General features: G+C 65.6%; 106 protein-coding genes, 5 tRNA genes and 1 riboswitch. Of the genes, 52 read left to right on the top strand and 59 right to left on the bottom strand.

What is annotated here, in order from left to right; all coding sequences use genetic code 11:
• Positions 1 to 32 precede the first annotated feature (32 nt).
• Together FOC84_RS07505 and FOC84_RS07500 are read left to right on the top strand one after the other, a co-directional pair.
• On the top strand, positions 33 to 566 hold the full coding sequence (locus tag FOC84_RS07505; protein ID WP_173143871.1) for an isochorismatase family protein: 534 nt from the start codon (positions 33 to 35) through the stop codon (positions 564 to 566).
• A gap of 191 nt (positions 567 to 757) precedes the next feature.
• On the top strand, positions 758 to 982 hold the full coding sequence (locus tag FOC84_RS07500; protein ID WP_173143870.1) for a glycine zipper 2TM domain-containing protein: 225 nt from the start codon (positions 758 to 760) through the stop codon (positions 980 to 982).
• Positions 983 to 1,067: 85 nt separating this feature from the next.
• Here FOC84_RS07500 and minE read toward each other — a convergent pair whose 3' ends face one another.
• From minE to FOC84_RS07480, 4 genes are all read right to left on the bottom strand, one after another.
• The gene (gene minE, locus FOC84_RS07495; protein WP_006217654.1) at positions 1,068 to 1,325 is read right to left on the bottom strand and encodes a cell division topological specificity factor MinE; all 258 of its coding nucleotides are present in this window, start codon (positions 1,323 to 1,325) and stop codon (positions 1,068 to 1,070) included.
• Positions 1,326 to 1,328: 3 nt separating this feature from the next.
• The gene (gene minD, locus FOC84_RS07490; RefSeq protein ID WP_173143869.1) at positions 1,329 to 2,144 is read right to left on the bottom strand and encodes a septum site-determining protein MinD; all 816 of its coding nucleotides are present in this window, start codon (positions 2,142 to 2,144) and stop codon (positions 1,329 to 1,331) included.
• A gap of 141 nt (positions 2,145 to 2,285) precedes the next feature.
• On the bottom strand, positions 2,286 to 3,152 hold the full coding sequence (minC, locus tag FOC84_RS07485; protein ID WP_173143868.1) for a septum site-determining protein MinC: 867 nt from the start codon (positions 3,150 to 3,152) through the stop codon (positions 2,286 to 2,288).
• A gap of 162 nt (positions 3,153 to 3,314) precedes the next feature.
• Entirely contained in the window at positions 3,315 to 5,081 is a 1,767-nt protein-coding gene (locus FOC84_RS07480; protein WP_173143867.1) for a glutamine--tRNA ligase/YqeY domain fusion protein, read from the bottom strand.
• Between the two features lie 136 nt (positions 5,082 to 5,217).
• Between FOC84_RS07480 and FOC84_RS07475 the strand changes: the two genes are divergently transcribed.
• Together FOC84_RS07475 and FOC84_RS07470 are read left to right on the top strand one after the other, a co-directional pair.
• Positions 5,218 to 6,561 carry a cytochrome ubiquinol oxidase subunit I gene (locus FOC84_RS07475; protein WP_173143866.1) on the top strand — a complete coding sequence of 448 codons (1,344 nt, stop codon included), beginning with the start codon at positions 5,218 to 5,220 and terminating at the stop codon, positions 6,559 to 6,561.
• Positions 6,558 to 7,610 carry a cytochrome d ubiquinol oxidase subunit II gene (locus FOC84_RS07470; RefSeq protein WP_173143865.1) on the top strand — a complete coding sequence of 351 codons (1,053 nt, stop codon included), beginning with the start codon at positions 6,558 to 6,560 and terminating at the stop codon, positions 7,608 to 7,610. The genes FOC84_RS07475 and FOC84_RS07470 overlap by 4 nt, the downstream gene beginning before the upstream one ends.
• 43 nt (positions 7,611 to 7,653) lie before the next feature.
• Here the strand turns inward: FOC84_RS07470 and recQ are convergent, their stop codons facing one another.
• Complete coding sequence (gene recQ / locus FOC84_RS07465; RefSeq protein WP_173143864.1) at positions 7,654 to 9,483, bottom strand: DNA helicase RecQ; 1,830 nt, start codon at positions 9,481 to 9,483, stop codon at positions 7,654 to 7,656.
• A 93-nt stretch (positions 9,484 to 9,576) separates the two neighbouring features.
• Entirely contained in the window at positions 9,577 to 10,842 is a 1,266-nt protein-coding gene (locus FOC84_RS07460) for a fimbrial protein (RefSeq protein ID WP_254242003.1), read from the bottom strand.
• A gap of 252 nt (positions 10,843 to 11,094) precedes the next feature.
• Between FOC84_RS07460 and FOC84_RS07455 the strand changes: the two genes are divergently transcribed.
• The 5 genes from FOC84_RS07455 to FOC84_RS07435 all read left to right on the top strand — a co-directional run bounded on the left by FOC84_RS07455 (position 11,095) and on the right by FOC84_RS07435 (position 16,570).
• Positions 11,095 to 11,796 (top strand): response regulator, encoded by a 702-nt coding sequence (locus FOC84_RS07455; RefSeq protein WP_054457345.1) that lies wholly within the window; start codon positions 11,095 to 11,097, stop codon positions 11,794 to 11,796.
• Positions 11,796 to 13,352 (top strand): sensor histidine kinase, encoded by a 1,557-nt coding sequence (locus FOC84_RS07450; RefSeq protein WP_173143862.1) that lies wholly within the window; start codon positions 11,796 to 11,798, stop codon positions 13,350 to 13,352. Before FOC84_RS07455 ends, FOC84_RS07450 begins: the two co-directional genes overlap by 1 nt.
• An 88-nt stretch (positions 13,353 to 13,440) precedes the next feature.
• A complete protein-coding gene (gene ruvB, locus FOC84_RS07445) occupies positions 13,441 to 14,514 on the top strand; it encodes a Holliday junction branch migration DNA helicase RuvB (RefSeq protein WP_173143861.1) in 1,074 nt (357 codons plus the stop codon).
• 77 nt (positions 14,515 to 14,591) lie between these two features.
• Positions 14,592 to 15,557, top strand: a complete 966-nt coding sequence (locus tag FOC84_RS07440) for a threo-3-hydroxy-L-aspartate ammonia-lyase (protein WP_173143860.1) — start codon at positions 14,592 to 14,594, stop codon at positions 15,555 to 15,557.
• A gap of 104 nt (positions 15,558 to 15,661) precedes the next feature.
• Positions 15,662 to 16,570 carry a complex I NDUFA9 subunit family protein gene (locus FOC84_RS07435; RefSeq protein WP_173143859.1) on the top strand — a complete coding sequence of 303 codons (909 nt, stop codon included), beginning with the start codon at positions 15,662 to 15,664 and terminating at the stop codon, positions 16,568 to 16,570.
• Between the two features lie 7 nt (positions 16,571 to 16,577).
• On the opposite strand, the gene ruvA is transcribed toward FOC84_RS07435, so the two are convergent.
• From ruvA to FOC84_RS07405, 6 genes are all read right to left on the bottom strand, one after another.
• Entirely contained in the window at positions 16,578 to 17,150 is a 573-nt protein-coding gene (gene ruvA / locus FOC84_RS07430; RefSeq protein WP_173143858.1) for a Holliday junction branch migration protein RuvA, read from the bottom strand.
• Between the two features lie 125 nt (positions 17,151 to 17,275).
• Positions 17,276 to 17,824 carry a crossover junction endodeoxyribonuclease RuvC gene (gene ruvC / locus FOC84_RS07425; RefSeq protein WP_173143857.1) on the bottom strand — a complete coding sequence of 183 codons (549 nt, stop codon included), beginning with the start codon at positions 17,822 to 17,824 and terminating at the stop codon, positions 17,276 to 17,278.
• Positions 17,824 to 19,413, bottom strand: coding sequence for a bifunctional phosphoribosylaminoimidazolecarboxamide formyltransferase/IMP cyclohydrolase (purH, locus tag FOC84_RS07420; protein ID WP_173143856.1), 1,590 nt, complete (start codon positions 19,411 to 19,413; stop codon positions 17,824 to 17,826). Before purH ends, ruvC begins: the two co-directional genes overlap by 1 nt.
• 103 nt (positions 19,414 to 19,516) lie before the next feature.
• Complete coding sequence (locus FOC84_RS07415; RefSeq protein ID WP_173143855.1) at positions 19,517 to 19,756, bottom strand: helix-turn-helix domain-containing protein; 240 nt, start codon at positions 19,754 to 19,756, stop codon at positions 19,517 to 19,519.
• Between the two features lie 36 nt (positions 19,757 to 19,792).
• Positions 19,793 to 20,818 (bottom strand): tRNA dihydrouridine synthase DusB, encoded by a 1,026-nt coding sequence (dusB, locus tag FOC84_RS07410; protein ID WP_054457331.1) that lies wholly within the window; start codon positions 20,816 to 20,818, stop codon positions 19,793 to 19,795.
• Between the two features lie 115 nt (positions 20,819 to 20,933).
• On the bottom strand, positions 20,934 to 22,103 hold the full coding sequence (locus FOC84_RS07405) for a UbiH/UbiF/VisC/COQ6 family ubiquinone biosynthesis hydroxylase (RefSeq protein ID WP_173143854.1): 1,170 nt from the start codon (positions 22,101 to 22,103) through the stop codon (positions 20,934 to 20,936).
• A 79-nt stretch (positions 22,104 to 22,182) separates the two neighbouring features.
• Here FOC84_RS07405 and FOC84_RS07400 point away from each other — a divergent pair, with 79 nt between their 5' ends.
• On the top strand, positions 22,183 to 22,647 hold the full coding sequence (locus FOC84_RS07400; protein ID WP_173143853.1) for a hypothetical protein: 465 nt from the start codon (positions 22,183 to 22,185) through the stop codon (positions 22,645 to 22,647).
• A gap of 23 nt (positions 22,648 to 22,670) precedes the next feature.
• Here the strand turns inward: FOC84_RS07400 and FOC84_RS07395 are convergent, their stop codons facing one another.
• Positions 22,671 to 24,014 (bottom strand): aminopeptidase P N-terminal domain-containing protein, encoded by a 1,344-nt coding sequence (locus FOC84_RS07395; protein WP_173150002.1) that lies wholly within the window; start codon positions 24,012 to 24,014, stop codon positions 22,671 to 22,673.
• Between the two features lie 129 nt (positions 24,015 to 24,143).
• Positions 24,144 to 24,332, top strand: a riboswitch (yybP-ykoY riboswitch).
• A gap of 52 nt (positions 24,333 to 24,384) precedes the next feature.
• Here FOC84_RS07395 and FOC84_RS07390 point away from each other — a divergent pair.
• The 5 genes from FOC84_RS07390 (at position 24,385) to FOC84_RS07370 (ending at position 31,521) form a co-directional block, all read left to right on the top strand.
• Positions 24,385 to 25,389: a sodium:calcium antiporter gene (locus tag FOC84_RS07390; RefSeq protein ID WP_173143852.1), complete on the top strand. Its 1,005-nt coding sequence runs from the start codon at positions 24,385 to 24,387 to the stop codon at positions 25,387 to 25,389.
• A 442-nt stretch (positions 25,390 to 25,831) separates the two neighbouring features.
• Positions 25,832 to 26,182, top strand: a complete 351-nt coding sequence (locus tag FOC84_RS07385; protein ID WP_173143851.1) for a hypothetical protein — start codon at positions 25,832 to 25,834, stop codon at positions 26,180 to 26,182.
• A 421-nt stretch (positions 26,183 to 26,603) separates the two neighbouring features.
• The gene (gene mgtA / locus FOC84_RS07380) at positions 26,604 to 29,402 is read left to right on the top strand and encodes a magnesium-translocating P-type ATPase (RefSeq protein WP_173143850.1); all 2,799 of its coding nucleotides are present in this window, start codon (positions 26,604 to 26,606) and stop codon (positions 29,400 to 29,402) included.
• Positions 29,403 to 29,454: 52 nt separating this feature from the next.
• Positions 29,455 to 30,558, top strand: a complete 1,104-nt coding sequence (locus tag FOC84_RS07375) for a porin (RefSeq protein WP_173143849.1) — start codon at positions 29,455 to 29,457, stop codon at positions 30,556 to 30,558.
• A gap of 87 nt (positions 30,559 to 30,645) precedes the next feature.
• Complete coding sequence (locus FOC84_RS07370) at positions 30,646 to 31,521, top strand: cytochrome c oxidase assembly protein (protein ID WP_173143848.1); 876 nt, start codon at positions 30,646 to 30,648, stop codon at positions 31,519 to 31,521.
• Between the two features lie 21 nt (positions 31,522 to 31,542).
• Here the strand turns inward: FOC84_RS07370 and galU are convergent, their stop codons facing one another.
• Positions 31,543 to 32,394 carry a UTP--glucose-1-phosphate uridylyltransferase GalU gene (galU, locus tag FOC84_RS07365; RefSeq protein WP_173143847.1) on the bottom strand — a complete coding sequence of 284 codons (852 nt, stop codon included), beginning with the start codon at positions 32,392 to 32,394 and terminating at the stop codon, positions 31,543 to 31,545.
• A gap of 57 nt (positions 32,395 to 32,451) precedes the next feature.
• On the opposite strand from galU, the gene FOC84_RS07360 reads away from it, so the two are divergent.
• Positions 32,452 to 33,978 (top strand): M48 family metalloprotease, encoded by a 1,527-nt coding sequence (locus FOC84_RS07360; protein ID WP_173143846.1) that lies wholly within the window; start codon positions 32,452 to 32,454, stop codon positions 33,976 to 33,978.
• A gap of 30 nt (positions 33,979 to 34,008) precedes the next feature.
• On the opposite strand, the gene FOC84_RS07355 is transcribed toward FOC84_RS07360, so the two are convergent.
• The 4 genes from FOC84_RS07355 to FOC84_RS07340 form a co-directional block, all read right to left on the bottom strand.
• Positions 34,009 to 35,109 carry a YheT family hydrolase gene (locus FOC84_RS07355; protein WP_173143845.1) on the bottom strand — a complete coding sequence of 367 codons (1,101 nt, stop codon included), beginning with the start codon at positions 35,107 to 35,109 and terminating at the stop codon, positions 34,009 to 34,011.
• A 17-nt stretch (positions 35,110 to 35,126) separates the two neighbouring features.
• Positions 35,127 to 35,549 (bottom strand): YybH family protein, encoded by a 423-nt coding sequence (locus tag FOC84_RS07350; RefSeq protein ID WP_173143844.1) that lies wholly within the window; start codon positions 35,547 to 35,549, stop codon positions 35,127 to 35,129.
• Between the two features lie 37 nt (positions 35,550 to 35,586).
• A complete protein-coding gene (locus FOC84_RS07345; RefSeq protein WP_059371641.1) occupies positions 35,587 to 35,808 on the bottom strand; it encodes a zinc-finger domain-containing protein in 222 nt (73 codons plus the stop codon).
• A gap of 76 nt (positions 35,809 to 35,884) precedes the next feature.
• Positions 35,885 to 36,805, bottom strand: a complete 921-nt coding sequence (locus tag FOC84_RS07340; protein ID WP_173143843.1) for a branched-chain amino acid transaminase — start codon at positions 36,803 to 36,805, stop codon at positions 35,885 to 35,887.
• A gap of 195 nt (positions 36,806 to 37,000) precedes the next feature.
• Here FOC84_RS07340 and FOC84_RS07335 point away from each other — a divergent pair, with 195 nt between their 5' ends.
• The 3 genes from FOC84_RS07335 to FOC84_RS07325 all read left to right on the top strand — a co-directional run bounded on the left by FOC84_RS07335 (position 37,001) and on the right by FOC84_RS07325 (position 39,888).
• Complete coding sequence (locus tag FOC84_RS07335) at positions 37,001 to 37,750, top strand: AzlC family ABC transporter permease (protein WP_173143842.1); 750 nt, start codon at positions 37,001 to 37,003, stop codon at positions 37,748 to 37,750.
• Positions 37,747 to 38,082, top strand: coding sequence for an AzlD domain-containing protein (locus tag FOC84_RS07330; RefSeq protein WP_088138424.1), 336 nt, complete (start codon positions 37,747 to 37,749; stop codon positions 38,080 to 38,082). Before FOC84_RS07335 ends, FOC84_RS07330 begins: the two co-directional genes overlap by 4 nt.
• A gap of 324 nt (positions 38,083 to 38,406) precedes the next feature.
• Positions 38,407 to 39,888, top strand: a complete 1,482-nt coding sequence (locus FOC84_RS07325) for a DEAD/DEAH box helicase (protein ID WP_173143841.1) — start codon at positions 38,407 to 38,409, stop codon at positions 39,886 to 39,888.
• Positions 39,889 to 39,978: 90 nt separating this feature from the next.
• On the opposite strand, the gene FOC84_RS07320 is transcribed toward FOC84_RS07325, so the two are convergent.
• Positions 39,979 to 40,362: a thioredoxin family protein gene (locus tag FOC84_RS07320; RefSeq protein ID WP_173143840.1), complete on the bottom strand. Its 384-nt coding sequence runs from the start codon at positions 40,360 to 40,362 to the stop codon at positions 39,979 to 39,981.
• 63 nt (positions 40,363 to 40,425) lie between these two features.
• Here FOC84_RS07320 and FOC84_RS07315 point away from each other — a divergent pair, with 63 nt between their 5' ends.
• From FOC84_RS07315 to FOC84_RS07305, 3 genes are all read left to right on the top strand, one after another.
• On the top strand, positions 40,426 to 41,235 hold the full coding sequence (locus FOC84_RS07315) for an EI24 domain-containing protein (protein ID WP_173143839.1): 810 nt from the start codon (positions 40,426 to 40,428) through the stop codon (positions 41,233 to 41,235).
• 34 nt (positions 41,236 to 41,269) lie between these two features.
• Positions 41,270 to 42,085, top strand: coding sequence for a competence/damage-inducible protein A (locus FOC84_RS07310; protein WP_173143838.1), 816 nt, complete (start codon positions 41,270 to 41,272; stop codon positions 42,083 to 42,085).
• A 168-nt stretch (positions 42,086 to 42,253) separates the two neighbouring features.
• A complete protein-coding gene (locus tag FOC84_RS07305; protein WP_173143837.1) occupies positions 42,254 to 43,117 on the top strand; it encodes an IclR family transcriptional regulator in 864 nt (287 codons plus the stop codon).
• A gap of 78 nt (positions 43,118 to 43,195) precedes the next feature.
• Here the strand turns inward: FOC84_RS07305 and FOC84_RS07300 are convergent, their stop codons facing one another.
• On the bottom strand, positions 43,196 to 44,173 hold the full coding sequence (locus tag FOC84_RS07300; RefSeq protein ID WP_173143836.1) for a tripartite tricarboxylate transporter substrate binding protein BugD: 978 nt from the start codon (positions 44,171 to 44,173) through the stop codon (positions 43,196 to 43,198).
• 373 nt (positions 44,174 to 44,546) lie between these two features.
• Between FOC84_RS07300 and phaP the strand changes: the two genes are divergently transcribed.
• Positions 44,547 to 45,125 (top strand): TIGR01841 family phasin, encoded by a 579-nt coding sequence (gene phaP / locus FOC84_RS07295; protein WP_173143835.1) that lies wholly within the window; start codon positions 44,547 to 44,549, stop codon positions 45,123 to 45,125.
• 149 nt (positions 45,126 to 45,274) lie between these two features.
• On the opposite strand, the gene FOC84_RS07290 is transcribed toward phaP, so the two are convergent.
• The 5 genes from FOC84_RS07290 to FOC84_RS07270 all read right to left on the bottom strand — a co-directional run bounded on the left by FOC84_RS07290 (position 45,275) and on the right by FOC84_RS07270 (position 49,457).
• Complete coding sequence (locus FOC84_RS07290; RefSeq protein ID WP_173143834.1) at positions 45,275 to 46,315, bottom strand: quinone-dependent dihydroorotate dehydrogenase; 1,041 nt, start codon at positions 46,313 to 46,315, stop codon at positions 45,275 to 45,277.
• Positions 46,316 to 46,382: 67 nt separating this feature from the next.
• The gene (locus FOC84_RS07285; RefSeq protein ID WP_173143833.1) at positions 46,383 to 47,120 is read right to left on the bottom strand and encodes an arginyltransferase; all 738 of its coding nucleotides are present in this window, start codon (positions 47,118 to 47,120) and stop codon (positions 46,383 to 46,385) included.
• A 42-nt stretch (positions 47,121 to 47,162) separates the two neighbouring features.
• Positions 47,163 to 47,936, bottom strand: a complete 774-nt coding sequence (gene aat / locus FOC84_RS07280) for a leucyl/phenylalanyl-tRNA--protein transferase (RefSeq protein WP_173143832.1) — start codon at positions 47,934 to 47,936, stop codon at positions 47,163 to 47,165.
• On the bottom strand, positions 47,933 to 48,514 hold the full coding sequence (locus tag FOC84_RS07275; protein ID WP_088138415.1) for an NUDIX hydrolase: 582 nt from the start codon (positions 48,512 to 48,514) through the stop codon (positions 47,933 to 47,935). Before FOC84_RS07275 ends, aat begins: the two co-directional genes overlap by 4 nt.
• Before the next feature lie 10 nt (positions 48,515 to 48,524).
• Entirely contained in the window at positions 48,525 to 49,457 is a 933-nt protein-coding gene (locus FOC84_RS07270) for a LysR family transcriptional regulator (protein WP_173143831.1), read from the bottom strand.
• Positions 49,458 to 49,587: 130 nt separating this feature from the next.
• Here FOC84_RS07270 and FOC84_RS07265 point away from each other — a divergent pair, with 130 nt between their 5' ends.
• Together FOC84_RS07265 and FOC84_RS07260 are read left to right on the top strand one after the other, a co-directional pair.
• Entirely contained in the window at positions 49,588 to 49,989 is a 402-nt protein-coding gene (locus FOC84_RS07265; protein WP_173143830.1) for a DoxX family protein, read from the top strand.
• 96 nt (positions 49,990 to 50,085) lie between these two features.
• On the top strand, positions 50,086 to 50,550 hold the full coding sequence (locus FOC84_RS07260; RefSeq protein WP_173143829.1) for a nuclear transport factor 2 family protein: 465 nt from the start codon (positions 50,086 to 50,088) through the stop codon (positions 50,548 to 50,550).
• 9 nt (positions 50,551 to 50,559) lie between these two features.
• Here the strand turns inward: FOC84_RS07260 and FOC84_RS07255 are convergent, their stop codons facing one another.
• Both FOC84_RS07255 and FOC84_RS07250 read right to left on the bottom strand, forming a co-directional pair.
• Positions 50,560 to 51,150, bottom strand: coding sequence for a DUF2946 family protein (locus FOC84_RS07255; protein ID WP_173143828.1), 591 nt, complete (start codon positions 51,148 to 51,150; stop codon positions 50,560 to 50,562).
• 2 nt (positions 51,151 to 51,152) lie between these two features.
• Positions 51,153 to 51,476 (bottom strand): hypothetical protein, encoded by a 324-nt coding sequence (locus FOC84_RS07250; protein WP_173143827.1) that lies wholly within the window; start codon positions 51,474 to 51,476, stop codon positions 51,153 to 51,155.
• Positions 51,477 to 51,717: 241 nt separating this feature from the next.
• Here FOC84_RS07250 and FOC84_RS07245 point away from each other — a divergent pair, with 241 nt between their 5' ends.
• Entirely contained in the window at positions 51,718 to 52,692 is a 975-nt protein-coding gene (locus tag FOC84_RS07245) for a D-2-hydroxyacid dehydrogenase family protein (RefSeq protein WP_173143826.1), read from the top strand.
• Between the two features lie 138 nt (positions 52,693 to 52,830).
• Here the strand turns inward: FOC84_RS07245 and FOC84_RS07240 are convergent.
• From FOC84_RS07240 to FOC84_RS07175, 15 genes are all read right to left on the bottom strand, one after another.
• Positions 52,831 to 52,904: transfer RNA gene (locus FOC84_RS07240), tRNA-Cys, on the bottom strand.
• Between the two features lie 55 nt (positions 52,905 to 52,959).
• A tRNA-Gly gene (locus FOC84_RS07235) sits at positions 52,960 to 53,035 on the bottom strand.
• Positions 53,036 to 53,184: 149 nt separating this feature from the next.
• Positions 53,185 to 53,820, bottom strand: coding sequence for a ProQ/FinO family protein (locus tag FOC84_RS07230; protein WP_173143825.1), 636 nt, complete (start codon positions 53,818 to 53,820; stop codon positions 53,185 to 53,187).
• Between the two features lie 133 nt (positions 53,821 to 53,953).
• The gene (locus tag FOC84_RS07225; RefSeq protein WP_173143824.1) at positions 53,954 to 54,607 is read right to left on the bottom strand and encodes a hypothetical protein; all 654 of its coding nucleotides are present in this window, start codon (positions 54,605 to 54,607) and stop codon (positions 53,954 to 53,956) included.
• 35 nt (positions 54,608 to 54,642) lie between these two features.
• Entirely contained in the window at positions 54,643 to 55,194 is a 552-nt protein-coding gene (locus FOC84_RS07220) for a hypothetical protein (protein ID WP_173143823.1), read from the bottom strand.
• Positions 55,195 to 55,213: 19 nt separating this feature from the next.
• On the bottom strand, positions 55,214 to 55,714 hold the full coding sequence (locus tag FOC84_RS07215) for a hypothetical protein (RefSeq protein WP_173143822.1): 501 nt from the start codon (positions 55,712 to 55,714) through the stop codon (positions 55,214 to 55,216).
• A gap of 8 nt (positions 55,715 to 55,722) precedes the next feature.
• On the bottom strand, positions 55,723 to 56,727 hold the full coding sequence (locus FOC84_RS07210) for a hypothetical protein (RefSeq protein ID WP_173143821.1): 1,005 nt from the start codon (positions 56,725 to 56,727) through the stop codon (positions 55,723 to 55,725).
• Between the two features lie 71 nt (positions 56,728 to 56,798).
• Positions 56,799 to 57,482 (bottom strand): pilus assembly protein, encoded by a 684-nt coding sequence (locus FOC84_RS07205; protein ID WP_173143820.1) that lies wholly within the window; start codon positions 57,480 to 57,482, stop codon positions 56,799 to 56,801.
• Positions 57,483 to 57,506: 24 nt separating this feature from the next.
• Entirely contained in the window at positions 57,507 to 59,768 is a 2,262-nt protein-coding gene (locus tag FOC84_RS07200; protein ID WP_438800864.1) for a TcfC E-set like domain-containing protein, read from the bottom strand.
• A 68-nt stretch (positions 59,769 to 59,836) separates the two neighbouring features.
• Positions 59,837 to 59,971, bottom strand: coding sequence for a hypothetical protein (locus FOC84_RS33475; protein WP_302053192.1), 135 nt, complete (start codon positions 59,969 to 59,971; stop codon positions 59,837 to 59,839).
• 18 nt (positions 59,972 to 59,989) lie between these two features.
• Positions 59,990 to 60,364 (bottom strand): fimbrial assembly protein, encoded by a 375-nt coding sequence (locus FOC84_RS07195; RefSeq protein ID WP_254241932.1) that lies wholly within the window; start codon positions 60,362 to 60,364, stop codon positions 59,990 to 59,992.
• 170 nt (positions 60,365 to 60,534) lie between these two features.
• Positions 60,535 to 61,404, bottom strand: coding sequence for a hypothetical protein (locus FOC84_RS07190; RefSeq protein WP_173143819.1), 870 nt, complete (start codon positions 61,402 to 61,404; stop codon positions 60,535 to 60,537).
• A 121-nt stretch (positions 61,405 to 61,525) separates the two neighbouring features.
• The gene (locus tag FOC84_RS07185; protein ID WP_173143818.1) at positions 61,526 to 63,637 is read right to left on the bottom strand and encodes an ATP-binding protein; all 2,112 of its coding nucleotides are present in this window, start codon (positions 63,635 to 63,637) and stop codon (positions 61,526 to 61,528) included.
• 34 nt (positions 63,638 to 63,671) lie between these two features.
• Positions 63,672 to 64,904, bottom strand: coding sequence for an EAL domain-containing response regulator (locus FOC84_RS07180; protein ID WP_173143817.1), 1,233 nt, complete (start codon positions 64,902 to 64,904; stop codon positions 63,672 to 63,674).
• Positions 64,905 to 64,910: 6 nt separating this feature from the next.
• Positions 64,911 to 67,619, bottom strand: a complete 2,709-nt coding sequence (locus FOC84_RS07175) for an ATP-binding protein (RefSeq protein ID WP_254241931.1) — start codon at positions 67,617 to 67,619, stop codon at positions 64,911 to 64,913.
• Here FOC84_RS07175 and FOC84_RS33360 point away from each other — a divergent pair.
• Positions 67,618 to 67,944 (top strand): hypothetical protein, encoded by a 327-nt coding sequence (locus FOC84_RS33360; protein WP_254241930.1) that lies wholly within the window; start codon positions 67,618 to 67,620, stop codon positions 67,942 to 67,944. The two genes, FOC84_RS07175 and FOC84_RS33360, sit on opposite strands and share 2 nt — an antisense overlap.
• A 258-nt stretch (positions 67,945 to 68,202) precedes the next feature.
• The gene (locus FOC84_RS07165; RefSeq protein WP_173143814.1) at positions 68,203 to 71,220 is read left to right on the top strand and encodes an autotransporter family protein; all 3,018 of its coding nucleotides are present in this window, start codon (positions 68,203 to 68,205) and stop codon (positions 71,218 to 71,220) included.
• A 174-nt stretch (positions 71,221 to 71,394) separates the two neighbouring features.
• Here FOC84_RS07165 and FOC84_RS07160 read toward each other — a convergent pair whose 3' ends face one another.
• Both FOC84_RS07160 and FOC84_RS07155 read right to left on the bottom strand, forming a co-directional pair.
• On the bottom strand, positions 71,395 to 72,009 hold the full coding sequence (locus tag FOC84_RS07160; protein WP_173143813.1) for a hypothetical protein: 615 nt from the start codon (positions 72,007 to 72,009) through the stop codon (positions 71,395 to 71,397).
• 111 nt (positions 72,010 to 72,120) lie between these two features.
• Positions 72,121 to 72,196: transfer RNA gene (locus tag FOC84_RS07155), tRNA-Gly, on the bottom strand.
• A 334-nt stretch (positions 72,197 to 72,530) separates the two neighbouring features.
• On the opposite strand from FOC84_RS07155, the gene FOC84_RS07150 reads away from it, so the two are divergent.
• The 10 genes from FOC84_RS07150 (at position 72,531) to FOC84_RS07105 (ending at position 81,079) form a co-directional block, all read left to right on the top strand.
• Positions 72,531 to 73,265 (top strand): succinate dehydrogenase/fumarate reductase iron-sulfur subunit, encoded by a 735-nt coding sequence (locus FOC84_RS07150; protein WP_013391836.1) that lies wholly within the window; start codon positions 72,531 to 72,533, stop codon positions 73,263 to 73,265.
• 1 nt (position 73,266) lies between these two features.
• A complete protein-coding gene (locus FOC84_RS07145) occupies positions 73,267 to 73,602 on the top strand; it encodes a succinate dehydrogenase (protein WP_173143812.1) in 336 nt (111 codons plus the stop codon).
• On the top strand, positions 73,599 to 73,943 hold the full coding sequence (locus tag FOC84_RS07140; RefSeq protein WP_173143811.1) for a succinate dehydrogenase: 345 nt from the start codon (positions 73,599 to 73,601) through the stop codon (positions 73,941 to 73,943). Before FOC84_RS07145 ends, FOC84_RS07140 begins: the two co-directional genes overlap by 4 nt.
• Before the next feature lies 1 nt (position 73,944).
• Positions 73,945 to 75,684 (top strand): L-aspartate oxidase, encoded by a 1,740-nt coding sequence (locus tag FOC84_RS07135; RefSeq protein WP_173143810.1) that lies wholly within the window; start codon positions 73,945 to 73,947, stop codon positions 75,682 to 75,684.
• A 12-nt stretch (positions 75,685 to 75,696) separates the two neighbouring features.
• A complete protein-coding gene (locus tag FOC84_RS07130; RefSeq protein ID WP_173143809.1) occupies positions 75,697 to 76,632 on the top strand; it encodes a fumarate hydratase in 936 nt (311 codons plus the stop codon).
• Positions 76,626 to 77,306 (top strand): fumarate hydratase C-terminal domain-containing protein, encoded by a 681-nt coding sequence (locus FOC84_RS07125; protein WP_173143808.1) that lies wholly within the window; start codon positions 76,626 to 76,628, stop codon positions 77,304 to 77,306. Before FOC84_RS07130 ends, FOC84_RS07125 begins: the two co-directional genes overlap by 7 nt.
• A 48-nt stretch (positions 77,307 to 77,354) precedes the next feature.
• Positions 77,355 to 78,188 carry an amidohydrolase family protein gene (locus FOC84_RS07120; RefSeq protein WP_173143807.1) on the top strand — a complete coding sequence of 278 codons (834 nt, stop codon included), beginning with the start codon at positions 77,355 to 77,357 and terminating at the stop codon, positions 78,186 to 78,188.
• Positions 78,189 to 78,241: 53 nt separating this feature from the next.
• The gene (locus FOC84_RS07115) at positions 78,242 to 79,147 is read left to right on the top strand and encodes a LysR substrate-binding domain-containing protein (protein WP_173143806.1); all 906 of its coding nucleotides are present in this window, start codon (positions 78,242 to 78,244) and stop codon (positions 79,145 to 79,147) included.
• Between the two features lie 171 nt (positions 79,148 to 79,318).
• Complete coding sequence (locus tag FOC84_RS07110) at positions 79,319 to 80,320, top strand: Bug family tripartite tricarboxylate transporter substrate binding protein (protein WP_173143805.1); 1,002 nt, start codon at positions 79,319 to 79,321, stop codon at positions 80,318 to 80,320.
• 6 nt (positions 80,321 to 80,326) lie between these two features.
• A complete protein-coding gene (locus FOC84_RS07105; RefSeq protein ID WP_367949485.1) occupies positions 80,327 to 81,079 on the top strand; it encodes a sulfite exporter TauE/SafE family protein in 753 nt (250 codons plus the stop codon).
• A gap of 12 nt (positions 81,080 to 81,091) precedes the next feature.
• On the opposite strand, the gene FOC84_RS07100 is transcribed toward FOC84_RS07105, so the two are convergent.
• Entirely contained in the window at positions 81,092 to 82,621 is a 1,530-nt protein-coding gene (locus tag FOC84_RS07100; RefSeq protein WP_173143804.1) for a CoA-acylating methylmalonate-semialdehyde dehydrogenase, read from the bottom strand.
• 119 nt (positions 82,622 to 82,740) lie between these two features.
• On the opposite strand from FOC84_RS07100, the gene FOC84_RS07095 reads away from it, so the two are divergent.
• On the top strand, positions 82,741 to 83,706 hold the full coding sequence (locus FOC84_RS07095) for a LysR family transcriptional regulator (RefSeq protein WP_173143803.1): 966 nt from the start codon (positions 82,741 to 82,743) through the stop codon (positions 83,704 to 83,706).
• Here the strand turns inward: FOC84_RS07095 and FOC84_RS07090 are convergent.
• The 6 genes from FOC84_RS07090 to FOC84_RS07065 form a co-directional block, all read right to left on the bottom strand.
• Entirely contained in the window at positions 83,703 to 84,704 is a 1,002-nt protein-coding gene (locus tag FOC84_RS07090) for a Bug family tripartite tricarboxylate transporter substrate binding protein (RefSeq protein WP_173143802.1), read from the bottom strand. The two genes, FOC84_RS07095 and FOC84_RS07090, sit on opposite strands and share 4 nt — an antisense overlap.
• A gap of 62 nt (positions 84,705 to 84,766) precedes the next feature.
• On the bottom strand, positions 84,767 to 86,383 hold the full coding sequence (locus tag FOC84_RS07085; RefSeq protein ID WP_254241929.1) for a thiamine pyrophosphate-binding protein: 1,617 nt from the start codon (positions 86,381 to 86,383) through the stop codon (positions 84,767 to 84,769).
• A gap of 128 nt (positions 86,384 to 86,511) precedes the next feature.
• Complete coding sequence (locus tag FOC84_RS07080; RefSeq protein ID WP_173143800.1) at positions 86,512 to 87,972, bottom strand: catalase; 1,461 nt, start codon at positions 87,970 to 87,972, stop codon at positions 86,512 to 86,514.
• Between the two features lie 82 nt (positions 87,973 to 88,054).
• Positions 88,055 to 88,288, bottom strand: coding sequence for a hypothetical protein (locus tag FOC84_RS07075; protein ID WP_173143799.1), 234 nt, complete (start codon positions 88,286 to 88,288; stop codon positions 88,055 to 88,057).
• 78 nt (positions 88,289 to 88,366) lie between these two features.
• Positions 88,367 to 88,440, bottom strand: a tRNA-Cys gene (locus FOC84_RS07070).
• A gap of 278 nt (positions 88,441 to 88,718) precedes the next feature.
• A tRNA-Gly gene (locus FOC84_RS07065) sits at positions 88,719 to 88,794 on the bottom strand.
• Between the two features lie 243 nt (positions 88,795 to 89,037).
• Here FOC84_RS07065 and murB point away from each other — a divergent pair.
• Positions 89,038 to 90,084 carry a UDP-N-acetylmuramate dehydrogenase gene (gene murB / locus FOC84_RS07060; RefSeq protein ID WP_173143798.1) on the top strand — a complete coding sequence of 349 codons (1,047 nt, stop codon included), beginning with the start codon at positions 89,038 to 89,040 and terminating at the stop codon, positions 90,082 to 90,084.
• A gap of 64 nt (positions 90,085 to 90,148) precedes the next feature.
• On the opposite strand, the gene dapB is transcribed toward murB, so the two are convergent.
• Together dapB and FOC84_RS07050 are read right to left on the bottom strand one after the other, a co-directional pair.
• A complete protein-coding gene (dapB, locus tag FOC84_RS07055; protein WP_173143797.1) occupies positions 90,149 to 90,940 on the bottom strand; it encodes a 4-hydroxy-tetrahydrodipicolinate reductase in 792 nt (263 codons plus the stop codon).
• Between the two features lie 15 nt (positions 90,941 to 90,955).
• Positions 90,956 to 91,492, bottom strand: a complete 537-nt coding sequence (locus tag FOC84_RS07050) for an outer membrane protein assembly factor BamE (protein WP_173143796.1) — start codon at positions 91,490 to 91,492, stop codon at positions 90,956 to 90,958.
• Positions 91,493 to 91,644: 152 nt separating this feature from the next.
• Here FOC84_RS07050 and fur point away from each other — a divergent pair, with 152 nt between their 5' ends.
• Entirely contained in the window at positions 91,645 to 92,064 is a 420-nt protein-coding gene (gene fur / locus FOC84_RS07045) for a ferric iron uptake transcriptional regulator (RefSeq protein WP_043543731.1), read from the top strand.
• A 143-nt stretch (positions 92,065 to 92,207) separates the two neighbouring features.
• Here the strand turns inward: fur and recN are convergent, their stop codons facing one another.
• Positions 92,208 to 93,863 carry a DNA repair protein RecN gene (gene recN / locus FOC84_RS07040; protein ID WP_173143795.1) on the bottom strand — a complete coding sequence of 552 codons (1,656 nt, stop codon included), beginning with the start codon at positions 93,861 to 93,863 and terminating at the stop codon, positions 92,208 to 92,210.
• A 13-nt stretch (positions 93,864 to 93,876) separates the two neighbouring features.
• The gene (locus FOC84_RS07035; RefSeq protein ID WP_054450031.1) at positions 93,877 to 94,776 is read right to left on the bottom strand and encodes an NAD kinase; all 900 of its coding nucleotides are present in this window, start codon (positions 94,774 to 94,776) and stop codon (positions 93,877 to 93,879) included.
• A gap of 141 nt (positions 94,777 to 94,917) precedes the next feature.
• On the opposite strand from FOC84_RS07035, the gene hrcA reads away from it, so the two are divergent.
• The 7 genes from hrcA to dnaJ all read left to right on the top strand — a co-directional run bounded on the left by hrcA (position 94,918) and on the right by dnaJ (position 101,759).
• Positions 94,918 to 95,922, top strand: coding sequence for a heat-inducible transcriptional repressor HrcA (hrcA, locus tag FOC84_RS07030; RefSeq protein ID WP_088138698.1), 1,005 nt, complete (start codon positions 94,918 to 94,920; stop codon positions 95,920 to 95,922).
• A 45-nt stretch (positions 95,923 to 95,967) separates the two neighbouring features.
• Complete coding sequence (hemH, locus tag FOC84_RS07025; RefSeq protein ID WP_173149996.1) at positions 95,968 to 97,083, top strand: ferrochelatase; 1,116 nt, start codon at positions 95,968 to 95,970, stop codon at positions 97,081 to 97,083.
• Positions 97,073 to 97,306: a hypothetical protein gene (locus tag FOC84_RS07020; RefSeq protein ID WP_088138699.1), complete on the top strand. Its 234-nt coding sequence runs from the start codon at positions 97,073 to 97,075 to the stop codon at positions 97,304 to 97,306. Before hemH ends, FOC84_RS07020 begins: the two co-directional genes overlap by 11 nt.
• Positions 97,307 to 97,536: 230 nt before the next feature.
• Complete coding sequence (grpE, locus tag FOC84_RS07015) at positions 97,537 to 98,094, top strand: nucleotide exchange factor GrpE (protein ID WP_173143794.1); 558 nt, start codon at positions 97,537 to 97,539, stop codon at positions 98,092 to 98,094.
• A gap of 14 nt (positions 98,095 to 98,108) precedes the next feature.
• Entirely contained in the window at positions 98,109 to 98,513 is a 405-nt protein-coding gene (locus FOC84_RS07010; RefSeq protein WP_173143793.1) for a thioredoxin family protein, read from the top strand.
• Positions 98,514 to 98,593: 80 nt separating this feature from the next.
• The gene (dnaK, locus tag FOC84_RS07005; protein WP_173143792.1) at positions 98,594 to 100,519 is read left to right on the top strand and encodes a molecular chaperone DnaK; all 1,926 of its coding nucleotides are present in this window, start codon (positions 98,594 to 98,596) and stop codon (positions 100,517 to 100,519) included.
• A gap of 109 nt (positions 100,520 to 100,628) precedes the next feature.
• On the top strand, positions 100,629 to 101,759 hold the full coding sequence (gene dnaJ, locus FOC84_RS07000) for a molecular chaperone DnaJ (protein WP_173143791.1): 1,131 nt from the start codon (positions 100,629 to 100,631) through the stop codon (positions 101,757 to 101,759).
• A gap of 291 nt (positions 101,760 to 102,050) precedes the next feature.
• Here the strand turns inward: dnaJ and FOC84_RS06995 are convergent, their stop codons facing one another.
• Both FOC84_RS06995 and FOC84_RS06990 read right to left on the bottom strand, forming a co-directional pair.
• The gene (locus FOC84_RS06995; protein ID WP_173143790.1) at positions 102,051 to 102,440 is read right to left on the bottom strand and encodes a DUF4148 domain-containing protein; all 390 of its coding nucleotides are present in this window, start codon (positions 102,438 to 102,440) and stop codon (positions 102,051 to 102,053) included.
• 286 nt (positions 102,441 to 102,726) lie between these two features.
• Positions 102,727 to 105,483 carry a M16 family metallopeptidase gene (locus FOC84_RS06990; protein WP_173143789.1) on the bottom strand — a complete coding sequence of 919 codons (2,757 nt, stop codon included), beginning with the start codon at positions 105,481 to 105,483 and terminating at the stop codon, positions 102,727 to 102,729.
• 121 nt (positions 105,484 to 105,604) lie between these two features.
• Here FOC84_RS06990 and FOC84_RS06985 point away from each other — a divergent pair, with 121 nt between their 5' ends.
• The 3 genes from FOC84_RS06985 to FOC84_RS06975 all read left to right on the top strand — a co-directional run bounded on the left by FOC84_RS06985 (position 105,605) and on the right by FOC84_RS06975 (position 107,506).
• Positions 105,605 to 106,204, top strand: coding sequence for a GNAT family N-acetyltransferase (locus FOC84_RS06985; protein WP_173143788.1), 600 nt, complete (start codon positions 105,605 to 105,607; stop codon positions 106,202 to 106,204).
• A 249-nt stretch (positions 106,205 to 106,453) separates the two neighbouring features.
• Positions 106,454 to 106,831 carry a hypothetical protein gene (locus FOC84_RS06980; RefSeq protein WP_173143787.1) on the top strand — a complete coding sequence of 126 codons (378 nt, stop codon included), beginning with the start codon at positions 106,454 to 106,456 and terminating at the stop codon, positions 106,829 to 106,831.
• A 117-nt stretch (positions 106,832 to 106,948) separates the two neighbouring features.
• Positions 106,949 to 107,506 carry a GNAT family N-acetyltransferase gene (locus tag FOC84_RS06975; RefSeq protein ID WP_173143786.1) on the top strand — a complete coding sequence of 186 codons (558 nt, stop codon included), beginning with the start codon at positions 106,949 to 106,951 and terminating at the stop codon, positions 107,504 to 107,506.
• A gap of 9 nt (positions 107,507 to 107,515) precedes the next feature.
• Here the strand turns inward: FOC84_RS06975 and FOC84_RS06970 are convergent, their stop codons facing one another.
• Together FOC84_RS06970 and FOC84_RS06965 are read right to left on the bottom strand one after the other, a co-directional pair.
• Entirely contained in the window at positions 107,516 to 108,688 is a 1,173-nt protein-coding gene (locus FOC84_RS06970; protein ID WP_173143785.1) for a vWA domain-containing protein, read from the bottom strand.
• 28 nt (positions 108,689 to 108,716) lie between these two features.
• Positions 108,717 to 109,598, bottom strand: a complete 882-nt coding sequence (locus FOC84_RS06965) for an AAA family ATPase (RefSeq protein ID WP_173143784.1) — start codon at positions 109,596 to 109,598, stop codon at positions 108,717 to 108,719.
• Positions 109,599 to 109,773: 175 nt separating this feature from the next.
• On the opposite strand from FOC84_RS06965, the gene FOC84_RS06960 reads away from it, so the two are divergent.
• Positions 109,774 to 110,127 carry a c-type cytochrome gene (locus FOC84_RS06960; protein WP_088138712.1) on the top strand — a complete coding sequence of 118 codons (354 nt, stop codon included), beginning with the start codon at positions 109,774 to 109,776 and terminating at the stop codon, positions 110,125 to 110,127.
• The last annotated feature ends 12 nt before the right edge of the window (positions 110,128 to 110,139 follow it).

Below are 110,139 nucleotides of genomic sequence, written 5' to 3'. Positions count from 1 at the left end.
ATGCTAGAGACTTCTTCCAGGAGTTCCACGCCATGCTGCTGTCCGCCACCGATTCCACCCTGCTGATCGTCGACATGCAGGGCCGCCTGATGCCCGTCATCCACGACGGCGAGGCCGTGCTCCACGCCGCGCACAAGCTGGCGCAGGCCGCGCGTTTGCTGGATGTGCCGGTGGCCGCCACCGAGCATCACGCCAAGATGCTGGGGGCCACCGTGGAGCCGTTGCGCGAGCAGGTCCAGACGACATTCCAGAAAATGCACTTCTCTTCGGCGCTGGAGCCGGGCTTCGAGGCCTGGCTGCCGGCCGCGCGCAAGACCATCCTGGTGGCGGGCTGCGAGGCGCATATCTGCGTGCTGCAGACCGTGATCGGCCTGATCGATCTGGGTTACCACGCGGTGCTGGTGTCGGACGCCGCGGGCTCGCGCAAGCCTTCCGATCATCACGCGGCGCTGCGCCGCGCGCGTGCGCATGGCGCTGAAATCGTCACGTCCGAGATGGCGATATTCGAGTGGATGCGCACTTGCGAGCACCCGCGCTTCCGCGACGTGTTACGTCTGGTCAAATAGCGGCTGCGTGCTGCAACAATGTCCCTGGGGCGCGCAAAGATTAACTCGCCCTTTGACACAATTCATGGGCAAACTTCACAGCCAGGGCAAGAATATTTTGCGATCCTGAAGGTTCCAGACCCTTATGGGCGCCGCGCGCTCGCATTCAGTTTCATGCGCGGATCCCGGGTACGAGAATAGGAACCACAAACATGAAAATCGCATCTCTCTCCAAAATCTGTGTCGCGCTGACGATGACCGCCGCCATGGCTGGCTGCTCTTCCTGGGACGGCATGAGCCATCGCCAGAAGAGCGCCGTCGGCGGCGCGGCCTTGGGCGGCGTGGCAGGCGCCGTGATCACCAACGGCGGCATCCTCGGAACGGTGGGCGGAGCGGCGATCGGCGGCGTCATCGGCGATCAGGTCGGCAAGCGTTAAGCGCTCGCCGCCCCAAAGCAAATGCCCGGCAATGCCGGGCATTTTTTTGGCTGTGATGCGCGCCAGGGGGCGGCGCGCAGCCGCATCAGGTCTCGTTCTGCGGCATTTCGATCTTGACCTCCAGGACCTCCAGCGTGTCCTGGCGTTCCAGGTGCACCTTGATGTCCTCGGGGTTGATCTTCACGTATTTTGAGATGACGGCGATAAGCTCCTGCTGCAGCTGCGGCAGGTAGTCGGGCGAGTCGCCGCGGCCCCGCTCGTGGGCCAGGATGATCTGCAACCGTTCCTTGGCGACGGATGCGGAGGTCTTCTTTTGACCAAGCAGAAACGACAGGAAGGACATTGCTTACTTGCCTCCGAACAGGCGTTTCAGGAAACCGGGCTTTTCGTAGTCGGTAAAGCGCAGGGCCTTGTCTTCGCCAAGGTAACGGGCCACGACGTCCTTGTAGGCTTCGGAAACGTCGGTGTCTCTGAGGTGGATGGCTGGCAGGCCCTGGTTCGATGCTTGCAGCACCGCTTCGGATTCGGGGACCACGCCGATCAGCTTGATGCGCAGGATGTCCTCGATGTCGCCCAGCGACAGCATTTCGCCGTCGACCACGCGCTTGGGGCTGTAGCGCGTCAGCAGCAGGTATTCCTTGACCGGTTCGTCGCCTTCCACGGCGCGCTTGGACTTGGCGGCCAGGATGCCCAGGATGCGGTCTGAGTCGCGCACCGACGAGACTTCCGGATTGGTCACGACCAGCGCGTCGTCGGCGAAGTAGGCGGCCATCAGCGCGCCCGTTTCGATGCCGGCGGGCGAGTCGCAGACGATGTAGTCAAAGCCCATGCCCTTGAGGTCGTTGATGACCTTTTCCACGCCTTCCTGCGTCAGCGCGTCTTTGTCGCGCGTCTGCGAGGCGGGCAGGATGAACAGGTTTTCGAGCTGCTTGTCCTTGATGAGAGCCTGATTGAGCGTGGCTTCGCCCTGGATCACGTTGACGAAGTCGTACACGACGCGACGTTCGCAGCCCATGATCAGGTCGAGGTTGCGCAGGCCGACATCGAAGTCGATGACAGCGGTCTTGTGGCCCCGCATCGCGAGTCCTGCAGAAAAACTGGCGCTGGTCGTGGTTTTGCCCACGCCGCCTTTGCCGGAAGTCACCACAACAATGCGTGTCATGACGATCAAACCCTTATGTTCGAATAAATCGCGTTATCGTAAAGCAAAAAGCCCTTGTAAGGCTTCTTACAGGATGTGTTGAAATTTGCGCGGGTGTCTGCGCGTGTCCAGCGGCGGCCGCGGGCGGCCTTGTGCCAGATCTCAAGCCTTGAGGGCTTCGATGCGCAGCGTCTCGCCGTCCAGGCGCACCAGCGCGGGCTGGTTGTGCAGGGTGCGGTCCAGCTTGTCCTCGACCACGCGGTACACGCCGGCCACGGCCAGCAGTTCAGCGTCCAGGTGGGTCGTGAAAATGCGCGCCGAGGTGTCGCCGCGAGCGCCGGCCATGGCCTTGCCGCGCAACGGGCCGTAGACGTGGATGTTGCCGTCGGCGATGACTTCCGCGCCCTGGCTCACCATGCCGATCACCACCAGGTCCGTGTGGCGCGCATAGACGCGCTGGCCGGAACGCAGCGGCTTGGTGATGACCAGCGCCGACGACGAGTGCGGCGCAGCGGGCGTGGGACTGGCGGCGGAGGTCGTGTTGCTTGCCGCGCGCGCGGGCAGCGGTTCGGCGGCGGTTTTGTCGGCGGGCGCTTCCGGCTCGGTGGACACTTCGGTGGGCGCGGACGCGGTTTCGACCGCGGCGGCGGGCACGGAAGGCACCGGGGTGGATACGTCGTTGGGCGGCGCGGTGTCGATCACCGGGGCGGGCCGGGCCGCGGGCGTGGACAGTTCCACCGGGGCCAGGCCCACCGCGCGCGCGGCTTCCAGGTTGGCGCCTTCGGCCACCACCCCGATGGGGGGCAGGTTGTGGCCGCGCAATGCCGCTACCAGGGCGGTCCAATCGATTTTCTCTTCGACGCGGCTGGCGTCGACGACCACGGGTTCGTTTTCGAAGAAGCTGCCGGCATCGGCCATGCGCTTGGCCAGGGCGGCGTTCAGGCGTTCGGGGTCGGCGCTGTGCAGGACCACCCGGATGGCATAGAGGGTGGCGCTTTTGAAGTCCAGGGCTAGGGATTCAGTGTTCATCTTGATTGTGGCTGGCGGTCCCGGCGCCGGGAAACGGCGCGCTCGACCGGCTGCGGGGTTCGGGGGATGATAACCCGCCCAGGGGCGGCATGCGCAGGGGGCTGAGCCAAAGAAAAAGGCGCCGAAAGGCGCCTTTTTCCGGCAATGCGGACGCGGATCGCGTCAGCCTTGCGCCCAGGAATCGCGCAGGGTCACGATGCGGTTGAGCACCGGCGCTTCGGCGCTGGATTCCTTCAGGTCGGCCGTGAAGTAGCCCAGGCGCTCGAACTGCCAGGTGGCGCCCGGCGTGGCGACGGTGCCCGGTTCCAGCCAGGCCGTGACGGTCAGCTTGGAATTGGGGTTCAGGCAGGCCAGGAAGTCCTTGTCGCCGCCATCCGGACGCGCGTCGGCGAACAGGCGGTCGTACAGGTGGATCTGGGCGGGCACCGCGTGGGCCGCGCTGACCCAGGTGATGTTGCCCTTGACCTTGACGCTGTCGGCGCCCGGCGTGCCGCTGCGGGTCTCTGGCAGGTATTCAGCCTGGACTTCGATGACCTCGCCGGCCTCGTTCTTGGTGAAGCCGGTGCAGCGCACCACGTAGCCGTACTTCAGGCGCACGGTATTGCCCGGGAACAGGCGGAAGTACTTCTTGGGCGCTTCTTCGCGGAAGTCGTCGCGTTCGATCCAGAGTTCGCGCGACAGCGGGAATTCGCGCACGCCCGCTTCGGGATCGTGCGGGTTGCGCGGCGCGGTGCAGATCTCGGTCTGGCCTTCCGGGTAGTTGGTGATGACCAGCTTGAGCGGATCCAGCACGGCCACCGAGCGCGCGGCGATCGGGTCCAGGTCGTCGCGCACGGCCTGCTCGAGCAGGCTGTAATCGATGCGGGAATCCGACTTGGACACGGCGGTGCGGTCGCAGAACAGGCGGATCGAGGAGGGCGTGTAGCCACGCCGGCGCAGGCCGAAGAGGGTCGGCATGCGGGGATCGTCCCAGCCGTCCACGTGGCCTTCGCGCACCAGCTGCAGCAGCTTGCGCTTGCTGGTGACGACGTAGCTCACGTTCAGGCGCGCGAATTCGTATTGGTGCGGCAGCGGCTGCGCCAGCTTGCCGAGTTCGGCCAGGCGCGCCAGGATCCAGTCGTAGAACGGGCGCTGGTCTTCGAATTCCAGCGTGCAGACGCTGTGAGTGATGCCTTCCAGCGCGTCTTCGACCGGATGCGCCCAGCTGTACATCGGGTAGATGCACCACTGGTCGCCGGTGCGGTGGTGGTGGGCGTGGCGCACGCGGTACATGACCGGGTCGCGCAGGTTGATGTTGGGCGAAGCCATGTTGATCTTCGCGCGCAGCACCAGGCTGCCGTCCGGATGCTTGCCGTCGCGCATTTCGCGCAGCAGCGTCAGCGACTCGGCGGCCGGGCGGTTGCGCCAGGGCGAGTCGTTGCCGGGTTCGGTCAGCGTGCCGCGGTTGGCGCGGATCTCTTCGGGGCTTTGCTCGTCCACGTAGGCGTGGCCGGCCTCGACCAGCGCCTCGGCGAACTCGTACATGTAGCCGAAGTAGTCGCTGGCGAAGTACAGGTTGTCATTGCCGTCGGCCTTCCAGTCGAAGCCCAGCCAGTGCACGGCCTCGATGATGGCGTCGACGTATTCCTGGTCTTCCTTTTCCGGATTGGTGTCGTCAAAGCGCAGGTGGCAGACGCCGCCGAAGTCGCGGGCCAGCCCGAAGTTCACGCAGATGCTCTTGGCGTGGCCGAGGTGCAGGTAGCCGTTGGGTTCCGGCGGAAAGCGCGTGCGGATGCGGGCCGGATCCAGTCCGCCTTGTTGTTGCAAGGCCGCCGGGCCAGGCTTGCCCGCCCAACGCTTGCCTGCGAAGCGCTGGGCTTCGAGGTCGTCTTGAACGATGTTGAGCAGGAAATTGGATGCGGCAGGGGTCGGCGTCGTGGCGGAGGTCATTCTTGAAAGAATAGGAAAAAGCAGCGACAAAGAGTCAATTTTGCCACGTTCCGCAGGCGAGGCCTTTTCGCTGCTGGTGCAACCGGTTTCAAACTGTCCCCACGGTCATGTAACTGGCTCTACACTACGGGCCATCATGGACATATCCACGTTATCCCTGGCCCGCGCGCAGTTCGTGGCCAGCCTGAGCTTCCTGGCGTTTTTCCTGGCCTTCTCCCTGGCGCTCGCCTGGGTGCTGCTGTTCTTCAAGATCAGGGCGCGCTGGTCCGGCCAGGGCGGCTGGACGGCCGCCTACCGCTTCTGGGTGCGGATATTCGCGCTGGCCTTCGTGCTGACCCTGGCGGCCAGCGTGCCGGTGCTGATCCAGTTGGGCAGCCTGTGGGCGGGCCTCATGGACAAGATCGGCAACGTGGCCGGCCCCTTGCTGGGCTACGGCATCCTCTCGGTCTTCATCCTCAAGTCCTGTTTCCTGGGCGTCATGCTGTTTGGCCAGCGCCGGGTATCGGATGGCGCCCATACGCTGGCCGTGCTGATGGTGGCGGTGGGGCAGCTGGTGGCGGTGTTCTGGGTGCTGGCCCTGCAATCCTGGATGCAGACGCCGGACGGCGCGCTGCTGGTCGACGGCCGCTACCAGGTCTATGACTGGATGGCCGTGGTGCTGAATCCGTCGGTGGGCTGGCGCATGGCGGTGGTGATGGTGGGCGCGGCCCTGGCCGCCGCCTTCCTGATGATGGGCGTGACCGCGCTGCAGGCCTTGCGGCGCCCGCTGGGCGACGGCGAACGCAATGCGTTCAAGACCGCGCTGGTGGTCGCCGTGGTGGCGGCCTTCATGCAGTTGCCGGTCGCGACCGGCGCCGGGCAGATGATCGCCAAGCTGCAGCCCGCCAAGGCCGCCGCCGCCGCGGGCTACTGGGAAAGCGGCGCGCAGCCGCAGCTGGTGCTGTTCGCCTGGCCCGATGCGCGCTCCCATGCCAATGTGGCCGACCTGACCCTGCGCAACATGGGCGGGATGTGGCTGCATCGCAACCAGGACGGCACCTACCGCGGCCTGGACAAGTATTCGGGCATGCTGCCGCCGGTGGCGTTGACCTTCTGGTCGCTGCGGGTGGCGGCCGGGCTGGGCCTGCTGATGCTGGCCGTGGCCTGCGTGACCTTTCTGTGGACGTTCCGGCGCGGACTGGATCCGTCCACGCTGCCGCATTGGTGGCAGCGGGTCCTGTGCGGCATGATGTTCTCCGGCGCCATCGCCGTCGTGGCCGGATGGTGGGTCTCCATCCTGGGCCTGCAGCCGTTCGCGGTGAACGGCACCATCACGCAATCCGAGGTGCTGGGCATCGTCGCTTCCAGCACCGTGCTGTACGGGCTGATCGGCTATGGCGTGCTGTACCTGCTGCTGCTCGCGGCGTTCGTCGGCATGCTGTTCCACGCGGCCCGCTATGGCGTCGTGCCTGTGCGCAAACTGGGCGGAGGGTCGCCATGATCGCCATGCTGGCCGCCTCCCAAGGCCTCAATCCCGACGATCCCTCTTTCTGGATGCCGCTGGCCTTCATGGCCCTGCTGTTCGTGGTGATCGCCGCGGGCATGGTGCTGGACGGCTTCGACCTGGGCGTGGGCATCCTGCTGCAACTGGCGCCGGAACACGAGCGCGGCCGCATGATGAGCCTGCTGAGCCCGTGGCGCGACGCCAATGAATTCTGGCTGCTGCTGGGCATGGGCCTGTTCGCGGCGGCGTTCCCGTTCGCCTGGGGCGCGGTGCTGGGCAAGCTCTATGGGCCGCTCACCTGCATGGTGCTGGGCGTGGTGCTGCGCAGCGTGTCGTTCGAATTCCGCATCCGCGCGCGCAACGAGATGAAGCCGCGCTGGATCTTCGGCTTCTGGGCGGGGTCGCTGATCGCCGCCTTCGGCCAGGGCATGCTGCTGGGCCGCATCGCGACCGGCTACCAGTCCGATGCCGGCTACGGCTGGTTCTCCATGTTCGTGGGCCTGTGCGCGGTGGCCGCCTATGTGCTGCTGGGCGCGTCCTGGCTGGTGATGCGGGTGGACGGCGATCTGCAGCGCCGCGCCGCCAACTGGGCGCGCCACGCCATCCGCTGGACGGCGGTGGGCATGGTGGCGATCGCGGTCACGCTGGGCCTGGCGAATGCGGGCATCTTCTACAAGTGGAGCAACATCGCCCACCTGAGTCTGGCCGCCACGGTCTGGGTGATGATGCTGGCCGGCTTCGTGGCCGCGGAAATGGTGCTGGCGCGGCTGCCCGGGAAGGCTGACCGCTTCAGCTGGCTGCCGTTCGTGCTGTGCGTGGCCCTGTTCCTGCTGATGCTCAGCGGCCTGGCCTACAGCCTGTTCCCCTACCTGATCCTGGACGACATGACGCTGTGGGACGGCGCGGGCGCGCTGGGCTCGATGCGCCTGGTGCTGGCCGGGGCGGTGGTGGGCATACCGGTGGTGCTGGTGTTCAACATCCTGGCCTACCGCTCGGTGTTCGGCAAGGAGCGCGCCCCGGTGCCGCTGTTGCCGCCGCCGAGCTGATGCGGCGGCGACGCCCGGCCGTGGCTGCCCCGAAGGGCAGGCATTACAAGACCGGCCTGGCCACGCGCTGCAGGATTTCCTCGCCGTAGGCTTCCAGCTTGCGCGCGCCCACGCCGCTGATGTGGCTCAGATCGTCCATCGATTCGGGCTGGGCCAGCGCGATCTCGCGCAGCGTGGCGTCGTGGAAGATGACGTAAGCCGGCACGCCGTGGCTCTTGGCCACTTCGCCGCGCCAGGCGCGCAAGGCCTCGAATACGGGTTGCAGTTCGGCCGGCAGGTCGATGGCCGCTGCCTTGGGGCGGCCGCTGGCGCTTTTGCCCGAGCGCGGTTTCTTTTCGGATTCCCGGCGCAGCATCAGCTGCCGTTCGCCCTTGAGCACGGCCCGGCTGCCCTCGGTCAGGGCCAGGGTGCCGTAGCCTTCGTGGTCTACCGTCAGCAAGCCTTGCGCCAGCAATTGGCGCAGCACGCCGCGCCAGGCGGTGTCGCTCAGGTCCGCGCCCACGCCGAACACGCTCAGCGTTTCGTGGCCATGCTGCGTGGTGCGGTCGGTGACCTTGCCACGCAGGATGTCGATGATGTGGCCGGCGCCGTAGCGCTGGCCGCGTTCCTTCCAGAGCCGATAGACGGCGGACAGCACTTTCTGCGCCGCGACCGTGCCGTCCCAGGCTTGCGGCGGTTCCAGGCAGACGTCGCAGTTGCCGCAGGCCGTGATCTGCTGGCCGAAGTAGGCCAGGAGGCGCACGCGCCGGCATTCCACCGTTTCGCACAGCCCCAGCATGGCATCGAGCTGCTGGCCCAGGCGCCTGCGGTAGGATTCGTCGCCAGGCGATTCGTCGATCATGCGGCGCTGCTGCACCACGTCTTGCAGGCCGTAGGCCAGCCAGGCCGTGGCGGGCAGGCCGTCGCGGCCGGCGCGGCCGGTTTCCTGGTAGTAGCCTTCCACGGATTTGGGCAGGTCGATGTGCGCGACGAAGCGCACGTCGGGCTTGTCGATGCCCATGCCGAAGGCGATGGTGGCCACCATGACCACGCCGTCCTCGCGCAGGAAGCGCGCCTGGTTGGCGGCGCGCACCTGCGGACTGAGGCCCGCGTGATAGGGCATGGCGTCGATGCCCTGGTTGCACAGGAACTCCGCGGTCTCTTCCACGCGGGCCCGCGACAGGCCATAGACCACGCCCGATTCGCCTTCGTGATCGGTTTGGATCATTTCCAGCAACTGCTTGCGCACCTCGTTCTTTTCGATGATGCGATAGCGGATGTTGGGGCGGTCGAAGCTGGAAACGTAGTGGCGCGCGTCGTCCAGCGACAGGCGCTGGGCGATTTCGCGGCGCGTGTCGGCGGTGGCCGTCGCCGTGAGCGCGATGCGCGGCACGTCCGGCCAACGCTCGTGCAGCATCGACAGGCCCAGGTATTCCGGCCGGAAATCGTGGCCCCATTGCGACACGCAGTGGGCCTCGTCGATGGCGAACAGCGCGATGCGGCCGCGCTCCAGCAATTGCAGGCAGCGGTCGGTCAGCAGGCGTTCGGGCGCCACGTACAGCAGGTCCAGTTCGCCGGCCAGGAAGGCCTGTTCGACGTCGCGGGCGACGCGCCATTCCTGCGTGGAGTTCAGGAAGGCCGCGCGCACGCCCAGTTCGGTCAGGGCGTCGACCTGGTCCTGCATCAGCGCGATCAGCGGCGACACGACGATCCCGGTGCCTTCGCGGACCAGCGACGGGATTTGGTAACAGAGCGACTTGCCGCCGCCCGTGGGCATGAGGACCAGCGCGTCGCCGCCGTCGATCACCTGTTCGACAATGGCTTGCTGGTCGCCGCGGAAGGATTCGTAACCGAAAACGCGCTGCAACACGCCGAGGGCGCGCGCGTCAGACATGGGGGTAGGCCGGAAGCATCATGGCGGGGATTTTAAGCCGCAATTCCGCCTGACCCTTTCCAGAGGGAGATTTCTGTCCTTGCCGCGGCCTGCCTACCAGCTCAGCCAGGTGCCGCGCATGAAGGTATCCACCGGCATGCTCAGGTTGGCGCGCCATTCGTAATTGCCCGACAGGATGTCGCGGTCGGCGCCCACCGCCAGCTTGACCTTGGGGGCGACGAACATGCTGTGGGACAGGCCCACGCGCTGTTCGGCCAGCTCGGAGCCTTCCCGCAGGCCCGAATAGGTGCCGCTGAGCACGCCCCAGCCGGTGATGGGGACGCCTGCCGACAGCGTGTTGCGGGTGTGCGCCGCCGAAACCGCGCCGCCCGAGTAGCTGGACAGGTCGCCGAAGCCCGCGCCGACCTGCTCGCTGGTGTAGCCCAGGTTGACGCCGTCGGCCACGGCCACGCTGTAGTCGAAGCGGTAGCGCCAGGCGCTGGCCGCGTCGAACGAACTTTGCGTGGCTCCGGCGCGGAACGTGCCGTACTCGCCCGCGGTGTAGGTGGTGCCCATGCCGCGCGTGGTGAGCGACGGCGCGCTCTGCATCTGGCCTTCGAGCGTCAGGTCGGAAGTGAGGCCGTAACGCACGCTGCCGCTGCCTACGGGGTCGCCGTAGTCCACGGCGCCGGAACTGGCGGCGGGGTCCATGCGGTTCAGGCGCCCCAGCGACGACGAATAGCCGAAACTGCCTTCCGGGGCGGTGGCGCCCGATCCGGCCCAGTTCGAGATTTGCAATCCGCCCACCGGCGCGCCGCTGCCCCAGGTCGGCGCCCTGGCGTCGATGTTGCCGACGGCGACCGACGGACCCGTGGTGTTGCGGTAGACCCAGTTGCGGTTGCCGCCGTAGCGCAGGCCGTCCTGGCTGCCGGCGGAGGCGAACCACGGGCGGGAGGCGCGCGACACCCCGGAAATCATGACCACGGGTACGCGGGGCAGGTCTCCGTCCTGGAGCACGAACGAATAGTCCGGCGTGGGTTCCTCGGGCGTGGCAAGCACGCCGCAATCCAGCGGCACCGGCGCGGGCTGCGCGTCGCCGGACAGCGCCAGCCCGGTGCCGGGGATCAGGTCCGCGTCGCCGGCGCCGTGCACGCTGGTGTCCAGCGCCGGTTCCATGGTCTGCATGTCGCAAGGGGACGGATCCAGCGGCACCGCGCGCGACTCCATGGTAGCGGCAGGGCGTACCGGGATGGGCTGCACCGGGGACAATACCCCGATGCCGCGCGCCGAGGCGGGCGGCATATAGGGGGACGTAGCAACAGGACCGCCCAGGGCCGGAGCGAGCGGGCAGGCCATGGCCGCCGCCAGCGCGGCGCGCAACAAGGTTTTTCGCCAGATGAATGCAGGGGCGACCATAGGCACAGTGTAGAAAGGGTGTGCCGCCTTGCCTGTAAACGTTTTTTAGCAAAGCGGACAGAAGGCGGGCCGCGTCTATTTTAGGGCCAGTCCACAGCGGGCGCGGCGCCGTGGCGGGAAAGCGCTGGTAAACGCGTCCAACATCGTGCAACAGGTATATTTCAGTTGATTTCCCGCCTCTTGCGGCTTGTAGCAGAGGGCCGCACTATGGCATCCATGGACAATCCCCACACCAAGCTGCTGGTCGTTGACGACGATCCCGCCTTACGGCAACTGCTGGCCGACTACCTGAACCGGCATGGCTACGACACCCTGCTGGCGCCGGACGCCACGGATCTGTCGTCCCGCATCACCCGCTACGCGCCCGACCTGCTGGTGCTGGACCGCATGCTGCCCGGCGGCGACGGCGCGGATGCCTGCCGCCGCCTGCGCGAGCAGGGCGAGGACATCCCCGTCATCCTGCTGACCGCGCGCGACGAGGCCGTGGACCGCATCATCGGCCTGGAGGCCGGTGCCGACGACTACGTCGGCAAGCCCTTCGATCCGCGCGAGCTGCTGGCCCGCATCGAGGCGGTGCTGCGCCGCAAGCGCGGCCCGTCGGCGCTGACCAAGGATGCGCCGGTTTCATTCGGCCCCTTCGTGTTCGATCCCTCCACCCGCCAGCTGTCGCGCGAAGGCACCGTGGTCAAGCTGACCGGCGGCGAGATCAATCTGCTGGAAGCGCTGGTGCGCAACGCGGGCAAGCCGCTGTCGCGTGAACGCCTGCTGGCGCTGGCGCGCGACGACGATGCCGGCGAGCGCAACGACCGCGCCATCGACATCGCCATCCTGCGGCTGCGCCGGGTCATCGAAGACGATCCCAAGCAGCCGCGCTGGATCCAGACCGTCTGGGGCATCGGCTACCGGTTCTCGCCCTGATGCGCTTTTCTCCTGGCTTCCTGGTGCCGCGCTCGCTGCGGGCAAGGCTGATCCTGCTGATCCTGGGCTCGGTCCTGCTGACGCAGGCGGCCACGCTGGTGACGGTGTCGTACTTCCGGCACAAGTTCATGGAAGACGTGGCCATCGGCTATATCGTCACCACCATCCGCACGCTGCGCGCGGCCGTGTCGCAGGTGCCGGCGGAGGAACGCGCCGACTTCGTGCGCACGGCTTCGCAGAACCAGTGGCGGTTGTGGTCGCGGGTGCTGCCCGCCGAAGCCAAGCTGCAGCGCTTCAATGGCCGCCGTCCGCCGCCGAAGGCGGCTCCGAAGCCGCCGCCGCCGCCGCCCGCGGACGCGCAGATACACGGCCCGCCGGCGCCGCCGCCCCCGGAAGTGCGCGACGAAGAGCATGGCGATGAACGCGCCAGCGCGCGGGAAGGCGAGCGCGCGCGCGACCGCGAGGAACACAACCGCCGCTACCAGCCGGAGCCGGACGACATCCGCCGCGACCTGCGGGTGCTGGTGCAGCAGCTCAATGAACGCCTGAACGACGGCACGCGCGTGGCGCTGTCGCGCGGGCCCACGCCGGAAATCTTCATTTCCCTGGCGCCCAACCCCGCCAGCGAGGACGCGCCGCGCCTGCGCGAATGGCTGGTCATTCCGCTGGACCGCCTGGACCCGCCGGTGGCCACGCCGTTCATCGCCGCCTGGCTGGGCGGCCTGGGGCTGCTGCTGTTGCTGGCGGTGGGCTTCTCCTGGCATATCACGCGTCCGATCACCCGGCTGGCCGACGCCGCCGACCGGCTGGCGGCGGGGCAGCCGCAACGGGTCGAACCCTCGGGTCCGCATGAAACGCGGGTGCTGGGCGTACGCTTCAACGCCATGCTGGATGCGCTGTCCGAATCCGATTCGGTGCGCCGCACCCTGCTGTCGGGCCTGCCGCATGACCTGAAAGGCCCCTTGTCGCGGATGTGGCTGCGCATCGAGCTGGCCGACGACTCCAAGCTGAAGGAAGGGCTGCGGGCGGACCTGCAGGACATGCAGCACATGGTGGACCAGTTCATCGGTTTCGTGCGCGGCACCGACCCGGCCGCCTACCGCTACGCCTCGATGCTCCTGTCCGATTGGTTGACCGAGCGCGTGGGCGCCTGGCAGGGCGCCGGCACCGACATCAGCCTGCGGGCCGGCGACGAGGTCGCAACCCTGGTGGTGCAGGCGGACGCCGTGGCGCTGGGCCGCCTGCTGGACAACCTGATCGGTAATGCGCTGAACCATGGCGCGCCGCCGGTCGAGGTCAGCCTGCGGCACGAGGGACGCCACGCCGTGTTGGACGTGGCCGACCACGGTTCCGGCATCGTGCCGGAACGGCGCCAGGAGGCCCTGCGCCCGTTCAGCCGCCTGGACGACGCGCGCACGCGCACCGGTAGCGTGGGGCTGGGCCTGGCGCTGGCCGAGGCCATCGCGCGCGCGCATGGCGGCTCGCTGGAGCTGCTGGAAGCGGAGTCGGGCGGATTGTGCGTGCGGGTCAGGCTGCCGCTGTCCGACACGCCCTAGGACCGCCCTCGCAGGCGCCCCCCCGCCCCCAGGGCGGGCCGCCCTACGGTACGATGCATCCTGCTTAGTACTTTGTCGTTTCCGCACCATGGCCATCCAGTCCGATTCGCTTTCCTCCCGTCCCGACGCCCCCCGTATCGTGGCGCCGCAGCCGGTCTCGCCCAACGAGGAGTCGATCGAACGCGCCCTGCGGCCCAAGGCGCTGGACGAGTACGTCGGCCAGCACCGCGCCCGCGAGCAGCTGGAGATTTTCATCGCCGCGGCCAGGAAGCGCGGCGAAGCCCTGGACCACGTGCTGCTGTTCGGCCCCCCAGGCCTGGGCAAGACCACGCTGGCCCACATCATTGCGCATGAAATGGGCGTGCAGCTGCGCCAGACCTCGGGCCCGGTGCTGGAACGCCCGGGCGACCTGGCGGCGCTCTTGACCAACCTGGAAAAGAACGATGTCCTGTTCATCGACGAAATCCACCGCCTGTCGCCCGTGGTCGAGGAAATCCTCTATCCGGCGCTGGAGGATTTCCAGATCGACATCCTGATCGGGGAAGGCCCCGCGGCGCGCAGCGTGAAGCTGGACTTGCAGCCCTTCACCCTGGTTGGCGCCACCACCCGCGCCGGCATGCTGACCAACCCCCTGCGCGACCGCTTCGGCATCGTGTCGCGGCTGGAGTTCTACAACGCCGCCGACCTCGGCCACATCGTCACGCGCAGCGCCGGCCTCTTGAACGCCGGCATCACGCCGGAGGGCGCGGCCGAAGTCGCGCGCCGCGCCCGCGGCACGCCCCGCATCGCCAACCGGCTGTTGCGCCGGGTGCGCGATTACGCCGAGGTCAAGGCCGGCGGCACCATCGACGCGGACGTCGCCGGCCGCGCGCTGGCCATGCTGGAGGTGGACCCGCAGGGCCTGGACCTGATGGACCGCAAGCTGCTCGAGGCCATCATCCACAAGTTCGATGGCGGCCCCGTCGGCGTGGACAGCCTGGCAGCCGCCATCGGCGAAGAGCGCGACACCATCGAGGACGTGATCGAACCCTATCTGATCCAGCATGGCTACCTGCAGCGCACGCCGCGCGGCCGCACCGCCACGCTGACCACCTGGCGCCACCTGGGGCTGACCCCGCCAGCCGGGACCACGGCGGGTTCGGGCGATCTCTTCGGGAAGTAGGCGGCGGGCGTCCCGGGCGCCGCGGGTTTATCATCGGAAGGTTTTGATTTCCCTTCGCGATCAAAGGACCCAATCCCATGCAGCCCGAATTGCCCACCTATGACGACGTCGTGCGCGCCAGCGAGCGCCTGGCCGGCAACGCGCACCGCACGCCCGTACTGACCTCGGCCACCGCCGACGCGATCAGCGGCGCGTCGGTCTTCTTCAAGTGCGAGAACTTCCAGCGCATGGGCGCCTTCAAGTTTCGCGGCGGCTACAACGCCATCGCGCGCCTGACGCCCGAGCAGCGCGCCGCCGGCGTGGTGACGTTCTCGTCGGGCAACCACGCGCAGGCCATCGCCCTGGCCTCGAAGCTGCAGGGCGTGCAGGCCACCATCATCATGCCGCTGGACGCGCCGGCCGCCAAGCGCGCCGCCACCGCGGGCTATGGTGGCAAGATCGTCACCTATGACCGCTACACCGAGGACCGCGAGGCGATCGCCCACCGCATCCAGGCAGAAACCGGCGCCACCCTGATCCCGCCCTACGACCACGAAGACGTGATCGCCGGGCAGGGCACCGCCGCCAAGGAATTGTTCGAGGAAGTGGGCGAACTGGACTACCTGTTCGTCTGCCTGGGCGGCGGCGGCCTGCTGTCGGGGTCGGCCCTGTCCGCCTACGCGCTGAGCCCGCGCTGCCTGGTCTACGGGGTCGAGCCCGAGGCCGGCAATGACGGCCAGCAGTCCCTGCGCAAAGGTGAAATCGTCCGAATCCAGGCGCCCAAGACCCTGGCTGACGGCGCCGCCACGACGCACCTGGGCAATCTGACCTTCCCGCTGATCCAGAAGCACGTGCGCGACATCGTCACCGTGACCGACGAACAGCTGGTCACCACCATGCGTTTCTTCGCCGAACGCATGAAGATGGTGGTGGAACCCACCGGCTGCCTGGGCGCGGCCGCCGTCATGCAGAACGTGGTGCCGGTGCGCGGCGCGCGGGTCGGCGTCATCATCAGCGGCGGCAACGTCGACCTTCCGGCCTACGCCAAGCTGCTGGCGGGCTGATCCCCCCTCGGGCGGTCCCTTTGCGGGGCCGCCGATGCGCGCTTGCGGTTGTGGCGCGTGCAAGGCAGAATCGGAACTGAATCCTGACGAACAGGGGCTGCGACATGCGTATCCTTGTCATCGGCGGCACCGGTTTCATAGGCCGCCATCTGGTAGCGCGGCTTTCCGCGGATCAGCATCAGATCGTCGTGCCCACCCGGCTCTACAGCCGCGGGCGCGACCTGCAGATTCTCCCCACCGTGACCTTGCTCGAAGGCGACGTGCACGACGATGCCACGCTGGATGGCCTGTCGCAGGGCTGCGACGCGGTCGTCAACCTGGTGGGCATCCTGCACGGCAACGCCGGCCGGCCTTATGGCTCTGACTTCGCGCGGGCCCACGTGCTGCTGCCGCAGCGCGTCGCGCAGGCCTGCCGCCGGCAGGGCGTGCGCAGGCTCATCCACATCAGCGCGCTGGGCGCCGATTCCAACGGCGACAGCATGTACCAGCGCTCCAAGGGCGACGGCGAAGCCGCCATCAAGCAGGAATTCCAGGGCAATCAGGACGGTGGCTGGACCATCTTCCGACCTTCGGTGGTCTTCGGCCCGGACGACAAATTCACCAATATGTTCGCCGGCCTGGCGCGCTGGCTGCCGGTGCTGCCGCTGGCCGGCGCGCACGTGCGCATGCAGCCGGTCTATGTGGGCGACGTGGTCGCCGCCATCGTCTCGGCGCTGGGCAATACGCACACCTGCGGCAAGACCTATGAACTGGGCGGGCCTCAGGTCTACACGCTGGGCGAGATCGCCCGCCTGTGCGCCGCCTGGAGCGGCCATCCGCGGCCGGTGGTCAGCATGCCCATGGGCGTGGGCCGCATGCAGGCCCGGCTGTTCGAATGCCTGCCCGGCACGCCGCTGATGTCGCGCGACAACCTGGACTCCCTGCGCCGCGACAACATTTGCAGCGGGCCGATCGCGCCCGAACTGCACGTGGTGCCGACGGGCCTGGAAGCCGTGGCGCCGCGCTACCTGTAAGCCTGTTTCAGCGCACCAGCGCCTTCAGCGCCTGCTTGATGCCGTCGGACACGCCCACGCCTTCGGGCAGCGTCTTCAGCGCCGACAGCGATTCCTTTTCTGAATAGCCCAGCGCCAGCAGCGCGTTCAGGATGTCCGACTGGTTGTCAGGGGTGGCGTGCGCGGACGCGCCGATGTCCGCGCCCAGCTTGCCGCGCATTTCGAGCAGCAGGCGTTCGGCGGTCTTCTTGCCGATGCCGGGCACGCGCGTCAGGCGGCCCGATTCCTGCAAGGTGATGGCCTGAGCCAGGTCCGCCACCGACAACCCCGACAGCACCGACAGCGCGGTGCGCGCGCCGATGCCGCTGACCTTGATCAGTTCGCGGAATGCGCTGCGTTCGCCGGCCGAGGCGAAGCCATACAGGATGTGGGCGTCTTCGCGCACCGTCAGGTGCGTGTAGAGCGTGACGCGGGCGCCCGTGTCGGGCAGCGAGTACAGCGTGCTCATGGGCACGTCGATGTCATAGCCCAGACCGCCCACGTCCACGCAGATGGTGGGCGGGAGTTTCTCGATCAGGGTTCCGGTGATGCGTCCGATCATGGTGATGGTGGCCTGGCAATGGTGAGGCCGCTGAATGCGCGGCGGATGCGGGGATTCTATACGCGCGGGCGCGCAATCGGCGGGAACTCGTCCCGCCCTGCGGCGAACCACGGCAAATCAGGGTTTCAGCCGATCAGCCGGCCGTTGCGGATGCGGGTCTTGCCGCTCATGCGCAGGGACGCGCCCAGACGCTCGAGCTTGTCCTGCATGGGCCCGGCATGGGCATGGCAGATCGCGCAGGCCAGCGCGTCGGCCGAGTCGGGCGCGGGCGCGCCGTCCAGCGCCAGCAGGTGCTGCACCATCATCTGCACCTGCTCCTTGGCGGCGCGGCCGGTGCCGACCACGGCCTTCTTGATCTGCAGCGCGGTGTACTCGTGCACCGCCAGCGAGCTGTCGGCCAGCGCGCATAGCGCGGCGCCGCGCGCCTGGCCCAGCAGCAGGGTAGACGCGGGGTTGGTGTTCAGGAAGATGATTTCCAGCGCGGCCACGTCGGGTTGCGTGTCGCGCGCCACCTGGCGCAGATTGTCCAGGATGACCTTGAGGCGTTCAGACAGCGCCAGCGCCGGCGGGACCACGATGGTCCCGCTGGCCACGTAGCGCAGCCGCGGGCCGTCGGCATCGATCACACCGAAGCCGGTGCGGCGCAAGCCGGGATCGATGCCGAGGACGCGCATCAGTGGCGGAAGTGGCGGGTGCCGGTCAGCACCATGGCGATGCCGTGCTCGTCGGCCGCGGCGATGACTTCGTCGTCGCGCATGCTGCCGCCCGGCTGGATCACGCAGGTCGCGCCAGCCGCCACCACCACGTCCAGGCCGTCGCGGAACGGGAAGAAGGCGTCCGACGCCACGGCCGAACCCTTCAGGGTCAGGCCGGCGTTTTCCGCCTTGATCGAGGCGATGCGGGCCGAGTCGATGCGGCTCATCTGGCCGGCGCCCACGCCCAGCGTCATGCCGCCGCCCACGAACACGATGGCGTTGGACTTGACGTACTTGGCGACCTTCCAGGCGAACGCCAGGTCGTTCATTTCCTGTTCGGTGGGCTGGCGCTTGCTGACCACCTTGAGCGCGTCGCGCGGCACGTTGTAGGCGTCCGGGGTCTGCACCAGCCAGCCGCCTCCCACGCGCTTGATGTCGAAGGCGTTCTGGCCCGTGCCCATCGGCACTTCCAGCACGCGCACGTTCTTCTTGGCGGCCAGGATGGCCAGCGCCGCGCCGTCATAGGCGGGGGCCAGCAGCACTTCCAGGAACTGCGCGCTCACGGCTTCGGCCGTGGCGGCGTCCACCGGACGGTTGAAGGCGATGATGCCGCCGAAGGCCGAGGTCGGGTCGGTCTTGAAGGCTTGCTGGTAGGCGCCCAGCGTGTCGGCCGCGACCGCAACGCCGCAGGGGTTGGCGTGTTTGACGATGACGCAGGCGGGCGCTTCGAAGCTGCGCGCGCATTCCCAGGCGGCGTCGGCGTCCGCGATGTTGTTGTAGGACAGTTCCTTGCCCTGCAGCTGGCGGTAGTTGCCCAGCAGGCCGGCCGGACGCTGCGCGTCGACGTAGAAGGCGGCGGTCTGGTGCGGGTTCTCGCCGTAGCGCAGGGCCTGGTCCTGCTTGACCTGCAGGGTCAGCGTGCCGGGCCATTCGTTGCGGGCCGGCACGGCTTCCTGCTGGGGCTCGGCGTCGGCCAGGCTGGTCAGGTAGGCGGCGATGGCGCCGTCGTAGGCGGCGGTGTGGGCGTAGACCTTGGAGGCCAGCGCCAGGCGCAGGCCATAGGAGGTGTTGCCGCCCTTGTCCATTTCGGCCAGCACGCGCGAGTAGTCGACCGGGTCGATCACCACCGTCACGCCGCCGGCTTCGGTGCCGTGGTTCTTGGCCGCCGCGCGCAGCATGGCCGGGCCGCCGATGTCGATGTTCTCGACGGCGTCGGCGAAGGTGCAGTCCGGCTTGGCCACGGTTTCGCGGAAGGGGTACAGGTTGACCACCAGCATGTCGATGCGGTCGATGCCCGCCGCCTTGATGGTGTCCATGTGCTCCGCGCTGTCGCGGCGCGCCAGCAGGCCGCCGTGGATCTTCGGGTGCAGCGTCTTGACGCGGCCATCGAGAATTTCGGGCGAACCCGTGTGGGCCGCCACTTCGGTGACGGTCAGGCCGGAGTCGGCCAGCAGCTTGGCGGTGCCGCCGGTGGACAGCAGGCGCACGCCACGCGTGGCCAGGGCGCGGGCAAATTCAACGATGCCGGTCTTGTCGGACACCGAAAGCAGGGCGGTTTCGATTTTCATGGTGAGGGACGGGAGTGGGGCGGGAGCGCCTTTCTCGTTCAGGTCGGATGGGAAATCTGGGGGGAGCGGGCGGCGCGATGTGCCTGCCGCCCGCGCACGAAAGCTATATCTGAATATTGTGCGCCAGCAACTTCTTGCGCAGGGTGTTGCGGGTGATGCCCAGCATTTCGGATGCCCGCGACTGATTGCCGCCCGACCGTTCCAACGCCACTTCAAGCACCGGGCGCTCCACGCAGCGCATCACCATGTCCCACATGTCGTGGGGCTCGGATTCACCCAAGTCTTCGAAATAGCGCTCCAGGCTGGCGCGCACGCATTCTTCCAGGACATCTTTCTTGCTCATTTGAGTACAGATATTTTTATGTTGGTGTTGAGGCGGTTATGCCGCCAGCAGGGCTTCTGCGACCGGCGCCGGATGGGATCCGCCGTCGCGCGAGATGAGGTCGAACCAGTCCGACACGGCCCGCCACTGGTCGCGGGTGTTGTCGATCAGATTCATGCGGGCGCAGAACGAGTCCGCCCCCGGCAGGCCGTCCAGATACCAGCCTATGTGCTTGCGCGCCGTGCGTACGCCGGTGTGCTCGCCATAGAACCGGTAGTGGTCGTCGAGATGTTCGAGCAGCAGCTCGCGCATTTCCCCATAGGAGGGAGGGGCCAGTGTTTCGCCCGTGCGCAGGTAGTGGTCGATTTCGCGGAAAATCCAGGGACGGCCTTGGGCCGCCCGCCCGATCATGACCGCATCGGCGCCAGTGTAATCCAGGACGTGCCTGGCTTTTTCGGGCGTGGTGATATCTCCGTTGGCGACAACGGGGATTTTCAGTTCGGCCTTGACGGCGCGGATAGTGTCATATTCCGCCTCGCCCGTATAGAGGTCGGCGCGGGTGCGGCCGTGCAGGGTCAGGGCGGCGATGCCGGCGTTTTCCGCCATTTTCGCCACCCGCAGGGCATTGCGGCTTTCGCGGTCCCAGCCGGTGCGGGTCTTCAGGGTCACCGGCACGTCCAAGGGGGCGCAGGCGGATACCACCGCGTCCAGGATGCGGGCGATCTGGTCTTCATGGCGCAAGAGCGCCGACCCGGAGGCCACGTTGCAGACCTTCTTGACCGGGCAACCCATGTTGATGTCGATGATCCGGGCGCCCTTGCTGGCGTTGAACACCGCAGCTTCCGCCATCATGGCGGGGTCGGCGCCCGCGATCTGCACGGAAATGGGGGCGATCTCGCCGTCGTGGTTCAGGCGCCGGGAGGTTTTGACGCTATCCCACAGCTTGGGGTTGCTCGCGGCCATTTCCGACACGGCATAGCCCGCCCCCAACTTCTTGCAAAGTTGGCGGAAAGGACGGTCCGTCACGCCCGCCATGGGCGCGACCAGCACGTTGTTGGGAAGGGTCCATTGACCTATGCGCATGCTCACATTTTAACCGGCTCGATCGTGCCCCCTTTGTCACCGGGAGAACAATTCGTAACAAAGGAAGGCGAAAACAGACAATCCGCCCCGTTATCGGGGGCGGATCGGGAAGAATTCAGGCGCGGAAACCTTGCAGCAGATGCTGCGCCAGCGGCGCGCGCAGCGGGGCGGCCAGATCCATTCCCAATAAGGCCAGGCCGCAAGCGTGTTCCACCGGGGCCAGGCCGGTCGAGAAGATGCGGGGCATCAGGTCGGTCAGGCCGGCGGTGATGAAGCGGTCCACGTGGCGCGCCCCGGCGAATTCCGCCAGCGCGGGACCAGGATTGACGTTCGGGTGGGCCAGCCAGCCGCCCAGTGTCTGGGCCAGGCGAGCGGCGTCGCGTAGGCCCAGGTTCAGGCCCTGGCCAGCGACCGGATGCAGGGTCTGCGCGGCATTGCCGATGGCCGCCACGCGGCCGTGCACCTGGGCGCGGCGGGCGCTGAGCGCCAATGGGAAGACATGCCGCGGCGCCTGGCTGGACAGCCGCCCCAGGCGGTCGCCGAACGCTGCGGACAGCGCCCGCGAAAACGCGGCGTTGTCCAGCGCTGCCAGTTCGGCGGCGCGCTCGGGCGCGCTGCACCAGACGACGGAATAGGCGTCCGGGGTCTGCGGGTGCGGCAGCAGCGCCAGCGGGCCTTCGGCGGTGAAGCGTTCCCAGGCCCAGCCGCGGCGGGGCAGGGTGGCGTGCGCCGTGGTCAGCACCGCATGCTGGTCGTAATCGCGGCGCAGGTCGGTCGCACCCGCGCCGTCGGATTGCACCGCGACCTGGCACAGCAGCGTCGTGTCGCCTTGTTCGACGCGCACGCCGTCCGCGTCCTGCATGCCGATCCGGGCAGGCGGGCCTTGCAGCACGGTGACGCCGCAAGCGGCCACGCATTCGTCCAGCTTGGCGTGCAGGCCGGAATAGCCAACCACGCTGCCCAGCTGCGGCACGCCGAAATCGGTGTTCTGGATCAGGGTGCGGCCCAGCCGGCCGCGCTGCGACACATGGATGTTGCGGATATCGGCCGACCGTTCGGGCCAGGCATGCAGCGATTCCAGCAGCACGCGGCTGCCATGGTTCATGGCCAGCACGCGCGGATCCGAGGCGGGCGCCGCCGCCGATGGCGCGACCGGGGCGGGCGAGCTGCCCGCAAGCAGCGCGATGCGCGCAGGGTCGGGCGCCACGCGGGCCAACATCAGGGCCAGCACGCGGCCCACCGGGCCCGCGCCTAGAATCGCTATGTCGAAGGCGGATGAAGTCATGACCGGATTTTACCCGTCCACTACAATCCGCAGCAGCCGGCGCGTCTTGGCGCCGTGGTCCTCTTTCCGGTCGATCGACATGACGCAGCTCCAGGCCTCATCCCCCTTGTCCGCCGTTTCCGCCCGCCGTCCACGCGGCAAGGTCGCGGTCGGACTGCTGGCCTGCCTGTTCGGCGCGGTGGGAGCGCATTGGTGGTATCTGGGCCGCCGCCACGCCTGGCTGGTGACCGCGTACACGTTGGTCAGCCTGTTCTGCGCTGTCAGCTTCTACCCCGTCTGGTACGACAACCCAGCCTTCTTCCTGGTGTTCATTCCCATGGTCGACGGGTTCATCGAGAGCGCGGTGTTCTCGCTGATGCAGGACGAGAAATTCGACCGTCTCTACAACGACGGCCTGGGCCGGCCGACCCGGACCGGCTGGGGGCCGGTGCTGGTCGCGATCCTGGCCTGCCTGGTCGGCGCCATCGTGTCCATGTTCGCCATCGCCATGGTGGTGGTCTACACCTGGATCGCCATGGGCTGGCTGGACGGCTACGTCTTTTAGCGTCGCCCCGGCGCGCCGCCAGCCTATTCGCGCATCAGCGCTTCGATCTCGCCGGCTTGCACCGGCACGCCGCGGGTGATGAGCTCGCAGCCTTCGTCCGTGACCAGCGCGTCGTCTTCGGTGCGGATGCCGATGTTCCAGTAGGCCTCGGGCACGTCGTCGGCGGGCCGCACATAGATGCCGGGCTCGATCGTCAGCATCATGCCCGGTTCCAGCTTGCGCCAGGGCCGTTCGGCGCCGTGGGCCGGGCCGGGCTGGCGGTAGTCGCCCACGTCGTGCACGTCCAGGCCCAGCCAGTGGCCGGTGCGGTGCATGTAGAAACGGCTGTAGTCGCCGGATTCCAGCACGCCGTCCAGCGAACCCTTCAAGAGCTTCAGGTCCAGCATGCCCTGCGCCAGCACGCGCAGGGCGGCCTGGTGCCCGTCGTTGAAGCCGCGGCCGGGCGCCGTCGCCTGGGCGGCGGCATCCTGGGCTGCCACCGTCAGGTCGTACAGCGCGCGCTGCGGGCCGCTGTAGCGGCCGTTCACGGGAAAGGTGCGGGTGATGTCGCTGGCGTAGCTGTCGACCTCGCAGCCCGCGTCGATCAGCACCAGGTCGCCGTCGCGCAGCACTGCCTCGCCAGCCGGATAGTGCAGCACGCAGGCGTTCGCGCCCGCTGCCACGATGCTGTTGTAGGCCACCGATTGCGCGCCGTGGCGGCGGAACTCGTACAGCAGTTCGGCCTCGATCTCGTACTCGTGCATGCCGGGGCGGGCGACGCGCATGGCGCGCACATGGGCGCCGGCCGAGATCTTGGCCGCGCGCCGCATCGCCGCGATTTCCGTGGCGTCCTTGATCAGCCGCATCTCGGCCAGCAGCGGCCGGATGTCCTGTTGGCGCGCGGGCGGCGCATGGCCGCCGCGGCTGGCCTCGCGGGCCGCCGCCAGCCAGCGGTGCAGGCGGCCGTCGTGGCGCTTGTCGCCGGCCAGGGGGGCATACAAGGTGGCGTGGTCCTGTAGCAGCGCGGGCATCAGTTCGTCCAGCGCATCGAGCGGATGGGCGTCGTCGAAACCGAAATGCGCCGCGGCCGCCTCGGGACCGAAACGCTTGCCCTCCCAGATTTCATGTTCGATGTGGCGCGGACGGCAGAAGAGCAGGGTGCGGTCGGTCGCGCCCGCGATCAGCACCAGCCAGGCGCCGGGTTCGGTGAATCCGGTCAGGTAGAAGAAGTCGCTGTCGTGCCGGTAGGGATATTCCGCGTCGCGGTTGCGCGTGGCCTCCGGGGCGGTGGCCAGGATGGCGATGCCGCCGCCTTCGGCGCGCATCTGCGCCATCAGGCGTTGGCGCCGCGCGGCGTAAGGGGCGATGTCGTCGGGAGGCAGGCTCATGGCGGACTGGGGCGCGAACCCCGGCAAGGTGATGATGCCGTTTACTTTACCCGCCATCCCCGGGATACGACACCCCACGCCAGGCCTCGCGGAATTCGCTGGACCGCGCGGGGCAAGCTGCTACAATCGCCGCTCTGTCATTGGGGAGTAGCCATCCTTTGTCCCCGCAAAGGAGCTAGCGTCAACAGACTTGGTGGTTCAGCGCTGCGCAGCAGCCGCTAGAACTCCATGGCGCTAGTAGCGGTATCCATGCACGGCGGCACCCGCCGCATGGACCAGCCAGGCGAGACCTTTGGCCGCGTTGCGTTCACCCCAGCCGGGCGAGCCGCGACGTCGCGCCAATTGGTTTCTGCTCGTCCGGCTCGTCCCTATGTTTCTCACCCTGTTCCTGTTTTTCCTGTCAGCGGCAGTGATCTACTTCGCCTGCGAGTTCTTCGTGAACGGCGTCGAGTGGGTCGGCCATCGCTTCCAGCTGGGCGCCACCGCCACCGGCACCGTGCTCGCCGCGTTCGGCACCGCCCTGCCGGAAAGCGCCGTGACCTTCATGGCTGTTGTGTTCGGCGAAACCCCCGAGCAAAAAGACATAGGCGTAGGCGCCGCCATGGGCGGCCCGCTGGTGCTGGCCACGCTGGCCTATGCGGTGGTGGGCCTGGCCCTGTGGCGCTCGCGCCGCGGGCGGGCCACGCAGGCGGACTGTATCAACGCGGACCAGCGCCGGTTGGCCCGCGACCAGGCCTGGTTCATGGGCATCTTCCTCTTCAAGGTGGGCCTGGGCCTGCTGGCCTTTGCCTGGAAGCCCTGGCTGGGCATTCTGTTCCTCGCCACCTACGGCCTCTACGTCAAGCGCGAACTGAGCCGCGACGAGGCGAGCCTGGACAGCGAGGATTTGGAGCCGCTGAAGCTGCGCCCGCGCGACGAGGACCCGAGCATGTTCTGGGCGGTCACGCAGACGGTGATGGCCCTGGTCGTGATCGCCGGGGCATCGCATGTGTTCGTGAACCAGATCGAGCTGCTGGGCGTGGCCATGGGCGCATCGCCCCATGTGGCCGCGCTGTTGCTGGCGCCGGTGGCGACCGAGCTGCCGGAAATCATGAATGCGCTGATCTGGGTGCGCCAGGGCAAGGAACGGCTGGCGCTGGCCAACATCTCGGGCGCCATGATGATCCAGGCGACCATCCCCAGCGCGCTGGGCATCTTCATGACGCCCTGGCTGCTGGACGCGCCCTTGCTCGCGGCGGGCCTGTTCACGATGCTGTCGATCGGCCTGCTGTGGCTGCGCTTCCGCCGCTCGGCCATGAGCGTGCCGGCATTGTCGGCGGTGGGCGGCCTGTATGCCGTGTTCGCTGCCTATCTGGGCTGGCATTTCTACGCTTGACGGCGCTTGGCGCATGGGGGCTTCGGCCCCCGCGTTTTTTTCCGTGTTCAGACCCGATTCAGCGCCAAAAACCTTGTCCATAAGTGGAAACCCGCGTAAACTCTTGCCCGTTATCCATCCCAGGAGCAGTCTTCGTGAATACCGATTCCGGCGAAAGTTGTCGATCTTGCATCGACGTCGCTGTTTAACAGGTCCACGCAGAACTCCGTCTGCCGCAGCCTGTTGAACAGGTTGCGGTTGTATCCCAAGCTCCAGGCGCAAGCCCGGGCAATCGCGCAAGCCAGCGGCTTGCCGGGAACCTCCCCAACGTAAACCGCCAGAACCGCCGCTTCAGCCGCAGCGTCAGCGTTCGCGCACGTTTTTCTCGTGCCTGTCCGCCACACGCAGCGCGGGTGCGCGCGTATTCGCGATCACGCTCCCCATTCTTGCAATGGAGGTCGTTATGCGTTTCTTCGACTTGTTCCTACGCCGCGCCGGCGTGGACCGCGCCACCGCCCTGGGCCGCCGCCGCGGCACTTCGCGCCTGACGGTCATCTGTCCGCGCGACGAACTAGGCGCCTTGCGCAAGCAGATCTGCCTGGACTTCAGCGCCGCCGGCCTGGACGTCTCGCAGGTGCAGATCGACCAGGGCCAGGATCCCGGCATGGCGTCGGCCTGCATCACCGTCAATTGCCCCCCGGAACTGCGGGGCGAACTGATGTCGCAGGCGCGCCGCCTGAGCGCCAATCCCGCCGTGCGCCACGTGCATTTCGGCACCCAGACCACGCCGGCCACGCAGGCCGCGCTGGCCTGAAGCCGCCCTTTCTTCCACAGGAGAGATCATGCCCAGTGCCTTAGACCCCGAGCCTCGATTGCGCCCAGTGCGCGGCGCCGGCATGCCTGCCTGACCTGTCCACTCGCTGCGAGCCGACAGGCAGGATAGCCATCCTGGCCCGTACGGAGTCCGCAGCCAAGAATCACCGGCCTGGCCCACGTTGCGTGTGCTTCCGCCGCCGGTACCGATTCCCCCGCTAGCTCCCTTCCGTTTTCCGCACCCGGCGCATTCCATGCGATCCGGATACCGGCAACATTGCTCCGGTGCCTGCGCACGCCTGTATGCGGCGGGTTGACGGCTTTCTGTGCGAAAGCCGCGGACCGCTGCTGCCTGCGCGCGGGCAGCAGAGGGCAGGGTCGTCCGTGTCTCCGACAACTACACGTACAACCGGAGCACTCCAATGTTCAAGTTTCTCAAGTCCTTCTTTACGTCGGCGGCGGGCCTGCGCCATAGCGCAAGACACTTTCGCCGTTCGCCCATGCCCGAGCGCGGCGCCACGGCCGCCGCCGCGTCCTCCGATACCGCCCGCCATGCCAATCGCCAGACGCTGGACCTGTCGCGCATGGGTTTCGGCGCCTTGTTCGCCCTGTTCGGCAGCAGCCGCGGCGGACTGTCGGAGGCCCAGGCCCAGAGCGCGCGCGAACGCTACGGCGCCAACGAGGTCGACCACGAAAAGCCGCTGCCCTGGTACTCCCACCTCTGGCTGTCCTACCGCAATCCGTTCAATCTGCTCCTGACCGCGCTGGCGGCGCTGTCCTGGCTCACCGACGTGCGCATGGCCGTGCCTGACGACCAGTCCTGGACGGCGGTCTTCATCATCGGCGCCATGGTGCTCATTTCCACCGTGCTGCGCTTTGCGCAGGAACAGCGCTCCAGCCGCGCCGCCGAGGCGCTCAAGGCCATGGTGCAGAACACCGCCACCGTGCTGCGCAGCGACCCCGCAACCGAGGCCGAAGGCGACGCCCGGCGCTACTTCGGCGTGGCGCTGCATGCCAGCGGCTCGCGGCAGATCGAGGTGCCGCTGGCGGAGCTGGTGCCGGGCGACGTGGTGCTGCTGTCCGCGGGCGACATGATCCCCGCCGACTGCCGCATCCTGAATGCCAAGGATCTGTTCATCGCGCAGGCCGCGCTGACGGGCGAATCCCTGCCCGTCGAAAAATACGCCACGCAGCGCGGCGAGACCGCCAACGCGCTGGAACTGGAGAACATGGCGTTCATGGGCACCAACGTGGTCAGCGGTTCGGGCAGCGCCCTGGTGGTGGCCACGGGTTCGCGCAGCTATTTCGGCCAGTTGGCCGGGCGCGTCACGCAGACCAATCGCGCGCCGACCCAGTTCCAGCAGGGCATCAACCGCGTGAGCTGGGTGCTGATCCGTTTCATGCTGGTCATGGCGCCCATCGTCATGCTGATCAACGGCTTTACCAAGGGCGACTGGATGGAGGCGCTGCTGTTTGCGCTGGCCATCGCCGTGGGCCTGACGCCCGAAATGCTGCCCATGATCGTCACGGCCACGCTGGCCAAGGGCGCCGTGCGCATGTCGCGCCGCAAGGTGGTGGTCAAGCGGCTGGACGCCATCCAGAACCTGGGCGCGATGAACGTGCTGTGCACCGACAAGACCGGCACCCTGACCCAGGACCGCATTGTGCTGGAGCGCCACACCGACGTCTACGGCGCCAGCAGCGACGACGTGCTGGCCTACGCCTATCTCAACAGCTACTACCAGACCGGTTTGAAGAATCTGCTGGACGTGGCGGTGCTGCAGCACGCCGAGGTCGAGCGCAAGCTGGATCTGGCGGCCAAGTACCGCAAGGTCGACGAGATCCCCTTCGACTTCTCCCGGCGCCGCATGTCGGTGGTGGTCAACGAAACCGAGAACGGCCGCGAACACCACGAATTGATCTGCAAGGGCGCGCTGGAAGAGATGCTGGCGGTCTGCACCCGCCTGCGCGTGGGCCATGAAGAACATCTGCTGACCGATGCCCGCCGGGCCGACATCCGCCGGGTGACGGCGGACCTGAACCGCGACGGCCTGCGCGTGATCGCGGTCGGCGTCAAGGAACTGCCGCCCACCCAGCAAACCTATGGCGTTGCCGACGAATCCGACCTGGTGCTGGTCGGGTACATGGCTTTCCTGGATCCTCCGAAGGAATCCACCGCCCCGGCGCTGAAGGCGCTCAAGGACTCCGGCATCGAAGTGAAGGTGCTGACCGGCGACGTCGAGCTAGTGACGCAGAAGGTCTGCCGCGAGGTGGATTTCGAGGTGCGCAAGGTCTACCTGGGCGCCGAGATCGAGGCGATGGACGAGGCGCAACTGGCCGCGGCCGTGCGCGAGGCCAACGTCTTCGCCCGCCTGACGCCGGCCCACAAGGAACGCATCGTGCGCAGCCTGCGGGCGCAGGGCAATACGGTGGGCTTCATGGGCGACGGCATCAACGATGCGCCGGCCCTGCGGGCGGCGGACGTGGGCATTTCCGTGGATTCGGCGGTCGATATCTCGAAAGAGGCCGCGGACATCATCCTGCTGGAAAAGAGCCTGATGGTGCTGGAGGACGGCGTCATCGAAGGCCGCAAGACCTTCTGCAACATGCTCAAGTACCTGAAGATGACGGCCAGCTCGAATTTCGGCAACGTCTTCTCGGTCCTGGTGGCCAGCGCCTTCCTGCCGTTCCTGCCCATGCTGCCCATCCATCTGCTGGTGCAGAACTTGATGTACGACATTTCCCAGACGGCGATTCCGTTCGACAATGTCGACGAAGAGCTGTTGAAGAAGCCCCAGCAATGGGACCCGGACGGACTGGGCCGCTTCATGGTGTTCTTTGGCCCGATAAGCTCCTTGTTCGACATCGCTACCTATGCGCTCATGTGGTACGTTTTCCAGGCCAACTCGACCGAACATCAGACGCTGTTCCAGTCGGGCTGGTTCGTCGAAGGCCTGTTGTCGCAGACGCTCATCGTCCATATGATCCGCACGCGCAAGATCCCGTTCCTGCAAAGCCGCGCCGCCTGGCCGCTGATGGGCATGACCTTGATGGTGGTGGTGATGGGGCTGCTGCTGCCGTTCTCGCCCTTGGCCGAGTATCTCCAGCTGCAGGCGCTGCCGTGGAGCTACTTCCCCTGGCTGGTCGGCATCCTGTTGGCCTACTGCACGCTGACGCAGTTGCTGAAGGGAATCTGGGTCCGCCGCTACGGCTGGCAATAAGTAGATGAGGCCCGCGGCGGGCGCAAGCCCGCCGGGCAATCAGGAGAAACACATGAGAATCGCTACTTTTGCCGCGCTGATGGCGGCGGGCCTGGCCCTTCCCCTGGCGGCGCGTGGCGCCGATACCGCACAGGGGCTGAGACTGTATGGCGTGGTGGACGCGGGCGTGGCCATTACCACGGTCTCGGGGCAGGGCAGCCATAGCGGGCTGCTCAACGGCGGGTTGACCGACTCGCTGTGGGGCATGACGGGGGCGGAAGACATGGGCGGGGGCTGGAGCGCCCGGTTTCAGCTGGAAAGCGGCTTCGATCCCTCATCGGGCAAGCGGGCTGACGACGACCGCCTCTTCAACTACGCCGCCTGGGTCGGCCTGGGCCATGACAGCTATGGAGAATTGCGGCTGGGGCGCCAGCACACGATAGGCCAGGTCTACGGCAATTCCCTGGAAATCGCGTCCTGGAAGGAAATGGGCATGGGCGCTACCTTCAAGGCGTCCGACAACTACCAGTTCAGCAACCTGGTCAATTACTACACCCCGGTCTGGCAGGGGTTTCAGGCCGGCATCGGCTATTCCTTCGACGCCGACGACGGCAACCGCTTCCGTACCGCCAACAACAATCGCGCGCTCAGCCTGGGTGTGAAGTACGAGGACGGGCCGTTGCTGGCGGTCGCCACCTGGGACCAACTGCGCCTGGCCGATGCGCCGCCGGGCAGCAACGGCCGGCCGCAGGCGGTGCAGTTGGGCGTCTCCTACGATTTCGAGGTGCTGAAACTGTCCCTGGCCTGGTCGCGCCAGCGCAACGGCGACGTCGGCCTGGACGGCGGCGATCCGGACGGGCTGGGTCTGGGCCTGGGGCCGGCGGCCTTCGTGCGCGGCGGCACGGTCAATGCCTGGCTGGTCGGCGCCAGCGTGCCGGTCGGGCCTGGCGCCGTGCTGCTGCAATGGTCGCTGGCGCACCCGGACTGGCATTGGGACAACGGCATGACGGCGCGCAATGCGCAGGTGATGACGCTGGGCTATACCTACGGCCTGTCCCCGCGCACGACGCTCTATGCCTTTGCCGGCTATGCGTCGAACTACACGCTGGACGACCAGTTCGATCCTGCCCATTCGCACACCACGCGCGTGGGCACGGGCATTTCGCACCGTTTCTGAGCGCCGGGGCAGGGCGGGGCAGGGTCAACTACAATCGGCGGGTGCGGCGCAGTGCGCCCGTCCCCGTACAGCCCCGACGTTTTCCGGATGGTTTGCATGGATAGTCTCGAATGGCTCATACCCTGGGAGTTTTCTCCCACGCTGGTGGCCTCCTTCCTGGTGGCCATCGTGCTGTTCGTGCGCGGCCAAAAGGTCCATCACGTGACCGCCGCCCGCAGCATCCTCTTCTGGACGGGCATGGCGCTGCTGTATCTGTCCATGCACACCCGGCTGGACTACTACGCCGAGCGCATGTTCTTCATCCACCGCATCCAGCATCTGGTGCTGCACCATCTGGGGCCGCTGCTGGTCATGGCGGCGTTCCCGGGGCAGGTGATGCGGGCGGGTCTGCCCATGCGCTGGCGCATCCGGCTGCGTGACTTCCTGCGCACCGGCGCCGGCCGCGCCACGGTGACGCTGCTGACGCACAAGATCTTCGTGCCGACGCTGTTCGTCTTCCTGGTGCTGGTCTGGCTGATCCCGTCGGTGCAGTTCTATTCCATGCTGGACTGGCGTCTCTACCGCCTGATGAACTGGTCCGTGGTGATCAGCGGTTTCATGTACTGGAACCTGATCCTGGACCGCAGGCCCGCGCCGCCCGCGGCCATGACGCCGGGCGGCCGGGTCATTTCGCCCGTGCTGACGATGTTGCCGCAAATGGTGGCGGGGGCGGTCATCGCCTTCACCGAAAGCGATATCTATCCGCTGTTCGAGCTATGCGGCCGGGCCATCGCCATGTCGGCCCAGACCGACCAGACCATAGGCGGCCTGACCATGTGGATTCCGGCGGCGCTGGTCGAGGTTATCGGACTGATGGTGGCCCTGGGAACCTTGATGCGCCTGTCGGCGAAGGGACGTTTGCGCAAGGCGGATCGCGATGCGCAGGCGCGGGCCAGGGCCAAGGCCCGCGCGGCGTCCGCCTAGGGGCGGACCGCTGGCTTGCCGCTACTCCGGCAGCAGGCCGTGATACTTCTTGCCCAGGGCCACGGTGGCCTGGAACATGCCGGCCTTGCTGCCGCAGTCGTAGCGCACGCCTTCATAGCGGTGCGCATACACGGCGCGCTCGCGCATCAGCGAGGCGATGCCGTCGGTCAGCTGGATCTCGTTGCCGGCGCCCATCTTGGTCGAGCGCAGGTGGTCGAAGATCGCGGCTTCCAGCACGTACCGGCCGACCACGGCGAGCGTCGAGGGCGCGGCTTCGGGATCGGGTTTTTCCACGATATGGGTGACGCGTTCCGTGCGGCCATTGGCGCTGGCATCTCCCTGGCGGGTGGCCACGATGCCGTACTTGCGGGTATCGGCGCGCGGTACGTCCTGCACGCCCAGCACGCTGGCGTTCTGCGTCACGGCCACGTCGATCAGCTGCTTGAGCGCCGGCAGGTCGGAGTCGATCAGGTCGTCGGCGAGCAGCACGGCAAAGGGTTCGTCGCCCACGGCGGGCGCGGCGGACAGCACCGCGTGGCCCAGCCCCAGCGGAGCCGACTGACGGATATAGAGGCAATTCACATGCGCGGGTAGAATGCCCCGCACCATGGCCAGAAGCTCGTGCTTGCCCTTGCTTTCCAGGTCCGATTCGAGTTCCGGCGCCGAGTCGAAGTGGTCTTCGATGGCGCGCTTGTTGCGTCCCGTCACGAAAATAAGATCGGTGATCCCGGCGGCCACGGCTTCTTCCACGGCATATTGGATCAGCGGCTTGTCGACCACGGGCAGCATTTCCTTGGGCATCGCCTTGGTGGCGGGCAGGAAGCGCGTACCCATGCCGGCAACAGGGAAAACAGCTTTACGGACAGGACGCATTGAGACCTCGTTGGGGCTATCGATGAAACATTTTAAGCGCATCGCTATCATAGGCTTATGAACCGCAGGAAAAAGCCATCCATTTGCTCGATTGCGAAACGGGGCGCAATCGTCGGGCTGTCCGTGGCCCTGGCCATGCCCGCCATCCCCATCTCCGCCTGGGCGCAGCCCGTGGGCCTGCCGTCGATGGGCGCGGCCTCCGCAGCCGAACTGTCCCCCGCGCTGGAGCGCAGCCTGGGCGAGGCCATCATGGCCCAGGGGCGGCGCGATCCGACCTATGTCGACGATTCCGAACTCAGCCAATACCTCACCACCATGGGGCGCAAGCTGGCGGCTTTCGCGCCCGGCGGGGTCCCCGAGGTCGAGATGTTCGGCGTGCGCGACCCCGAAATCAACGCCTTCGCCATGCCCGGCGGCTTCATCGGCGTCAATACCGGCCTGATCGTGGCTTCGGCCAGCGAGTCCGAGCTGGCCGCGGTGCTGGCGCACGAAATCGGCCACGTCGTGCAGCGCCACATCGCCCGCGGCATGACCCAGCAGAACCAGAACAGCATGCTGATGCTGGCCAGCCTGGCGGGGGCGCTGCTGGCGGCCTTGGCCGGGGGGGGCGGCAATCTGGCGGTGGGCGTGGCGGCATTCGGCCAGGCCGCGGCCATCAACCGCCAACTGGGCTTTTCCCGCGACGCGGAACGCGAGGCCGACCGGGCCGGGCTGCAGATGCTGACCAGGGCGGGCTATGACGCCGAGGGCATGGCGCAGATGTTCGGGCGCCTGATGAACGCGTCGCGCCTGAACGAAGGCGCGGGCGGCGGCTCATGGGCCAGCACCCACCCGCTGTCCATCGAGCGCATGTCGGACGTGCAGAACCGGGTGCGCAACCAGTCCCCGGTGGCTCGCCACGTGGACAGCGACGACTTCTGGTACGTACGCGCCAAGATGCGCGTGGTGCAGGGCCGCGACGCGGTCAGCCTGCGCACTGCTGGCCAGCAATTGCAGGACGAGGCCCAGGCGCTGTCCGGCGTGCGCAAATCGGCCGCCTACTACGGCCTGGCGCTGCAGGCGTTCCAGCGCAACAACCTGGCGGAGGCCGAGCGCAACTGGAACCTGGCGTCGGCGGACGGCCGCAGCTCGGCCCAGCTGGCCAAGCTCAGCGTGGATATCGCCCTGGCCCGCAAGGAATACCCCCGGGCGCTGGAGCTGGCCCAGGCCGGCACCAAGCGCTGGCCCGGCCATCGGGCCCTGGGCATCGCCTACGCCCAGGCGCTGCAAAGCATCGGCCGCCACGCCGACGCGCAGGAATACCTGCGGGCCAAGATCAAGCAATGGGGCAGCGACGAGCCCAGCCTCTACCAGATGCTGGCGCAGAGCGAAGACCGCAACGGCAAGCCCGTGGCCGCGCGCCGCGACCAGGCGCGCTTTTACGTCATGACAGGCGCATACGCCGCCGCGGAATCGCAGCTGCAGCAGGCGCGCAACATGTCCACCGACTTCTACGAGCAGTCGCAGATCGACGTGCAGATCAAGGAAGTGAAGGACAAGCTGGCCGAAGAGCGCCAGTTGCTGGAACGCTTCAAGTCGGGCTGAGCGCCGGGCCGGGCAGGGCGCCGGCGCGCCCTACTGGCCGGTTTCGAAGAAGCGTCCCAGCCGCTGCGGCAGCCAGTTCAGGTGGGCCGGGAAGCTGCCGGTCGGAAAACCGGCATGGCCGCCGTCCGTCGGCTGGTGCAGCAGGATGCTGGACGAGCACTCCTCGGGCGTGGGCAGCGACGCGGCCGGCACGAATGGATCGTTGCGGGCATTGAGCGCCAGTGTGGGCACCGATATCTTGGGCAGCCAGGGCTTGCTGGACGCGCGCGTCCAGTAATCCAGCGCATTGCGAAAGCCATGCATGGGCGCGGTGTAGGTGTCGTCGAATTCGCGCAGATCGTGTGCATGGGCGATGCGCATGACGTCGACGGCGCCGGGATAGCGATGCGCCTTCTCCAGCACCTTGTGCTTGAGCGTCTTCAGGAAATGGCCGGTGTAGACCCTGCGGTTGAATATGCCGGTGGACAAGGTCTTGCCGCAAGCCACCAGGTCCAGCGGCACGGAAACGCCCGCGCAGGCCGTCAGCCAGCCGGTGTCCTCCTGGTGTTCGCCCAGGTACTTGAGCAGCGCGTTGCCGCCCAGCGAGACGCCGACCGCATGCCAGCGCGCATGCGGGATGCGCTGGCGCACGGTTTCCAGCATGAAGCCGACCTCGGCCGAGTCGCCGGAATAGTAGGCGCGGGCCAGGCGGTTGGGTACGCCCGAACAGCCACGGAAATGCGCGATCACCACGATCCAGCCGCGCGCGCGGAAATGATGCGCGATGGACTGCGCATAGCGGCTGTTGCTGCCGCCTTCCAGGCCGTGGAACAGGATCAGGGCGGGGGTGTCGGGTGTATGCGGCAGGGACTTCCAGTCCGCATCGGTCATCCATCTGGCCGCGGCGGTCTTGCCATTGGCGACCGGGCGCTGGCCGCTGAGGGGCGCGCCGTCGGCGGACTTGTGCGGGAACAGGCCCGGGCCGGTCCAGTCGAAGTCGACGAAATCGGTGTCGGGCGTGTCCACCCGTTCGCGCACGAACGCGATGCGGTGATACTGCGCGAACAGGGCGGCATAAACCGTCTGGCTGTCGCCTCCGGGCAACCAGGAGGGAACGGGGCAGGGCGTGGTATCAAGACGAGCAGCGGCCAACTAAAAATCCACCCGATTCAGTGCAGCATGTCGGGTACGTCGTGCAAGTCGAGCACCCCGGCTTCCGTGGGCGCCGGCGAGGCATGGTGCATGACCATGCGCCAGCCGGTCGGGCCCTTGTGGTAGATGTTGGTGGCGTAGCAATTGGCGAATTGCGTGCCTTCCCGCGTCTGCACCGCCACTTGTTCCACCAGCACGTGCACCGCGCACATCATGCTCAGCATGACCAGCGGCCGCAAAGGGCGCACGTGCAAGGGACCGTTGGTCAGCACCTGCTGCCAGGAGTCCTGCACCGCCGAATGGCCGACGATGCGCAGGCCTCCCGGGTGGATGCAGACGACTTCCTCGTCGTCCGCCCAGACTTGCATCAGGCGAACGACGTCCGCCTGATCGAGGGCTTCGTAGAACGCGTGCTCTGCTTCTTCGGGCGTGGCGAACATGGTGGCGGAAACGGGTGGGCGTTGTAGAACGGGTGACTCAGTGCCCGTGGCCGTGCAGCACGGTGCCGGGCTTCAGGCGGTACTCAGCGCCGCAGTAGGCGCAGCTGGCGGAGCCGGTGCGGGCCACGTCCAGGAACACGCGGGGGTGCATGCTCCAGAGCGGCGCCTTGGGGCCCGGACAGAACACGGGCAGGTCGTCGGCGCCGACCTCGATGACTTCGTGGGGGTGGGGGACGGCGGCCGGAGCAGCAGCGGTCATGGATATTCCTGAAAAAAACCGGTAAACGGCAGGTTGGGGCAATGATGCGGCCTGGTCATGGATCGGGCCGCGCGGATCAGACTTTACTCAGCCAGTGATGGTACTTCGGGTTGCGGCCATTCACCACGTCAAAAAATGCTTTCTGCAGCTTCTCCGTGATCGGGCCGCGCCGGCCGTTGCCGATCTGGCGGTTGTCCACCTCGCGGATGGGCGTCACTTCGGCGGCCGTGCCGGTGAAGAACGCCTCGTCGGCGATGTAGACGTCGTCGCGCGTCAGGCGCTTGGTCACCACGCGCAGGCCCTGGTCTGCGGCCAGCGCATGGATGGTGGAGCGGGTAATGCCGGTCAGGGCGGAGGCGATCTCGGGCTCGCAAAGCACGCCGTCCTTGACGATGAAGAGGTTCTCGCCCGAGCCCTCGGCCACGAAGCCTTCGGTGTCCAGCAGCAGGGCTTCGTCGTAGCCGTCCTGCAGGGCCTCGGTATTGGCCAGGATCGAGTTGGCGTAGGTGGTTGCCACCTTGGCGCGCGGCATCGTGACGTTCACGTGCTGGCGCGCGAATGAGGACACCTTGACGCGGATGCCTGCGGACAGCGCTTCTTCGCCCAGGTAGGCGCCCCAGGGCCAGGCGGCGATGGCCACGTGCACCCGGGCGCCCTTGGGCGACACGCCCATTTTTTCGGGGCCATAGAACACCAGGGGACGCAGGTAGCCGGCTTCGAGTTTGTTTTCGCGCACCACCATCCGCTGCGCTTCGTTGATCGTGTCGCGATCGAAGGGCATGGGGATCTGGTAGATGTGCGCCGAATTGAACAGGCGGTTGGTATGGTCTTCGAGGCGGAAGATGGCGGTGCCGATCTCGGAACGGTAGGCCCGCACTCCTTCGAATACCGACAGGCCGTAGTGCAGGGAGTGCGTCAGGACGTGCGTGGTCGCGTCTCGCCACGGTACGAGCTTGCCGTCGTACCAGATGAAGCCGTCGCGGTCTGCCATCGACATGGTCTACTCCCAAGAGCCAAGAATCTCGAGGCGCATATTGTATCAAGCAGCGAGGTTACAATACGCGCCTATTCGCGCCCCGGCGTGGCGCCGCCAGGCCCGCGCATAGTGATCCCGGCGGGCGAACGGGTTGTCGTGCGTTCCTTTTCCTTAGAGTTTCCATGTCGTCCTGTCCGAATCGCCAGGGGCCAGCCGTTGTCCTCTGAATCCGCGCTTCCTGAAACCGAAGACCCCGCCGCGGTCCGCCAGGAACGCGTTACCGCCTTCCGCGCAGGCGTACACGCCATCGTGCCCGCCCTGATCGCCACCGCCACCTGGGGGCTGGTCACCGGCGTGGCCATGGTCAAGTCGGGCCTGACGGAAACCATGGCGTTGGCCATGACCCTGTTGCTGTACGCCGGCTCGGCCCAGCTGACCTCCCTGCCGCTCATCGCCACCGGCGCGCCGCTCTGGCTGATCTTCGCCGCCGGCTGCGTGGTGAACCTGCGCTTTCTCATCTTTGGCGCGGCGCTGCATCCTTATTTCCGCCACCTGTCCTGGCCCAAGCGGCTGGGGCTGGGGTATTTCACGACCGACATGGGTTTCGTGCTGTTCATGCCGCGCTATGGCGATGCGGCCGTGCGCGGCACGCGCGAACAGCTCTGGTTCTTCCTGGGCGCCATCGCGCCGGGCTGGTTCGTCTGGCAGACGTCCTCCATCGTCGGCATCTATCTCGGCACCATGGTGCCCACGGGCTGGTCGCTGGACTTCGCCGCGGTGCTGGCGCTGCTGGCCATCACGGTGCCGCTGGCCAGCAGCAAGCCCATGCTGATTTCCATGCTGGCCGCCGGCGTGGTCGCCTGGACCGGGCAGGTCCTGCCGCTGCGCCTGGGCCTGGCCGCCGCCGTGGTGGCGGGCGTGGTCGCCGGCATCTGGGCGGAACGCTACTTCAAGGCTCGCGCATGACCCTTTGGCCCGCCGAAATCTACGTCTATTCCGCCATCCTGCTGCTGGCGCTGTGCAGCGTGCTGACGCGCGCCGGCTTCATGCTGTTCGGCGATTACATCCCCCTGCCGGAAGGCGTGCGGCGGGCCTTGCGCTATGCGCCTGCCGCCGCCTTGACCGCCATCATCGTGCCGGATCTGCTGCCCTGGAAGGCCGGCCTGGGGCCCGTGTTCGACTACAAGCTGGTCGCGGGCGTGGTCGCCGTGCTGGTTTTCCTGCGCACGCGTAGCGCGGTGCTGGTCATCATCGTGGGCATGTTGGCCCTGTGGGGTCTGCGCTGGTTGGCCGGTTGACGGTTTCTCGCCAAAAGCGTCCACGGGGTGGACGCTCCTGGTATGCCCGGCGGGCGCTTCCTGGCGGCTGGCGGAAGGCGTTTGCAATGCCTTTCGAACTGACGTCGGACCGTGTGGTAATGCGGCTGCGCTAAAATCATGTTATCCACAGCAATCCGGGCCTGGTACTGCCCTCATAAGTATCGAATCCAGAATGCGCCGCCTGGCCTGCAACGCAGGATGCGGATTGCGCGTGTTCTGGCTGTTCCGATGCTTATGTAGTGCAGTGCGCGTAGCACTCTCGTTTTGTTCTTTTTCACTGGTCCCGGTATCTGCCTAACCCTGATGACTGAATCCACTCAATCCGTAGCACCTGCCGCTGACGCACCCGCGCCGACGTTCACCGATTTCGGGCTGCATCCTCTGCTGCTGCAGTCCATCGCCGAAACCGGCTACACCACGCCCACGCCCATCCAGGCCCAGGCCATTCCCGTCGTGGTGGAAGGGCGCGACGTCATGGGCGCCGCGCAGACCGGCACCGGCAAGACGGCTGCCTTCACGCTGCCCATCCTGCACCGCCTGATGCCCTTGGCCAACACCAGCGCATCGCCCGCGCGCCATCCGGTGCGCGCGCTGATCCTGACGCCCACGCGCGAACTGGCCGACCAGGTCTACGAAAGCGTCAAGCGCTACAGCAAGCAGACGCCGCTGCGTTCCGCGGTGGTGTTCGGCGGCGTGGATATCGGTCCGCAGAAGGAAGCCCTGCGCCGCGGTTGCGAAGTGCTGGTGGCCACGCCCGGCCGCCTGCTCGACCACGTCGAGCAAAAGAACGTGAACCTGAGCCAGGTCGGCATCCTGGTGCTGGACGAAGCCGACCGCATGCTGGACATGGGCTTCCTGCCCGACCTGGAACGCATCATCCGCCTGCTGCCCGCGCAGCGCCAGGGCCTGTTGTTCTCCGCCACGTTCAGCAATGAAATCCGCAAGCTGGGCCGTTCGTACCTGAATCAGCCGGTCGAGATCGAAGTCGCGGCGCGCAACGCCACGGCCAACACGATCACCCAGATCGCCTACAAGATGCCCAGCGACGCCAAGCGCGCCGCGGTCGTGCATCTGGTGAAGTCGCGCGGCCTGAACCAGGTCATCGTGTTCTCCAACACCAAGATCGGCACGGCGCGGCTGGCCCGCGACCTGGAACGCGACGGCGTCAAGGCCGAATCCATCCACGGCGACAAGACGCAGGCCGACCGCATGAAGGCGCTGGAAGCCTTCAAGGCCGGCGAACTGGAAGTGCTGGTGGCCACCGACGTGGCGGCGCGCGGCCTGGACGTGGCCGGCGTGCCCTGCGTCATCAACTACGACCTGCCGTACAACGCCGAAGATTACGTGCACCGCATCGGCCGTACGGGCCGCGCGGGCGCGTCGGGCGAGGCCATTGCCTTGTTCACGCCCGACGAAGAGCGTTTCCTGCTCGACATCGAAAAACTCATCAAGCGCGAAGTGCCGCGCGGCACCCTAGACGTGCCGGCCGAACTGGTCGCGCGCAGCCACCGCCGCAGCGACGAGCGCCGCAGCTCGTCCCCGCGCGAAGGTCGCGAAGGTCGCGAAGGTCGTGACGGCCGTGGTGATCGCGGCCGTTCGTCCGACCGCCGTTCCGGCTATTCGTCCGGCGCGCCGCGCCAGCCCGTGGATGACTTCTTCCTGAAGCCCTACGAGCCCTCGACCCCGTCTGCCCCGGCTGAAGAGCCGGCGCCCAGGACCAATGGCGCATCTTCCGCGCCCAAGCGCCAGGTCGCTGTCTTGCTGGGCGGCAGCCGCAAGCCCTGACAAGCGCCTGCATGAAAAAACCCGCAAGCCCTTGGGCGTTGCGGGTTTTTTTATGACTGGGCCGCGCGTGGCGCGCCGGCATGCCGCGGCTCAGGCGGCCAGCATGCGCGGCAGGTCCGGCAAGGCCGTGGCGACCTCGGCGCTGTTTTCATTCAGGCTTTCGAGCAGGCGTTCCAGGTGGCCGATGTGCGGCAGCATCGGGCCGTAGAACACCACTCGCGGGCCGATCTGCACCAGCAGGGTGGGGAAGTTCTCAACGTCTTCGTCACCCAGCAGTTCGGCGTGGTCCTCGATGTCGATCCAGGCGAAGACGTGCCGCGGCATGGCGGCGGCCAGCGCTTGCAGCTTGGGCTTGTATTGCTCGCAGGTATCGCACCAGGCCGCGCAGAAACAGGCCACCAGCCAGGCGTCGGGCGATGAGCCGAGCCGCGCGCGCAGCGCGGTCAGGTCGGTATCGGGTACAAGTAGGGACATGTGGGCAGATCAAGGCGTGTTTGACTATCATACCTGGGATGTCCACCCCCTCATTTCTCCTCCATGACCGCTTTGCGCACTGATTCCGCCACGCCCGACAACGGCCGATTTTCCGCTGCCGGGGCCGGCGCTGTCAGCGTGGGCCAGGCCTTCAAGCGCGCGCTGGTGTCCCAGTGCCATCCCTCCATGCTGTTCGCGCTGCTGCTGCCGTTCCTGATCGCGCTGGTGGGGGCGCTGTTGTTGCTGTACCTGTTCTGGACGCCGCTCAATGAATGGCTGGCGGCCGAGGCGGCGCGCTGGGACTTCGTCAACCGCGCGGAGGACTGGATGCTGGCGATGGGGCTGTTCTCGCTCAAGGTCTATATGGTGCCCATCATTGCCGTGGCCATCCTGCTGCCGGTATCGGGCATCCTGGGCCTGGCGATTGCCGCCGTTTTCGTGATGCCGCTGGTGCTGCGCCACGTCAGCCAGCGTGAATACGTGAGCGTCACACGGCAAGGCAAACATGCGACCGCGGTCAGCGTGTGGAACGCGATCTGGGTATCCCTGGTCTTTGCCGCGGGCTGGCTGCTGACGCTGCCGCTCTGGCTGGTGCCGCCGATGGCCATCGCGCTGTCGATCTTCTGGTGGGCCTTCGCGTTTTCGCGCATGATGCGCGTGGACGCCATCGTCGAACACGCCAGCCCCGCCGAACGCAAGCTCATCCTGGAACGCAACAACGGCGGCTTCTGGACCATCGGCTTGATCTGCTCGCTGCTGAACCTGTTGCCGCCGGCGTGGGTCATCCTGCCGGTGTTCTCGGCCCTGGTCTATGCCCACTATGGTCTGGAAGCGCTCAAGCGTTTGCGCGAGGACCGTGTCATCGATGTCTGACCGGCGTCATCCCTCTCAACTTCTGGAATCGGACATGGCCGCAGAATCCGCCGCCCGCCGTATCGGCCTCATCATCGTGGGGGACGAGATCCTCTCGGGCCGCCGTCAGGACAAGCATTTTTCCAAGATCGTCGAACTGCTGGCCGCGCGCGGCATGCAGCTGGGCTGGGCCGAGATCGTGCCCGACGACCGCGACACGCTCATCGCCACCTACAAGCGCAGTTTCGCCACCGGCGATGTGGTGTTTTCCTGTGGCGGCATCGGCGGCACGCCCGACGACCACACGCGCCAGGCCGCCGCTGCCGCGCTGGGCCTGCCGCTGGCGCTGCACCCCGAGGCCGAGCAGGCCATCGCGTTGCGCACGGCCGAGATGGCGGCCAAGGGGCAGGGCACGGCCGACATGAGCGCGCCGGAAAACCAGCAGCGGCTGCAGATGGGCGTGTTTCCGGAAGGCTGCGAGATCGTCCCGAATCCCTACAACCGCATCCCTGGCTTCTTCATCAAGGACCACACCTTCGTGCCGGGCTTTCCCGTCATGGCCTGGCCCATGCTGGAATGGACCTTGGATACGCGCTATCGTGCACTGCAGCATGTGCGTGCCCACGCGGAGCATTCCTTCCTGGTTTTCAGCATGCCCGAATCGCGCATCACCCCGGCCATGCAGACCGTGGAAACGCGCTGGCCGGGCGTGCGGGCGTTCAGCCTGCCCAGCGTGGGGGAGGCCGGCGGCACGCCCCATATCGACCTGGGCGTGAAGGGCGAACCGGCCGCCGCAGCGGAGGCTCTCGAGTACTTGAGGGCCGAGGTGCTGCGCCTGGGCGGCAAGCTGGCGCCGCCGCCGGCAGCGTGAAATCAGGGCCTCACTAGATGTGCGGCCCTTTTTTTGATACAAAAAGCGGTTGCCAAACGCGCCAGTAAATTTCACAATACGGGAAAGAACTGTTTGCTGCGATGCCGCAAGTCCGGTTCCCGAAGGTGGGGCCCTACAGGCGGCGCAGCTGTCCTCGCCCCCCTTTCCATGTCCCGTCTCCCCACTACCCGCAATGCCCTGGACGCAGAGACCGAAGGCGCCTCCGCCCATCCCATCGCCATCCAGGTGATCGAGCGCGCCATGCGCCTGCTCGACGCCCTGGCCGCGCAGCCGGATCCGGTAACGCTGAAAGAACTGTCCGCGACCACCGGCCTGCATGCATCGACCGCGCACCGCATTCTGAACGACTTGGTCGTGGGCCGCTACGTCGAACGCGTCGACAACGGCCTGTATCAGCTGGGCATGCGTCTGCTGGAGCTGGGATCGCTGGTCAAGGGGCGCCTGAACGTGCGCGAGGCCGCCATCTCCGCCATGCGTTCGCTGCACAAGCTGACCGGACAGACCATCAACCTGTCGGTCCAGCAGGGCGACGAGATCGTCTACATCGAACGTGCCTGGAGCGAGCGTTCCGGCATGCAGGTGGTCCGCGCCATCGGCGGCCGCGCGCCGCTGCACCTGACCTCCACCGGCAAACTGTTCCTGTCCACGGCCGATGCGCGCCAGGTCCGCGCCTACGCGCTGCGCACTGGCCTGGCCGGCCACACGCGCAACAGCCTGACCGACCTGGACCGCCTGGAGCGTGAACTGGCGCTGGTGCGGCGCCACGGCTATGCGCGGGACAACGAAGAACTGGAACTGGGCGTGCGCTGCATCGCCGCCGGCATTTTCGATGATACCGGCAAGCTGGTCGCCGGTCTGTCCATCTCTGCCCCCGCGGAGCGCCTGCAGGACGACTGGATCAAGGCGCTGGTCGACACCGCCGCCAGCATTTCCGAAGCGCTGGGCTACGAGCCCTCGGTGTCCGCCGGCTTCAACGGCCTGGGCATGGCCGCCGAGGCCCTGCGCCCGTAACCATAAGGTCGGCCTCCAAAAAGAAAAGCCCCTGACGGGGCTTTCCTCTTGCGTGCGCCATGCAGGCGCTTCCGCCGATTACTGCTGTTCGACGCCAGCCTTCTTGAACAGCTCGCCCCACTGCGGGACCTGCTGCTTGACCTTGGCTTCCAGAGCTTGCGGGTTGGCGTCGGACGTCAGCACCGTGGCGCCCAGCTGCTTCATGCGGTCCTGGAATTTGGGATCGGCCAAGCCGGCCTGCAGGCTCTTGACCAGCTTGTCGACGACGGGCTTGGGCGTGCCCTTCGGCACCCACATGCCATGCCAGATGCCCACTTCAAAACCCTTGTAGCCGGATTCGTCCATGGTCGGCAGGTTCGGCAGCGTGGGGACGCGCTTCAGGCTGGTGACGGCGTAGGCCTTCACCTTGCCGCTGTCGATCTGCTGGGTGGTGTTGGTGGTCTGGTCGCACATCAGGTCCACCTGCTTGCCCAGCAGGTCGTTCATGGCCGGCGCCGTGCCCTTGTAGGGGATGGTCAGCAGCTGCACGCCCAGCGCTTCGACCAGCATGGTGCCGCACAGATGGCTGGCGGCGCCGATGCCGGCGTTGGCCAGGGACACCTTGTCCTTGTTCTGTTTGACGTACTCGGCCAGTTCCTTGATGTTGTTCGGCGGGAAGTCCGAACGCGCAATGATGGTCATCGGCACGTCGACCACCAGGCCGATGGGCTCGAAGCTCTTGTAGGGGTCGTACCCCGGATTCTTGTACAGCGAGGGCGCCGTCGAGAAGCCGGCGTGCATCAGCAGGACGGAGTAGCCGTCGGGCTGGGCGCGGGCCACCTGGGTGGTGCCGATGGTGCCGCCGGCGCCGCCCTTGTTCTCGACCACGACCGTCTGGCCCAGGCTCGGCCGCATGGCTTCCGCGAGCGAACGCGCGACGTTGTCCGTCGGGCCGCCAGCGGCGAACGGCACCACCATATTGATGGGGCGATCCGGATATTCGGCTTGGGCGGCGCCGGCTGCGAGCATGGCGCTGGCCGCGAGCAAGGCCGAAAGCGTGCGGGGGATGAGGGTCATGAGGTCTCCAATTGCAGGGTTTGCTGCGATTTGTTGTTGCGCGCCGACTTGTGGGTTTATTTGTCTGTCATCAGCGTGAAAGCAGTTTAGAAAACAATTGATACGACGTCACTTCGGGTATTTCCTGAATCCTGGGAAACCTTTGTGCTGGATCAAACCCAGGCGAGGCTTGCACCATCAAAGTGCAATTCTTTGTTGCGTCGCACAAAAACTCCTTGACAAGGATTTTCCCCAGTCTAGAATGTCAATTGTGCAGTGCATCAAACGGGCCGGCGGTAGCTTGTAGTACCAGTTTCCGCGCACGTTTTTATAGTTCGTCGCAGACAACCATCCTTCTTTGCCGGACAGCCTCCGGCTACCCATGGAGCATCCTATGAGCGCTATCCCGCAACAAGTCCTGGACCGTCAAAAGGCCAGCATCAACACCATCGTGGCTGCCCAGACGGCCGTTTTCGCCGGCTTCGAAAAGCTGGTCGAACTGAACCTGAAGGTCGTTCGCGCCACCCTGGACGAAGTCGCCCAGAAGTCGCAGCAAGCCGCTGAAGTCAAGGACCCGCAGGAAGCCGCCGCTTTCGCCTCGGGCCTGCTGCAGCCGGGCGCCGAGAAGGCCATGGCCTACACCAAGCACGTGTACGACATCGTCGCCGGCGTGCAGACCAGCCTGGTCAAGCTGACCGAAGACCAGATCGCCGAAAGCCAGCAGCAACTGAGCGAAGCCGTCGACCAGTTCTCCAAGAACGCCCCGACCGGCTCCGAAAGCGCTGTTGCCCTGATCAAGTCCTCGCTGGCCACCGCGACCAGCGCCTACGATTCGATGACCAAGGCCGCCAAGCAGGCCGCCGAAGTCGCCGAGTCGAACCTGAATGCCGCCGCCAACGCGACCTTCAAGGCCGCCACGGATGCTGCCGATGCAGCGACCAAGGTTGCCAGCCGCAGCCGTCGCAGCGCCTAAGTTTTTGGCGCGCAGTGCTGCGCAAACCGTAGTTATGTAGTACTGTTGAGTGACAGAGCAGAGCTGGAATTAGGGCCACCCACCGGGTGGCCCCTTTTTTTTGCCTGCTTTTTAGCAGTATGGCCGGTGGATGCCGGCCGCGTTTGCGCTCAGCGCGCCACGGCGCGCACGCATTCGCCCACCAGGGCCGGGCCGCGATAGATCAGGCCGGTGTAGAGCTGCACCGCGTCGGCGCCCGCGTCCATCTTTTCGCGGGCCTGGCGGCCCGACATCACGCCGCCCACGCCGATGATCGCCAGGCTGCCGCCCAGCTTTTCCTTCAGGCGGCGGATGACCGCCAGCGACAATTCATGCACCGGGGCGCCTGACAGGCCGCCCGCTTCCTCGGCATGCGGCTGGCCGGCGACGGCGTCGCGCGAGAGCGTGGTGTTGGTGGCGATGACGCCGTCGATGCCATGGCGCGGCAGCGTTTCCGCGATGGAATCGATCTGCTCGTGCGTCAGGTCGGGAGCGATCTTCACCGCCATGGGTACGCGCCGCTGGTGCTTGTCTTCCAGCATGCGGCGCTTGTCCGCCAGTTGTGCCAGCAGGGCCGACAGTTCGTCGCCGCCTTGCAGCGCGCGCAGGTTCTTGGTGTTGGGCGAGGAAATGTTCACCGTCACGTAGTCGGCATGCGGATACACGCCTTCCAGTCCGATCAGGTAGTCGTCCGCGGCGCGCTCGATCGGCGTGTCCGCATTCTTGCCGATGTTCAGCCCCAGGATGCCGCCTTGCTTGCGCCAGGCGCTGCGCTGCACATTGGCCAGGAAGGCCTCCAGCCCCTGGTTGTTGAAGCCCAGCCGGTTGATCAGTGCATTGGCGCGCGGCAGCCGGAACATGCGCGGCTTGGGGTTGCCGGGCTGCGCGCGCGGGGTCACCGTGCCCACCTCGATGAAGCCGAATCCCAGGTTGCCCAGCGCGTCGATATAGGCGCCGTTCTTGTCCAGGCCCGCGGCCAGCCCGATCGGGTTGGCCAGCTGCAAGCCCATCAGCGTGCTCGGCGCCTTCGGCTGCGCGTGCATGAGCTTGCGCGTGGCGCCGCATTCATAGGCGCGCTGCAAGCCCGACAGGGTGACTTCGTGGGCGGTTTCCGCGTCCATGGCGAACAGCGCCGGGCGGGCCAGGGGATAGGCGTGGAAGAGAATAGACATGGGGCGGAATTGTAGAGCGAATTTTGCCGGCCCTGCGCCGCGCCAGGCGCTCCAAAGGAGGGGCGGATCAGGCGGGCGGCAAGGCGGGCTGCTCGCCCCACGCGCCGTCGACCAGGAACTGCGCCGGGTGGAAGCTGGATTTGTAGGACATCTTGCGGCTGTCGGCGATCCAGTAACCCAGGTACAGCCAGGGCAGGTTCAACGTGCGGCATTGCTCGATCTGCCACAGGATGCTGTAGGTGCCCAGGCTGCCGGCAATGTCGGGATCGTAGAAGGTGTAGACGGAGGACAGGCCGTCGTCCAGCACGTCGATGATGGACACCATGACCAGCTCGCCCGTCTCATCGCGGAACTCGACCAGGCGGGTGTTGACGCGGCTGGTGAGCAGGAATTGCGCATACTGCGTGCGGCTGTCCTCGTCCATGCCGCCGCCCGGATGGCGGCCCTGCTGGTAGCGCGTATAGAGCCGGTAGTGCTCGGGCGACCAGGCCAGCTCGGCCACGAACGACTGCAGGCCCTGGTGGTCGCGCCAGGCGCGGCGCTGGCTGCGGTTGGGCGCGAAGCCCGCGGTATCCACGCGCACCGGGATGCAGGCGTGGCAGTTGTCGCAATGGGGTCGGTAGGTGAACAGCCCGCTGCGCCGAAAGCCTTGTTCCACCAGTTGCGAATAGGTGCCCGCGTTGATCAGATGGCCGGGCGCGGCGACCTGCGACCGTGCCTGGCGACCCGGCAGATAGCTGCAAGGGTAGGGAGCGGTGGCGTAGAACTGCAGGGTGGAGAAGGGGAGTTCTTTGAGCTGGCTCATCGGAGGTCCCGCGATGCGGCGGCAGGCCCGCAAGGGGAGTGGCTACATATTAACGCCGAACCCCGGGCTCGATGCTGTGTCGGGATGCAAGCGGCCGGTGCTGTCCAGCGTGCCGCGCGCCCAGGCGATCGGGGGCAGCGCCGTGGTTGCGCGCACATGCTGCAGGAACGCGGCGCGCGGGATGGGGCGCGCGCCCAGACTGGCCAGGTGGCGGGTCTGCTGCTGGCAGTCGATGCGTTGCACGTCTTGCGCGGCGAGGTAGCGCACCACGTAGGCCAGCGCGATTTTCGATGCGTTGGGCGCGCGGGTGAACATGGATTCGCCAAAGAACATGCGGCCCAGGCTGATGCCGTAGAGGCCGCCGGCCAGTTCACCGTCGATCCAGGTTTCGATGCTGTGCACGTAGCCGGCCTCATGCCAGGCGCGATAGGCCTGCTGCATGGCGGAGGTGATCCAGGTGCCGGGCTGGCCGTCGCGCGGCGCGGCGCATTGCGCCATCACCTCGGCGAAAGCGGTATCCACGCGCACCTGCACGCGCGGCGCGGCGGCCAGCTCCTGGCTGGCAATCTGGCGCAGCAGCTTGCGCAGCGAATGCGAGGGCGCGAAGTCCTTCACGGCCAGCACCATGCGCGGATCGGGGCTCCACCACAGAATGGGCTCGCCCTCGGAGTACCAGGGGAATATGCCGTTGGAGTAGGCCTCGATCAGCCTGGATGTCGACAGGTCCGCGCCCGCCGCGAGCAGGCCGTCGGGATCCGCAAGCGCAAATTCCGCGGGCGGAAAAGGGGTGTCGACGGCTAGCCAGGGCAGTTTCAACGGTGCGATTCTAGGGTGTAGTGATGGGGGGGATACACGCCCTGCTTGCGGTCGTCGAAGTAATGGCGCAGCGTGGTCGCCACGGTGCGGAACGCCAGGTCGTCCCAGGGGATCTCGGATTCGTCGAAAAAGCGCGCCTCCAGGCTTTCGGGGCCGGGGTCGAGGTCGGCCGACAGCGCCTGGGCCAGGTAGAACACGTGCACCTGATCGATCTGGGGCAGGTCGATGATGGTGTATAGCTCGCCCAGCTTGATGCGTGCGCCGGATTCCTCCAGCGTTTCGCGGGCGGCGCCCTGCGCGGTGCTTTCGCCCAGTTCCATGAAGCCGGCGGGCAGGGTCCAGGTGTTGTAGCGCGGTTCGATCGCGCGCCGGCACAGCAGGACGCGGTTCTCCCAGACCGGCACGGTGCCGACCACCAGCCGCGGATTCTGGTAGTGGATCGCGCCGCAGTGATCGCAGATGTCGCGTTCGCGGTTGTCGCCTTCGGGAACCCGGCGGCTGATGGGCGAGCCGCATTGGCTGCAGAAATGCGAACGGCGCGGCGCGGGGAAGTATTCGAGGGGCGATTTTGCGGTCATGGGTACGATTCTAACGGCTGCGGCGGGGGCTGGCGCGCCGGCCCGGAACGGCCGGGGAGGGGGTGCCGAAGCGGCCCTCCAGATGTTCCACGAAGGATCGTACCTTGGGCGACAGGAAGCGCCGGTGCGGGTAGACGGCGTACATGGAGATCGGGGTGTGGGCGTAATCGGTCAGCAGCGCGACCAGGCGGTGGGCACGGATGTCGTCGCCCACCAGGAAATCGGGCTGCAGGATGATGCCGTGGCCGGCCAGCGCCGCCGTCCGCAGCACGTCGCCGTTGTTGGCCCGCAGGGCCGCGTTCACGCGCACCAGATGGGTCACGCCGTCCTTCTCGAAATGCCATTCATTGCCGGTGCTGGCGTAGGCGTAATGCAGGCAGCGGTGCTGCTTCAGTTCCTCGGGCGTCTGCGGCGTGCCGTGGCGTTGCAGGTAGCCGGGGGCGGCGCAGACCAGCAACTGCTGCGGCGCCAGCGGCCGCGCGACCAGCGAGGAATCCTGCAGCGGACCGATGCGCACCGCCACGTCGTAGCCGTCTTCCACCAGGTCCACCACGCGGTCGTTCAGGTCCAGATCGATGATCACGTCTGGATAGCGCTGCAGGTACTCGGCAATTGCCGGCCCCAGGTGCAGGATGCCGAACGACACCGGCGCGCTCACCCGCAGGCGGCCGCTGGGGCGCTGGCCCTCGGCCTGCAGCGACAGCTCCAGGTCGGCCACCTCGGCCAGGATGGGCCGCACGCGTTCGTAGAAGGCGCGTCCGGCGTCGGTCATGCTCAGCTTGCGCGTGGTGCGGTTCAGCAGGCGTACGCCGTACTTCTGTTCCAGATAGGCGATCTGGCGCGTGACCACGGAGCGGGCCTGGCCCATCTTGTCGGCCGCGGCCGCGAATGAGCCCAGTTCCACGACCTTGGCATAGGTCTGCATGGCGGTGTGCGTGTCCAAGATTGTTTCCTATCGGGGAACAATAATTTGCAATTCTGCATGTTTATCTTTGTTTTTGGAATCGCAAGAATAGCGCTCATCAAGAATCTTCCCGTCCTGGGCGATTCCCCTACCGCTCTAGGAGAGTGCAATGGTTGATACCCGTACCGCGCCCTATGCCGCGCTGTTGCTGCGCGTGGCGCTCGGCGTCATGTTCCTGGCCCATGGCCTGACCAAGCTGCTGGTGTTCACGCTGCCCGGCACCGCGCAGTTCTTCGCCAAGATCGGCTTCGCCGGCTGGCTGGCCTATCCGGTGACGTTTTTCGAGGTCGGCGCCGGCGTGCTGCTGATCCTGGGCGTCGTGCCGCGCTGGATCGCCGCCATCGCCGTGGTGCAGTTGTTCGTGGCGTCGACGGTGCATTTTCCCAATGGCTGGGGCTTCGGCAATGCCGGCGGCGGCTGGGAATATCCGATCTTCCTGACCGTGGCGGCTGCCGTGCTGGCGCTGTTGGGCGACGGCAAGTTCGCGCTGGTCAAGAGCGGCCGCGGCTGATCGCTGCGCGCACCAGTCTGTCTACCGCCGCGGACGTGGCCTGCAGGACGGCCGGCCCATAGAATGGCCCGGCCGTTTTCCATTTCCGGAGTTTCCATGTCCTTCCCGAAGTCCTACTTCAAGCGCGCCGCCGCCGCGGCCATGCTGGCCCTGGCCTTGTCTCCCGCCGCCCATGCCTCCGCCGAACAGGAAGCCGCCAACAAGGCGGCCGTGCTGGCCTTCTACGAGAAGGGCCTGAACCAGAAGGACGCGGACGCCGCCTTGAAGTACGTGGGCGACCGCTATGTGCAGCACAACCCGAACGCCGCGGACGGGCCCGAAGGCTTCCGCAAGTTCATCGCCTTCCTGCGCGACAAGTTTCCGCAGTCGCGCAGCGAGATCAAGCGCGTCTTCACCGACGGCGACTACGTGATCTTGCACGTGCATGCGGTGCGCCAGCCCGGCGACCGTGGCAGCGCCATCATCGACATCTTCCGCCTGGAGCAGGGCAAGATCGTGGAACACTGGGACGCGGTGCAGCCCATTCCCGAGCAGTCCGCCAATCCCAACGGCATGTTCTGAGGGCGCCGTTCAGGCGCGGGGATTCGCTTCGAAGCCCAATTCCCGCGCCACGTCCTTTTGCGCGATCAGCGCCAGGGGCGCGGCCGGGTAGATCCCGGGCAGGACAGCCGGGATTGCGCTGCCGGGGGCAAGGTCTGCCAGCGCATCGAGCAGCGGTGCGCCTTGCGCCGTGACCATCTTCTCCAGCAGCGGCTGCAGATCGCGGTCGAGCACGATGCCCGCGCCCAAGGGCGTCATCGCATACAGTTGTCCCGCGTCGTCCAGCCTCCACCCGTCGACCGAATCGACCGTCACGTTCGTGTGCGTGAGCAGCCCGCTGCTGTCGTCGTTCAAGCGCAGCACGTAGGGCGCGGCGTCCAGGCGCAGGAACACGCGTTGGGGACCATTCTGGAAAAACCAGCGGCCGGCCTCGTCGTGTTCGTAGTTGCGGCTGATGAATTCCAGGATCTGCGTATTGGTGATGGACTCGCCCGGACCGCCGGCGGCCGCCTGGCCTTGCGGGTGCAGACGCCAGCGGCCGCGCGCGTCCAGCGACAGCCAGCCGTAAACCGCCGGCACGTCGGGCCAGCGGGCCAGCGCGTCCTTCACCGATTGATCCATGTTCAGGGCCGGATGATGATGGGAGGAGGGTTGATGATGATGGCGGGCGCCGGCATCGCAGGCACCACCACCGGCTGCGGCATGTAGCCATGGCGGTAGTCGTCCCGGCACTTGCGCTTTTCCTGGTAGTCGCCGTTGCGCTTCCATTTGCGCTCGACCTTACAGGCGCCGTCCCAGTATTGCTCTTTATACTCGCGGCCGTGGCGGTGGCGGTGCTTGTCCGAGTCCGCCTGCGCCGCAAGCGGGGCCAGCGTGAGCAATGCCGCCGTGGACAGCGTCAGCAGCGCGGAGGAAGAGCGGGCTCGGGAGTTCGGAAGCGTGCGCATGGGATCGTCGTCAGTTGCAAACGGCGTCACCTTAGCAATCATTTGATTGCCGGCGCGTAGTGATGCGTAACGAGATGCTGGGGAAAAGCCGCAATCGTACCTGACGTCAATTGCCCAGGCGGGAGGGTGGCCGCCGCGACGGTCTCGCGCGAGGGGTGAGTGAACGCCGTTGTTTTATTTTACGAGGGGCCAGAAGCAGCGTAAAACTTGAGCCTTCACTTCTAACTGGCGAGTTCCAAACATGAAGATCGCTATTCTGGATGACTGGTTCGACACCCTGCGCCGCCTGCCTTGTTATGCCCTGCTGCGCGATCACGAGGTCACCGTTTGGACGGATCACGTCGAAGATGTCGACGTGCTCGCGCAACGCCTCGCCGATACGGAAGTACTGGTCCTGATCCGCGAGCGCACCACCATACGCCGCGAACTGATCGAACGGTTGCCCAAGCTGCGCCTGATCAGCCAGCGCAGCGTCTATCCGCACATAGATATCGCTGCATGCACCGACCATGGAGTCCTTGTGTGCTCCGATCTGCATGCGGATACGCCTTCGTATGCTGCTGCCGAGTTGACCTGGGCGCTGGTGCTGGCCGCCATGCGCCAACTGCCGCAACAGGTGGAGTCCATGCGTCAGGGCCATTGGCAATGCGGCGTGGGCCACACCGTCCGAGGCAAGACCATGGGAATCTTTGGCTATGGGCGCATTGGCAGCGTCGTTGCGGGCTACGCGCGGGCGTTCGGCATGCGGGTGCTGGTCTGGGCTCGTCCCGAATCGCTGCAGCGCGCGCGTGACGACGGCTACGACATTGCGGCGTCCAAGACGGAGTTCTTCTCCTCTTGTGACGTGCTGTCGCTGCACATGCGCCTGGTCCCCGCCACCAAGGGGATCGTCACGGCGGCGGATCTCGCGGGCATGAAGGACGGTTCGCTGCTGGTGAACACCAGCCGCGCGGGGCTTATCGAACCCGGCGCCCTGGCGCCTGCGCTGCAGGCCAAACGTCCGGCCATGGCGGCGCTGGACGTGTTCGAGCAAGAGCCGTTGACCGATACCGCGGACCCGCTCTTGCGTATGCCCAACGTTCTATGCACACCCCATATAGGCTACGTGACCTACGAAGAATGGGATCTGCAGTTCAAGGACGTGTTCAACCAGATTCTCGCTTTTGCGGCCGGGAAACCAGTAAATATGGTGAATCCGCAGGTGGTGTCCGCATGAACGAATCCCTGGAACGCCAGGCTTCGTTGGCTGCCAGCGGGGCCGAATGGTCCGCAGTGCGACGATCCAGTGCGGCGATCAAAGGGCCGGAAAAACAAAAAACCCGCAGATTTTCATCTGCGGGTTTTGAGAAATCGCTGGAGGCGCAAGCCGGAATCGAACCGACGTACACGGATTTGCAATCCGCTGCATAACCACTCTGCCATTGCGCCAGCACTTGCAAGAAAAAAGGAAGCGCGGTGTTGGCCGTTGCTTCCTTTTTGTATTTGGAGCGGGAGACGAGTCTCGAACTCGCGACCTCAACCTTGGCAAGGTTGCGCTCTACCAACTGAGCTACTCCCGCGGGGGTACTGCGTTTTGGTGTGACTTCTGACTTGGTTTTCAGAAGGCCGTGTCCACCAAAGACAGCGATTATACACAGAATTTAGGGCTTGTGTAGCCTGGCAAGGCGGGGAGGTGAAAAAGTCCCCGCTTGCCGGGCTATGCGGGCCGTCAGGCTGTGTCGCCGGGGGCGGGCGTGGCGGCCGCGGAGTCAGGCGCGGAATCAGGCGCGGGCGCAGCAGTAGGCGCCTCGGCCGGCGACGAGGCCGGCGCGGCGGCGTTCTTCGCGGGACGAGCCTTGCCGGCCGGCCGGCGCGAAGCCTGGCGGCGCGCATAGGCGGCTTGCTCCGCCGTCACCGTGCCCGCAGGCTGGCCTTGCAGGTCGACGCGGGTGGCGTCAGCGACCATGCTGCCCCAGTAGCGGCTGCCCTTGCACCAAGTGGCGATGGCCTGCTTGAGCTGCTCTTCCGTCATGCCCAGCTTTTCGAGATGCTGGGCCGCGTCGGCCAGGATGCCCTGCTTGAGCGGCAGCTTCGGCGCGGGATTCTTTGGGAAAGCCTGCGGGAAGTGCTTCTGCAGGCGCCAGATGGCCTCGACCACGGGGTCGACGGGCTCGCGCTTTTGCTGCGGGCGGGCAGCAGCCTTCGCTTGACCAGATTCGCGCTTTTGCTGCGGCCGCGCCGTAGCCTTCGCTTCATCAGGCTCCCGCTTCTTTGTCCGGCCTGCCGCCTTCGGTTGGACCGGCACCGCCTTTTGAGCCTGTGCCCGCAGCTGCTCGCGCAGGTCGGCAAGTTTTTCAAAACCCATTGTTATTTCCAACACCTCAGATTTGTTCAGGCTGAAGGTTACCGCAAGTGTGCGAATGCAGCACTGTCGAGGGGCACATGTGTGGCGTTGGCGCCATGGCCGCCGGCGGCGCCTTGGACTGATTTGCGGGGAATCAGCCCCCGGCGAGCGGGCAGGCTGGCTGGCCGGGAACTTGTATTGCGCGGCCTTTCAGCAGAATGGGCGTGCCCGGATAGACGTTGAATGGATCCACGGGCCGGCCATCGACGACGGCGTCCTTGACCTGATAGCGCACGTTGCCCGACGCGGCGAGCCAGGCGCCTTCCGCTACGCAGCGCAGCGACAGCTCTGAAGTTTCGCTTGGCGGCAGCAGCCTGACCAGGGTGCTGAACGCCAGGGTGACGACCACGTTGCCGGAGGTGCCTTGTCCCGCCCGATCCAGCAGGTTGACGACCGGCTTGATGTCCAGCCGGTAGATCTGTTCCTGCTCCACCTGCGCCAGAGGCTTGAGGGTGATGGTCTTGCTTTGTCCGGGCGCGAGCGATAGTTTGAACGGATAGACGTAGAGCGCAGGCTGCTCCGTTTGCGCGACAGGCTCCAGGCGCTCCGGTTCAGTCTCGACGCCAGGGTTGAGCAGGCGCGACAGGGTAATGGACACGTACTCCGCGCGATCGCCTTGGTTGACGATATGGACCGAGGCCGGCTTGCCTTGCACGACCGCGAGCTTGGGCGTCACGTCGATATGTGCGGAGGCTGGCGCGGCAAGCCAGGACGCAAGAAGCAACAGCAGGCAATCGAAGGGTTTCATCCGCATCTCCGTGAAGTCCGGCCGCGCACAGCACCTCAAGGGATCCGGGCAGTCGGTTCAAAGACCAGCGACAGCTCGCCGACATAGCTGCCTGCGGTCTCCTTGAAGTTGCCTTCCGGCGGGTAGGCCGAAATCGCCAGCCCGTAGTAGCCGATGGAGTCCTCGCCCGCAACCGGCGCAAACGGATTCAGGAATTTCACGTCCTGGCCGACGTCCAGGGTTTTCTGCTCCCCGTCTTCCGCTGCCAGGGAAACCTTGGGCTGACGGAAGACCTGGGCCGCGTTGGCCGTGTTGCGGATTTCCAGCGGCCGCTCCATGCGTACCTGAAACGCGCCGCTCGAGGACACGATGCGCAAGCGTGCCCGCGTCTCATACGGCGATTTCCAACCGCGCAACTGTTGCATGGCCAAACCCTGGTCGAACCAGCCACCCTTGTCGTCCGTGACCAGCAGCCTGTTGGAGGCCTTGACCGTGGCGCGGATCGTGCTCGTGGTATCGCCGGTCAGGACGATATCCACGGCGGAGGCTGCGGCAGGGAGCATTCCCAGGACCAGCATCAGGCAGGCGCGGACCGAAATTCTGTTCATGTGACGGTTCTCATGGGATTCAAGGCTGATCGTGCACGGCGATTTGATAGATCAGCACGCCGTACGCCATATTGATGATCAAGGGAGCGCTGCCATCGGCCTCGCCGTCTTTCAGAATCACCCGCTCCCTGGGCCGGAAGGTGATACGCCAGACTTGCGTGCGGGCAGGTGTAGTCAAGACACGCACGCTCATCCGGTACTGTTGTCCGGGCGCCAGGATCAGGCGGTTGGGGGTGACCAGCAAGCCGGGTTGTTCGGTCTCGCCCACGGGCACCAGCACTTCGGGCGTCGATCCGGGATTGAGCAGCAGCTGCTGCTCCACATCCAGATAGAGCGGGCTGTCGCCGCGGTTTTCCGCCAGCAGTTCGCCCGGCGCTCGACCGGGCTCCAGGCGCAGTTCCGCCCTCGGCAGGTGCAGGATGCCGGCCCCCTGGCTGTGCTGGGGCCAGGGCAGGGCGAGTGCGGCGACGACAAACGCGGTGTGGCGGGCGAATTGCCGGGGAAGGGCATGACGGCGCATGGTATGAACTAAGGCCGCGCGACGACCGTGAAGGTGAGCACGTCGCTGTAGTCGCCCTCTTTCGCTGCCTTCGGCGTGTCGGCCGTGAACGTGGGGAAGAAGCAATCGCGTCCGTTGTTGCCTAAGGCGGAAACTGCATTGCTTGTGTTGGGCAGCGCGACTTCGGTATTGGTCGTCGCGTCTTGCAGTACGACCCGGTATGGCACCGTGTCGGCAGGCGAGGTCAGGTGCCTGAGTTGGTATGAACCGTTACCTGACAGGCCATTCTGGTTGGTGGCGTTGATGGCGTAGCGCAATCCTGTCCATTTGAGGTTGTCATAAGTGAAGCACAGTTGGTCGCCGACGCCATGAAAAGGCGTTCTCGTTGCAGTCCCCTGTGGCAGCTCTCCCAAGTCCCAATCGGGCGCCGACATGGTGATCTTTGCATCTACGGGCGGTGGCGGAATTTCGGGCTCGGTGATCACATTGCAGTTGCCCGAAGAATTGTTCACGCCGATATAGGCCAGGCCGGTGATTTCGGCGTAAATGTTGACCTGCGAGACGTTTCCGGCTCTTACCCCTATTGCAGGCCACTGCGTCAGAAATTTGTTGTCAATATTGACTAATACCCGCACGGTTTGGGCGTTCGTCACGTGCCAGGACGCAAAGGGGCGCCCCATGGTTACGTTGTAGAACACGCCGAAGCTGCGGTTGCTTGACATTCCCGTGTGCCGCGTGCCGTCCATGTAGACGTCGCGGGCGAGGATGTCGCTATTTTGCAGATTGCCATTCTTGTCATAGGTGTAGACCAAAACTCCCCGGGATCTGAATGGCCGGTTGCCAAGGTGACCCCAAGCGCTCTTGTAGCTGATGGTCACGCCCACTGTACTGGTGCCGTTGCCATTGTCCTGATAAGTGCAATTGCTATAGCCATTGCTCATGTTGCTGTATTCGAGGTTGGCGCCCCAGGCGTTTTCGTTCGCCGAGGCGTCCCCGTTCGTCAGTATTGCGCTGAGCGCCAGAACAGCGGGCATGAGTCCTGCCCATGTTCTTTGTCCCAAAACTAGTTTGAACAAACTTGGCCTCCCGGTTGTGATTGATGTGTTCATCCGCGGCAATCGAAGCCCTGCGGCGCATCGCCGACCAGCATCTTCAGCTCCCGCCCCTCGAAGCGTCGGGACAGGCCAGGAAACAGGACCACCCGGTTCTGCTCCTGCCTACGGTCCGGCGAAGCAATATCCGCAAGAACCAGCGACACATTGCCGGTGTTCTCCAGCCTCACTCCCTCGCCTTCGCAGCGATAGGACCAGGCCGACCGTTGCTGACCCGGAGGAGGCATGTGCTGGACCAGCACGCCATAGCCTATGGAGACGGACATGGGCGCGCTGATCTTGTCCTGGGGCGCTTCTTCCACCTGCATCGCCCTTACTGGCACGACGTACAGGCGATACATCTCTTCCGCTGCCGGCACGGATAGCGACTTCAGGCTGATGGTGCGGCTTTGGCCGGGTCCCAGCGTCAACTTGTCAGGACTGGCGAGCAGGCCTGGATGCTCGAGTTGGCTTAACGGCACATGCTCCTCGGGGGCGAGGCCGGGATTCATCACCTTCTGCAGCGTGGCCGACAGGTAGAGCGGTCCGTCGCCCATGTTCCTGACGGAGACGCCGTAGTCGTGACCATTGAAGACCTTGATTCGGGCCGGCATCACCAGCAGTTCACCTTCGGCTTGCGCCGGTTGTGCGGCCAGCAGCATCGAAGCGAACAGCGTGAGCAGAGTCTTGCGTAGCATCGGGGTTCCTCTTCGGATATCCGGTTATTGGCAGCGGTAGTAGCTGCCGTTGATGGCGTTGCCGAGGTCGCAGGTGTAACTGCGGCTCGGCTGCCGCAGCGTGATGTTGCGAAGCACGGTCTTGCTGGCGATGGAGAACAGTCCGTTGGGATAGGCGGTGTCGCCGGTTTCCTGGATGGTTCCTCCCAGGGGCTTGCCGGAGGGATCCGTCAGGATGCCGCTGTAGACCATGTTGATCGCCACCTTGGCTTGCGCCGCATACACCTGGCCGGGATGGGCGCGGACGACGTTGGCAGGGACTTCGATGCTCATGTCCATGTGCTCGCTGTTGCTCAGGACGCGGGCGAACGGAACGTCGCGGTACTGGCCTAGCGGTACGGCGTAGGTGCTGCCGCCGCCGACCGGATGGCCCTCTACGCTGAAGCCGTAGGAAGCGCCGGCGACTTCGGGTGTTTTCAGCAGCATGGCGCTGCCGCTGCTGCTGTAACGTCCCAGCGCAATGCCCTGGCCGCTGGCCGCCAGCATGCCGCGGTAGTTGAAATCCGCGTTGCTGCCGTAGTTGCTGTGGCCCAGGCTGAGGGATGTTTCACCACGCGTGCCCGAGCGGCTGCCATAGAGGTTGACGCTGTCGTTTCCGCTGCTCCGGTTGACGGTCACGCCGGCCGTCGAGACACCGTAGCTGTCCTGGAACTCCTTGCGGTAGTCGCCGCTGAGCTGGGTTTCGCCGCCCTGGCGGGCCGCGCGGAAGCTGGCTTGGGTCTTGTCCAGGGTCCAGCTCATGTTGAAGTACACGGCGTAGCCGCCGTCGCCACGGCCGTAGCCGCCTTTTTGCACGCCCAAGGAGAAGGTCGACCACAGGCCGTTGGGGCGGTAGTTCCAGCGTGCTTCGGCTTGCTGTACTTCGCCGCGGCTGTGCTTGTTGTAGTTGTAGCCCAGCATGACCTCGCCCACGCTTCTGCTGTATGAAAAACTGGTGCTGGGCGCGCCCCAATAGAAGCGCGATACGCTTGTGTTCTGGTAGCGGCTGGCCGACAGGCTGCCCAGCACGGGGTCGCTCATCGACAGGTTGAAATAGCCGCCCGTGCCGCGCTCGCCGCCCAACAGGCCCAGCGTGGGCGTGAGGTCTGCCGTGCCGATGCGGGAGGGACGCGTGACGTTGAGTTCGCCCGCCCAGCGGGACTGATCGCCGCTGATGACCGAGGCGTTCAGGTAGAACTGGCTCAGGTTGCGGCTCACGGCGGCCTGGAATAGTTGCCCGTCCGCGCCCATTTCCTTGCCCGCGGTCATGTGCCAGGAATTGCCGCCGCCGCCGTTGAAATTCAGATTGTTGATGTCGCGAGTTTCGCGGTTGATCAGATTGCCGTTGCGGTCCACCAGCCGGATCTCCACCGGGTAGTAGCCGCCAGGCAGGTCGATGAAGCTGATCTCGTTGCGGCCAAGCATGGCGGGGCGCTTCAGGATGAGACGCCCGTTGCGGTAGAACTCGTAGTTGCCTTCCGCGGTGGAATACAGCACCAGCGAACCCGTATCGCGGTCGGCCCGCAAATGGTTCTGGCTGCCGATGGTGATGAACTGATCGAAGCTGGGCGAGAGCATCGTGCTGACCGAGCCCGAGGCGTAATCGAGGCTGTTCTGCTTACCCGCCCGCACATAGGTGCCGTGAAAGTTTTTCTGCAGGAAGTAGGACGAGATACCCTGATCGCCGTTGCTGCGGCCGCGCATGCGGTTACGGCTGCCATACCAGCTCATGTAGCCGAAGCTGCGCAGCGGCAGGCCCAGCCATGTCGTGCCGCTGAGGTTCATGGCGCGATAGCTGTCGGAAGAGCCGCGCAGGTCCAGCGACTGATTGTTGATCAGTCCCCAGGTGGTCGCCGGAGACAGGTAGTCGTCGCGCGAGCTTCTGATCTGCAATGTGCGGCGGATCTTGTCGATGGTGACGTAGTGCTCCGCCACGCGCAGGTCGCAGCCGTTGACGCATTGCTTGTAGTCGATCGTGGAAATCACCTGGCGGATGGTTTCTATTTCTTCCACCGTCACACCGTTTTCCGCATACTTGACGGGGTCGAACGCGAGCCGGTTCTGCTCCAGCGAATAGGCGATCAATCCAGGCAGCGTCCTGCCGTTGAAGCTGGAGACGTAGCTTGCGCTATTGTCCATTTCAACCGCGCTGAAGCCTTCGGGGATGCCGTAGGAAATCTTCACTTGCGCAAAGACCTGGGTGGAGGACGCGGCAAGAACGCACGGCAGGATTTTTTTGAGGCAAAAGGAAACCCAATGAGCGCGCATGCCCTGCAGTCCAAAAGGGGAAGGAAGAGCCCCGGACGGGGCCCTGGAGAAAGGTGGTCGAGCGAGGCTTAAGGGATCGGCTCGAAAACCATGACCAGATTGCCGCTGTAGCTGCCGTTGACGGTCTGGGTGCCGCTTTGCTTGGGGCTATCCACCGAAATTTCCAGATTGTGAATTTCGTCGTAGCCGCCGTCGGTTTTCACGACCTGGGTAATCGCTTTCTACGCGTCGTATGCCAGGGTTTCGTCGCCTGCGGCGTGGGTCAAGATCACCTGCGCGTTGCTCATCTCGAGGTGCCCGTTGGACATTTTCAGAGGTTGGGAGAGCTTGACGTTGATTCCAGCGGCCTTCGAAAATATGCGGATCGGTAGCGTCTTGGAGAATTTCAGCTGCTTGTGGTCTTCCGGTTCGAGCTCCTCGGTGCCGTACCAGGTGGAGCCGTCGGGCTTGGACACGAAAATCGCGTCGTTGATCTGAGCGGTCAGGGTGATGCTCTTGGTGACGCTTTTGCTTATCTCCGCGGGGGTAGCCGCATGCGCCATGCCGGCAAACGCGCCAGCCAATCCCAGCGCGATCAGGATCTTGTTCAGTTTCATATGAAAACCTGGAGTTGATGTTGAATGAATGCCTTCTAGGGTTCGTGAAGGCGGGGTTGTGTAGCGGACGCCTTGTGTGCGTCCGACCCCATGCATCATCCGGGTTCAACGTGCTCTCAGGGCTGAGAAATTTCTTGTTCTGGCGCCGAAGAAAGCCAGATCACGCGCGGCTATCGCGCATGCCCTCCAACCTTGAAGTCGCGCCACCTGTCTCCGCCCATCGCCAGAAGCAGACTCAGGCTGTCCGCGCCGATGCGCGTCGACAGCAGATCCCCCTGGAACATCAGGTTCGGAAAGGAGCGCATCCAATGGAAATCGGTGGCGTCATCGATACCCATGACCAGCACGGGCAGCTTGAACGCCTGCGCCCGCTGCAGCAGGGAAAAGAACTTTCCATGCAGCATGGGATGTTCCGAGAACCGTTCGGGGATCTTCATATGCAGTCCCGCCACGCGCAGCACGCCGTGCGGAACCGGCCGGCCTTCCACGAGCGTCGGGCCGATCCTGACTCTCAGGCCGGTGCCGAAGTCGTGCCGGTTCTTGAAGAGTTCGGCATCCGGCAGCAGATCCCACGTCATGGGGATGTTCAGCGTGACCAGCGAGGCCGGATAGCTCGGACCCGTAGCGCCGTCATCGCTTTTTCCAGGCAGCAAATGCAAGCGATTCCGCTCCAGTGACAGGTTCAGTTCGGCGCACAGACTGTGCGCCGACCACGGGACGCTTGCGGCATCGCGCGCATAACTGAAGGACAGTGGAATGCCTTGATTTCCCTGCCCGAAGAGATGCAGCGCGTCGTGCAGTTCTTGCGTGGCGGGATGGCCGCCATCTTGCCTGGAGGCGTGGCCCGGGTACAGGTCGGGCAACGCGTATTCGCACACCCGGCCATCGGCGGAAAAGACGGGCTGATAGCCAACTTCCGCTGATGCCGGATCTGCGGGAAGAGGGAATACACCACCGCTGGTGAGAGGTTCCATTTTTTTGGCGCAAGCCTGCGCGTTGTCGGCCAGGATGGCGACTGCGCTAGCGCGCGAGGCATGCATTCTGTTTTCAAATTGTGATTCTAGAAACCACTGGATGCATGAACTATGGGAATTTTCTCAATTGCCTGCCATCGAGCCGCATTCAAACTTGCGGCGGTTCTCGCATTGAGATGGCGCAAGTTCAGCCGTTGTCTTCTGCCGCGATTTCGCGCATCTTGCCGCGCAGCTGCCCGATGAAAGCGGCGATCTGCCGAGGCACCGCGCCGTTCAGGCCTTGCTTGCGCTGCAAGGCCGACAGGTCGTCGGCCTGGCTCAGTAGAGGGATCATGTGCACGGCGGCCAGGCCCCCGCGTATCCGGTGCAGCAGGGCGCGGACATCCGCGGTGTCGCCGTTCCGCATCGAGGCTTCCAGCCGGACGATATCGCGGTCCATGGTTTCGAGAAAGACGGCTTTGTATTTGGCGGGAACCTCTGCCGCACCGATCCGCGGCGTTGCGGCCGAAATGCCTTGCGCACGGGGGGGCGCGGTAGCGTATGCCTGGAGTCTTTGCCTGAGCGCGCGCAAGCCTATCGGCTTGGCGAGCCAACCGTCCATGCCGGCCGCCGCGCACCGTTGCTCCTCCGCCCGGCTCGCGCTCGTGAGCAGGGCGATGATGGGCGCCGTGATGCCCTGGGCGCGCAGGGCCCTGGCGAGCGCGTAGCCGTTCATGCTGGGCAGATCGGTATCCGTCATGACCAGGTCGAAGGGCTGTATGTTCCACAATGCCAGTCCTTCGGCCCCGTCCGACGCGAGCGTGGCATGGCAACCCAGGCGCATGAGCTGATCGTGCAGCGTGGCCTGGTTGATGGGGTTGCCTTCGACGACGAGGATCCGGAGGTGCAGGAGATTGTGGGCATTCAGGCCCTGCAACTGCGGGGCCGGACCGCAGGGCGCCTGCGCCTGGTCCAGCATGAAGGAAACGGAGAAGCTGCTGCCCAGCCCTGGTTCGCTGATGACCCGGATGCGGGTTCCCATGAGCGCCGCGAGACGGGCGCACAGGAACAGGCCCAGACCCAGGCCCGCGCCGCGCGCAGCCTGCGAACTGGCTGCGGGGCGGTGGAAGGGCTCGAACAGCCTGGCCTGTTCGGCTGCGGCGATGCCGATGCCGCTGTCGGTCACCTGCAGGTGGAGACGCAGCCTGGCGTCCGGCATCGCTTGGGCGCGCAGCCTGGCGACGACCTGGCCGGATTCCGTGAACTTGATGGCGTTGCTCAGCAGATGGCCCAGGATCTGCCGGATGCGGCCGGCGTCGCCGCAGACGCAGTCCGGCACCGAGGCGTCGATGCCGCCATGGATGATCAACCCTTTTTGTTCAGCCATTGAGGCATGGGCGGCTACCGCGCCTTCCACCAGCTCGCGCGGGTCGAAGGCGATGGCTTCCAGGGCGAACTGCCCGGACTCGATCCTGGCGATGTCGAGCAGGTCGCCGGTGAGCTGCTGGAGAACGAGGGAGGCGCTGTGGATGCGGTCGACATGCTGGCGCTGTTCCTCGTTCAGCGCCGTCATTCCCAGCACTTCCAGGGTGCCCAGCACCCCATACAGCGGCATGCGAATCTCGCGGGCGATGTTGGACAGGATGCCGGCCCCGGACTCGTAGACCTTGTCCGCCTGCGCCTTGGCGAGGCCCAGAAGATGTTCCATTTCGGCGCGCGCGCTGATGTCGGCGAAGGCGCACAGCACCACATCCTGTCTGTGGTATCGCGTGGGAGCGTAGGCCACCGTCAGTGCGCGGCCATCATGGGCGTTGAACGCCTCGATGCTGCCGGGTTCCTCCGCCTCCAGCGCCTGCCGCAACAAGCGCCTGACGTCGGGTGTGTCCGGCAGCGGCTGGCCAGCGCCAGCTCCCAGCCATTGCAGCGCCAATGCGTTGCTGAAGACCAGCCGGCCGTTGGCGCGGGAGAGCGCGCACAGCGCGCAGGGAACCGTGGCGAGCATGGTCCGGCCAAGCGCTTCGCATTCAGCGAGCGCCCGCCTGGCCGCATGCGCCGGCTGGACGATGTAGCGGCGGCACCAGAACCAGAGCACGGCGCCGGCGTGGAGTCCGGCGATCAGTAGGAGCAAGACGCAGGCGAACAACCAGGCATTGGTGCGCAGTAGCGTTGGGAAGTCGAGTTGCAGCAGGTCAGCGTGCCGCAGCAGGACTTGTCGGTGTGCGCAGTAGAGCGCGGCGGCGCAGAGCAGGGCTAAGGGCAGGGCGCAGAGAAATGCGATGTTCAGGCGGCGCAGGCCGCGATTTTTTTTATTCAGCGGCATATCCAGTATCAGAAAGATGTCGGCAGGCTTGGCCCTAGTGGGGTGGGGACAATGGGGTGAAGTAAGAGTTGGGCTCGTAAGCCAGCAGCTCGCAGAAGGTCGCGACATTGACGGCCGCGGAAATCAGAAATCCCTGAGCGACATCGCATCCGATCCGCCTCAGAAATTGCAGGTCTTCCAGCGTTTCCACGCCCTCTGCCGTCACTTGCAGGCCCAGTTGCCGCCCCAATTGGATCGAGGCCACCAGGGCGGCCGCCAGTACCTCGTTGGCCGCGGCGCCGTTGACGAATGCGCGGTCGATCTTCACCTCGGTGAAGGGCGTGGAGATCAGGCTGTACATCGAGCTGTAACCTTTGCCGAAATCGTCTTGCGACAGGCCGAATCCCTTCAGGCGCAGGCGGCTTGCCCCCATGTGGAACTGGCCCGCGAGCGCCGGCATCGCGTCTTCAAGCAGTTCGAAAGTCACGTCCGAGGCGGGGATGTCGAGTTTGGTGACCATGGCATGGAGTTCGTCCGGAAGTTGCGGAAGGTCCAGCAAGCTGGCGGAAAGGTTGACCGAGATGGGGATGCGGTGTCCCTGGCCGCGCCAGATGGAATAGGCCTTCAGGCCGTCGTCCAACATGCGCAGGAGCAGCTCGTGGTCCAGGTTGTAGGCCCGCAACGACTTAAGGAACCAGGATGGCGGCATCAGGCCAAGTTCCTTGTGCTGCCAGCGGACCAGCGCCTCGGCGCCCACGATGTTGCCGGAGGCGAGCGATTTCTTCGGCTGGAACCAGGCCTGGATGCTGCCGTCGCGCAGGGCGGTTTCAACCATGCGCCTGTCCAGCAGCGGCCGGATGTCGTCGGCGCAAGAACCGGGCTGCGCGGTTGGCGGGGCAGGCGGCTTTCTCTGCAGGCTTACCGCCAGACTGCCGATCTGTTCCGTGGAAACGGGTTTGATGAAGGTTCCCAGCACCGCGAATCCGCGCTCTTTGGCCATGAGGCCGATGCTGTTGCTCATCCGGCGGGAACATCCCGTGATGATCGCCAGTATCGGGTTGAGATCGCGACAGGCGAGCTCATGGATGAATTGCGCGCCGTCCATGCCGGGCATGTCCACGTCCATCAGCACCAGTTGATGGCCTTCTTTCCGTATCCGCTCCAAGGCTTCGTGCGCGTCCAGCGTCGTATCGACATGCCTGAAACCCGCTTCCTCGAGCATGTCTTTCAGCAGCATGCACTGGTAGGCGTGGTCGTCCAGCACCAGGACTTTAATTTTGGACAGCATGTTCTTTCAGCCTTCTGCGTATGCGTTCAGGGTTGCGGTCAGGGCCAGGATGGGCAAGGGTTTCAGCAGCACCTGGTTCATTCCGGCTTCCAGCCCTTTGGTGATGGTTTCGGGCGCCGCGCTGGCGGTGACGCCCAGTATGGTTCCTCGGTAGCCGAGTTCGCGCAGCGCCCGTGTCAGGTCGTAGCCGTCCAGGATCGGCATATTGATGTCCGTGATGACGGCGTCGTACTTGCCGGGGTCCCATCGTTGCAACGCCTCGCGGCCGTTGAAGACGATGGTGGCCGAGCATCCCAGGTGTTCGAGCTGCTCCCGCAGGATGACCTGGTTGATCGCGTTGTCTTCGACGACCAGGATCCGTTGTCCCAGCGACAGGCGTTGCGCGCGGGGAGGGGGGAGCAAAGGCTGTTCGTGGCCGTGCTGGGCCATGGCTACCGCGATGCCGATGCTGAATGGATTGCCCTGGCTCGTGATGCCGAGGCGGCTGCCGCGCGATGCGATCGACGCTTGGTCCGCGCCTGGCGCGAGCACGCGTACCTTGCTTCTGGTCCAGCATGGTTCGGGCTGTCCGGGAGGCCAGGTCTGCAGCAGGACTGCGTTGCCGGCATCCTGCATGGGGGCCCGCGCTCGATACGGTATGGCGATAGCTCCCCACTTGTTCAGCCACGCGCATGTGTTCGCCACGACCTCCGGAATGGCGCCGCTGACGTAGACGGCGCTGCGCCGCAGCAGTATGGGAGATGCCGGCTCCATCTCGGTTACGTCCAGCGTGAGGGTGAAGGTGATGCTGGTGCCCAGGCCGACCTCGCTGACCACGGACAGGCTGCCGTCCATCAGGTCGATCAGGCGCCGGCTGATGGCCAGGCCCAGACCGGTGCCGCTCACGTCCTGGTCCAGGCCGGGATGCGCCCGGAAGTACGGTTCGAACAACTGGGCTTGCGATTCCGCGCGTATGCCCACGCCGGTATCCGTGACCTGGAATCGCATCGTGACCTTGTCCGCCTCGACGGCGCTCGCGGTTGCGCGCAGCACGACCCGGCCGCCCTCGGTGAACTTGACCGAGTTGCTCACCAGGTTGTTGAGAATCTGCTGCAACCGGGTCAGGTCTCCCTTTACCATCGCCGGCATGCCGGCGCCGGAAATGGAAAAGATCTGTAGCCCCTTGCCCTGGGCGCGGGCGGCGTAGTTGGCCACCACTCCTTCGACCATCTCCGCGGGGGAAAACGCCGAGAGGATCAGGTCTTCGTGGCCGGCCTCCATGCGGGACAGGTCCAGCGTGTCGTTGATGGTGCGCAGCAAGGTCGAGGACGATTGCTGCATGGTGTGCAGGTATTGCTGCTGCTGACTCGTCATGGGCGTGAGCGCGAGCAGTTCCAGCGTGCCGAGTATCCCGTACAACGGGGTGCGGATCTCGTGGCTGATCGTGGCGAAGAACAAGGTCTTGGCGTCGTTCGCCTGGTCGGCGGCTTGCTTGGCGTTGCGCAAGGTGCGCTCGACTTCCTTCTGGGCGGAAATGTCGCTGATCGCGCATATCACCACGTTCTCGGATTGGTAGCTGGTCGCGGCGTATGTCAGGCACACGGTGCGACCGTCGCCCAGCTGATACTCATGCCGGCCGGCCTGATTGCCTGCGGCGCGTGTGTCCTCGCGCCAGCTGTCGTGCGCGTCCAGCAGATGCCGGGCCGCCTCGTTCGATATGACCTGGGTGCCGTCGGCGGGGCGCACCAGGCTGAGTCCGATCGGCGCGACTTCGATGATCTTCCGGTTCAAGGCCAGGCTATCGATGAGGGCCGTCTGATACCGGATGGCGGGAGAGACCAGTTTTTCCCTGATGTGGCGCACGCCCAGCAGGACCACCGTGCTCAAGCAGGCGGCGACGGCGCCGACGGCCCAAAAGGCGGACGCGCCGTGGCGCAGCACATCCTGTGTCGGCACGTAGTAGACCAACCGCCAGCCAGCTTCGCCGACAGCCTTGCTCAGTGCGAGACTGTGGGGAAGCCAGCTTCTGCCCTGGTAGCCGAAGGAGTCGCGGCTCAGTCTTGCCGATATCGAGTCCGTCGCGGATGGCGATGGTCCGCCGCGCAAGGCCACCCGGTTGTCGCTGTCGTAAAGCGTATAGCTCGCCCCGTCGCTGGGGTGCTCCGCCCCGATGGCGGAGGCAATGTCGTCGACCTCTAGCCCCACCCAGGTCTGCTCGCGTCCCGTGGTGTCCAGAGGCGTATAGAGAAACAGATGATCGGTGGGGTCCATCAGGGGCCGTATCCAGACGACTGGCGGGCGGCCGTCGTCCGGATCCGGTGTGGCGTGGTGCGCAGCCAGGGTTTCGTAGAGCCACTTTTCAGTTTCCGTGGAGATAGCGTGGCCGCTGTGCCGCGTGTCGTCCAACGCCAGGCGCGTCACGCCGGGTTCGGTCAGGGTGGTGTAGACGATGCGCGCATTGGCCGTGGCCAGGTCTGCCCGGTTGCGGCGGGTGAGAATCAAGGCCCATTCGTAGGCATCCGCGTCGTCTGTCAGCGGGATCACGCTGATTTGTCCGGTCTGGCCGAATGTCCTGGGCGTGTGCTGGGCGGGTATGCGGTCGGTGTTGCGCACCGACGAGCCGGCCACGGAACGGAGCAGCGCCTCGCGCTGGTCGAAGAATATCTGCGCCCGGTCGGCGGCGGCGTTCATGCGGCGGCGGTAGCTGGAGACTTCGTCGCTGAACGACCAGTACATGGACAGCATCGTCCCGACCAATATGCAGGCCAGCAGCGCCATGGCGAGCAGGTGCAGCAGGATCATCGGCAACCTGGCGGTTGCCGGCATGTATCCGTCGGGGAGGCTGGGGGCGGCCATCATGCAAGCGATGGTATGGGCCGGGCCGATCCCCACGGATAAGAAAATTCTGGAAGCAGGGCCGCCAGATGCGCCGCTTTTCCGGCCCTGCTATGTCAATTTGTTTCTTGAGCGCCTTGAAAATCGAGGAAAAGAGCCCGGGCCGCATGGCCGTGGATGGTATCCGTTATTGAAAAATAAATACTTAGGATATTGCCCATTGTGATTGGTTTTTATTAAAGGATGGTATCCATACGCACTGTTTTCGTTTCTTGGTTGGTATCCATGTCACTGATTTAAATAATAAAGATGGTATCTATTCATTAATTTTAGATATTGAAAGAAAAGGGGTATAAATTGCCTCCTTTTTTCGAGAAAACTTGTTTCGGCCATTAGGGTTACCCGGTTACTTAATAATACTTTTATAGCAATCCGGTAATGCCTTGGATATCAGATTTATTAATCGACATATGGAGGATTTACGTTGATACACGACACGAAGAAATGGCTGACGGCGACGCTCGCGCTGAGCGCGTCCTACTGCGGTGGCGTCACGGCTGCGGACCTGACGGTTACGTCGGGCAATACGCAGGTGTTCGACGGCTCGGCCAATTTCCCAGGCGGGGTGGATGTCAACGGCGGCACGCTGGTGATCGGCGGCAACGGCGGCGGCTCGGGCGTTACGCTGGGCGGCAACGTCAATGCGAACTCGAACGGCACGGTCGCGGGCTTTGGCGCGATCAATGGCGATCTCAACGTGTCGGGCGCGCGCGTGGCGCCCGGGTATGAAGTCGGCACGCCGACCGGAGTCTCCAACGGCAATCTGGTCGTCAACGGCAATCTGTCGATGAACAACGCCGTATTCAATTTCGAGACCGGTTACGCGGGGCTGCCCATTACGCAACCGGGCACCGGCGACAACATCACCGTGCGCGGCAACGCCGCCATCAACAACACCACGCTGAACGTCACGGTCAACACCTTGGGCGTCAACGCCGGTTACTACCGGATCCTGTCGTACGGTGGCAACCTGAGCGGCAACGGCCTGACGCTGGGCTCGGTCTCGGGCGATTCCACGCCCGCCGCGACCATCCAGAATCTGACCGGCGACAAGCAGATCAATCTCATCCTGGGTCCGAGCACCACCAACCTGTGGAACGGCAACGGCGCGGCATCCGCGACCCGCTCGGGCGGCGGCAACGGCACCTGGAGCGCGGCCAGCACGAACTGGAACAGTCCGAGCAATGCCGCGGGCGCTCTGCCCGATGGCGGCTACGCCATTTTCACGGGCGCGGCGGGCACGGTGAACGTGGACGGCAGCGCCGGTCCGGTGCGCGTGTCCGGCATCCAGTTCGCCACCGACCGTTATCGCCTGCAAGGCGCTCCCATCACCCTGGTTGGCAGCGGCGGCAACCCGCCCGCGATCGTGGTCGGTGACGGCACCTATGCTTCGGGCCAATTCGTCGACACTATCGACAACCCGCTGCAAGGCACGCAGGGTTTCGTCAAGACCGGCCCGGGATCGGTGATCCTGACCGCCGACAGCAGCGGCCTTACGGGTCCCATCCTGATCGCCGACGGCGCCCTGGAGATCGACGGCAAGCTGAATGGCCCGATGGACATCGGCCGTGAAGTCGTGCTGGCGGGCGTGGGCCAGGTGGGCACCACCAACCTCTATCCCACCGCGGTCATCTCTCCCGGCAACGACGGCACGCCCATGGGCACGCTCACCGTCAACGGCAACCTGACCTTTGGCCAGAACACCATCTACCGCGTGCACGCCGATCCGGGCAGCAGTCTCAGCGACCGCATCCATGTCACTGGCGTCGCCTACCTCGATGGCACCGTGGCGCACGTGGGCCCCGACGGCAACTATGCGCCGCGCACGACCTACAACATCCTGACCGCGGACGGCGGCATCCAGGGCCAGTTCACCGGCGCTTCGAGCGGATATGCGTTCCTGACGCCCACGCTCAGCTATGACCCGAAGAATGCGTACATGACCCTGACGCGCAACGACGTGCCGATCGGCAGTATCGGCGGCTCGGGTAACGAGAGCAACGTGGGCGGCGCGCTGGACAAGGAGGAGCCGCCGGCGACGGGCAACGGTTCGTCTTCGACTGGTAACGGCTCCACGTCGACGGGCAACGGTTCGTCCTCGACCGGTAACGGCTCCACGTCGACGGGCAACGGTTCGTCCTCGACCGGCAACGGCTCCACGTCGACGGGCAACGGTTCGTCCTCGACCGGCAACGGCTCCACGTCGACGGGTAACGGTTCGTCCTCGGCCGGCAACGGCTCCACGTCGACGGACAACGGTTCATCCTCGACCGGCAACGGCTCGTCCACTGCCGGCAATGATTCGCCGTCGACCGGCAGCGGATCTTCCCTGGTCGATAGCGGCATCGCCGCGGGCAAGACCACCGGCGCCAGCCAGGTTGCGACCGCCGTGCTCGCCATGACCCCGAACGAAGCACGCTCGGCCCTGAGGATGCTGTCGGGCGAAGCGTACGCAAGCACCGCCAGCGTGCTGTTGAGCCAGGGCGATACCGTGCGCACGCTGCCGCTGTCCCATCTGCGCGGCAACCTCGACGCGCCGGTGCTGGCCGGACGGCCCACGGCCCAGCTGGGCTCGCCGTCGGCCGCCGCCATGCCGCAAAGCGGCGCGTCGCCGGTCTGGGCGCAAGCGTTCGGCAACTGGAGCAAGTTCGACGGCGATGGCAACGCGTCCAGCGTGAGCCAATCGTCGGGCGGCCTCTTCGTTGGCGGCGATGGCGCGGTGGGCGGCGGCTGGCGCCTGGGCGGCGCGGTCGGCTACATCGGCAGCCACAACTCGATCGACGATGTGTCCTCGCGCACCAATGTCGACAGCTACACCGCGACCCTGTTCGGCGGCCGGAATTTCCAGGCCGGTCCCGGCCACGTCCGCTTCATGGCCGGCGCGGCCTACACCTGGCATGACATCGACGCAAAACGCGACGTGGCGGCCGGCAGCCTGAACCAGCGGCTCGAGTCCTCCTATCACGCCTCGTCGACGCAGGTGTTCACCGAACTCGGCTACAACCTGCCGCTGGGCGATGCCTACACCATCGAACCCTTTGCGGGCCTGGCGTGGAACCAGCTGCGCACGCGTGGCTTCGAGGAATCGGGCGGCACGGCGGCCCTGCACGGGTCCAGCAATTCCGATGACGTGACCAGCACCACGCTGGGTCTGCGCGGCGCCTGGGAGTTCGGTGCCGACCGCGCGCCTGGCCGCCTGACCGCGTCGCTGGGCTGGCGTCATGCCATGGGTGATGTGAAGCCCAAGCAGCAGCTGGCTTTCGAAGGCGGCAGCACGTTCTCGGTGACCGGCGTGCCGATCGCACGTGACGCTGCCGTGCTGGGCCTGGGCGCCGAGATGGCCATCACGCGCAACACGACGGCTGGCATCGCCTATGACGCGCAGTTCGGCGGCGGCAACCGGCAGCAGTCGGGCGTGCTCAAGCTGGCCGTGCGCTTCTGATCCCGCGCCGGCAGGCGCTGCAAGCGTCGCGGTAGTGACGCTTGCGGCGCCTGCGCCGGATGGGATCCGAGGATCAATGAAAAAAGGGGCGAATCGAAAGATTCGCCCCTTTTTCAAGGGTTTGCTTGAGAATGCGCGCCAAGCGGGGCCAGAACGGACGAGACGCCGTTGGCCTTAGTGTTTATCGTCCCCCTGCCATCGCAGGTAGGCCGAGCGGGTAACAGCAGACACTGAATCCAGGACTTTCCGGTGATTGACCTGATGCCGCAGCATCAGCCGCGCATCGGCCACGGCGCGGGATTTGCAGAACCAATGGCAACTGTGCTGCAGCAGATACAACTCTGCCGAGAGGTGGTACGCGCGTTCTCTTGCGTCCCAGTGGCCTTCGTTGTCCACGACATGGCGCAAGCCGAGTGCATGGATGTGCAGCAGCTCACGAAAATCCCGTGTCTTCGCAGGAAGAAAGCGCTCGATGTATGGCACGCAGAACGAGAGCGTGGACACGCGGGTGGCCTGTGGACTTTCCTTTTGCATGGCGTCGGCCAGCGACTGCACTTGTGCTGCCACGGCGCGTTCGGTCTGAGCGAAGGTTTCCAGCACCTGTAGCTGGCGTGTTTCGGCGTCTTCGCGGATGGCGCGTGCGTAGCCTTGCGTCAGTGTTTCCATGTGGCGCTCAAGCTGCAAACCGCCCAGATGACGCCCCAGCAGCGCAATGCGGGCGCGCTGGTAGCGCACGCGCAGCACCTGCCATGCCGCGACAAGCACCAGCAGGATCAATGCGGTATCCATTGCCCATGTTCCTTCATTTTCCAAGCGGCGCAAACCGCAATGAAAAAAGGGCCCGTAGGCCCTTTCTCAAGGATTTTCAGAATTCCGTGAAGGAAGCTGGAAATCAAAATTTGGAGCGGGAGACGAGTCTCGAACTCGCGACCTCAACCTTGGCAAGGTTGCGCTCTACCAACTGAGCTACTCCCGCATTTCCCTTGCCTTGCGCCATCCGAGATCATTGCGATCCGGGGCGGTTCCAGCAAGCGAGGCGGAAGTATACCTAATTTTTCAAAAGGTGCTTGCGGGTAGCCCGAGGGGCTCACCGTCCTGCCTCGATTCCTGGCCGGCGGCGGTCTTGATGCGTCCAGTGATCGCCATCCGTTGAAGATGCGGCGGCGCGGCAGGCGCCGGATGGTTCGATGCGCCCTCTGAACAGGTCGAAAATAACTTCAAAAAATATCAACCAAATCCATATTGCTTCACTAAGACGCGAGATTCAGAATTCTGTTCATGGACGCAGCCTGTCGTCCGAGGGCGGAAAAATGGATACGAAGAACTCCACGAATCAGCGACAACTCACGGTCCGCATCTCGCGGGGAACCGAAGACGGAAGCTATTCCACGTACTCGGTCCCCTGGCGGGAAAACCAGACGGTCCTGGATGTGGTGACCGAAGTCCAACGCACGCAGGAGCCGAACCTCTCGTACCGCTACGCCTGTCGCGTCGGCGTGTGCGGGTCCTGTGCCATGACGGTCAATGGCAAGCCCCGCTGGACCTGCCGCACGCACGTGAGCCGCGTCGAGGAAGGCGGCGTGATCGTGATCGAACCCTTGCGCAACATGCCGCGGATCAAGGATCTCGTCGTCGACATGAGCGAGTTCTTCCAGAAGTGGGCGCGCGCCGGCAACACCTTCGTCGGCACGGCCACGCGCAACGATCCGCCGGCGCTGGTATCGCCGCAGAGCAAGAAGCGCAAGCAGGCGGACGCGGCCATCGAATGCATCAATTGCGGCGTGTGCTACGCGGCCTGTGACGTGGTGTCCTGGGACAAGGATTATCTTGGCCCGGCCGCCCTGAACCGGGCGTGGACGCTGTTCAACGACGAACGGCACGCCGACCCCAAGGACGTGCTGCGCAAGGCCACCTCTGGCAGCGGCTGCAATTCCTGCCACACACAGGGCAGCTGCATGAAGCACTGTCCGGTAAGCCTCAGCCCCACCGGCAGCATTGCGGGATTGAAGCGCAGCGCCATCTTCAGCCTGCTCAAGGGGGGCTGACATGGAAGCCCGTCTGTTTGCGCTCCAGCGCCTGACGGCGATGGCGATGGCGCCCTTTGTCCTGGTGCACGTGGGCCTGGTGATCTATGCCGTGCGCGGCGGCCTGACCGCGGGCGAGATCCTCGCGCGCACTCAGGGCAACTGGTTCTGGATTGTCTTCTACGGCTTGTTCGTGCTGAGCGTGGCGGTCCACGTGCCGATCGGGCTGCGCAACATCCTGATCGAGTGGCTGCGGCTAGGCCGCGGCGCGGCGTCCGTGGTCGGACTGGCGTTCGGCGCGGGCTTGCTCATTCTGGGCGTGCGCGCCGTCGCGGCGGTGGGAGGGCTGATGTCATGAAATCCGCGCGCAACCATCAGGCGTACTGGGCCTTCCTGGGACACCGCCTCTCCGGCCTGGCGCTGGCCCTGTTCCTGCCCGTCCATTTCTATGTGCTGGCGATGGCGCTGGACGAAGCGCGGCTGGACGGATTCCTGAAGCTTGCCGACATGCCGGCGATGAAGATAGGCGAATGGGGGCTGGTGCTGCTGCTGACCCTGCACATGTTCTTCGGGCTGCGTCTGCTGGCGCTGGAGCTGCTGCCGTGGAATTCGCCGCGCGACGCGCGCGTCGCCTGGATCGGGTGGGGCTTTGCGGTCTCCATGGCGACGGGCCTGGTTTTCATCGCGGGAGTGATCTGAGATGCGGATCGAGAATAGCAAGACGGACATACTGGTGCTGGGCACCGGCGGCGCGGGCCTGTTCGCGGCGCTGCACGCCAAGAAGGCGAATCCGGCGCTGCGAGTGACGGTGACGGTGAAGGGCCTGCTGGGCAAGTGCGGCTGTACGCGCATGGTCCAGGGCGGCTACAACGTCGCCCTGGCCGCGGGCGACTCGGTGGAACGCCACTTCATGGACACGATCGAGGGCGGCAAATGGCTGCCGCGGCAGGATCTGGCGTGGCGGTTGGTCGAGGGCGCGGTCGAGCGCGTGCGCGAGCTGGAAAACGAGATCGGCTGCTTCTTCGACCGCAATCCGGACGGCACGCTGCATTCCAAGGCCTTTGCCGGCCAGAGTTTCGACCGCACCGTGCACAAGGCCGATCTGACCGGCATCGAGATCATCAATCGCCTCATGGAGCAGGTGCGGGCGCTGGACGTGGACGAACTGGAAGAGCATCGCGCCATCGAGCTGATTCCCGCCGCCGACGGCTCCGGCATTTCGGGCGTGCTGTTCATCGACATGCGGACAGGCCTGTACCGCTACATCCAGGCCAAGGCCGTGCTGCTGGCAACGGGGGCGGGCCCGACCATGTACCGCTACCACACGCCTTCCGGCGACAAGACCTGCGACGGCCTGGCCATGGCGCTGCGTTACGGCCTGACGCTGCGGGACATGGAGATGGTGCAGTTCCATCCCACCGGCCTGCTGGGCGGGCCGGACACGCGCATGACCGGAACAGTGCTGGAAGAGGGGCTGCGCGGCGCGGGCGGCTATCTGCTCAATGGCGACGGCGAGCGCTTCATGGCCAACTACGACAAGCGCGGCGAACGCGCCACGCGCGACGTGGTCAGCCGCGGCATCTACGCCGAAATGCGGGCAGGACGCACGGGGCCGATGGGCGGGGTCTATATCCAGATGAGCCATCTGGGCCCGGACAAGGTGGCCAAGACCTTTCCCGGCATGGTCAACCGGTGCAAGGATTGCGGCTTCGACCTGGCGGGTGGCAAGGTGGAGGTGGTGCCGACGGCCCACTACCTGATGGGTGGCGTCGAATTCAACGTGGACGGTTCGACCGCATCGCCGGGGCTGTACGCGGCCGGCGAGGATTGCGGCGGCGTGCACGGCGCCAATCGCCTGGGCGGCAACGGCGTGGCCAATTCCACGGTGTTTGGCGGCATCGCGGGCGATGCGATGGCTGCCTATGTCGCCAAGTCCGGCCACTGGCGCGATCCGGATCAGCGCGTCATTGCGCGCGGCATCGAGCGCGCCGAGTTCCCGTTTTCCCGGCCCGCCGGGCGCATCCACGAGCTGCGCGACGCGCTCTCGCAAACCATGTGGGACGACGTCGGCGTGCTGCGCCAGCGCGAGGCGATGGCGCGCGGCCTGGAGGCCATCGCCGGCCATCGCGCCGCCTTGCGCGACATCGGCGTGACGGACGGCGACCGCCGCTACAACCTGACCTGGCATGACTGGCTCAACCTGGAAAGCCTGGTCGACATTTCCAAGGTCATCACGGTTTCCGCGCTGGCGCGCGAGAACAGCCGCGGCGCGCACTACCGCGAAGATTTCCCCGACGCCGGCGACCTGCACACCAGCTGCTACACGCGCGTGAGCGCCCAGGACGGCGAGGTGGCGCTGGAGATGGTTCCGGTTTCCTTCGACATCGTAAAACCCGGCGAATCGCTCATCGAGGGCGAGGCGGGCATCCCCCAGAGTTGAGGCACTCCAACCATGAGCATCCCTGTCCAGAAAGTTGAAGAGGCGGCGCTGGAGATCATGCGCCGCGCGGCCATCGAGATTCCGGCCGACTACAAGCGCGGCATCCAGGAACTGCAGAAGAAGGAAACCGGCAAGCTGCCGCGCTTCGTCATCCACGCCATGGTGGACAACTGGGAGGCCGCCGACCAGGATCGGCGTCCCATGTGCGCCGACACCGGCCTGCCGCGCTACTACGTCAAGGTGGGCAACAACGCTTCGGTCGACAATGGTTTCGTCGCCGTGGAGCGCGCGCTGCGCCACGCCACCGCCGAGGCCACGGTCAGCGTACCGCTGCGGCCCAACCGCGTGCATCCGCTGTGGCGCACCGACCACAACAACAACGTCGGCATCAACGCACCGGAGGTCGAATGGTCCTTCGAGCCGGACAGTGATTGGATAGACATCACCACCGTGCACAAAGGCGGGCTGTTCGGCACCGACTACCGCATGTTGTTTCCCGGCGATGGCATAGACGGCATCAAGCGCTTCGTGCTGGACACGCTGATCGCCTTCGGCAAGCGCGGACTGGCCTGTCAGCCGGCCATCGTCGGCATCGGGCTGGGCGGCTCCAAGGACACCTGCATGCAGCTGGGCAAGCAGGCCGCCTGCCTGCGGACGGTGGGGGACCGCAACCCGGACCCCAAGGTGGCGGAACTCGAATTGGAGCTGATGCAACTGGGCAATTCCATCGGCATGGGCGCGATGGGTTTCGTCGGCTCCGGCATGGTGGTGGACTGCCATATCGAGTGCGGCTACACCCACACGGGTGGCATGCCCATCAGCCTGCATACCTTCTGCCTGTCTTCGCGCCGTGCCACCGCGCGGATCCATGCCAACGGGAAGATCGAGTACCGCACCGATCCCCAATGGTTCACGCCCTACATGCGCCGGGAGACGGTCGAATGGTAAGCAACGACGACGACATCAAGGTCTTTCATCTGGACCTGCCCGCCAGGCGGGAAGACATCGCCAGGCTCGAACTCGGCTCGGCCGTGTATCTGAACGGCATGGTCTATACGGCCCGCGAAGGCGTCTACAAGAAAGTGCTGGACCAGGGCCTGCCGCTGCCCGTGGACCTGCGCGCCGTCAGCAACGTCAACTTCCATTGCTCGCCGGCTGCCGCGCCGGACGGCCGCGGCGGCTACAACGTGGGCGCAGTCACCGCCACCGCCTCGTTCCGCTTTTCCAAGTGGATACCGCGCTGGCTGGAGGAAACCGGCTGCCGCATCCTGATCGGCAAGGGCGGCATGCCCGCCGATGACTACAAGAAAGTGCTGGCGCCAGGCGGCGCGATCTATCTGACGACCGTGGGCTACGGCACCGGCGCCTTGCTGGGCCGGGGCATCAAGCGCGTGCGCGAAGTGCATTGGCTGGACGAACTGGGCATCGCGCAGGCCATGTGGCTGTTCGAGGTCGAGAACTTCGGGCCCTTCATTGTCGAGAGCGACCTCGAAGGCAATTCGCTCTTCGCGCAGCACGCCGAGACCATCAACGCGGGCATCGAGAAACTCTACGCAGGGCTGAAGCCGCCCGCCTTGCACCGCTATGGCGAGACGGACGACCGCAAGGACGAAGTGATGTAGGCGCGGCGCCGCGGCTCCCAGCAACCATGTATTGACGGGGATATTCAGATGATCATCGACTTTAGGCTGCGGCCGCCGGTAGGCGGTTTCCTGGACACGCTGATGTACTCGGCGGGAGCGCGCCGCGACGGTTTCACGCGGACGGTGGGTTTCGAGCCGTCGGCGGCGGCGCAGCAGCAATCGATGGCGCTGCTGCTGAAAGAAATGGACGCCGCGCGCATAGACCGAGGCGTGGTCGTGGGCCGCCTGGCCGGCGTGCTGGGCAGCGTGTCCAACGAGGACGTGCGCGGCATCGTCGCCGAGCACCCGGACCGATTCATCGGCGCCGCCTCCATCGACCCCACCGACAGGCGGCGCGCATGCCAGACCATCAGCCAGGCGGTGCAGGACGGTTTCAAGCTGATCAACATCGAGCCGGGTTCCTACCCGGTGCCCATGTACGCCGACGACAGGCGCCTCTATCCGATCTACGGCCACTGCGAGGACCTGGGCGTGCCGGTGATCATGATGGTCGGAGGCACGGCGGGGCCGGACCTGAGCTATTCGGACCCGATACGGACCGACCGGGTGCTGGCGGATTTTCCCGGCCTGAATGTGGTGGTCGCTCATGGCGGGTGGCCTTGGGTCAATGAGATCCTGCATCTGGCCTTCCGGCGTCAGAATCTGTGGCTGTCGCCCGACATGTATTTTTCCCGCATGCCAGGCTGGGAGGAGTACGTGAAGGCGGCCGACGGCTTTCTCTCGGACAGGATGCTATACGCCAGCTCATTCCCGTTCTGCCCGGTGCAAGGGTACAAAGAGTGGTTCGAGACCTTGCCGATCCGGGAAGATAATCTCGGCAAAGTCATGGGAGGCAATGCGCGGCGGCTGCTCGGCGTCTAGCGCGGCATACTCCTCCTTTCCGTAATGCTGCCTTTCACCAGGAATCTTCTTGCATGGACATCCGGACGCTTTACACGCTGATCGCGATTGCAGACCACGGCAGTTTCGCCGAGGCCGGCAATACCATCGGTCTGTCGCTGTCGGCGGTGAGCATGCAGGTCCGCGCGCTCGAGGATGAACTGGGCATCACGATCTTCGACCGCAGCCGGCGTCCGCCGATACTCACGGACACGGGGCTGGCGCTGGTGCACCGGGCGCGCGACCTGATCGCGCACTGGGAGAGCATGAGCGCCGCCCTGAAGAAGGGCACCTCGTCGGGACTGCTCAGGCTGGGCAGCGTCCATACCTGTGTGTCGGGCGTGCTGCCGCTTGCGCTGCGCCACCTGCAGAAGCAGGGCCACGGCCTGGAGGTCCACGTTACCACGGGGCTTACGCATGACCTCGAGCGCGCCATCTATCACCGCCAGCTGGACGTGGCGATCGTGACGGAGCCCGACGCGCCGCGCTCGGGCCTGGATTTCCTGCCGTTCGTGGAGGAGCAGTTGGTCGTCATCGCGCATCGTTCGGTAAAGGGCGCCAGCGATCAGGAGATCCTGGAACAGAATCCCTATGTCCGCTTCAACCGCTCGGCGCGGGTGGGACATCTGGTGCAGGAAGAGATGGTGCGCAGGCGCATCACCGTGCGTTCGACCATGGAGATCGACAACCTGGAGGGCGTGATCGCCATGGTGGCCAATGGCCTGGGCGCATCGGTGGTGCCGGCCTGCCGCGGCAGGAACGAATTTCCGCCGGGCATCCGCGTCATTCCGTTCGGTTCGCCCACGGTCACGCGCCGCCTGGGCATCCTGGCGCCGAAGGAGAACCCGCGGGCCCATCTTACGCAGTTGTTGCTCGATGCATTGAAGTCAGTCTGCGCCGGTCAGCGCGACGCCGTGGAGCAGGCCGGTCCCGGCCAGTAGTTTGTAGTCCGGTAGTTCCGTAGTTCAGCAGCCCAGTAGTCCGCAGAAAAACACCGCAACGCCCCAAAAAAATCGAGCCATCGGCCCGAGGGTCAGTTGCTGCCTGGCGAATCGTCAGCCGGCCGCGAGCCGACGCGCTTCGCCGTCCCGCGAACTGAAGGAGACAAATCCATGAAGAACGAAAATCAACCCAATAATGCGCGCCGCCGCATCGTCAAGACGCTGGGCTGTGGCCTCGCGCTCACGCCGTTTATCGCCTTGCCGGCGCGGGCCGACTGGCCTGCGGACAAGGTCATACGCATGATCGTCCCATTTTCGGCGGGCGGGGCCACCGACCTGCTGGGCCGTGCGCTGGCGGCTGAGCTGGGCAAGGGCCTGAAACAGAGCGTGATCGTCGAGAACCGCGCGGGAGCCGGCGGCAGCGTGGGCGCGCAGGCCGTCGCCAGCGCGGCGGCGGACGGCTATACGCTGTTGCTCGCATCGGGCAGCATGTTCACGGTCAACCAGTTCATCTATAGCAAGCTGCCTTATTCGCTGGCTGACTTCAGCCCCGTCGGCAAGGTGGCCAACGGGCCCATGGTGATCACGGTCAACGCCAATGTGCCCGTCAAGAACACGCGCGAGCTGATCGAGTACGCCCGGGCCAGGCCGGGCAAGCTCAGCTTCTCGTCGGCGGGCGTGGGCAGCCAGACGCATATGGCGGGTGAAGCCTTCAGCGATGCTGCCGGCATCGAACTCATGCACGTCCCGTACAAGGGCGAGGGCCCGGCCTACACGGATCTCATGGCGGGCGTGATCGAAGTCGCCGTGGGCAACATCAACGCCATCGTGCCGCTGCTCAAGGGAGGACGCCTGCGGGCGCTGTCGGTGACAGGCAAGGAGCGGTCGGCGCTGCTGCCGGACGTGCCGACCACGGCGGAGGATGGCGTGCCGGGGTTCGAGTTCACGGGCTGGTTCGCCTTGCTGGCGCCGGCGGGCACGCCCCAGGCCTCGGTCGACCGTCTGCTGGCCGACGCGAGGAAGGCGGTCGAACAGCCCAACATGCAGCGCTATCTGGCTGACCAGGGCATGTCGGCGACCATCGTGCCCGCTGCCGCGCTCAAGGAAGAGATCGCCAGGGAGTCCGCCAAGTGGAAGGCGCTGGTGGAAAAGAAGAAGATCACCGCAAGCTGAGCCCGCATGATGCCGCCCGATACGCTCGCCTTCGCCGCGCCCGTCGTCCTTGTCGCCTATGTCGTCTTCGGGATGACGGGATTCGGCGCGGCCATGGTGGCCGTGCCGTTGCTGGTCCAGTTCATGCCCTTGCAGTTCGCGGTTCCGCTGGTGGTGCTGTTCGACCTGGCCTGCACCGCGCTGGTGGGTGGCAGCAACTGGCGGCGTGTGTCCCTGGCCGAGCTCAAGCGCTTGTTTCCCTGGCTGCTGCTCGGGATAGGGCTGGGCGTCACGTTGCTGCACAATGCCGGCGCCCGCTGGCCGCTGATCCTGTTGGGCAGCTTCGTGCTGGCAGTGTGCATCAAGGGCCTGCGTGGCGGGCGGGCCAAGCCGTCGGCGCCGATGAATACGCTCTGGGCCTTGCCGTTCGGCGTGTTCGGCGGCATCTTCAGCGCGCTGTTCGGGACCGGCGGACCGATCTACACCATCTATCTGTCGCGCCGGCTGGATGCGCTGGACCAGTTCCGCGCCACGATCTCGGTGGTTATCCTGGCCAGCGGCATCATCCGGGCGGCGGCCTTCGGCGCCGCCGGACTCTATGCGCAGCCGGAAATCCTGTCCGCGGCCGCCGTGCTGCTGCCCGTGGCCCTGATCGGCCTGTACGGCGGTTCCCGCCTCAGGATTCGCGTGTCCCCGGAACTGCTGAAGCGAGCCATCTTCGTGCTGCTCGCGATAGCGGGCGCGGGCGCCATCTATCGCGGATGGGTCTCGCCTGCGTGAGGCAGGCTGCCGCTACTTGGCCGTCGGCATGGCGAACTCGGCGCCCTTGCCGATGCTTTCGGGCCAGCGCTGCATGATCGACTTCTGCCGCGTGTAGAAGCGCACGCCTTCCTCGCCATAGGCGTGCATGTCGCCGAACAGGCTGCGCTTCCAGCCGCCGAAGCCATGCCAGGCCATGGGCACCGGGATGGGCACGTTGATGCCCACCATGCCCACCTCGATGCGCCGGCCGAATTCGCGCGCCACGTTGCCGTCACGGGTGAAGCAGGCCACGCCGTTGCCGAATTCGTGGGCGTTGATGAGGTCCACCGCCTCTTTCAGATCCTTCACGCGCACGCAGCCCAGCACCGGGCCGAAGATTTCTTCCTTGTAGATGCGCATGTCCGGCGTGACGTGGTCGAACAGCGTGCCGCCCATCCAGAAGCCGTCGCCGCAACCTGCGCCCGCCTGCGAGCCCTGGAAGCCGCGGCCGTCCACCAGCAGTTGCGCGCCTTCCTGCACGCCGAGGTCGATGTAGCCGCTGATGCGTTCGTGCGCGGCGCGGGTCACGATGGGGCCCATCTCGGCCGCGGGGTTCTCGCCGTCCAGCACCTTCAGCGTCTTGGTGCGCTCGATCAGCCTGGGCAGCAGCCGGTCGGCCACGTCGCCCACCAGCACCGCCACGCTGATCGCCATGCAGCGCTCGCCGGCCGAGCCGTAGCCGGCGCCGATCAGAGCATCGACCGCCTGGTCGATGTCGGCATCCGGCATCACGACCATGTGGTTCTTGGCGCCGCCCAGGGCCTGCACGCGCTTGCCGTGGCGCGCGCCGGTCTCGTAGATGTAGTTGGCGATGGGCGTGGAACCGACGAAACTGATTGCCTTCACGTCCGGGTGTTCCAGCAGCGCGTCAACCGCCACTTTGTCGCCCTGCACCACGTTGAACACGCCATCGGGCAGGCCTGCCTCGCGCAGCAGTTCGGCGATGCGCAACGATGCGCTGGGGTCGGTGGGGCTGGGCTTGAGCACGAAGGTGTTGCCCGCCGCGATCGCCACGGGGAACATCCACATGGGCACCATCACCGGAAAGTTGAACGGCGTGATTCCCGCCACCACGCCCAGCGGTTGGCGCAGCGTCCAGTTGTCGATGCCGGTGGAGACCTGTTCCGTGTGAGCGCCCTTCAGGAGCTGGGGGACGCCGCAGGCGAACTCGACGATGTCGATGCCGCGGGTGACTTCGCCTTGCGCATCGCTGAAAACCTTGCCATGCTCGGCGGTGATCAGGTGGGCCAGTTCGTCGCGATGCTTGTTCATCAGTTCAAGAAACCTGAACAGCACGCGGGCGCGGCGGATGGGAGGGGTGTCCGCCCATTGCGGAAATGCCGCTCGGGCGCTGGCCACGGCGCGGTTCACCTCTTCGGGCGTGGCCAGGGCCACCTGCCTGGCGACGACGCCCGTGGCCGGGTTGTAGACGGGCTGGCGGCTGCCTGTCCCCTCGACGAGGCTGCCGCCGATGTAGTGTCCGGCATCGCGGGATTGGGCGCTGGCATTGCTTGCGGTCATGGCTGGCTCCTGTGCTCAAGCATGGTGTTCTGGAGCTGGCAATGTCGCGCATTGCGGCCCGGCCGTCGAGATCAGGGGGCTGGAATCAGTGTTTGATGTTTCGAACAATGGAGCAGGACATGACGAAAACCAGGCGCCTGGAAGATCTGTGGTCGCATATCCATTGCCTTGGGGTGCTGGCCGATACCGGCAGCTACACGGCGGCCGCGCGCCGCCTGCAGATCAGCAAGGCCTCGGTGAGCCAGCGCATCGTGGAGCTGGAGCAGGCGGCTGGCGTCCCCCTCGTGCGCCGCACCACCCGCAGCGTCGGCTTGACCGAGGCGGGGCAGAGCCTGGTCGACCAGACCGCGGCGGCCTTTCTGCGCATCGAGGAGGGTTTCTCGGCCGTGCGGGATCTGTCCGAGGGGCCGCGCGGCGTGCTGTCCGTGACCGCGCCCGTGGCCCTGGGACGCCAGGTCATTGCGCCGCTGATACCTGGATTCCTGAAGGACTTTCCCGACGTGCGGATCCAGCTGGAACTCAGCGACCATCTGGCATCCCTGGCGACCGAGGGCTTCGACCTGGCGATCCGGCACGTGGCCGGCGTGCCGGACACGCATGTCGCCTCGGTCATCTGCGAGACGCGCTCGGTGCTGGTTGCGACCCCGGAATACCTGGCGCGGCACGGCACGCCGAAGACGCCGATGGATCTGGCGGCCCACAATTGCCTGCATTACCTGCGGCGCAGCGGCAGTGCTTCCTGGTCGTTCGAGTCGCGTGACGGGGACAAGCGCGTGGCGGTGCCGGTGCGTGGCAGCTTCACCGCGAATAACAGCGAAGTGCTGCGGGAGGTGGCTGTCGGGTCCCTGGGGATCGCGCTGCTGCCGGATTTCAGCGCCAACCAGGCCCTGCGCAGCGGAGAGTTGGTCGAGGTTCTGCGCGGGTGGCGGGTGGTGGGCGACTATGCGGAACGCCTTTACGCAGTCAGGCCCTACACGCCGCGAGTGCCCCTGACCGTGTCCTCGTTCGTCGGCTACCTGCGCGAGGCGATCCCGGCGTCCGCCGGACTCGGCGGACCGCCAGGAGCGGGGAATGAGGCAAGTTAATTGACCTGTAACCCGGCCTTGGCCACCAGGTCGGCGTAGATCGCGGCGCCCTGGTTGACGTATTTTTCCGTCTCGGTGGGCGACAGGACGTGGGGGATGCCGCCGAAGTTGGCGTTGCCGGCGATCCACTTCGGATCCTGTGAGATCTGCTTGAGCACGGCGGCCCATTTGGCCACGGCCTCGGGACTCATGTCCGGCGGCCCGAACAATCCGCTCCAGCCTATGACCGCTTCGAGTTGCGGCAGCCCCAGCTCGCGCGCGGTGGGTATGTCGGGGAACTGCGCCAAGCGTTCCGGCGTGGTCGTCAGCAAGGCCCGTAGCTTGCCGCTGGCGAGTATGCCCGTCATCGAACTCAGGTTGTTGCAGGCGAAGTCCGCATCCTTGCTGAGCACCGCCAACGCGACCTCGTTGCCGCCCTTGTAGGGGACGTTGACCACGGCCTCGGGCTTCAGGCCGAGGCTGCTGAGCAGCAGCTGCGGCGCAAGATTCTGCACCGTGGCCGGGCCGGAATGGCTGTAGTTGAGCTTGCCGGGATGGGCCTTCAACGCCTGCGCCAGATCGCCGATCGTCTTGTAGGGACTGTCCGGATGCACGACACAGACCACCGGGTTCAGCTCCAGCAGCCCGATGTACGTGAAGTCCCGGGCGGTGTAGGGCGTGGTCTTGGGCTGTAGCGCCGGCAGCAGGACCTGGGAGCCTATCCGGCCGACCAGCAGGGTGTAGCCGTCGGGGGCGGCGTTCTTCACGGCGGCCGAGCCGATCGCGCCATTCGCCCCGGCCTTGTTGACCACGACGATAGGCTGGCCAAGCATGCCTTGCGCGGCGGCGGACAGATTGCGGGCCGCCATGTCGGCGTCGCCGCCCGCGCTGAATGGAACGATGAGCTGGACCGGTTTGGAAGGATAGGCTTGGGCGCTTGCCAGGCCCGGAAGCGAGGCAAGCATGCAAATCGCGGCGCGAGCGAACGCGCCCGCCGGCAGGCCGGTAGGTCTGGTCATGGGAAGTCTCCTGTCGTGCTAAGGGACGAAACCGGACTGCAGCTGGGCTCGATGCCTCGAGGTCAATGACCGGTCGCGGACTGCGTTGACGCGCTGAAAACCGGGGCGGGTTCGCCCGCCAGGGAAACGTTGATGCAGGCGGGCAGCCCGCTGTGCGCCGCCATGTTCAGCGCGGTGGCGAGGCTGTCGCTGTCCCGCGCGGCAAAGCCTGCCCCACCGAGCGCCGCGGCGACTTCGTGGTAACGCGCGGTCGGCGCAAGTTTGCAGCCGATCAGCCTTTGCGGGCCATAGGTGCGCATCTGGATCAGGTGTTCCGCGTTCCAGCGCAGGTCGTTGCCGATCACGGCGATGATCGCGGCCTGTTCACGTACCGCCGTGTCCAGCTCCATCAGATGGAAGCCCGCCGTGCCGTCGCCCATCAGGACGACCACGGTGGCGTCGGGCCGTGCGATCTTGGCGGCGATCGCGTAGCAGACGCCCGCGCCGATCGCGCCGGACATGCCGTTGATGATCCGTACCGGGGCCTGGCAGTAGGCCTGCGCCCATTGGCCGAATTCGCCGCCGTCGCAGACCAGGATGGGGTTGGGGGCGGAGGCGAGAAAAGCCTGGACCGTTACGCACAGCGCGCGCGGCCCCAATGCGTCGGCGGTGGCATTGGAGGCGCCAAGGGTGCTGCGGTTACGCAGCGCTTCATCCACCTGCGCGCGCCATGGGGCGCGCTCGGCGGGCGCCGGCGCTGTCCGCAACGCGGCAAGCACTGCGTAGGGATCGCCCTGCAGGGCCAGGGCCAAGCGGTCGCCCAGCAGGCGGGCCGCGCGTTCCAGCATTGCGGGGTCGGGGTCGATCGCCACGACCCGGGCCGTCTGGCCCAGTGCGCCCGTGCCGCCGAAGCCCAGCGTGAAGTCCAGGCACTTGCCCGCCAGCACAATGAGGTCTGATTGTGCGATGAGTCCGCCCAAGGAGCCCAGGGACGGATCCTTCAGGCCTCGGGGGCTTTCCATGGGGATGATGCGCACCCCAAGCTTTTCTTCCAGCATCTCGCGGGCTGTGCGCATGCGAGGCCGTGCGCCTGCGGGACCGGCCAGCACCAGAGGGCGCTGCGCCACGTTGACCAGCGCAGCGAGTCGTTCCATGCCGGCTGCGTCCAACGCGGCAGGCTCGTGCTTCTGCGCCAGGGCGGGAAGCTCGGCCAGGCCAGTTTCGGCCGTCATCAGATCGAAGGGCAGGGCCAGATGCACTGGCCCGCGCCGGGGCGCAAGCGCCTGCGCGACTGCGCTTTCGAGGGCGGGGTAGAGTTCCTGCGTGGTCAGCGGACGCAGCGAAAGCTTGGTCAGCGGACGGGTGATGGCGACCTGATCCAGTTCCTGGAACGCGCCCGAACCGTCTTCGCCAACGGACGAATCGCCGGAGATGAGCAGCACGGGGCTTTCCGCCTGCGACGCAGAATAGAGCGGCGCCAGGCCGTTGGTGATGCCCGGCGCCGCAGTCAGCATCGCAACGCCGAGTTCGCCGGTGATCTGGGCCCATGCATCCGCCATGAAGACGGCGGCCGCCTCATGCCGCACGTGGATGATGCGGATGCCTGCGTCGATACAGGCATCGTAGAGCGGCATGATCTGATTGCCGGACAGGCTGAAGATGGTCTTGACGCCCAGGCGATGCAGCGTACGGATAATCAACTGGGATCCAAGCACCTGTCTCTCCGCTTGGGCGGCGCTTGGGAAACCCTGCGCGCCCCTTTTTTACCGGCTATGGGAGAGTTCAGTTTATCGGCTATCCGTGGCGTGTTGGTTGATGTTTTTTGAACCTAGGGCATCGCTTGCGGATGCCTGTGCGTGGCCTGCGCCGCGATCGCATCGCGCACGCCTTGCCCATAGGCCCGGTCGGCTCGAGTGCAATTGGCGATGTGGCGTTCGATGACTTCCTCGGAGGCGCCACGGATCGCGCGCGCCGTGTTCTCGAACAGCCTCTGCCTTTCGTCCGCCGCCATCAGGCGGAACAGATTGCCGGGCTGGGAGTAGTAATCGGCATCTTCCCTGTGGTCCCAGCGGGCCGCGGCGCCGCTGATGTCCAGCGGCGGTTCGGAGTAGTCTGGCTGCGGCCGCAAGGCGCCATGGCTGTTGGGCGTGTATGCGGGGACGCTGCCGCCATTGCCATCCACGCGCATGGCCCCGTCGCGATGGTAGCCATGGAACGGACAGCGAGGCGCATTCACCGGGATCTGCGGGTAGTTCACACCCAGCCGATAGCGCTGCGTGTCGCCATACGAGAACAGGCGGCCCTGCAGCATCTTGTCGGGCGAGAAGCCGATGCCGGGCACGATCACCGCCGGGCTGAACGCGGCCTGCTCGACGTCGGCGAAGAAGTTCTCCGGGTTCCGGTTGAGTTCCAGGACGCCGACCTCGATCAAGGGATAGTCCTGGTGAGGCCAGACCTTGGTCAGGTCGAAGGGGTTGAGATGATAGTCATGGGCCTCGGCCTCCGGCATGATCTGCACGTACAGGGTCCAGCGCGGGAACTCGCCGCGTTCGATCGCTTCGTACAGGTCGCGCTGGTTGCTCTCGCGGTCCGCGGCGATGACCTGTCCGGCCTCGGCGTCCGTCAGGTTCTGGATGCCTTGCTGGGTCTTGAAGGTGAACTTGACCCAGAACCGTTCGTTGGCGGCGTTGATGAAACTATAGGTGTGGCTGCCGAAGCCATGCATGTGGCGATAGCTCTTCGGAATGCCGCGGTCGCCCATGATGAGCGTCACCTGATGCAGGGTTTCGGGCAGCAGCGTCCAGTAGTCCCAGTTGTTCTGCGGGCTGCGCATGCCTGTGCGCGGATCGCGCTTGACGGCCCGGTTCAGGTCGGAGAACTTCAGCGGGTCGCGCACGAAGAAGACCGGCGTGTTGTTGCCGACCAGGTCCCAGTTGCCTTCCTCGGTGTAGAACTTGAGCGCGAAGCCGCGGATGTCGCGTTCGGCGTCTGCCGCGCCGCGTTCGCCCGCCACCGTGGAGAAGCGGGCGAACATGTCGGTCTGCTTGCCGACCTGGCTGAAGATCCTGGCCTTGGTGTAGCGCGTGATGTCATGAGTGACCGTGAACGTGCCAAAGGCGCCGGCGCCCTTGGCATGCATGCGCCGCTCGGGGATCACCTCGCGGTCGAAGTGCGCCATCTTTTCCAGGAACCAGACGTCCTGCAATAGCGCCGGTCCGCGCCGGCCGGCGGTCATGGTGTTGTCGTCGTCCGGAACGGGCGCGCCGAATGCGGTGGTGAGCTTGCTCATGATGGGCTCCTTTCATTGTTCAACTGGGCTGCGGCCTTCAGGAGCGGGTGCATCGCGCGGCCCGGATCCGGCCAAGCCGGGTTCAGGCGTAGTGCTCGATGGGGGAGTGGTCCTCCAGGCGCAGCACGCGGCCGTCGATGACGAGGGACGGCAGGCGGGTGATGCCGAGAGCCTTGGCCTGGGCGGCGGACTCGGGCTGCCGCGCGAGGTCGAATGATTCGTAGCGATGCTGCGGCGTCGCGAAGGCCGCCGCCATGCTGCGGTCTATGCCCAGGCAAAGATTGCAACCGTCATGGAACAGGGTGACTTGAATCAAAACGATCTCCTTGGCGTGCCGCCATGGCGGCTGCGTCCTGGCAACCGTGCCCCATGGGCGGATATGCCAGGCAGGTCTTGGAGGCGCGGGCTGGAATCGAACCAACCTCAGGAGATTTGCAATCTGCCGCATGACCACTCTGCCACCGCGCCGTTTTTGTCCTAGGACGTAATGAATGGTACGCAAGCCGGGCAGAGCGTGGATTTCCGCGAATCCACGAAAATTGTCCTAACGTCCAGGATGAATGACGCAGGTCAAGGGTATGTATGTCATGGGCCGCGTGGCGGCGAGGGATCCGTGCCCGAGAGTTGCGGCGCGCTCGGGGCCGCGGGGCGGTGCGGGAAGATGCGCCGCTTCGGGCGCGGAAATGAAAAAAGGGCCCGAAGGCCCTTTCTCAAGAATTTCCAGAGCGGGTCTGGAAATCAAAATTTGGAGCGGGAGACGAGTCTCGAACTCGCGACCTCAACCTTGGCAAGGTTGCGCTCTACCAACTGAGCTACTCCCGCATGGGTTCTGCACTTGAAACAGCCAGAACCTATTTTCTTATTCACTCTGATCAACTTGGTTATCGATCAGAAGGCGCGCATTCTACATGATTTTTTCGAGCTTGTCTTGGCCTGTGTTTTCTTGGCTTTGTTCACTGCGTTTTGCACACGGCAAGCAGTTTTCGAACAAGGCCCGAAACGCAGGGCAAGCACTCAATCAAGTAATATGAGCGAAGACAGAAACTATAGCAATCCGCAGCACTCATGTCAAATTCTCCCGTTCACACCCATGCGTCCCCCGCCTTGTTTCCCGTCAGCCAGGATCTCACCCGGCTGAACACGCTGGGGCTGGCGTCGCGGGCCGACGCCTTCGTGACGCTGGGGGATCCGGCGCAACTGCCGGCGCTGTCGCAGCTGGCGCGCGAGGCGTCTTCCCTGCTGGTACTGGGCGGTGGCAGCAATCTGGTGCTGCCGCGCCAGGTGGAGGGGCTGGTGGCGCGCGTCGCGTTCAAGGGCGTGCGCCTGCTGCAAGCCCGGCCCGATGCCTGGCTGGTCGAGGCGGCGGGCGGCGAGACCTGGCACGGCTTTGTCGAGGCCTGCGTGAACCAGGGTTGGGACGGGTTGGAAAACCTGGCGCTGATACCCGGCACGGTGGGCGCGGCGCCGGTGCAGAACATCGGGGCCTACGGCGTCGAACTCGAGGAGCGCTTCCATAGCTTGACCGCCTGGGATGTGCGTGAGGGCCGCCATGTCGAAATGAGCGCGGCCGATTGCCGGTTTTCCTACCGCGACAGTGTGTTCAAGCACGACGAGCCGGGCCGCTGGGTGATCGTGAGCGTGCGTTTTGCCTTGCCCCGGCCCTGGCGCCCGGTGCTGGGCTACCCGGACCTGCAGCGTCACGTCCGGCTGGCCGAGGGTGCGCCGACCGCGCGTGACGTCTTTGACGCGGTGTGCGAGATCCGCCGCGCCAAGCTGCCCGATCCGGCGGTGACGGGCAATGCGGGCAGCTTCTTCAAGAATCCGATCGTGTCGGCGGGCGTGCGCGATGCGCTGCTCAGCCGTTTTCCGGGCCTGGTGTCCTATGCCCAGCCGGATGGCGGCTACAAGCTGGCGGCCGGCTGGCTGATCGACCAGTGCGGCTGGAAGGGACGCTCGCTGGGCGCCGCCGGGGTGCACGAGCGGCAGGCCCTGGTGCTGGTCAACCGCGGCGGGGCCACGGCAGCCGACATCATGGGCCTGGCGCATGCCATCCAGGGCGCGGTGTCCGAGCGCTATGGCGTGCGGCTGGAGCCGGAACCCGTGGTGGTGTGAGGCTGTTTCGGCCTGGCAAGAAAAAAGGACCCCGCAGGGTCCTTTTTTCTTGCTGGCGAGGGCTTCAGAGGCCCAGCACGGACTGCATGTCGTACAGGCCGTTGTGCTTGCCTTCCAGGAAGCGGGCGGCGCGCAGGGCGCCTTCCGCGTAGGTGGCGCGGCTGGCCGAGCGGTGCGTGATCTCGATGCGTTCGCCGGTGCCGCAGAAGGACACGGTGTGATCGCCCACGATTTCGCCGCCGCGCAGCACGGAGAAGCCGATGGTGCCGGGCTTGCGCACGCCGGTATCGCCGTGGCGGCTCCAGGTGGCGACGTCCGGCAGGGCCACGTTCCAGGCCGAGGCGATGGTTTCACCCATTTTCAGCGCGGTGCCCGAGGGCGCGTCGACCTTGTTGCGGTGGTGCGCTTCGAACACTTCGACGTCGTAGCCGGAGTTCAGGATGCGCGCGGCCATGTCCAGCAGCTTGAGGGTGGCGTTGACGCCCACGCTCATGTTGGGCGCGAAGACGATGCCGATCTTCTGGGCGGCGACTTCGATCGCGGCGCGGCCGTTGTCGTCGAAACCGGTGGTGCCGATGACGGCGTTCACACCATGCTTGACGCAGGCCCGCAGGTGTTCGAGCGTGCCTTCAGGACGGGTGAAGTCGATCAGGCAGTCGGCTTGGGCCAGAGCGTCGAGATCATCGGTGATCGCCACGCCTGTTTGCTTGCCCAGCGGCGCGCCGGCGTCCTGGCCCAGCGCGGCCGAGCCCTGACGGTCCAGCGCCACGGCAAGCTGCAGGCCGGGGGCGTTCAGGACGGCTTCGATCAGCATCTGGCCCATACGGCCGCTGGCGCCGGCAATTGCAATACGCATAGATAATCCTTGGTGTTACTTGAGCGGCTCGGGGGCGTTGCCGGGCTGGCCAGGATACTGGTTCAGGGGGCTGACCGGAGCGGCGGAGTCGCGCTTGAGCTGGTCTGCCTCTTCCTTCTGGCGCGCCTCGTCTTCCGTGAGGCGCTTGTCCGCCTTTTCGTCGGCGACGGCGTTGGGCGTGTTGATCTGGTAGGGCTGCAGGTCAGGCTGCTTGTCGCCTTCCCAGCGGGTCAGCCGGTCGTTTTCGAACCAGACGGTGAATTTGCGTTCCTGGGCTTCGCCGTAGCCGGGCTTGAAGTAGTAGGGGTAGTCCCAGCGGTTGGCGTGCAGTACGCTGGTCAGCGTCGGGCTGCCCAGGGCGAAGCGCACCTGTTCGCGCGTCATGCCGGGCTGCAGCAGGGCGACCTGCTCCTGGGTGATCCAGTTTCCTTGCTGGACGCCGGCCTTGTAGGGGAAGCCCCACTTGTCCCCCGAGCATCCGGCCAGGGCGACGGCCAGGGCGGCCACCATCAGGCCGGTCTTCAGCGAGCGGGAGGGAATTCGTGCAATCATGGACACTACGCGCCCCTATTATTTGGAAGCAGACAAAACCGTTATCATAAAGGTTTCATAAGGATAGTTCCGCGTGGCGGCATGATTTCGGTGAGCCGGCTCGCGGTGAACCTATCCTGCCCATGCCAACGCGGACGGAGAGCGATTACACCATGAGCGACCAAAGCGAACTGAAGAACATGGGTTTGAAGGCGACGTTCCCTCGCCTGAAAATTCTTGATATTTTCCGGAAATCGGATCAACGGCACCTGAGCGCCGAAGACGTCTATCGCGCCCTGATCGGCGAAAACGTCGAAATCGGGCTGGCTACGGTCTACCGCGTCCTGACCCAGTTCGAACAGGCCGGCATCCTTGCCCGCAGCCAGTTCGACAGCGGCAAGGCGGTGTTCGAGCTCAACGATGGCGATCACCACGATCACCTGATCTGCACGAATTGCGGCAAGGTGGTCGAGTTTTCGGACCCCGAGATCGAAAAGCGCCAGCAAAAGATTGCCAAGGACAACTCCTTCGCGTTGGAAAGCCACGCCATGGTGTTGTACGGCATTTGCGGCAGCTGCATGAAGGGCCGCTGATCCGGCCCTATCGGACGGCCCGCGGCTACGCTCGCGGCGGGCAAGTGAGATCCAAATCCCCTTCAAGTTGAAGGGGATTTTTTTATGGCGGGAATCGACCCTTTTTCTGCCGGAGGGCCGCCTTCAAAAGGCAGGCCGGCAGTTCAGTCTTGCCCGAAGCCTTCCAGCATTTCGCGGGCGTGTTCGCGGGTGGTGGCGGTGAGCTTGATGCCGCCCAGCATGCGCGCGATTTCCTCGACGCGGGCGGAGGCGTCCAGCTCTTCGATGCTGGAGCGGGTGACGCCGCGCGATTCGGCCTTGCTGACCAGGAACTGATTGTTGGCGCAGGCGGCGACCTGGGGCAGGTGGGTCACGCACAGCACCTGGTGGCGTTCGCCGAGCTCGCGCAGCAGCTTGCCGACGGCCTCGGCCACCGCGCCGCCCACGCCGCTGTCGACTTCGTCGAAGATCAGGGTGGGCACGCGCGCGGCGCGGCTGGCAATCACGGACAGCGCCAGCGAAATCCGCGACAGTTCACCGCCCGAGGCCACCTTGGCCAGCGGACGCGGCGTGGTCCCGGCATGGCCGGCCACCAGGAATTCGACCTGCTCGTTGCCCTGCGCGGACGGCGCCGATTCGGCCAGCGTGGGCTCGAATTTGCCGCCTTGCATGGCCAGCGTCTGCATGGCCTGCGTGACCTGCTTGCCCAGGTCCTTGGCGACCTTGCGGCGCGCCGTCGTCAGTTTGGCGGCCGTGGCGTCGTACTGCGCCTGCGCGGCCTGCGTCTGGGCGCGCAGGGCATCGATGTCGCCCGCGGCTTGCAGCGCCTTGAGCTGGGCATGCAGCGTGTCGCGCAGCTCGCAAAGCGCGTCGGGCTCGACACGGAATTTGCGGCCTGTTTCGAACACCAGGCCCAGCCGGGCTTCGACGGTCACGAGCCGCCGCGGATCGAGGTCGACGCGGCTGACGTAGTTGTTCAGGTCCGACACGGCCTCGCTCACGGCGATGCGGGCGGATTCCAGTTCGTCGTACACGCCCTGCAGGCCGGGATCATGGCGCAGCATCTGCTGGATGCGGTGGTTCGCCGAGGTGAGCCGGTGGTGCGCGGAATCGCCTTCGCCGTCCAGGGCTTCGAGGATCTGCGTGGCGCCATCCAGCAGGGATTGCGAATGCGACAGGCGCGTGTGCTCGGACTGCAGCGCATCCCATTCGTCGGGGCCGAGATTCAGCTGATCGAGTTCGTCGACCTGCCATTGCAGGCGGTCGCGCTCGGTGGCCAGGCTGGCGGCGTCCTTTTCGGCGGATTCCAGCTGGCGTGCCAGCGCGCGCCATTGCTTCCAGGCCTGGCCGACCGCGTTGCGCAGTTCGCCATGGCCGCCGTGGGCATCCAGCAGGTCGCGCTGGGCGTCGGCGCGCATCAGGCTCTGGTGCGCGTGCTGGCCATGGATGTCGACCAGGCTGTCGCCCAGTTCGCGCAATTGCGCCACGGTGGCGGGCGTGCCGTTGATATAGGCGCGGCTGCGGCCCTGGGCGTCGATGACGCGGCGCAAGGATAGCTCCGTGTCGGCGTCGATCTGGCGCTCTTGCAGCCAGGCGATCAGCCCTTTGGGCGTATCGAAGACCGCGGTGATGTCGGCGCGCGGCGCGCCTTCGCGCAGCATGCTGGCGTCGCCGCGCTCGCCCAGCGCGAGCGCCAGCGCGTCCACCAGTATGGATTTTCCCGCGCCGGTTTCGCCGGAAAAGACGGTGAAGCCGGGGCCGAAATGGATCTCGGTCTGTTCGACGATGACGAAGTCGCGGATATGCAGGGTGCGCAGCATGTCGGGGCGCTTACTACTCTACGTTGTCGGAGGCTTCGGGCATCAGGTTCCAGTGCAGCTTGCGGCGCAGGGTGGAGAAGAAACTGTAGCCTTCGGGATGCACGAAGCGGATGGTATAGGGCGCGCGCTGCACGACGATGCGGTCGCCCGGCTGCAGGTCGGACCAGGTCTGCATGTCGAAATGCACGCTGGCGCCGACCTCCACGCGGCCCATGGCCGTGAGCGTCATGTTCAGCACGCCGCTGTCGGGAATGACGATGGGGCGGTTGGACAGCGTTTGCGGCGCCACGGGCACCAGCACCATGGCGTTCATGCCCGGATGCAGGATGGGGCCGTTGGCCGACAGCGCGTACGCGGTGGAGCCCGTGGGCGTGGCGATGATCAGGCCGTCGGCGCGCTGCGTGTACATGAAGGCGCCGTCCAGCTCCACCCGCACTTCGATCATGCCGCCGCGTCCCGCGCGGTTCAGCACGACGTCGTTCAGGGCGGACGCGGAATACATTTTCTGGTCGCCGCGCCACACGCTGCCTTCCAGCAGCATGCGTTCCTCGATCTGGAAGCTGCCTTCGAGCACGCGCGCCAGGGCGCCGTGCGCGTCCTGCAGCGCGATGTCGGTGATGAAACCCAGGCGCCCGTGGTTGATGCCGACCAGCGGCATGCCATAGGGAGCGAGGTGGCGGCTTGCGCCCAGCACGGTGCCGTCGCCGCCCATGACCACGGCCAGCGACGCGGTCTTGCCGATTTCCTCGAGCGTGGCGACGGGGTATTCGGTCAGTCCGGTATTGCGCGCCGTGTCCGCATCGATGAGCACCTGCCGGCCCGCTTGCGTCAGCGCGTGGGCGAGTGCTCTCAGCGGTGTGTCCAGGCCGGTGTCCTGGTATCTGCCGATCAGGGCTACGGTAGGAAAATGCATGGCTGCTTGCGTATCAAGAAAGGCCAGACCAGAAGCCGAAACCTGCCCGGAATGGGCGGTTTAGCCGATTATATGGGGCCGCATATGGGCTTGCGGGACAAAAATCGCCTCAATTGAAAAAGATTCCCTAAAATACTTGCTATGGATGACCGCGCACGCGCACTACTGAAAGCGTTGATCGAACGCTATATCGCCGATGGGCAGCCAGTCGGCTCGCGGACGCTATCGAAAGTTTTCGACTTGTCCCCGGCCACGATCCGCAATGTGATGGCGGACCTCGAAGAACTGGGCCTGATCCACAGCCCGCACACCTCCGCCGGCCGCGTTCCCACGCCGCGGGGCTACCGCATGTTCGTCGATTCGCTGCTGGCGGTGCAGTCCTACCAGCTCGAACCGCACAACATGGGCGAGATGCTGGCAGCCGCCGAACCCACGCGCGCCGTCAACGCCGCGGCGGCCTTGCTGTCCAACCTGACCCAGTTCGCCGGCGTGGTGCTGACGCCCAAGCGCGCGCAGGTGTTCCGCCAGATCGAATTCATCCGCCTGTCCGACAAGCGCGTGCTGCTCATCATCGTCACGCCCGACGGCGACGTGCAGAACCGCATCCTTTTCGTCCAGCGCGACTATGCCGAGGCGGAATTGCTGGAAGCCGGCAATTTCTTCAACATGCATTTCGCCGGCAAGTCCTTCAACGCGGTGCGGCAGACCCTGTCCACCGAATTGGCGCAACTGCGCGAAGACATCTCGCGCCTGATGCAGGCCGCGGTCGAAGCCAGCGCGGAAGCCGCCGAGGACGGCGACGCCATGGTCATCTCCGGAGAGCGCAAGCTGCTGGACGTGACCGACATCGCGTCCGACATGGACCGCCTGCGCAAGATGTTCTCGCTGTTCGAGAAAAAGACCGACCTGCTGCAGCTGCTGGACGTGTCCACCCGCGCCCAGGGCGTGCAGATCTACATCGGCGGCGATTCACAGCTGGTGCCGATGGAAGAGGTCTCGGTCATCACCGCGCCTTACGGCGTGGACGGCAAGGTCGTGGGCACGCTGGGCGTGATCGGTCCCACGCGCATGGCCTACGAACGCGTCATTCCCATCGTGGATATCACGGCGCGCTTGCTGTCCAACGCCCTCAGCCACAACCAGTAGGTCCATCCAAAGCTACGTCCTCCTTGCGGAGGAAGGGGAGTGTTTGTGTTTCTTCGCCTGTTCAAGTACCTGTGGCCTGAGCGCTATCTGCCGGAACCCGAGCAGGAAGACCCCTTCGATGAAGACCCCGCGCCGCGCGGGCCGGGCAAGGTCGGCGTGCTGCTGGTGAACCTGGGCACGCCGGACACGCCGGGCAAGCAGGACATACGCAAGTACCTGGGCGAGTTCCTGTCCGACCCGCGCGTGATCGAGATTCCGCGTTATCTGTGGAAGCCCATCCTGCATTGCCTGGTCTTGACCATGCGGCCCAAGAAACTGGAGCCGCGCTACGCCGGCGTCTGGATGAAGGAAGGCTCGCCGCTGATGGTGTACAGCCAGCGCCAGGCCGATGGCGTGCGCGCCGCCCTGGCCGAAGCCGGGATCGACGCCGTGGTGGAGCTCGGCATGCGCTACGGCAACCCCTCGATCCCGGACGCCGTCTCGCGCCTGCGCCGGCAGGGCTGCGAGCGCATCCTGACCGTCCCGCTCTATCCCCAGTACGCCGCCAGTACCACCGCCACGGTGGTGGACGCGGTCACGCGCCATGCCGGCCGCCTGCGCGATCAACCCGAACTGCGCTTCATCAAGCGCTTCCACGAAGAGCCGGCCTACCTGGATGCGCTGGCCGGCCGCATCGAGCGCTACTGGCAGGAGCACGGCAAGCCGCAGAAGCTGGTCATGAGCTTCCATGGCCTGCCGCGCTATTCGATCGAACTGGGTGATCCCTACTACCGCGATTGCATGGACACGGCGCGTCTGCTGTCCCAGCGCCTGTCGCTGCCGCGTGAACAGATCGAGGTGACCTTCCAGAGCCGCTTCGGCACCGCCCGTTGGCTGGAGCCCTATACCGAACCTACCCTGAAGGCGCTGGCCGCGGCCGGCGTGACCGAGGTCGATGTGGTGTGTCCGGGTTTTGTGGCAGACTGTCTGGAAACCCTGGAAGAGATCAGCCTGGAATGCCGCGACGCCTTTATCGGGGCCGGCGGCAAGCGCTTTCGCTACATTCCGGCGATCAACGACGATCCTGCCTGGATCGCAGGGCTGGCCGACCTGGTGGCACGCCACTTGCAGGGATGGCCCACGCAAATCACGGACTTGAAGGAGAAGGCGCATGCACCATGATCCCAAGACTGGAAAAATCGTCAAAAAGGGGCAGGTCAGCACCCCTGTGGACGAAGATCAGGTGGAACACGAACTGGACGAGGCGCTCGCCGAGACCTTTCCCGCCAGCGATCCCATCGCAATCAGCCCCGAGCCCGACGAGGACCGGGACGTGGATCGCGCCCTGAAGGACAGTTTTCCCGCTAGCGATCCAGCCGCGCCCGCGCAGCCTCACAAGAAGTAGGCTGCCGCGGCGGCGGTCCGCCGTTAGCCGGGTGGTGGCAGAAAACGCCGAATTCGTGCTTGCAGTCTTAGATTTGACGGCATTTGGCAGAAATTGGGCGGATTATTGATTACATTCCACGTGCCTCTGCTACCCGGAGCCGTCAGGGAATATTTGCTTTCCCGGGCTTGAAATAGGGGTATTGGCCCCCATTCATGTCTGCGAAAGCCATACTTTTTGGAGGATTCCCCATGACGGCACCCCATGAGCCTGTAGATCAGACGCCCGAAGTCGGCCAGAACGCCGATGCGGCCTCCGCCGCCGAGGACGCCGTGCAGGCCGAGCTGAACGAGTTGCGCGCCCAGCTGGACGCCGCCCAGGCTACCGTCAATGAGCAGCAGGACCAGCTCTTGCGCGTACGGGCCGAAGCCGACAATGTGCGCCGCCGTGCCCAGGAAGACGTGTCCAAGGCGCGCAAGTTCGGCATCGAGTCGTTCGCCGAAAGCCTGGTTCCGGTCAAGGACAGCCTGGAAGCCGCACTGGCCCAGCCTGACCAGACCGTTGAAACGCTGCGCGAAGGCGTCGAAGTCACGCTCAAGCAGCTGACGGCCGCCTTCGAGCGTAATCTGCTCAAGGAAATCGCGCCGGCGCAGGGCGACAAGTTCGACCCGCACCAGCATCAGGCCATTTCGTCGATTCCCGCCGAGCAGCCCGCCAATACCGTGGTGCAGCTGCTGCAAAAGGGCTATGCCATCACCGATCGAACCCTGCGTCCGGCGTTGGTGGTGGTGTCCGCCGGCCAAGGCTGAACCGGCCGCGCGCCATGACAGATCCCCGGTTCGACCCCGCCCAGGTATTCCAGGTGTTCGGCATGCGTCATGTCGACACCCAGGGATTCGACGCGGCGGTGGTCCAGGCGCCGGGGGCGGACCTGCGTTGCGTGTTCCTGTGGGGCCAGGATTGCTACAACTGCAATCTTTTCAAGCAGGCGGCCTTGCTGCATCAGGACACGCTGCTGGGACTGGGCCTGAGCTGGTTCGAGGCCGATGTCTACGCGGATGAAGCGCTGGGCAGGCGTTTTTCCCTGCATGGCGTCCCCACTTTTGTGCTGTACCGGGCCGGCAAGCGGCTGGGCCGTATCACGGGTTGGCCCGGGTTGCCCCAGTTCACGGCGGCCATCCACCGTCTGCAGGACGCGGCTGCGGAAAATTCCAGCCAGGCGTCTTGAAAAACCCCTCGGGCAGCCCCAGTTATGTGGGGACAAGAAGTTTCTCTCTATTTTCACAGATTCAATCAAGGTAACCGACCATGAGCAAGATTATTGGCATCGACCTGGGCACGACCAACAGCTGCGTGGCTGTCATGGACGGCGGGCAGGTCAAAATCATTGAAAACGCTGAAGGCACTCGCACCACCCCCTCCATCGTTGCCTACATGGACGATGGCGAAACCCTGGTGGGCGCGCCGGCCAAGCGTCAGGCTGTGACCAACCCGCGCAACACCCTGTACGCGGTGAAGCGCCTGATCGGCCGCAAGTTTGAAGAAAAGGCTGTGCAGAAGGACATCAACCTGATGCCTTATGCCATCGTCCGCGCCGACAACGGCGACGCCTGGGTGGAAGTGCGCGGCAAGAAGATGGCGCCTCCCCAAGTGTCGGCTGACGTGCTGCGCAAGATGAAGAAGACCGCCGAGGACTACCTGGGCGAAGAAGTGACCGAGGCCGTCATCACCGTGCCCGCCTACTTCAACGACAGCCAGCGCCAGGCCACCAAGGACGCCGGCCGCATCGCCGGCCTGGAAGTCAAGCGCATCATCAACGAACCTACCGCTGCCGCGCTGGCGTTCGGCCTGGACAAGACCGAAAAGGGCGACCGCAAGATCGCCGTCTATGACCTGGGCGGCGGCACGTTCGACGTGTCCATCATCGAAATCGCCGACGTGGATGGCGAAAAGCAGTTCGAAGTGCTGTCGACCAACGGCGACACCTTCCTGGGCGGCGAAGACTTCGACCAGCGCATCATCGACTACATCATTGCCGAGTTCAAGAAGGAACAAGGCGTTGATCTGTCCAAGGACGTGCTGGCCCTGCAGCGCCTGAAGGAAGCCGCCGAAAAGGCCAAGATCGAACTGTCCTCGACGCAGCAGACCGAAATCAACCTGCCGTACATCACGGCGGATGCCTCGGGTCCGAAGCACCTGAACCTGAAGATCACGCGCGCCAAGCTGGAAGCGCTGGTCGAAGAACTGATCGAACGCACGATCGAGCCCTGCCGCGTGGCCATCAAGGACGCCGGCGTGAAGGTTTCCGACATCGACGACGTGATCCTGGTCGGCGGCATGACTCGCATGCCCAAGGTCCAGGAAAAGGTGAAGGAATTCTTCGGCAAGGATCCGCGCAAGGACGTGAACCCCGATGAAGCCGTCGCCGCTGGCGCCGCCATCCAGGGCTCCGTGCTGTCGGGCGACCGCAAGGACGTGCTGCTGCTGGACGTCACTCCCCTGTCCCTGGGCATCGAAACCCTGGGCGGCGTGATGACCAAGATGATCCAGAAGAACACGACCATCCCGACCCGGTTCTCGCAGACCTTCTCGACCGCTGACGACAACCAGCCGGCCGTGACGATCAAGGTGTTCCAGGGCGAGCGCGAAATTGCCGCGGGCAACAAGGCCCTGGGCGAGTTCAACCTCGAAGGGATCCCGCCGTCGCCCCGCGGCATGCCGCAGATCGAAGTCACGTTCGACATCGACGCCAACGGCATCCTGCACGTGTCCGCCAAGGACAAGGGTACCGGCAAGGAAAACAAGATCACCATCAAGGCCAACTCGGGTCTGTCGGAAGACGAGATCCAGCGCATGGTCAAGGATGCCGAGGCCAACGCCGAGGAAGATCACCGCGTCGCCGAACTGGCCCAGGCGCGCAACCAGGCCGATGCGCTGGTGCATGCCACCCGCAAGTCGCTGACCGAGTATGGCGATAAGCTCGAAGCTTCCGAAAAGGAAAGCATCGAAGCCGCCATCAAGGACCTGGAAGACACGCTGAAGGAAGGCGACAAGGCCGCGATCGACGCCAAGGTGGAAGCCCTGTCGACGGTTTCGCAGAAGCTGGGCGAAAAGATGTACGCCGACATGCAGGCGCAACAAGCCGCCGGCCAGCAGCAAGCGGCCGACAACGCGAAGCCGGTGGACGACAATGTCGTCGACGCCGACTTCAAGGAAGTCAAGCGCGACCAATAATGGCCGGGCGCTGACCTGCCTCTGCCGCCCGGTAGCCGGAGAAATCCGCCTACCGGGCGTACTCATTCTGTAGCACTGAAAAGAAGGCTCGTTTTCGAGCCCACGGATCATGGCAAAACGTGACTATTACGAAGTCTTGGGCGTAGCGAAGAACGCCTCGGACGACGACCTCAAGAAGGCCTATCGAAAGCTGGCCATGAAGTACCATCCGGACCGCAATCCGGACAGCAAAGAAGCCGAAGAGAAGTTCAAGGAAGCCAAGGAAGCCTACGAGGTCCTGGGCGATGAACAAAAGCGCGCCGCGTACGATCGCTACGGACACGCGGGCGTCGACCCCAACTCCGCCGGCATGGGCGGCGGCATGGGCGGCGGTTTTGCCGACGCCTTCGGCGATATCTTCGGTGAAATCTTCGGCGGCGCCGGCGGCGGCGGCCGTCGTGGCGGCGGCCCGCAGGTTTACCGCGGCGCCGACCTGAAGTACGCGCTGGAAATCACGCTGGAGCAGGCCGCGGCCGGCTTCGACACCGAGATCCGCGTGCCCAGCTGGGAACACTGCGACACCTGCCACGGCTCGGGCGCCAAGGCCGGCACCTCGCCCAAGACCTGCCGCACCTGCGGCGGCTCGGGCGCCGTGCGCATGCAGCAGGGTTTCTTCAGCGTGCAGCAGACCTGCCCGACCTGCCACGGCAACGGCAAGGAAATCACCGATCCGTGCCCCGCCTGCGACGGCGTGGGCCGTATCCGCCGCAACAAGACCCTGCAGGTCAAGATTCCGGCAGGCATCGACGACGGCATGCGCATCCGTTCCAGCGGCAACGGCGAGCCGGGCATCAACGGCGGCCCTCCGGGCGACCTGTATGTGGAAATCCACATCAAGCAGCATAAGATCTTCCAGCGCGACGGCGACGACCTGCACTGCGAACTGACCATCCCGTTCACCTCGGCGGCGCTGGGCGGCGAGCTTCAGGTGCCGACGCTGGGCGGCAAGGCCGAGATCTCGATCCCCGAAGGCACGCAGTCCGGCAAGACCTTCCGCCTGCGCGGCAAGGGCATCCGCGGCGTGCGCGGCAGCTACCCGGGCGATCTGTACTGCCATGTGGTGGTGGAAACGCCGGTGCGCCTGAGCGAGGACCAGAAGAACATCCTGCGCCAGTTCGAAGCCTCGCTGAACGACGGCGGCGACCGCCATTCACCGCAAAGCAAGTCCTGGACCGACCGGGTAAAGGAATTCTTCAGCTGAATCGCCTGAGCCAAGACGAAAGCCGCGACCATGGTCGCGGCTTTTTTTTGCCCGAGGGCGGATTCGAGGCATGGGCAGGGCGCATACGAAAAGACCGCGGCTTGCGCCGCGGTCCCGTGCTGCTGCTACTGCTACTGCGAGTACTGCAACTGCTGTATCGACTTCGACTTCAAACTTCAGCTTCTACATCTACTGCTACATCTACTGCTACTTCGACCGCCGCTGTCGCCGATAAAAAACCGGCCTCAAACCATGATGCCGTCCGAGGCCGGCCGGGCCACAGCAAGCAGCTCACCGGGTGATCGGCGGGTACTCGAGTTCGCCGAACGTGTATTGGCCGCTGGCCTTGGCTTGCGCCAGTTCCTGCTGGACTTCAGCGCGCGTCTTGGCGCTGGCGGGGGCGGACACGGCCGCCGGGTATTCCAGTTCACCGAAGGTGTACTGGCCGCTGATCTTGGCTTGTTGCAGCTGGGCTTGCACTTCCTGCGAGCTCAGGCTGGTGGTCTGGGGCAGGGCGGGCGGATAGTCCAGCTCGCCGAAGGTGTATTGGCCGCTGGCCTTGGCTTGCTGCAGTTCGGTTGCGACCTGGGCGCTGCTCTTGGCTTGTTCCACGCCGGCGGCTTGGGCGCCAGCGCCAACCAGGGCCAGGGATAGCAACAGGGTGGTGGTTAGGGTTTTCATGGTAGACCTCCAATTCGTCTTGGGTGGGGACCGAATCCGGCGGCCCTCCGTCGTGGTTCGTTGTGTGTTCCCGATGACTGAATTGTGCGCGTTGTTTCACCTGGGATAAACCCTGATATCTTGAAAACATCTTTCCAAATAGTCGAGTAATCCAATCAACTAGTCAGATTTCATCCATTTTTGGCATGATCTAGGCATGATTCTGCGAATTTTGGGGAACTGGCTCGGGCCAGCAGCGCAAAAAAAAGCCCCGCCGTAGCGGGGCTTTCCTGGGTGACGGCTAGGCTCAGGGCGCCGGCTTCTTCTTGAAGTCGCCGGCTACCGCCGTGCTGAAGCCGTCCGCGCGCAGGGTCTTGCGCAGGGCCGCATTGACCGAGTCGGCCGTCAGCGCGGAGATCTTCTTGTCCATCTCGGCGGACCAGGCGAAGGTGCGGCCGCGCTGCATGTAGTCCAGCCAGGTGCCGGCCAGGATGTCGTCCTGGGCGCGGGCCAGGTTGCGGTAGTTCAGCAAGGCGGTGATGCCGTCCGAGATTTCCTTGTCCGTGAAGCCGTCCTTCAGCACGCGCGCCAGTTCTTCGCCGATGGCCTTTTCCAGGCGCTCGCGGTTTTGCGGCGCGTAGATGGCGTACATGGTCCAGCTGCCGGAGGGCTCGAACGACGAGACCGCCAGCGAGCTGCGCACGTTGTACGACAAGCCCTCGGTTTCGCGCACGCGGTTCCACAGGCGCGAGGTTTCGGAGGCGCCGAACAGATAGTTGGCCAGGTACAGCGCGGCGTAGTCCGCATCCGTGTCCTGCAGCTTCAGCGGCATGCGCGAGATGTAGAACGCATTGGCCTTGTCCGGCGTGTCGATGTCGAACTGCTTGGCGGGAATGTCGCGGTACGGGTTGGACACGCGGGTGTAGGCGGGCGCCTTCTTCCAGCCGGCCAGCCCGGTCTTGAGCGCCTTCTCCACGGCCGCGGGCTCGAAATCGCCGACTGCCGAGTACTCGATGTTGCCGGCGCCGTAGAACTTGGAATGGAACTTGGCCAGGGCGTCGCGGTTCAGGGCGCGCACGCCGGCCAGCGATTCCTCGAAGGTCGGCACGTAGCGCAGGTCATTGGCGGGCCACGGGTTGTCCTGGCGGGCCAGCGCGCGTCCGGCCAGCGCCGAGGGTTCGGTCATGGCGTTCTGGATCGAGGTTTCGAGCTGGCGCTGGTATTCCTCCAGTTGTTCCTTGGGGAAATTGGCGTTGCGGACGATGTCCAGCGCCAGGGCGGTGAGTTCGGGCAGGTTTTCGCCCTTGGTCGACATGGCGATCTTGAGCGTGGTGCCGCCGCCGCTGAAGCCGAGTTCGGCCTGCAGCTTGTCCAGGCGGTCCTGGATGTCCTGGCGCGACAGCTTGGCCGTGCCGCGGGTCAGCAGGTCGGCTACGGCGCTGGAATTCACGCGTTGGCCGAGCAGGTCCTTTTCATTGCCGAACTGGATCAGCATCTGCGCTTGCACCCGGTTGCCGCGCGTGGCCTTGGGCAGCAGCGCCAGCTGCACGGGCCCGTTGGGCAGATCCAGCTTCTTGCGTTGCGTCAGCTTGTCGATGTTCTCGGGCGTGGGATCGAAGGCCGAGGCCGCCTTGAAGTCGGGATCGCCCTTGTAGTCCTTGAATACGGCGGTCAGGTCCACGCGTTGCTGCTGCGGCGCGCGCAAGGGCTTCTCGGTGGGGATGTAGCGGCCTTCGATGCTGTTGCTTTGGACCAGGTAGGTGGTCGCGGCGCGCTGCACCTCGGCCAGCGTGGCCTTGCGGGCGCGGTCGCGCTGCAGGAAGAACAGGCGCCAGTCGCCGGCGGCGATGGCCTCGGATAGCGCCACGCCGACCTGTTCTGGGTCGCTGTAGGTCTGCTCCCAGGCGGTCAGCCATTTGCTGCGGGCGCGGTCCAGCTCCTGCTGGGTGAACGGCTTCTTGGAGAGGGACTCCAGCGTGCTGGTCAGCGCCTTCATGGCGGCGTCCAGGCTCTTGCCCGGCGTCAGCTGGGCGGCAAACATCGCCAGGCCCGGGTCCAGGTTTTCCATGGTGAAGCCGAACACGCCGGAGGCCAGCTTGGTCGGGACCAGGGCGTGATAGAGACGGCCCGAGGGCGTGTCGGCCAGGATGGTCGCAGCCAGGTCCAGCGGCACGAAGTCGGCGCTGCCGGCGGCCGGAATGTGGTACATGGCCGCGACCAGCGGCGTGCCGCCCGTGCGGCGCAGGGTCACGGAACGTTCGCCGTCCTGCGCGGGTTCAACCGTGTATTCGGGCGGGAGCTTGCGTTCGGGCTTGGGCAGCTTGCCCAGTGTTTCCTCGATATCGGCCAGCGTCGCCTGCGTGTCGAACTTGCCCGCCACGATCAGCACGGCGTTATCGGGCTGGTAGTACTCGTGATAGAAGGCGCGCAACTGGCCGATGTCGACGTTCTCGACATCGGAGCGGGCGCCGATGGTGTTCTTGCCGTAGCTGTGCCACTGGAAGGCCGCGGACTGCATCTTCTGCATCAGGATGCGGAAGGGGCTGTTTTCGCCGCTTTCCATTTCGTTGCGGACCACGGTCATTTCCGAATCCAGGTCTTCCTTGGCGATCAGGGAATTGACCATGGCGTCGGCCTGCCAGCCGAGGTACCACTTGAGGGTTTCGGGGTTGGAGGCAAAGCTGGCGAAATAGTTGGTGCGGTCGCTGGAGGTCGAGCCGTTGGCCTGCAGGCCGCGGCGCGAGAACTCGCCCATGGCGTTGCGGGTGGTGGAGGTGCCCTTGAACAGCATGTGTTCCAGCAGGTGCGCCATGCCCGTCTGGCCATAGTTCTCGTTGCGCGAGCCCACCAGGTAGGTCATGTTGACGGTGGTGGACGGCTTGGACTCGTCGGGAACCAGCAGCACTCTCAGGCCGTTGGCCAGGCGGTATTCGGTGATGCCTTCAATCGAGGCAGCCTCCGAGACGCCCGCCGGCAAGCTGGCGGCGCCGGCCTGAAAGGCGAGGAAGGAGGAAAACAGCAGCACGCTCAGCGGGCGCGGCAGCTTCGATAGGGACAGGCGCATGGCAGACAATTCCTTTGGCATGGCAGAATCCGTTGGAGTGTATACGTTGGCAATGGTTCAGGGGCGCGGCGCGGTGTTCTCCGCGGCGCGGGGCCCGGGACCGCAAGCAAGGAAGTCCGCCATGTCTCTATCCCTGGAAGTCGAAACGCCGCGCCTGGTGCTGCGCCAATGGCGCGCCGCCGACCGTGAACCTTTCGCGGCGCTGAATCAGGATCCCCGCGTCACCGAGTACCTGCTGCCGCTGAACGCACAGGAAAGCGATGCGCTTGCCGACAGGCTGGCCGCCGGCATCGACGAGCACGGCTGGGGCTTCTGGGCCGTGGAGGCGCCGGGCGTGGCGTCTTTCATCGGCTTTGTCGGCATCAAGCCGCTGGCGCCCACCCTGCCGTTCGCGCCCGGCGTGGAGATAGGCTGGCGCCTGGCTCAGCGGCACTGGGGCAAGGGCTACGCCAGCGAAGCGGCCGAGGCCGCCTTGCGCGCGGGGTTCGAGCAAGTCGGGCTGGACCAGATCGTGGCCTTCACGGCCACGGGCAATCTGCGCTCGCGCGGGGTGATGGACCGCTTGGGCATGAGGCAGGATCCGGAAGGCTTCGACCATCCCGCCGTCCCGCTGGGGCATCCGCTATGCCGGCATGTGTTGTACCGGATCGGGCGCCAGGACTGGCGTGCGCGAGAAAATGGTGACGCAGATGCAGGCGCCGCGCCGGTTGCGGCGGCATAAGGGTCCGAGAGCGCCGTCCAGCCAGGATGCTGCGTCGCAATATGGCGAAACGGCGGGCTGATTTGAGCCCTCCGGGCTTGCGGGTGTAAGCTTTTCAGCAAGCAGTACCAGTTGCAGACGGGATGCGCGACAGCCCGCCCACAGGTTTCCCGTCCAACGCCAGACGCCGCTTCGTGCGCGGCGCCGGTGCTTGTCGTTCGCGCCTTCGCCGCCGGCATCCTGCCGGCGCATTTACCGGAGGAACGACCCATGCTGACCGAGATCGTCACGCGTGCCTTGTCCCAATTGACCGGCAGCTCCTTGAGCGGCGACGGGATCAAAGGACAGTTTCAGTACGCCTATGCCAGTGATGACGGCCAATTCGTGGCCATACTGACCCATGACATGACCACGTATGTGGTGGACTTGAGCACACAGCGTTATTTTGCGGAGTGCGGAGGCTCGCCCCGGGGCTTTGCCGGGCATGTGCTGGAAATGGAAGGCGCGGCGGCGCGCAGCCACCCCTGGCCCGCCGCCAATGATCTGTTCGACCTGGACATGGATGCGGACGAGCTTTCATGGCGCCAGTGTCCCGGCCTGCGCCGCGAGCCGCCCGCCGCCCGATCTGCGGAGAGCCGCGCCGCCTGAGAGTGGCCAGAAGCGGCAACATCCCATATTGAACCGGCGGCTCCGCCGGTTTTTTTTGCCTGAATCCCCCGTAAATCCAAGCGCCGCACGGCCGCGCGGCTCGCTACAATTTGCGCCATGACTACGCACGCCGAAACCCGCGCGCCGGATGGCGCAACCCTGGTCGATTGCACGCATGGCCGCCATGCCGACCAGATATTGGCCATTTTCAACGAAGCCATTGCCACTTCCACCGCGCTGTACGACTACAAGCCGCGGCCGCGCGAGGCGATGCAGGGCTGGTTCCTGGCCAAGCAGCAGGGCGGTTTCCCTGTGCTGGGGTACGAGAACGCAGCCGGTGAACTGATGGCCTTCGCCAGCTACGGCACCTTTCGCGCCTGGCCTGCCTTCAAGTACTCGGTGGAGCATTCCGTGTATGTGGACGGACGCTTTCGCGGACTAGGCTTGGGCGAGGCGCTGATGCGCGAGCTGATCCAGCGGGCGCGCGCCAATCAGGTGCACGTGCTGGTCGGCGGTATCGATGCGAGCAACCAGGGCAGCATCCGCCTGCACGAGAAGCTGGGCTTCAAGCATGCGGGCACCATCCGCGAGGCAGGCTTCAAATTTGGGCGCTGGCTGGATCTGGCGTTCTATCAGCTGACGCTGGATACGCCAGAAAAGCCGGTCGACGGGTGACCGGCCATCCTACTTCGATAGCACCCGCATGGCCTGTTCCAGGCCGGCGACCGTCACGGGGTACATGCGGCCCTGCATGATGTCGCGCATCAGCGCGATGGACTGGCGGTATTGCCAGGATGCGGTGGGCTCTGGATTGAGCCAGACCGATTTGGGCCAGGCGTCCAGCAGGCGGCGCATCCATTCGGCGCCGGGCTCCTTGTTGTAGTGCTCGACGGAGCCGCCCGGCTGCAGGATTTCGTAGGGGCTCATGGTGGCGTCGCCGACGATGATCAGGCGCCAGTCCGGGTTGTACTTGCGCAGCACGTCCCAGGTGTCGAAGCGTTCATTCTGGCGCCGCCGGTTGCTCTGCCACAGGCTTTCGTACGGGCAGTTGTGGAAGTAGTAAACCTCCAGGTTGCGGAACTCGCTGCGCGCCGCCGAGAACAATTCCTCGACGCGCCCGATGTGGTCGTCCATGCTTCCGCCCACGTCCAGCAGCATCAGCACCTTCACGGTGTTGTGGCGTTCGGGGACCATGCGCAGGTCCAGGTGGCCGGCATTGCGCGCGGTGCTGGCGATGGTATCGTCCAGGTCCAGTTCCATCTCCGCGCCCTGCCTTGCGAAGCGCCGCAGGCGGCGCAGCGCCACCTTGAAGTTGCGCGTGCCCAGCTCGACTTGGTCGTCGTAGTCCTTGAACTGGCGCATGTCCCAGACCTTGACCGCGCTGCGGTTGCCGGCCGAGTCGCCGCCTACGCGGATGCCCTCGGGGTGGTAGCCGCCATTGCCGAAAGGCGAAGTGCCGCCGGTGCCGATCCATTTGCTGCCGCCGGCATGGCGTTCCTTCTGTTCCTCCAGGCGCTCCTTGAAGAGCTCCATCAGCTTGTCCCAGCCGTGCTTCTCGATCGCGGCTTTTTCTTCCGGGGTCAGGCTTTTTTCGAACTGCTTGATGAGCCAGTCCAGCGGGATTTCCTTGCCCGCGGGCAGGGCGGCCGCGATGCCCTTGTAGTAGGCGCCGAAAGCCTTGTCGTAGCGATCGTAGAGCGCCTCGTCCTTGACCAGCGTGGCGCGCGCCAGGAAGTAGAACTCATCCAGCGTGGGCGCCATGAGGTCCTGGCGCAAGGCGTCCACCAGGGTCAGGTATTCCTTGACCGAGACCGGGAGCTTGTGCGCCCTGAGGTGGTAGAAAAAGTCGATCAGCATGGGCGGGCCGCTGGTGGGTGATGGCGGATCAGCGGCGCTGGCCGCCGCGCGTCATGGCCGCCAGGCGTTCCAGCAGGTGCACGTCCTGCTCGTTCTTGAGCAGCGCGCCGGCCATCAGCGGCACGGCGGTAGCCGTGTGCGCGTCGATCTCGGCGGCGGTCGAGCCTTCGGCCAGCAGCAGGCGCAGCCAGTCCAGCAGTTCGGAGGTGGACGGCTTTTTCTTCAAGCCCGGCGCGTCGCGCAGCGCGAAGAAGGTGTCCAGCGCGGCGCGCAGCACCTCTTGCTTCAGGTGCGGATAGTGCACGGCCACGATGTCGCGCATGGTCTCGCGGTCGGGGAAGCGGATGTAGTGGAAGAAGCAGCGGCGCAGGAAAGCGTCCGGCAGATCCTTTTCGTTGTTGGACGTGATGATGACCAGCGGACGGTGCCGCGCCGAGATGGTCTCGCGCGTTTCGTACACGTGGAATTCCATGCGGTCCAGTTCGCGCAGCAGATCGTTCGGGAATTCGATGTCGGCCTTGTCGATCTCGTCGATCAGCAGCACCACCGGTTCCTGCGCCTGGAAGGCCTGCCACAGCGTGCCCTGCACGATGTAGTTGCGGATGTCGCGGACCTTTTCGTCGCCCAGTTGCGAGTCGCGCAGGCGCGACACCGCGTCGTATTCGTACAGGCCTTGATGGGCCTTGGTGGTGGACTTGATGTGCCACTGCAGCAGCGGCCGCCCCAGCGCCCGCGCCACCTCCTCGGCCAGCATGGTCTTGCCGGTACCGGGTTCGCCCTTGATCAGCAGCGGGCGCTGCAAGGTGAGGGCGGCGTTGACGGCGAGTTTCAGGTCATCGGTGGCGACATAGTTGTCGGTCCCGTCGAAGCGGTCTGGCGAGGCGGAAGTAGCGGACTGGGCTGCGGACATGGTCTGATGGCTTCTGAGATTTGACGGTGATCAATACCATCGTAAGGTATTAATCCTGAGCAATTATCGTACAATCAGGCGGTTTTGCTTTGGGTTCGACCCGCAACGTGTTTGCCGAGGGCCTTTTCGTGTGAGCAGGCCCTAGTCCTTAGCCATACCAAGAAGAGCCATTCCAATGAAGTTGCGAACCTCTCTGAAGTACACGGTATCCGTGTTGGCCGCGTTGGCATCCTGTGCGATCGCCGGCCAGTCTGTTGCTGCAGACGCAGCAGTGGTCGGTAATGTCCAGAATGCCCGCGACAAGGTTTCCATGTGCATCGGTTGCCACGGCATCGAAGGCTACAAGGCAACGTTTCCCGAGCTGTACCACGTGCCGATGATCGCTGGGCAGAATGCCAAGTACATCGAAACCGCCCTCAACGAGTACAAGAAAGGCGCGCGCAGCCATCCCACGATGGACGCCATCGCCGGCAGCCTGTCCGACCAGGACATCGCCGACCTGGCCGCGTACTACTCGAATCTCAAGTAAGGGGGCAAACAC

This window comes from Achromobacter pestifer, from assembly GCF_013267355.1.
In the GTDB taxonomy this organism is placed as follows: Bacteria; Pseudomonadota; Gammaproteobacteria; order Burkholderiales; family Burkholderiaceae_B; genus Achromobacter; species Achromobacter pestifer_A.
The sequence above is the reverse complement of the archived record's forward strand: the minus strand, read 5'-3'. Positions and strand labels throughout refer to the sequence as shown.

Excerpts from the sequence above, each read along its gene's own strand:
- FOC84_RS07505 (WP_173143871.1), top strand. The coding sequence starts at position 33 with ATGCTGCTGTCCGCCACCGATTCCACCCTGCTGATCGTCGACATGCAG.
- FOC84_RS07500 (WP_173143870.1), top strand. The coding sequence starts at position 758 with ATGAAAATCGCATCTCTCTCCAAAATCTGTGTCGCGCTGACGATGACC.
- minE (WP_006217654.1), bottom strand. The coding sequence starts at position 1,325 with ATGTCCTTCCTGTCGTTTCTGCTTGGTCAAAAGAAGACCTCCGCATCC.
- minD (WP_173143869.1), bottom strand. The coding sequence starts at position 2,144 with ATGACACGCATTGTTGTGGTGACTTCCGGCAAAGGCGGCGTGGGCAAA.
- minC (WP_173143868.1), bottom strand. The coding sequence starts at position 3,152 with ATGAACACTGAATCCCTAGCCCTGGACTTCAAAAGCGCCACCCTCTAT.
- FOC84_RS07480 (WP_173143867.1), bottom strand. The coding sequence starts at position 5,081 with ATGACCTCCGCCACGACGCCGACCCCTGCCGCATCCAATTTCCTGCTC.
- FOC84_RS07475 (WP_173143866.1), top strand. The coding sequence starts at position 5,218 with ATGGACATATCCACGTTATCCCTGGCCCGCGCGCAGTTCGTGGCCAGC.
- FOC84_RS07470 (WP_173143865.1), top strand. The coding sequence starts at position 6,558 with ATGATCGCCATGCTGGCCGCCTCCCAAGGCCTCAATCCCGACGATCCC.
- recQ (WP_173143864.1), bottom strand. The coding sequence starts at position 9,483 with ATGTCTGACGCGCGCGCCCTCGGCGTGTTGCAGCGCGTTTTCGGTTAC.
- FOC84_RS07455 (WP_054457345.1), top strand. The coding sequence starts at position 11,095 with ATGGACAATCCCCACACCAAGCTGCTGGTCGTTGACGACGATCCCGCC.
- FOC84_RS07450 (WP_173143862.1), top strand. The coding sequence starts at position 11,796 with ATGCGCTTTTCTCCTGGCTTCCTGGTGCCGCGCTCGCTGCGGGCAAGG.
- ruvB (WP_173143861.1), top strand. The coding sequence starts at position 13,441 with ATGGCCATCCAGTCCGATTCGCTTTCCTCCCGTCCCGACGCCCCCCGT.
- FOC84_RS07440 (WP_173143860.1), top strand. The coding sequence starts at position 14,592 with ATGCAGCCCGAATTGCCCACCTATGACGACGTCGTGCGCGCCAGCGAG.
- FOC84_RS07435 (WP_173143859.1), top strand. The coding sequence starts at position 15,662 with ATGCGTATCCTTGTCATCGGCGGCACCGGTTTCATAGGCCGCCATCTG.
- ruvA (WP_173143858.1), bottom strand. The coding sequence starts at position 17,150 with ATGATCGGACGCATCACCGGAACCCTGATCGAGAAACTCCCGCCCACC.
- ruvC (WP_173143857.1), bottom strand. The coding sequence starts at position 17,824 with ATGCGCGTCCTCGGCATCGATCCCGGCTTGCGCCGCACCGGCTTCGGT.
- purH (WP_173143856.1), bottom strand. The coding sequence starts at position 19,413 with ATGAAAATCGAAACCGCCCTGCTTTCGGTGTCCGACAAGACCGGCATC.
- FOC84_RS07415 (WP_173143855.1), bottom strand. The coding sequence starts at position 19,756 with ATGAGCAAGAAAGATGTCCTGGAAGAATGCGTGCGCGCCAGCCTGGAG.
- dusB (WP_054457331.1), bottom strand. The coding sequence starts at position 20,818 with ATGCGCATAGGTCAATGGACCCTTCCCAACAACGTGCTGGTCGCGCCC.
- FOC84_RS07405 (WP_173143854.1), bottom strand. The coding sequence starts at position 22,103 with ATGACTTCATCCGCCTTCGACATAGCGATTCTAGGCGCGGGCCCGGTG.
- FOC84_RS07400 (WP_173143853.1), top strand. The coding sequence starts at position 22,183 with ATGACGCAGCTCCAGGCCTCATCCCCCTTGTCCGCCGTTTCCGCCCGC.
- FOC84_RS07395 (WP_173150002.1), bottom strand. The coding sequence starts at position 24,014 with ATGAGCCTGCCTCCCGACGACATCGCCCCTTACGCCGCGCGGCGCCAA.
- FOC84_RS07390 (WP_173143852.1), top strand. The coding sequence starts at position 24,385 with ATGTTTCTCACCCTGTTCCTGTTTTTCCTGTCAGCGGCAGTGATCTAC.
- FOC84_RS07385 (WP_173143851.1), top strand. The coding sequence starts at position 25,832 with ATGCGTTTCTTCGACTTGTTCCTACGCCGCGCCGGCGTGGACCGCGCC.
- mgtA (WP_173143850.1), top strand. The coding sequence starts at position 26,604 with ATGTTCAAGTTTCTCAAGTCCTTCTTTACGTCGGCGGCGGGCCTGCGC.
- FOC84_RS07375 (WP_173143849.1), top strand. The coding sequence starts at position 29,455 with ATGAGAATCGCTACTTTTGCCGCGCTGATGGCGGCGGGCCTGGCCCTT.
- FOC84_RS07370 (WP_173143848.1), top strand. The coding sequence starts at position 30,646 with ATGGTTTGCATGGATAGTCTCGAATGGCTCATACCCTGGGAGTTTTCT.
- galU (WP_173143847.1), bottom strand. The coding sequence starts at position 32,394 with ATGCGTCCTGTCCGTAAAGCTGTTTTCCCTGTTGCCGGCATGGGTACG.
- FOC84_RS07360 (WP_173143846.1), top strand. The coding sequence starts at position 32,452 with ATGAACCGCAGGAAAAAGCCATCCATTTGCTCGATTGCGAAACGGGGC.
- FOC84_RS07350 (WP_173143844.1), bottom strand. The coding sequence starts at position 35,549 with ATGTTCGCCACGCCCGAAGAAGCAGAGCACGCGTTCTACGAAGCCCTC.
- FOC84_RS07345 (WP_059371641.1), bottom strand. The coding sequence starts at position 35,808 with ATGACCGCTGCTGCTCCGGCCGCCGTCCCCCACCCCCACGAAGTCATC.
- FOC84_RS07340 (WP_173143843.1), bottom strand. The coding sequence starts at position 36,805 with ATGTCGATGGCAGACCGCGACGGCTTCATCTGGTACGACGGCAAGCTC.
- FOC84_RS07330 (WP_088138424.1), top strand. The coding sequence starts at position 37,747 with ATGACCCTTTGGCCCGCCGAAATCTACGTCTATTCCGCCATCCTGCTG.
- FOC84_RS07325 (WP_173143841.1), top strand. The coding sequence starts at position 38,407 with ATGACTGAATCCACTCAATCCGTAGCACCTGCCGCTGACGCACCCGCG.
- FOC84_RS07320 (WP_173143840.1), bottom strand. The coding sequence starts at position 40,362 with ATGTCCCTACTTGTACCCGATACCGACCTGACCGCGCTGCGCGCGCGG.
- FOC84_RS07315 (WP_173143839.1), top strand. The coding sequence starts at position 40,426 with ATGACCGCTTTGCGCACTGATTCCGCCACGCCCGACAACGGCCGATTT.
- FOC84_RS07310 (WP_173143838.1), top strand. The coding sequence starts at position 41,270 with ATGGCCGCAGAATCCGCCGCCCGCCGTATCGGCCTCATCATCGTGGGG.
- FOC84_RS07305 (WP_173143837.1), top strand. The coding sequence starts at position 42,254 with ATGTCCCGTCTCCCCACTACCCGCAATGCCCTGGACGCAGAGACCGAA.
- FOC84_RS07300 (WP_173143836.1), bottom strand. The coding sequence starts at position 44,173 with ATGACCCTCATCCCCCGCACGCTTTCGGCCTTGCTCGCGGCCAGCGCC.
- phaP (WP_173143835.1), top strand. The coding sequence starts at position 44,547 with ATGAGCGCTATCCCGCAACAAGTCCTGGACCGTCAAAAGGCCAGCATC.
- FOC84_RS07290 (WP_173143834.1), bottom strand. The coding sequence starts at position 46,315 with ATGTCTATTCTCTTCCACGCCTATCCCCTGGCCCGCCCGGCGCTGTTC.
- FOC84_RS07285 (WP_173143833.1), bottom strand. The coding sequence starts at position 47,120 with ATGAGCCAGCTCAAAGAACTCCCCTTCTCCACCCTGCAGTTCTACGCC.
- FOC84_RS07275 (WP_088138415.1), bottom strand. The coding sequence starts at position 48,514 with ATGACCGCAAAATCGCCCCTCGAATACTTCCCCGCGCCGCGCCGTTCG.
- FOC84_RS07265 (WP_173143830.1), top strand. The coding sequence starts at position 49,588 with ATGGTTGATACCCGTACCGCGCCCTATGCCGCGCTGTTGCTGCGCGTG.
- FOC84_RS07260 (WP_173143829.1), top strand. The coding sequence starts at position 50,086 with ATGTCCTTCCCGAAGTCCTACTTCAAGCGCGCCGCCGCCGCGGCCATG.
- FOC84_RS07255 (WP_173143828.1), bottom strand. The coding sequence starts at position 51,150 with ATGGATCAATCGGTGAAGGACGCGCTGGCCCGCTGGCCCGACGTGCCG.
- FOC84_RS07250 (WP_173143827.1), bottom strand. The coding sequence starts at position 51,476 with ATGCGCACGCTTCCGAACTCCCGAGCCCGCTCTTCCTCCGCGCTGCTG.
- FOC84_RS07245 (WP_173143826.1), top strand. The coding sequence starts at position 51,718 with ATGAAGATCGCTATTCTGGATGACTGGTTCGACACCCTGCGCCGCCTG.
- FOC84_RS07230 (WP_173143825.1), bottom strand. The coding sequence starts at position 53,820 with ATGGGTTTTGAAAAACTTGCCGACCTGCGCGAGCAGCTGCGGGCACAG.
- FOC84_RS07225 (WP_173143824.1), bottom strand. The coding sequence starts at position 54,607 with ATGAAACCCTTCGATTGCCTGCTGTTGCTTCTTGCGTCCTGGCTTGCC.
- FOC84_RS07220 (WP_173143823.1), bottom strand. The coding sequence starts at position 55,194 with ATGAACAGAATTTCGGTCCGCGCCTGCCTGATGCTGGTCCTGGGAATG.
- FOC84_RS07215 (WP_173143822.1), bottom strand. The coding sequence starts at position 55,714 with ATGCGCCGTCATGCCCTTCCCCGGCAATTCGCCCGCCACACCGCGTTT.
- FOC84_RS07210 (WP_173143821.1), bottom strand. The coding sequence starts at position 56,727 with ATGCCCGCTGTTCTGGCGCTCAGCGCAATACTGACGAACGGGGACGCC.
- FOC84_RS07205 (WP_173143820.1), bottom strand. The coding sequence starts at position 57,482 with ATGCTACGCAAGACTCTGCTCACGCTGTTCGCTTCGATGCTGCTGGCC.
- FOC84_RS07200 (WP_438800864.1), bottom strand. The coding sequence starts at position 59,768 with ATGCGCGCTCATTGGGTTTCCTTTTGCCTCAAAAAAATCCTGCCGTGC.
- FOC84_RS07195 (WP_254241932.1), bottom strand. The coding sequence starts at position 60,364 with ATGAAACTGAACAAGATCCTGATCGCGCTGGGATTGGCTGGCGCGTTT.
- FOC84_RS07190 (WP_173143819.1), bottom strand. The coding sequence starts at position 61,404 with ATGCATGCCTCGCGCGCTAGCGCAGTCGCCATCCTGGCCGACAACGCG.
- FOC84_RS07185 (WP_173143818.1), bottom strand. The coding sequence starts at position 63,637 with ATGCCGCTGAATAAAAAAAATCGCGGCCTGCGCCGCCTGAACATCGCA.
- FOC84_RS07180 (WP_173143817.1), bottom strand. The coding sequence starts at position 64,904 with ATGCTGTCCAAAATTAAAGTCCTGGTGCTGGACGACCACGCCTACCAG.
- FOC84_RS33360 (WP_254241930.1), top strand. The coding sequence starts at position 67,618 with ATGGACAGCATCGTCCCGACCAATATGCAGGCCAGCAGCGCCATGGCG.
- FOC84_RS07175 (WP_254241931.1), bottom strand. The coding sequence starts at position 67,619 with ATGTACTGGTCGTTCAGCGACGAAGTCTCCAGCTACCGCCGCCGCATG.
- FOC84_RS07160 (WP_173143813.1), bottom strand. The coding sequence starts at position 72,009 with ATGGATACCGCATTGATCCTGCTGGTGCTTGTCGCGGCATGGCAGGTG.
- FOC84_RS07150 (WP_013391836.1), top strand. The coding sequence starts at position 72,531 with ATGGATACGAAGAACTCCACGAATCAGCGACAACTCACGGTCCGCATC.
- FOC84_RS07145 (WP_173143812.1), top strand. The coding sequence starts at position 73,267 with ATGGAAGCCCGTCTGTTTGCGCTCCAGCGCCTGACGGCGATGGCGATG.
- FOC84_RS07140 (WP_173143811.1), top strand. The coding sequence starts at position 73,599 with ATGAAATCCGCGCGCAACCATCAGGCGTACTGGGCCTTCCTGGGACAC.
- FOC84_RS07135 (WP_173143810.1), top strand. The coding sequence starts at position 73,945 with ATGCGGATCGAGAATAGCAAGACGGACATACTGGTGCTGGGCACCGGC.
- FOC84_RS07130 (WP_173143809.1), top strand. The coding sequence starts at position 75,697 with ATGAGCATCCCTGTCCAGAAAGTTGAAGAGGCGGCGCTGGAGATCATG.
- FOC84_RS07125 (WP_173143808.1), top strand. The coding sequence starts at position 76,626 with ATGGTAAGCAACGACGACGACATCAAGGTCTTTCATCTGGACCTGCCC.
- FOC84_RS07120 (WP_173143807.1), top strand. The coding sequence starts at position 77,355 with ATGATCATCGACTTTAGGCTGCGGCCGCCGGTAGGCGGTTTCCTGGAC.
- FOC84_RS07115 (WP_173143806.1), top strand. The coding sequence starts at position 78,242 with ATGGACATCCGGACGCTTTACACGCTGATCGCGATTGCAGACCACGGC.
- FOC84_RS07110 (WP_173143805.1), top strand. The coding sequence starts at position 79,319 with ATGAAGAACGAAAATCAACCCAATAATGCGCGCCGCCGCATCGTCAAG.
- FOC84_RS07105 (WP_367949485.1), top strand. The coding sequence starts at position 80,327 with ATGATGCCGCCCGATACGCTCGCCTTCGCCGCGCCCGTCGTCCTTGTC.
- FOC84_RS07100 (WP_173143804.1), bottom strand. The coding sequence starts at position 82,621 with ATGACCGCAAGCAATGCCAGCGCCCAATCCCGCGATGCCGGACACTAC.
- FOC84_RS07095 (WP_173143803.1), top strand. The coding sequence starts at position 82,741 with ATGACGAAAACCAGGCGCCTGGAAGATCTGTGGTCGCATATCCATTGC.
- FOC84_RS07090 (WP_173143802.1), bottom strand. The coding sequence starts at position 84,704 with ATGACCAGACCTACCGGCCTGCCGGCGGGCGCGTTCGCTCGCGCCGCG.
- FOC84_RS07080 (WP_173143800.1), bottom strand. The coding sequence starts at position 87,972 with ATGAGCAAGCTCACCACCGCATTCGGCGCGCCCGTTCCGGACGACGAC.
- murB (WP_173143798.1), top strand. The coding sequence starts at position 89,038 with ATGTCAAATTCTCCCGTTCACACCCATGCGTCCCCCGCCTTGTTTCCC.
- dapB (WP_173143797.1), bottom strand. The coding sequence starts at position 90,940 with ATGCGTATTGCAATTGCCGGCGCCAGCGGCCGTATGGGCCAGATGCTG.
- FOC84_RS07050 (WP_173143796.1), bottom strand. The coding sequence starts at position 91,492 with ATGATTGCACGAATTCCCTCCCGCTCGCTGAAGACCGGCCTGATGGTG.
- fur (WP_043543731.1), top strand. The coding sequence starts at position 91,645 with ATGAGCGACCAAAGCGAACTGAAGAACATGGGTTTGAAGGCGACGTTC.
- recN (WP_173143795.1), bottom strand. The coding sequence starts at position 93,863 with ATGCTGCGCACCCTGCATATCCGCGACTTCGTCATCGTCGAACAGACC.
- FOC84_RS07035 (WP_054450031.1), bottom strand. The coding sequence starts at position 94,776 with ATGCATTTTCCTACCGTAGCCCTGATCGGCAGATACCAGGACACCGGC.
- hrcA (WP_088138698.1), top strand. The coding sequence starts at position 94,918 with ATGGATGACCGCGCACGCGCACTACTGAAAGCGTTGATCGAACGCTAT.
- FOC84_RS07020 (WP_088138699.1), top strand. The coding sequence starts at position 97,073 with ATGCACCATGATCCCAAGACTGGAAAAATCGTCAAAAAGGGGCAGGTC.
- grpE (WP_173143794.1), top strand. The coding sequence starts at position 97,537 with ATGACGGCACCCCATGAGCCTGTAGATCAGACGCCCGAAGTCGGCCAG.
- FOC84_RS07010 (WP_173143793.1), top strand. The coding sequence starts at position 98,109 with ATGACAGATCCCCGGTTCGACCCCGCCCAGGTATTCCAGGTGTTCGGC.
- dnaK (WP_173143792.1), top strand. The coding sequence starts at position 98,594 with ATGAGCAAGATTATTGGCATCGACCTGGGCACGACCAACAGCTGCGTG.
- dnaJ (WP_173143791.1), top strand. The coding sequence starts at position 100,629 with ATGGCAAAACGTGACTATTACGAAGTCTTGGGCGTAGCGAAGAACGCC.
- FOC84_RS06995 (WP_173143790.1), bottom strand. The coding sequence starts at position 102,440 with ATGAAAACCCTAACCACCACCCTGTTGCTATCCCTGGCCCTGGTTGGC.
- FOC84_RS06990 (WP_173143789.1), bottom strand. The coding sequence starts at position 105,483 with ATGCGCCTGTCCCTATCGAAGCTGCCGCGCCCGCTGAGCGTGCTGCTG.
- FOC84_RS06985 (WP_173143788.1), top strand. The coding sequence starts at position 105,605 with ATGTCTCTATCCCTGGAAGTCGAAACGCCGCGCCTGGTGCTGCGCCAA.
- FOC84_RS06980 (WP_173143787.1), top strand. The coding sequence starts at position 106,454 with ATGCTGACCGAGATCGTCACGCGTGCCTTGTCCCAATTGACCGGCAGC.
- FOC84_RS06975 (WP_173143786.1), top strand. The coding sequence starts at position 106,949 with ATGACTACGCACGCCGAAACCCGCGCGCCGGATGGCGCAACCCTGGTC.
- FOC84_RS06970 (WP_173143785.1), bottom strand. The coding sequence starts at position 108,688 with ATGCTGATCGACTTTTTCTACCACCTCAGGGCGCACAAGCTCCCGGTC.
- FOC84_RS06965 (WP_173143784.1), bottom strand. The coding sequence starts at position 109,598 with ATGTCCGCAGCCCAGTCCGCTACTTCCGCCTCGCCAGACCGCTTCGAC.
- FOC84_RS06960 (WP_088138712.1), top strand. The coding sequence starts at position 109,774 with ATGAAGTTGCGAACCTCTCTGAAGTACACGGTATCCGTGTTGGCCGCG.